The organism is Bradyrhizobium sp. 63_E2_N1_3, from assembly GCF_052076005.1.
Taxonomy (GTDB): domain Bacteria; phylum Pseudomonadota; class Alphaproteobacteria; order Rhizobiales; family Xanthobacteraceae; genus Bradyrhizobium; species Bradyrhizobium barranii.
This window is the reverse complement of the sequence record NZ_CP197235.1, coordinates 115,343-228,710: the sequence shown is the minus strand read 5'-3', so window position 1 is coordinate 228,710 and position 113,368 is coordinate 115,343. Positions and strand designations below refer to the sequence as shown.

General features: G+C 63.8%; 106 protein-coding genes and 2 tRNA genes (2 of these 108 cut by a window edge). 67 read left to right on the top strand and 41 right to left on the bottom strand.

The genetic code is table 11. From position 1 onward, the window contains the following. Positions 1-469, top strand: partial view of a nucleotide exchange factor GrpE gene (grpE, locus tag AB7531_RS01025; RefSeq protein ID WP_063980247.1) — the 3' portion only. The gene continues 137 nt to the left of window position 1, outside the view; only the last 469 of its 606 coding nucleotides appear in the window; its start codon lies off the left edge, out of view; its stop codon occupies positions 467-469. A gap of 152 nt (positions 470-621) precedes the next feature. On the opposite strand, the gene pncA is transcribed toward grpE, so the two are convergent. After that, a complete protein-coding gene (pncA, locus tag AB7531_RS01020) occupies positions 622-1,344 on the bottom strand; it encodes a bifunctional nicotinamidase/pyrazinamidase (protein WP_028155509.1) in 723 nt (240 codons plus the stop codon). Positions 1,345-1,495: 151 nt separating this feature from the next. Beyond that, positions 1,496-2,437 (bottom strand): hypothetical protein, encoded by a 942-nt coding sequence (locus AB7531_RS01015; protein ID WP_063980246.1) that lies wholly within the window; start codon positions 2,435-2,437, stop codon positions 1,496-1,498. A 394-nt stretch (positions 2,438-2,831) separates the two neighbouring features. Between AB7531_RS01015 and dnaK the strand changes: the two genes are divergently transcribed. The 13 genes from dnaK to AB7531_RS00950 all read left to right on the top strand — a co-directional run bounded on the left by dnaK (position 2,832) and on the right by AB7531_RS00950 (position 17,371). Next, positions 2,832-4,733 (top strand): molecular chaperone DnaK, encoded by a 1,902-nt coding sequence (gene dnaK, locus AB7531_RS01010; protein WP_028148797.1) that lies wholly within the window; start codon positions 2,832-2,834, stop codon positions 4,731-4,733. 245 nt (positions 4,734-4,978) lie between these two features. Beyond that, entirely contained in the window at positions 4,979-6,106 is a 1,128-nt protein-coding gene (dnaJ, locus tag AB7531_RS01005; protein ID WP_063980245.1) for a molecular chaperone DnaJ, read from the top strand. An 88-nt stretch (positions 6,107-6,194) separates the two neighbouring features. Next, on the top strand, positions 6,195-6,794 hold the full coding sequence (locus AB7531_RS01000; protein ID WP_028148799.1) for a class I SAM-dependent methyltransferase: 600 nt from the start codon (positions 6,195-6,197) through the stop codon (positions 6,792-6,794). Between the two features lie 57 nt (positions 6,795-6,851). Beyond that, entirely contained in the window at positions 6,852-7,430 is a 579-nt protein-coding gene (locus AB7531_RS00995; RefSeq protein ID WP_063985970.1) for an NADPH-dependent FMN reductase, read from the top strand. Positions 7,431-7,436: 6 nt separating this feature from the next. After that, entirely contained in the window at positions 7,437-8,150 is a 714-nt protein-coding gene (pyrF, locus tag AB7531_RS00990; protein WP_063980244.1) for an orotidine-5'-phosphate decarboxylase, read from the top strand. Positions 8,151-8,223: 73 nt separating this feature from the next. After that, positions 8,224-8,526: a DUF1330 domain-containing protein gene (locus AB7531_RS00985; RefSeq protein WP_063980243.1), complete on the top strand. Its 303-nt coding sequence runs from the start codon at positions 8,224-8,226 to the stop codon at positions 8,524-8,526. Positions 8,527-8,935: 409 nt separating this feature from the next. Then, positions 8,936-10,237 (top strand): calcium-binding protein, encoded by a 1,302-nt coding sequence (locus AB7531_RS00980; RefSeq protein WP_441279834.1) that lies wholly within the window; start codon positions 8,936-8,938, stop codon positions 10,235-10,237. A gap of 122 nt (positions 10,238-10,359) precedes the next feature. Continuing rightward, complete coding sequence (locus tag AB7531_RS00975) at positions 10,360-12,075, top strand: type I secretion system permease/ATPase (protein ID WP_231145447.1); 1,716 nt, start codon at positions 10,360-10,362, stop codon at positions 12,073-12,075. Then, positions 12,072-13,433, top strand: coding sequence for an HlyD family type I secretion periplasmic adaptor subunit (locus tag AB7531_RS00970; RefSeq protein WP_063980241.1), 1,362 nt, complete (start codon positions 12,072-12,074; stop codon positions 13,431-13,433). The genes AB7531_RS00975 and AB7531_RS00970 overlap by 4 nt, the downstream gene beginning before the upstream one ends. A 178-nt stretch (positions 13,434-13,611) precedes the next feature. Beyond that, positions 13,612-14,694, top strand: a complete 1,083-nt coding sequence (locus AB7531_RS00965; RefSeq protein WP_441279833.1) for a helix-turn-helix transcriptional regulator — start codon at positions 13,612-13,614, stop codon at positions 14,692-14,694. Further along, positions 14,691-15,722, top strand: a complete 1,032-nt coding sequence (locus tag AB7531_RS00960) for a M23 family metallopeptidase (protein WP_441279832.1) — start codon at positions 14,691-14,693, stop codon at positions 15,720-15,722. Before AB7531_RS00965 ends, AB7531_RS00960 begins: the two co-directional genes overlap by 4 nt. A gap of 103 nt (positions 15,723-15,825) precedes the next feature. Next, the gene (gene dapB, locus AB7531_RS00955; protein ID WP_028148808.1) at positions 15,826-16,641 is read left to right on the top strand and encodes a 4-hydroxy-tetrahydrodipicolinate reductase; all 816 of its coding nucleotides are present in this window, start codon (positions 15,826-15,828) and stop codon (positions 16,639-16,641) included. A 106-nt stretch (positions 16,642-16,747) separates the two neighbouring features. Continuing rightward, complete coding sequence (locus AB7531_RS00950) at positions 16,748-17,371, top strand: 2,3-bisphosphoglycerate-dependent phosphoglycerate mutase (protein WP_014490847.1); 624 nt, start codon at positions 16,748-16,750, stop codon at positions 17,369-17,371. A gap of 123 nt (positions 17,372-17,494) precedes the next feature. On the opposite strand, the gene AB7531_RS00945 is transcribed toward AB7531_RS00950, so the two are convergent. Both AB7531_RS00945 and AB7531_RS00940 read right to left on the bottom strand, forming a co-directional pair. Further along, complete coding sequence (locus tag AB7531_RS00945; RefSeq protein ID WP_063980239.1) at positions 17,495-18,391, bottom strand: methylated-DNA--[protein]-cysteine S-methyltransferase; 897 nt, start codon at positions 18,389-18,391, stop codon at positions 17,495-17,497. Positions 18,392-18,446: 55 nt separating this feature from the next. After that, positions 18,447-18,980, bottom strand: a complete 534-nt coding sequence (locus AB7531_RS00940) for a DUF2244 domain-containing protein (protein ID WP_063980238.1) — start codon at positions 18,978-18,980, stop codon at positions 18,447-18,449. A 22-nt stretch (positions 18,981-19,002) separates the two neighbouring features. Between AB7531_RS00940 and nth the strand changes: the two genes are divergently transcribed. The 3 genes from nth to AB7531_RS00925 are packed head-to-tail and all read left to right on the top strand — an operon-like array spanning position 19,003 to position 22,603. After that, positions 19,003-19,770: an endonuclease III gene (gene nth, locus AB7531_RS00935; RefSeq protein ID WP_063980237.1), complete on the top strand. Its 768-nt coding sequence runs from the start codon at positions 19,003-19,005 to the stop codon at positions 19,768-19,770. A 57-nt stretch (positions 19,771-19,827) separates the two neighbouring features. Beyond that, entirely contained in the window at positions 19,828-20,988 is a 1,161-nt protein-coding gene (locus AB7531_RS00930; RefSeq protein WP_063980236.1) for an HlyD family secretion protein, read from the top strand. Beyond that, a complete protein-coding gene (locus AB7531_RS00925) occupies positions 20,975-22,603 on the top strand; it encodes an MFS transporter (protein WP_063980235.1) in 1,629 nt (542 codons plus the stop codon). Before AB7531_RS00930 ends, AB7531_RS00925 begins: the two co-directional genes overlap by 14 nt. Positions 22,604-22,609: 6 nt before the next feature. On the opposite strand, the gene AB7531_RS00920 is transcribed toward AB7531_RS00925, so the two are convergent. The 3 genes from AB7531_RS00920 to AB7531_RS00910 all read right to left on the bottom strand — a co-directional run bounded on the left by AB7531_RS00920 (position 22,610) and on the right by AB7531_RS00910 (position 26,805). Continuing rightward, a complete protein-coding gene (locus AB7531_RS00920) occupies positions 22,610-23,350 on the bottom strand; it encodes a sulfate transporter family protein (RefSeq protein ID WP_063980234.1) in 741 nt (246 codons plus the stop codon). 191 nt (positions 23,351-23,541) lie between these two features. Continuing rightward, positions 23,542-25,569 (bottom strand): S8 family serine peptidase, encoded by a 2,028-nt coding sequence (locus AB7531_RS00915; protein WP_231143743.1) that lies wholly within the window; start codon positions 25,567-25,569, stop codon positions 23,542-23,544. Positions 25,570-25,632: 63 nt separating this feature from the next. Continuing rightward, positions 25,633-26,805 (bottom strand): phosphorylase family protein, encoded by a 1,173-nt coding sequence (locus tag AB7531_RS00910; RefSeq protein WP_063980232.1) that lies wholly within the window; start codon positions 26,803-26,805, stop codon positions 25,633-25,635. Between the two features lie 287 nt (positions 26,806-27,092). Here AB7531_RS00910 and AB7531_RS00905 point away from each other — a divergent pair, with 287 nt between their 5' ends. After that, positions 27,093-28,736: a S53 family peptidase gene (locus AB7531_RS00905; RefSeq protein ID WP_063980231.1), complete on the top strand. Its 1,644-nt coding sequence runs from the start codon at positions 27,093-27,095 to the stop codon at positions 28,734-28,736. Positions 28,737-28,896: 160 nt separating this feature from the next. Here AB7531_RS00905 and nikR read toward each other — a convergent pair whose 3' ends face one another. Together nikR and AB7531_RS00895 are read right to left on the bottom strand one after the other, a co-directional pair. Next, the gene (gene nikR, locus AB7531_RS00900) at positions 28,897-29,343 is read right to left on the bottom strand and encodes a nickel-responsive transcriptional regulator NikR (RefSeq protein ID WP_063980230.1); all 447 of its coding nucleotides are present in this window, start codon (positions 29,341-29,343) and stop codon (positions 28,897-28,899) included. A 178-nt stretch (positions 29,344-29,521) separates the two neighbouring features. After that, positions 29,522-31,999 (bottom strand): heavy metal translocating P-type ATPase, encoded by a 2,478-nt coding sequence (locus AB7531_RS00895; RefSeq protein ID WP_063980229.1) that lies wholly within the window; start codon positions 31,997-31,999, stop codon positions 29,522-29,524. Between the two features lie 50 nt (positions 32,000-32,049). Between AB7531_RS00895 and AB7531_RS00890 the strand changes: the two genes are divergently transcribed. Next, positions 32,050-32,325, top strand: coding sequence for a metal-sensitive transcriptional regulator (locus tag AB7531_RS00890; protein ID WP_007598521.1), 276 nt, complete (start codon positions 32,050-32,052; stop codon positions 32,323-32,325). A gap of 157 nt (positions 32,326-32,482) precedes the next feature. Here the strand turns inward: AB7531_RS00890 and AB7531_RS00885 are convergent, their stop codons facing one another. Further along, a complete protein-coding gene (locus AB7531_RS00885) occupies positions 32,483-33,454 on the bottom strand; it encodes a YiiX/YebB-like N1pC/P60 family cysteine hydrolase (RefSeq protein ID WP_063980228.1) in 972 nt (323 codons plus the stop codon). Positions 33,455-33,646: 192 nt separating this feature from the next. On the opposite strand from AB7531_RS00885, the gene AB7531_RS00880 reads away from it, so the two are divergent. Continuing rightward, positions 33,647-35,035, top strand: coding sequence for a flavin monoamine oxidase family protein (locus tag AB7531_RS00880; protein WP_063980227.1), 1,389 nt, complete (start codon positions 33,647-33,649; stop codon positions 35,033-35,035). A gap of 179 nt (positions 35,036-35,214) precedes the next feature. Here AB7531_RS00880 and AB7531_RS00875 read toward each other — a convergent pair whose 3' ends face one another. The 3 genes from AB7531_RS00875 to pheS are packed head-to-tail and all read right to left on the bottom strand — an operon-like array spanning position 35,215 to position 39,469. Then, the gene (locus tag AB7531_RS00875) at positions 35,215-35,985 is read right to left on the bottom strand and encodes a sulfite exporter TauE/SafE family protein (RefSeq protein ID WP_231143742.1); all 771 of its coding nucleotides are present in this window, start codon (positions 35,983-35,985) and stop codon (positions 35,215-35,217) included. Then, a complete protein-coding gene (gene pheT / locus AB7531_RS00870) occupies positions 35,982-38,390 on the bottom strand; it encodes a phenylalanine--tRNA ligase subunit beta (protein ID WP_441279831.1) in 2,409 nt (802 codons plus the stop codon). The genes AB7531_RS00875 and pheT overlap by 4 nt, the downstream gene beginning before the upstream one ends. Then, positions 38,387-39,469 (bottom strand): phenylalanine--tRNA ligase subunit alpha, encoded by a 1,083-nt coding sequence (gene pheS / locus AB7531_RS00865; RefSeq protein ID WP_063980225.1) that lies wholly within the window; start codon positions 39,467-39,469, stop codon positions 38,387-38,389. Before pheS ends, pheT begins: the two co-directional genes overlap by 4 nt. Positions 39,470-39,605: 136 nt before the next feature. Between pheS and AB7531_RS00860 the strand changes: the two genes are divergently transcribed. Next, entirely contained in the window at positions 39,606-40,013 is a 408-nt protein-coding gene (locus tag AB7531_RS00860; RefSeq protein WP_063985967.1) for a hypothetical protein, read from the top strand. 26 nt (positions 40,014-40,039) lie between these two features. Here AB7531_RS00860 and rplT read toward each other — a convergent pair whose 3' ends face one another. Beyond that, positions 40,040-40,399, bottom strand: coding sequence for a 50S ribosomal protein L20 (rplT, locus tag AB7531_RS00855; protein WP_014490867.1), 360 nt, complete (start codon positions 40,397-40,399; stop codon positions 40,040-40,042). Between the two features lie 88 nt (positions 40,400-40,487). Beyond that, complete coding sequence (gene rpmI, locus AB7531_RS00850) at positions 40,488-40,688, bottom strand: 50S ribosomal protein L35 (RefSeq protein WP_008539890.1); 201 nt, start codon at positions 40,686-40,688, stop codon at positions 40,488-40,490. 271 nt (positions 40,689-40,959) lie between these two features. Here rpmI and AB7531_RS00845 point away from each other — a divergent pair, with 271 nt between their 5' ends. Then, on the top strand, positions 40,960-41,364 hold the full coding sequence (locus AB7531_RS00845) for a hypothetical protein (RefSeq protein ID WP_063980224.1): 405 nt from the start codon (positions 40,960-40,962) through the stop codon (positions 41,362-41,364). Positions 41,365-41,427: 63 nt separating this feature from the next. On the opposite strand, the gene infC is transcribed toward AB7531_RS00845, so the two are convergent. Further along, positions 41,428-41,967: a translation initiation factor IF-3 gene (gene infC, locus AB7531_RS00840; protein ID WP_071917037.1), complete on the bottom strand. Its 540-nt coding sequence runs from the start codon at positions 41,965-41,967 to the stop codon at positions 41,428-41,430. A 248-nt stretch (positions 41,968-42,215) separates the two neighbouring features. Between infC and AB7531_RS00835 the strand changes: the two genes are divergently transcribed. Both AB7531_RS00835 and AB7531_RS00830 read left to right on the top strand, forming a co-directional pair. Further along, complete coding sequence (locus tag AB7531_RS00835; RefSeq protein WP_063980222.1) at positions 42,216-43,004, top strand: alpha/beta hydrolase; 789 nt, start codon at positions 42,216-42,218, stop codon at positions 43,002-43,004. Positions 43,005-43,154: 150 nt separating this feature from the next. Then, entirely contained in the window at positions 43,155-43,622 is a 468-nt protein-coding gene (locus tag AB7531_RS00830) for a nuclear transport factor 2 family protein (RefSeq protein ID WP_014490871.1), read from the top strand. A gap of 71 nt (positions 43,623-43,693) precedes the next feature. On the opposite strand, the gene AB7531_RS00825 is transcribed toward AB7531_RS00830, so the two are convergent. From AB7531_RS00825 to AB7531_RS00815, 3 genes are all read right to left on the bottom strand, one after another. Continuing rightward, complete coding sequence (locus AB7531_RS00825; protein WP_028169709.1) at positions 43,694-44,491, bottom strand: acyl-CoA thioesterase domain-containing protein; 798 nt, start codon at positions 44,489-44,491, stop codon at positions 43,694-43,696. Positions 44,492-44,692: 201 nt separating this feature from the next. Next, the gene (queG, locus tag AB7531_RS00820) at positions 44,693-45,868 is read right to left on the bottom strand and encodes a tRNA epoxyqueuosine(34) reductase QueG (RefSeq protein ID WP_063980221.1); all 1,176 of its coding nucleotides are present in this window, start codon (positions 45,866-45,868) and stop codon (positions 44,693-44,695) included. Then, positions 45,817-46,509, bottom strand: coding sequence for a glutathione S-transferase family protein (locus tag AB7531_RS00815; protein ID WP_063980220.1), 693 nt, complete (start codon positions 46,507-46,509; stop codon positions 45,817-45,819). The genes queG and AB7531_RS00815 overlap by 52 nt, the downstream gene beginning before the upstream one ends. 169 nt (positions 46,510-46,678) lie before the next feature. On the opposite strand from AB7531_RS00815, the gene AB7531_RS00810 reads away from it, so the two are divergent. The 3 genes from AB7531_RS00810 to AB7531_RS00800 all read left to right on the top strand — a co-directional run bounded on the left by AB7531_RS00810 (position 46,679) and on the right by AB7531_RS00800 (position 49,654). Then, positions 46,679-47,485, top strand: coding sequence for an undecaprenyl-diphosphate phosphatase (locus AB7531_RS00810; RefSeq protein ID WP_063980219.1), 807 nt, complete (start codon positions 46,679-46,681; stop codon positions 47,483-47,485). Positions 47,486-47,584: 99 nt separating this feature from the next. Next, positions 47,585-48,910, top strand: coding sequence for an FAD-binding oxidoreductase (locus AB7531_RS00805; RefSeq protein WP_063980218.1), 1,326 nt, complete (start codon positions 47,585-47,587; stop codon positions 48,908-48,910). Between the two features lie 3 nt (positions 48,911-48,913). Further along, the gene (locus AB7531_RS00800) at positions 48,914-49,654 is read left to right on the top strand and encodes an SDR family oxidoreductase (protein ID WP_063980217.1); all 741 of its coding nucleotides are present in this window, start codon (positions 48,914-48,916) and stop codon (positions 49,652-49,654) included. A gap of 126 nt (positions 49,655-49,780) precedes the next feature. Here AB7531_RS00800 and AB7531_RS00795 read toward each other — a convergent pair whose 3' ends face one another. Continuing rightward, complete coding sequence (locus tag AB7531_RS00795) at positions 49,781-50,746, bottom strand: complex I NDUFA9 subunit family protein (protein ID WP_063985966.1); 966 nt, start codon at positions 50,744-50,746, stop codon at positions 49,781-49,783. A gap of 163 nt (positions 50,747-50,909) precedes the next feature. On the opposite strand from AB7531_RS00795, the gene AB7531_RS00790 reads away from it, so the two are divergent. From AB7531_RS00790 to AB7531_RS00770, 5 genes are all read left to right on the top strand, one after another. Further along, positions 50,910-50,996 (top strand) — tRNA-Leu (locus AB7531_RS00790). An 86-nt stretch (positions 50,997-51,082) separates the two neighbouring features. Further along, positions 51,083-52,666 (top strand): DUF6538 domain-containing protein, encoded by a 1,584-nt coding sequence (locus AB7531_RS00785; protein WP_441279830.1) that lies wholly within the window; start codon positions 51,083-51,085, stop codon positions 52,664-52,666. A gap of 146 nt (positions 52,667-52,812) precedes the next feature. After that, complete coding sequence (locus AB7531_RS00780) at positions 52,813-53,172, top strand: helix-turn-helix domain-containing protein (protein WP_441279829.1); 360 nt, start codon at positions 52,813-52,815, stop codon at positions 53,170-53,172. Continuing rightward, on the top strand, positions 53,169-53,705 hold the full coding sequence (locus tag AB7531_RS00775) for an ImmA/IrrE family metallo-endopeptidase (RefSeq protein ID WP_441279828.1): 537 nt from the start codon (positions 53,169-53,171) through the stop codon (positions 53,703-53,705). Before AB7531_RS00780 ends, AB7531_RS00775 begins: the two co-directional genes overlap by 4 nt. A 165-nt stretch (positions 53,706-53,870) precedes the next feature. Then, positions 53,871-53,999 (top strand): hypothetical protein, encoded by a 129-nt coding sequence (locus tag AB7531_RS00770; protein WP_441279827.1) that lies wholly within the window; start codon positions 53,871-53,873, stop codon positions 53,997-53,999. A 117-nt stretch (positions 54,000-54,116) separates the two neighbouring features. Here AB7531_RS00770 and AB7531_RS00765 read toward each other — a convergent pair whose 3' ends face one another. Then, entirely contained in the window at positions 54,117-54,755 is a 639-nt protein-coding gene (locus AB7531_RS00765; protein WP_441279826.1) for a recombinase family protein, read from the bottom strand. Between the two features lie 181 nt (positions 54,756-54,936). On the opposite strand from AB7531_RS00765, the gene AB7531_RS00760 reads away from it, so the two are divergent. Next, entirely contained in the window at positions 54,937-55,644 is a 708-nt protein-coding gene (locus AB7531_RS00760; RefSeq protein WP_441279825.1) for a hypothetical protein, read from the top strand. 256 nt (positions 55,645-55,900) lie between these two features. Further along, positions 55,901-56,470 carry a hypothetical protein gene (locus tag AB7531_RS00755; RefSeq protein WP_441279824.1) on the top strand — a complete coding sequence of 190 codons (570 nt, stop codon included), beginning with the start codon at positions 55,901-55,903 and terminating at the stop codon, positions 56,468-56,470. Positions 56,471-56,561: 91 nt separating this feature from the next. Here the strand turns inward: AB7531_RS00755 and AB7531_RS00750 are convergent, their stop codons facing one another. The 4 genes from AB7531_RS00750 to AB7531_RS00735 form a co-directional block, all read right to left on the bottom strand. Then, the gene (locus AB7531_RS00750) at positions 56,562-57,059 is read right to left on the bottom strand and encodes an HNH endonuclease (protein ID WP_441279823.1); all 498 of its coding nucleotides are present in this window, start codon (positions 57,057-57,059) and stop codon (positions 56,562-56,564) included. Between the two features lie 48 nt (positions 57,060-57,107). After that, positions 57,108-57,947 (bottom strand): hypothetical protein, encoded by an 840-nt coding sequence (locus AB7531_RS00745; protein WP_441279822.1) that lies wholly within the window; start codon positions 57,945-57,947, stop codon positions 57,108-57,110. Between the two features lie 359 nt (positions 57,948-58,306). After that, entirely contained in the window at positions 58,307-58,549 is a 243-nt protein-coding gene (locus AB7531_RS00740; protein ID WP_441279821.1) for a hypothetical protein, read from the bottom strand. A 682-nt stretch (positions 58,550-59,231) separates the two neighbouring features. Continuing rightward, positions 59,232-60,362: a PepSY-associated TM helix domain-containing protein gene (locus tag AB7531_RS00735; RefSeq protein ID WP_187387848.1), complete on the bottom strand. Its 1,131-nt coding sequence runs from the start codon at positions 60,360-60,362 to the stop codon at positions 59,232-59,234. 631 nt (positions 60,363-60,993) lie between these two features. On the opposite strand from AB7531_RS00735, the gene AB7531_RS00730 reads away from it, so the two are divergent. From AB7531_RS00730 to AB7531_RS00715, 4 genes are all read left to right on the top strand, one after another. Further along, entirely contained in the window at positions 60,994-63,033 is a 2,040-nt protein-coding gene (locus AB7531_RS00730) for a TonB-dependent receptor (RefSeq protein WP_199877119.1), read from the top strand. Between the two features lie 800 nt (positions 63,034-63,833). Then, positions 63,834-66,788, top strand: a complete 2,955-nt coding sequence (locus tag AB7531_RS00725) for a formate dehydrogenase subunit alpha (RefSeq protein ID WP_063980202.1) — start codon at positions 63,834-63,836, stop codon at positions 66,786-66,788. A 12-nt stretch (positions 66,789-66,800) separates the two neighbouring features. Then, the gene (fdh3B, locus tag AB7531_RS00720; RefSeq protein WP_063980201.1) at positions 66,801-67,403 is read left to right on the top strand and encodes a formate dehydrogenase FDH3 subunit beta; all 603 of its coding nucleotides are present in this window, start codon (positions 66,801-66,803) and stop codon (positions 67,401-67,403) included. A gap of 50 nt (positions 67,404-67,453) precedes the next feature. Next, the gene (locus tag AB7531_RS00715) at positions 67,454-68,452 is read left to right on the top strand and encodes a formate dehydrogenase subunit gamma (protein WP_063980200.1); all 999 of its coding nucleotides are present in this window, start codon (positions 67,454-67,456) and stop codon (positions 68,450-68,452) included. Positions 68,453-68,487: 35 nt separating this feature from the next. Here the strand turns inward: AB7531_RS00715 and AB7531_RS00710 are convergent, their stop codons facing one another. Further along, positions 68,488-70,473, bottom strand: a complete 1,986-nt coding sequence (locus AB7531_RS00710) for a 4Fe-4S dicluster domain-containing protein (protein ID WP_063980199.1) — start codon at positions 70,471-70,473, stop codon at positions 68,488-68,490. A 247-nt stretch (positions 70,474-70,720) separates the two neighbouring features. On the opposite strand from AB7531_RS00710, the gene AB7531_RS00705 reads away from it, so the two are divergent. The 5 genes from AB7531_RS00705 (at position 70,721) to AB7531_RS00685 (ending at position 72,952) form a co-directional block, all read left to right on the top strand. After that, positions 70,721-71,182, top strand: coding sequence for a DUF3305 domain-containing protein (locus tag AB7531_RS00705; protein WP_063980198.1), 462 nt, complete (start codon positions 70,721-70,723; stop codon positions 71,180-71,182). 20 nt (positions 71,183-71,202) lie between these two features. Then, on the top strand, positions 71,203-71,838 hold the full coding sequence (locus tag AB7531_RS00700) for a DUF3306 domain-containing protein (RefSeq protein WP_063980197.1): 636 nt from the start codon (positions 71,203-71,205) through the stop codon (positions 71,836-71,838). 36 nt (positions 71,839-71,874) lie between these two features. Next, a complete protein-coding gene (locus AB7531_RS00695) occupies positions 71,875-72,486 on the top strand; it encodes a TorD/DmsD family molecular chaperone (protein WP_245328513.1) in 612 nt (203 codons plus the stop codon). Between the two features lie 74 nt (positions 72,487-72,560). Further along, positions 72,561-72,686 carry a hypothetical protein gene (locus AB7531_RS00690; protein WP_256376444.1) on the top strand — a complete coding sequence of 42 codons (126 nt, stop codon included), beginning with the start codon at positions 72,561-72,563 and terminating at the stop codon, positions 72,684-72,686. Between the two features lie 56 nt (positions 72,687-72,742). Continuing rightward, positions 72,743-72,952, top strand: a complete 210-nt coding sequence (locus AB7531_RS00685; RefSeq protein WP_063980195.1) for a hypothetical protein — start codon at positions 72,743-72,745, stop codon at positions 72,950-72,952. Positions 72,953-72,984: 32 nt separating this feature from the next. Here AB7531_RS00685 and AB7531_RS00680 read toward each other — a convergent pair whose 3' ends face one another. Further along, the gene (locus AB7531_RS00680) at positions 72,985-74,154 is read right to left on the bottom strand and encodes a GAF domain-containing sensor histidine kinase (protein ID WP_063980194.1); all 1,170 of its coding nucleotides are present in this window, start codon (positions 74,152-74,154) and stop codon (positions 72,985-72,987) included. 130 nt (positions 74,155-74,284) lie between these two features. Between AB7531_RS00680 and AB7531_RS00675 the strand changes: the two genes are divergently transcribed. Next, positions 74,285-74,641 (top strand): response regulator, encoded by a 357-nt coding sequence (locus AB7531_RS00675; RefSeq protein ID WP_231143738.1) that lies wholly within the window; start codon positions 74,285-74,287, stop codon positions 74,639-74,641. 22 nt (positions 74,642-74,663) lie between these two features. Here the strand turns inward: AB7531_RS00675 and AB7531_RS00670 are convergent, their stop codons facing one another. Next, positions 74,664-75,935 carry an MFS transporter gene (locus AB7531_RS00670; RefSeq protein WP_063985964.1) on the bottom strand — a complete coding sequence of 424 codons (1,272 nt, stop codon included), beginning with the start codon at positions 75,933-75,935 and terminating at the stop codon, positions 74,664-74,666. 300 nt (positions 75,936-76,235) lie between these two features. Here AB7531_RS00670 and AB7531_RS00665 point away from each other — a divergent pair, with 300 nt between their 5' ends. From AB7531_RS00665 to AB7531_RS00620, 10 genes are all read left to right on the top strand, one after another. Beyond that, positions 76,236-77,561 carry a UbiA family prenyltransferase gene (locus AB7531_RS00665; RefSeq protein WP_441279820.1) on the top strand — a complete coding sequence of 442 codons (1,326 nt, stop codon included), beginning with the start codon at positions 76,236-76,238 and terminating at the stop codon, positions 77,559-77,561. 117 nt (positions 77,562-77,678) lie between these two features. Then, on the top strand, positions 77,679-78,293 hold the full coding sequence (locus tag AB7531_RS00660; RefSeq protein ID WP_018323452.1) for a ribonuclease D: 615 nt from the start codon (positions 77,679-77,681) through the stop codon (positions 78,291-78,293). 146 nt (positions 78,294-78,439) lie between these two features. Beyond that, a complete protein-coding gene (lptC, locus tag AB7531_RS00655; protein WP_063985962.1) occupies positions 78,440-79,171 on the top strand; it encodes an LPS export ABC transporter periplasmic protein LptC in 732 nt (243 codons plus the stop codon). 5 nt (positions 79,172-79,176) lie between these two features. After that, positions 79,177-79,887 carry an LptA/OstA family protein gene (locus AB7531_RS00650; RefSeq protein WP_063980192.1) on the top strand — a complete coding sequence of 237 codons (711 nt, stop codon included), beginning with the start codon at positions 79,177-79,179 and terminating at the stop codon, positions 79,885-79,887. Positions 79,888-80,133: 246 nt separating this feature from the next. After that, the gene (gene lptB / locus AB7531_RS00645; protein ID WP_063980191.1) at positions 80,134-81,141 is read left to right on the top strand and encodes an LPS export ABC transporter ATP-binding protein; all 1,008 of its coding nucleotides are present in this window, start codon (positions 80,134-80,136) and stop codon (positions 81,139-81,141) included. Positions 81,142-81,231: 90 nt separating this feature from the next. Beyond that, on the top strand, positions 81,232-82,845 hold the full coding sequence (gene rpoN / locus AB7531_RS00640; protein WP_063980190.1) for an RNA polymerase factor sigma-54: 1,614 nt from the start codon (positions 81,232-81,234) through the stop codon (positions 82,843-82,845). A gap of 84 nt (positions 82,846-82,929) precedes the next feature. Next, positions 82,930-83,529: a ribosome hibernation-promoting factor, HPF/YfiA family gene (gene hpf / locus AB7531_RS00635; RefSeq protein ID WP_063980189.1), complete on the top strand. Its 600-nt coding sequence runs from the start codon at positions 82,930-82,932 to the stop codon at positions 83,527-83,529. Positions 83,530-83,750: 221 nt separating this feature from the next. Then, positions 83,751-84,212, top strand: coding sequence for a PTS IIA-like nitrogen regulatory protein PtsN (ptsN, locus tag AB7531_RS00630; RefSeq protein ID WP_008141251.1), 462 nt, complete (start codon positions 83,751-83,753; stop codon positions 84,210-84,212). 214 nt (positions 84,213-84,426) lie between these two features. Then, entirely contained in the window at positions 84,427-87,768 is a 3,342-nt protein-coding gene (locus AB7531_RS00625; protein WP_441279819.1) for an autotransporter outer membrane beta-barrel domain-containing protein, read from the top strand. A 150-nt stretch (positions 87,769-87,918) separates the two neighbouring features. Beyond that, a complete protein-coding gene (locus AB7531_RS00620; RefSeq protein WP_063980187.1) occupies positions 87,919-89,031 on the top strand; it encodes a tetratricopeptide repeat protein in 1,113 nt (370 codons plus the stop codon). Between the two features lie 125 nt (positions 89,032-89,156). Here AB7531_RS00620 and AB7531_RS00615 read toward each other — a convergent pair whose 3' ends face one another. Then, positions 89,157-89,795, bottom strand: coding sequence for a TetR/AcrR family transcriptional regulator (locus AB7531_RS00615; protein WP_063980186.1), 639 nt, complete (start codon positions 89,793-89,795; stop codon positions 89,157-89,159). Between the two features lie 278 nt (positions 89,796-90,073). Between AB7531_RS00615 and AB7531_RS00610 the strand changes: the two genes are divergently transcribed. From AB7531_RS00610 to AB7531_RS00595, 4 genes are all read left to right on the top strand, one after another. Next, the gene (locus tag AB7531_RS00610) at positions 90,074-90,877 is read left to right on the top strand and encodes an SDR family NAD(P)-dependent oxidoreductase (protein ID WP_063980185.1); all 804 of its coding nucleotides are present in this window, start codon (positions 90,074-90,076) and stop codon (positions 90,875-90,877) included. Between the two features lie 36 nt (positions 90,878-90,913). Further along, positions 90,914-92,044 (top strand): DUF5938 domain-containing protein, encoded by a 1,131-nt coding sequence (locus tag AB7531_RS00605; RefSeq protein ID WP_063980184.1) that lies wholly within the window; start codon positions 90,914-90,916, stop codon positions 92,042-92,044. A 57-nt stretch (positions 92,045-92,101) separates the two neighbouring features. Further along, positions 92,102-93,640, top strand: coding sequence for an AMP-binding protein (locus AB7531_RS00600; RefSeq protein ID WP_441279818.1), 1,539 nt, complete (start codon positions 92,102-92,104; stop codon positions 93,638-93,640). 173 nt (positions 93,641-93,813) lie between these two features. Continuing rightward, positions 93,814-94,665 carry a DUF1194 domain-containing protein gene (locus tag AB7531_RS00595; RefSeq protein ID WP_063980183.1) on the top strand — a complete coding sequence of 284 codons (852 nt, stop codon included), beginning with the start codon at positions 93,814-93,816 and terminating at the stop codon, positions 94,663-94,665. On the opposite strand, the gene AB7531_RS00590 is transcribed toward AB7531_RS00595, so the two are convergent. The 9 genes from AB7531_RS00590 to AB7531_RS00550 form a co-directional block, all read right to left on the bottom strand. Continuing rightward, the gene (locus AB7531_RS00590; RefSeq protein WP_063980182.1) at positions 94,662-96,029 is read right to left on the bottom strand and encodes a prenyltransferase; all 1,368 of its coding nucleotides are present in this window, start codon (positions 96,027-96,029) and stop codon (positions 94,662-94,664) included. The two genes, AB7531_RS00595 and AB7531_RS00590, sit on opposite strands and share 4 nt — an antisense overlap. 153 nt (positions 96,030-96,182) lie before the next feature. After that, positions 96,183-96,455, bottom strand: a complete 273-nt coding sequence (locus tag AB7531_RS00585; protein ID WP_011083553.1) for a DUF1150 family protein — start codon at positions 96,453-96,455, stop codon at positions 96,183-96,185. A gap of 51 nt (positions 96,456-96,506) precedes the next feature. Further along, positions 96,507-96,932: an Hsp20 family protein gene (locus tag AB7531_RS00580; RefSeq protein WP_018645065.1), complete on the bottom strand. Its 426-nt coding sequence runs from the start codon at positions 96,930-96,932 to the stop codon at positions 96,507-96,509. Between the two features lie 308 nt (positions 96,933-97,240). Next, entirely contained in the window at positions 97,241-98,326 is a 1,086-nt protein-coding gene (locus AB7531_RS00575) for a sn-glycerol-3-phosphate import ATP-binding protein UgpC (RefSeq protein ID WP_063980181.1), read from the bottom strand. Between the two features lie 20 nt (positions 98,327-98,346). After that, positions 98,347-99,195, bottom strand: coding sequence for a sn-glycerol-3-phosphate ABC transporter permease UgpE (gene ugpE, locus AB7531_RS00570; RefSeq protein ID WP_063980180.1), 849 nt, complete (start codon positions 99,193-99,195; stop codon positions 98,347-98,349). Continuing rightward, the gene (ugpA, locus tag AB7531_RS00565; protein WP_063980179.1) at positions 99,195-100,076 is read right to left on the bottom strand and encodes a sn-glycerol-3-phosphate ABC transporter permease UgpA; all 882 of its coding nucleotides are present in this window, start codon (positions 100,074-100,076) and stop codon (positions 99,195-99,197) included. Before ugpA ends, ugpE begins: the two co-directional genes overlap by 1 nt. A 47-nt stretch (positions 100,077-100,123) precedes the next feature. Further along, positions 100,124-101,440: a sn-glycerol-3-phosphate ABC transporter substrate-binding protein UgpB gene (gene ugpB / locus AB7531_RS00560; RefSeq protein WP_063980178.1), complete on the bottom strand. Its 1,317-nt coding sequence runs from the start codon at positions 101,438-101,440 to the stop codon at positions 100,124-100,126. Positions 101,441-101,660: 220 nt separating this feature from the next. Continuing rightward, the gene (locus AB7531_RS00555) at positions 101,661-102,863 is read right to left on the bottom strand and encodes a CaiB/BaiF CoA transferase family protein (RefSeq protein ID WP_063980177.1); all 1,203 of its coding nucleotides are present in this window, start codon (positions 102,861-102,863) and stop codon (positions 101,661-101,663) included. A gap of 176 nt (positions 102,864-103,039) precedes the next feature. Continuing rightward, positions 103,040-103,465 carry an organic hydroperoxide resistance protein gene (locus AB7531_RS00550; protein WP_045004850.1) on the bottom strand — a complete coding sequence of 142 codons (426 nt, stop codon included), beginning with the start codon at positions 103,463-103,465 and terminating at the stop codon, positions 103,040-103,042. A 154-nt stretch (positions 103,466-103,619) separates the two neighbouring features. On the opposite strand from AB7531_RS00550, the gene AB7531_RS00545 reads away from it, so the two are divergent. Continuing rightward, complete coding sequence (locus tag AB7531_RS00545; protein WP_028149792.1) at positions 103,620-104,078, top strand: MarR family winged helix-turn-helix transcriptional regulator; 459 nt, start codon at positions 103,620-103,622, stop codon at positions 104,076-104,078. 49 nt (positions 104,079-104,127) lie between these two features. Here the strand turns inward: AB7531_RS00545 and AB7531_RS00540 are convergent, their stop codons facing one another. The 3 genes from AB7531_RS00540 to AB7531_RS00530 form a co-directional block, all read right to left on the bottom strand. Continuing rightward, the gene (locus AB7531_RS00540; protein WP_063980176.1) at positions 104,128-104,364 is read right to left on the bottom strand and encodes a GIY-YIG nuclease family protein; all 237 of its coding nucleotides are present in this window, start codon (positions 104,362-104,364) and stop codon (positions 104,128-104,130) included. A gap of 145 nt (positions 104,365-104,509) precedes the next feature. After that, a tRNA-Ala gene (locus tag AB7531_RS00535) sits at positions 104,510-104,585 on the bottom strand. A gap of 96 nt (positions 104,586-104,681) precedes the next feature. Continuing rightward, entirely contained in the window at positions 104,682-105,089 is a 408-nt protein-coding gene (locus tag AB7531_RS00530) for a TIGR02300 family protein (RefSeq protein WP_063980175.1), read from the bottom strand. A gap of 170 nt (positions 105,090-105,259) precedes the next feature. On the opposite strand from AB7531_RS00530, the gene aroA reads away from it, so the two are divergent. The 8 genes from aroA to trpB all read left to right on the top strand — a co-directional run. After that, the gene (gene aroA / locus AB7531_RS00525) at positions 105,260-106,597 is read left to right on the top strand and encodes a 3-phosphoshikimate 1-carboxyvinyltransferase (RefSeq protein WP_063980174.1); all 1,338 of its coding nucleotides are present in this window, start codon (positions 105,260-105,262) and stop codon (positions 106,595-106,597) included. After that, positions 106,594-107,232, top strand: a complete 639-nt coding sequence (gene cmk / locus AB7531_RS00520) for a (d)CMP kinase (RefSeq protein ID WP_063980173.1) — start codon at positions 106,594-106,596, stop codon at positions 107,230-107,232. The genes aroA and cmk overlap by 4 nt, the downstream gene beginning before the upstream one ends. A 266-nt stretch (positions 107,233-107,498) precedes the next feature. After that, a complete protein-coding gene (rpsA, locus tag AB7531_RS00515; RefSeq protein ID WP_063980172.1) occupies positions 107,499-109,202 on the top strand; it encodes a 30S ribosomal protein S1 in 1,704 nt (567 codons plus the stop codon). A gap of 372 nt (positions 109,203-109,574) precedes the next feature. Then, positions 109,575-110,555, top strand: coding sequence for a signal peptide peptidase SppA (gene sppA / locus AB7531_RS00510; RefSeq protein ID WP_063980171.1), 981 nt, complete (start codon positions 109,575-109,577; stop codon positions 110,553-110,555). Between the two features lie 171 nt (positions 110,556-110,726). Then, positions 110,727-111,032 (top strand): integration host factor subunit beta, encoded by a 306-nt coding sequence (locus tag AB7531_RS00505; RefSeq protein ID WP_007598410.1) that lies wholly within the window; start codon positions 110,727-110,729, stop codon positions 111,030-111,032. 71 nt (positions 111,033-111,103) lie between these two features. Next, complete coding sequence (locus AB7531_RS00500) at positions 111,104-111,496, top strand: lipopolysaccharide assembly protein LapA domain-containing protein (protein WP_063985960.1); 393 nt, start codon at positions 111,104-111,106, stop codon at positions 111,494-111,496. 66 nt (positions 111,497-111,562) lie between these two features. Then, a complete protein-coding gene (locus AB7531_RS00495) occupies positions 111,563-112,234 on the top strand; it encodes a phosphoribosylanthranilate isomerase (RefSeq protein WP_028149799.1) in 672 nt (223 codons plus the stop codon). Beyond that, on the top strand, positions 112,231-113,368 hold the 5' portion of the coding sequence (gene trpB / locus AB7531_RS00490) for a tryptophan synthase subunit beta (RefSeq protein WP_063980170.1). Its footprint extends 80 nt past the window's final position; only the first 1,138 of its 1,218 coding nucleotides appear in the window; the start codon lies at positions 112,231-112,233; its stop codon lies off the right edge, out of view. The genes AB7531_RS00495 and trpB overlap by 4 nt, the downstream gene beginning before the upstream one ends.

The following is a 113,368-nucleotide window of genomic DNA, read 5'->3' as shown; positions in this document are numbered from 1 at the left end:
TGACCGCATGCTGCGGACGCTGGCCGAGATGGAAAATCTGCGCAAGCGCACCACCAAGGAGGTCGCCGACGCCCGCCTCTACGGCATCACCGGCTTTGCCCGCGACGTGCTCGACATCGCCGACAATCTCCAGCGTGCGCTCGATGCCGTTCCGGCCGAGGCCCGTGCCGCGGCCGATCCCGGCCTGACCTCGCTGATCGAGGGCGTCGAGCTCACCGAGCGCTCGCTGCTCAATGCGCTGGAAAAGCACGGCGTCAAGAAGTTCGATCCGCAGGGCCAGAAGTTCGACCCGAACTTCCAGCAGGCGATGTACGAGGTGCCGGATGCGTCGGTGCCTGCGGGCACCGTCGTGCAGGTCATGCAGGCCGGCTACACCATCGGCGAGCGCGTGCTGCGCCCGGCGCTGGTCGGTGTCGCCAAGGGCGGCACGAAGGCTGCACCGGCTGCGAACAGCAACGAAGTGAACTGAGCGGCGCACTGGTTGATCCTCATGGTGAGGAGGCGCGTCAGCGCCGTCTCGAACCATGCAGGCCCGGCTGTTGCAGCTCGGCCTTCATCCTTCGAGACGCGTGCTAAGGAGCACGCTCCTCAGGATGAGGGTTTGGCAGCTTTTCGCGCCGCTTACGCGCTCACCGCGATATCCGCGGACTGAATCCGCTTCACGCCGGCCTTGGCCATGTCGGCCCAGGCTTTTGCGAGCGAACCCTGCGTGTCGATGCCGCGGCAGGCGTCCTCCACCACATAGACCTCGAAGCCCGCCTTGCGCGCATCGAGCGCGGTCCAGGCGACGCAGAAGTCTGTCGCGAGGCCGGCGACGAAGACGCGCTTGATCTTGCGGCCCTTCAGGTAACCGGCGAGGCCCGTCGAGGTCTTGCCGTCGGCTTCGAGGAAGGCCGAATAGCTGTCGACGTCCTTGTGAAAACCCTTGCGGATGATGAGCTCGGCATGCGGAATCGCAAGATCCTTCGACAGCGCGGCGCCGTCGGTGCCCTGCACGCAATGGTCGGGCCACAGCACCTGCTTGCCGTAGGGGAGATCGACGGTCTCGAACGGCTTCTTGCCGGAGTGCACCGACGCAAATGAAATGTGGCCTGGCGTGTGCCAGTCCTGGGTCATCACCACGTTCGCAAAGGCTTTCGCCATCTTGTTGATGACGGGAACGACCTGCTCGCCTTCCTTCACGGCGAGGCTGCCGCCGGGCAGGAAGCAGTTTTGCACGTCGATCACGAGCAGCGCGGAGGCATCGTCCGGCTTGATCGATGCGGCCGCAAGGAGCGCGGTTGGAGCAAGGGCTACGAGAGCGCTTGTCCCAAGCGCCGCGAGGATTTGTCGTCGATCAAGCATCGTTCGCCTCCCTCCAGGATGATCCAATGGAAGGAAGCCTAGTTCCGTTCGTATACGAACAGAAGCCCGAAAATGCAGCCGGCTCTGTCCAGCGCTTGGGCTAACCCTTGGACTAACCCTTGAGACTAACCCTTGAGACTAACCCTTGAGACTAACCCTTGGGCTGGATGCCGTCGCGCACAGCGCGGAAGCGGGTGAAGGCGGCCGACCACTGGTCGCGCGGGGCGCTGGCGATGATGCGCAGCGAGGCGCCGCCGCTCGAGAAGCGGATCCACTGCACCACGGTCACGGGCGTCTTGTCCTTGCCGCTGACGCCGTCGATCCGGGTCTCGAAACCCTGCTGGCCGTTGATGCGGATCGGCTCCGACATGGTGACGCGGGATTCGCGCACGCCGGGGATCTGGAGCGCGGCCTCCTGGGCAAAGCGGGCGCGGTCGTCGGCCTGCTGCGGGGTGGCGCCGATCAGGCCGAGGATCATGAACGGCTTGGATTCATAGCCCGAACTCTCATTGCCGTCGGCCAGGATGATGCTGGAGCCCGGCGCCAGGGTGCGGATGTCCTTGAAATCGGCGAGATCGGTGATCTTGAACGGCATCAGCCCGATCTGCTCTTCGGCCGAGACCTGCTTGCGGGTGACGGCGCTCGCAAACATCTGCCGCACCGCCTCGTCGGTGTAGATCTTGGTTGCGTTCTCCGGGATCTGCACCGCGACATAGCCGGAGAAACCGGCGCCCGGCACGATCATCGAGTAGCGCTTCACCGGCGTCTCGCCGGCCTTGCCGCTTTCCATGGTGAAATAGGCAAGACCCGCGGGGGTCTCGATCTTGTCCTGCTTGACGCCGGCGGTGCCGCCGGGATTGGAATTGAAGGCGCTCACGACCTCCCCATAGGCCGCCGGCGGCAGCTCGGTGATCAGCACCTTGACGCTGCCGTCCTCGCTCTCGAAGCCCGGAAACGTCTTGGCCGTGCTCAGGCCGACCAGCGGCACCATGCCGAGGCGCAGGCCGGGCGGGAAAACGGCATCGGCCGCAAAGGCCGGAAGCGCTGTGGCGACGAGGACGGCGAGCGCGGCGAGGGGGCGAATGAGCTTCATGGGCACTCTGATTGGTTCACATTGAGGCCGTTCGATGGTCGGCCATTGGGCCGCTTTGTCGCGCAAAGCCGCCTTGATGGCGGCGGTCCGGCCGCCCGCCTTTTAACGGGTTTGGCCCGCCGGTAACAGGGCGGGCAGATCACGGTGGCGGGGGCCGGCTGACGCCTGAACCTGTTAATAATTCATCACCCGCAAGGGCGGTTGAGCCCGGATATGATCTTCCAAAACCCAATGTTTTCATGGCCGAAACTTGCGTTCGGTCCTTGCGGGCCCCTCCCCCCCTCCTATATGAGCGTCAACCATCGCAATATCGCGGATGTTTGATCTTAGGGGGTTTGGAGCGGGTGCCTCTTGGGCCCAGCCAACCTGCCGCAAAAACAAGGATATCAGGACCATGGGAAAGGTCATTGGGATCGACCTCGGCACCACGAATTCGTGCGTCGCCGTGATGGATGGCAAGAACGCCAAAGTCATCGAGAATTCTGAAGGCATGCGCACGACGCCTTCGATCGTCGCCGTGACGGACGACGGTGAGCGCCTCGTCGGCCAGCCTGCCAAGCGCCAGGCCGTTACCAATCCCGAGCGTACGTTCTTCGCAGTGAAGCGCCTCATCGGCCGCCGCTACGACGACCCGATGGTCGAGAAGGACAAGAAGCTCGTTCCGTACAAGATCGTGAAGGCTTCCAACGGCGACGCCTGGGTCGAGGCCGACGGCCAGACCTACTCGCCCTCGCAGGTGTCTGCGTTCATCCTGCAGAAGATGAAGGAGACCGCGGAAGCCCATCTCGGCCAGAAGGTCGACCAGGCCGTCATCACCGTTCCCGCTTACTTCAACGACGCCCAGCGCCAGGCGACCAAGGACGCCGGCAAGATCGCGGGCCTTGAAGTGCTGCGCATCATCAACGAGCCGACCGCGGCCGCGCTCGCCTATGGTCTGGACAAGACCAAGACCGGCACGATCGCCGTGTACGATCTCGGCGGCGGCACGTTCGATATCTCCATTCTCGAAATCGGCGACGGCGTGTTCGAGGTGAAGTCGACCAACGGCGACACCTTCCTCGGCGGCGAAGACTTCGACATGCGCCTCGTGGGTTATCTGGCCGACGAGTTCCAGAAGGAGCAGGGCATCAACCTGCGCAACGACAAGCTCGCGTTGCAGCGCCTGAAGGAAGCCGCTGAAAAGGCCAAGATCGAGCTGTCGTCGACGACGCAGACCGAGATCAACCTGCCCTTCATCACCGCGGACCAGACCGGCCCCAAGCATCTGACGATGAAGCTCACCCGCGCCAAGTTCGAGGCGCTGGTCGACGACCTCGTCCAGAAGACGGTCGAGCCCTGCCGCAAGGCGCTGAAGGATGCCGGCGTCACCGCCGGTGAGATCGGCGAAGTCGTTCTGGTCGGCGGCATGTCGCGCATGCCGAAGGTCCAGGAAGTCGTGAAGCAGCTGTTCGGCAAGGAGCCGCACAAGGGCGTCAACCCGGACGAAGTCGTGGCGATCGGTGCCGCGATCCAGGCCGGCGTGCTCCAGGGCGACGTCAAGGACGTGCTGCTGCTCGACGTGACCCCGCTGTCGCTGGGCATCGAGACGCTGGGCGGCGTGTTCACCCGCATCATCGACCGCAACACCACGATCCCGACCAAGAAGAGCCAGGTGTTCTCGACTGCCGAGGACAACCAGAACGCGGTCACCATCCGCGTCTTCCAGGGCGAGCGTGAAATGGCGGCCGACAACAAGATGCTCGGCCAGTTCGACCTGATGGGCATTCCGCCGGCTCCGCGCGGCATGCCGCAGATCGAGGTGACCTTCGACATCGACGCCAACGGCATCGTCAACGTCTCGGCCAAGGACAAGGCCACGGCCAAGGAGCAGCAGATCCGCATCCAGGCCTCCGGCGGCCTGTCGGAAGCCGACATCGAGAAGATGGTCAAGGACGCCGAGGCCAACGCCGAGGCGGACAAGAAGCGCCGCGAGGCCGTCACCGCCAAGAACGAGGCGGATGGCCTGGTGCACTCGACCGAAAAGGCTCTCGCCGAGCACGGTTCGAAGGTCGCCGAGCCCGAGCGCCGCGCCATCGAGGATGCCGTCAGCGACCTCAAGGAAGCGCTGAAGGGCGACGATGCCGAGGCGATCAAGGCCAAGACCCAGACGCTGGCCCAGGCTTCGATGAAGCTCGGCGAGGCCATGTACAAGCAGCAGGCCGAGGCCGACGCCAAGAAGGATGCGGCCAAGGACGACGTCGTCGACGCGGAATTCACCGAAGTCGACGACGACAAGAACAACAAGAAGTCCGCCTGATCCCCAAGAGGGTGATGATGCGGACGGCTTGGACCCCACACGCGCTACCGGCCTCCCCCCTCACGGGGGAGGCCGTCGTGTCGGGCTCGGCGGGGTGTGTCCCCGTTACGATCGATCAATTCCCAGCCGTTATGATGAACGTCGCCGTGCCGCCCTCTGCCGCGAAGCAAAGGGCTGCCTATATCGTCTCCTGGCGACGTTGTTCCGCTCCGACTTGAATCGCGATTGGATAGACCGAGTTCAACATGTCCACGTCCACCAAGCGCTGCTATTACGAAACGCTCGAAGTCGAACGCACTGCCGACGATTCCGTCCTGAAATCGTCCTTCCGCAAGCTTGCGATGAAATTCCACCCGGACCGCAACCCCGGGGACGACACCAGCGAAGTCAAGTTCAAGGAAATCAACGAGGCCTACGAGGTCCTCAAGGACAAGGACAAGCGCGCGGCCTATGATCGCTTCGGCCATGCGGCCTTCGAGCAGGGCGGCGGCGGCGCCGGTTTCGGTGCGGGCTTCGCCTCCTCCTTCTCCGACATCTTCGAAGACCTGTTCGGCATGGCCGGGCAGCGCGGCCGCGGCGGCCGCGAGCGTGGCGCCGACCTGCGCTACAACATGGAAATCACGCTCGAGGAAGCCTTTGGCGGCAAGACCGCGCAGATCGAGATTCCGGTCTCGGTCACCTGCGAGGCCTGCTCGGGCATCGGCGCCAAGGCCGGCACCAAGCCGAAGACCTGCTCGAGCTGCGGCGGCGCCGGCCGTGTGCGGCAGTCGCAGGGCTTCTTCACGCTGGAGCGCACCTGTCCGAGCTGCCAGGGCCGCGGCCAGATGATCGAGGATGCCTGCCCGTCCTGTTCCGGCCAGGGCCGGGTCACCCGCGAGCGGACGCTGTCGGTCAACATTCCCCCGGGGGTCGAGGACGGCACCCGGATCAGGCTCGCCGGCGAAGGCGAGGCCGGGGTTCGCGGCGGCCCGCCCGGCGACCTCTACATCTTCCTGTCGCTGGCCCAGCACCAGCTCTTCCAGCGCGACGGCGCCGATTTGCACTGCCGGGTGCCAATCTCGATGGTGACGGCCGCCCTCGGCGGCGAATTCGAGGTGCCGACCATCGACAGCGGCAAAACCAAGGTGAAGGTGCCGGCCGGAACCCAGTCGGGCCGCCGATTCCGCATTGCATCAAAAGGCATGCCGGTGCTGCGCTCGCGCCAGATGGGCGACATGTACGTTCAGGTTGCCGTCGAGACCCCGCAGAATCTCACCAAGAAGCAGCAGGAATTGCTGGCGGAATTCGAAAAGCTCTCCTCTGGCAATACCCAGCCTGAATCCGTCGGCTTCTTCGCCAAGGTCAAGGATCTATTCAGTAATCGGGCGACCTGACTCGTCTTGACCGTATCGCCTTCGGCCTATACCTGTTTATGACCATTTTCTGACACGCCGCGGTCCCGCGGTCCCGTCCGGTCCCGACATGCCATTGCCATCGTCCGCGCGTGCGTTGAAGAAGCCCCGTCTCGACGACGAGGTGCGCTTTCTAAGGTCGTGGATCGAAAAGCCGCTGCACATGGGTGCAGTGATGCCTTCGGGCAAGCTGCTCGCCCGGACCATGGCGCATTACGTCGACGTCAACTCAGACGCACCCGTGGTCGAGCTCGGGCCCGGCACCGGCGCCATCACCTCGGCCCTGGTCGAGCGCGGCGTCGACCAGAAGCGCCTCGTCCTCGTCGAATACAATCCCGGCTTCTGCGCCTTGCTGCGCGACCGCTATCCGCAAGCCAAGGTGGTGCAGGGCGATGCCTATCGCCTGCGCGACACGCTCTGGAACGTGCTCAGCGCGCCGGCCTCCGCCGTCGTCTCCGGCCTGCCGCTCGTGACAAAACCGATGCTGACGCGGCTCCGGCTGGTCCGCGACGCCTTCGCGGCGCTGACCCCGGGCGCGCCCTTCGTGCAGTTCACCTATGCGGTGGTGCCGCCGATCCCGAAATCGCTGCCCGGCGTGTCCACAGAGGCCTCGGAACGGATCTGGATGAACCTTCCGCCGGCCCGCGTCTGGGTGTATCGCAAGGACTAATTCCGTCGGCATTCCCTTTTGCGCGGCGGACTCGTTTCGCCGAACGCATGGAAGTGGATGTCCGCACCCAAAATCCTGGTCATTCCCGGCTCGCTGCGCACCGGCTCGCACAATGCGAAGCTGGCGGCGGTCGCCGCCTATGAATTCGCCCAGGCCGGCGTCGACGTCACCCGTATCTCGCTCGCCGATTTTCCGCTGCCGATCTACGACGGCGATCTCCAGGCCAAGTCCGGCGTGCCCAAGCACGCGATCAATCTCAAGCGCATGATCGGCGCGCATCATGGCGTGCTGATCGTTTCGCCCGAATACAACGCCTCGGTGCCGCCGCTGCTGAAGAACGCGATCGACTGGGTCAGCCGCGTACATGAGCTGCACGAGACGCGCGGCGACGTGTTTCGCAACCGCGCCTTCGCGCTCGCCGGCGCCTCGCAGAGCCGGCTCGGTGCGGCCCGTGCGCTCCAGGCGTTGCGGCTGATCCTGACCTCCTGCCACGCCAACGTGATTGCCAGCCAGCTCACGCTCGCCTTTGCCGACCAGGCCTATGACGATATGGACAGGCTCAAGAACGAGGGCGACATCGCCGCGTTGAAGGAGCTGGCGCGGCAATTGATCGACATTTCCCAACGCATGATGTGAGGTGACATGACGCCAGCCGAGATCGCCCCGAAGGACCGCCTGATCGTTGCGCTCGACCTTCCCAGCGTTGACGCCGCGGAGGCGATGATCGCAAGGCTCGGCGACAGCGTCACCTTCTACAAGATCGGCTATCAGCTCGCTTATGCCGGCGGCCTGCCGCTGATCGGCAAGCTCGCCGACAAGGGCAAGAAGGTGTTCGCCGACCTCAAGATGCACGACATCGGCAACACCGTCACGCGTGGTGTGGAGAGCGTGGCCAAGCTGGGTGCTACCTTCGTCACCGTGCACGCCTATCCGCAGACCATGAAGGGCGCGGTCGAAGGCCGCGGTAGCGCGAGCCTGAAGATTCTCGCCGTCACGGTGCTGACGTCCTACAACGACGACGATCTGCATGCGGCCGGCTATCGGCTCAGCGTCTCCGAGCTGGTCGAAGCGCGCGCGCAGCAGGCGCAGGTGCTCGGCGTCGACGGGCTGGTGTCCTCGCCCGAGGAGGTCGGCGCCTTGCGCAAGATCGTCGGCCACCAGATGAGCCTCGTCACCCCCGGCATCCGGCCGGCGGGTTCTGCGAGCGGCGACCAGAAACGCATCATGACGCCCGGCCGCGCAATTGCCGCGGGCGCCGATTATCTCGTCGTCGGACGGCCGGTGGTGGAAGCCGCCGACCCCAAGGCGATCGCTGAAGCCATCCAGGCCGAGATCGCGCAGGCGCTCGGCGCATGATTCGGAAAAACCGCGCAGCGGTTTTCCGGTCGGATCATGCTTAGATAGAGACCGACAAACAGGGAGAAGAACAATGGCAAAGGGCTACTGGATCGGGCGCGTGGATGTGAGCAGCGACGAGGGCTACAAGCCCTATGCCGTCGCCAACGGTCCGATCTTCAAGAAATGGGGTGGCCGCTTCGTCGTTCGGGCCGGCAAGTTCACCACCGTCGAAGGCGCCAGCCGCTCGCGCAACGTCGTGATTGAATTTCCCGACTACGAGACCGCGATCGCCTGCTACAACTCGCCGGAATACCAGGCCAACATCAAGGTGCGCCAGCCGCACTCCATCGCCGACCTCATCATCATCGAGGGCTATGACGGCCCGCAGCCCTGAAGACGGATCGTCGCGAGAACCTATCCTGGATTGACGCGAGCATCATCCGGCTCTCGCGGACAGCACGCGCGTGCGATCATCGCACGCGATCAGGAGAGCGTCGCGGACATCTCCGCTCGCACTCACGTCGACATCATCTTGCATCACCTTGACGGACTCATTCGCTTGAACGCCTGAGGGTCGTTCGCGCCTGAGACGAAGACCGTGGCCGTCATTGGGTCCACCAGCTTGCCGTATTCTTTTGTCCCCAAATGGGGATTGCTGGATCGCTCTCGTTTCATCCAAGGTTGCTTGATCGGAGCCCACATCGATCGGTGATGGGCATCAAGCCAACCCGAAATCTGCGACGTCCGTGACGGGCCGCAAGGCGACCCGCATCGCGCATTTCCATGCAAAGGGAGTGAAGATCATGGCACTGATCATCGGAACAGCAGGCGACGATGTGTTGCCTGGCACGAATGTAGACGATCAGATCTTTGGCCTTCAAGGCAACGACACCATTACTGGCCTGGACGGCAATGATGACGTAAGCGGCGGCGCGGGCAATGATTCCATCGATGGTGGTGCCGGCAACGACATCCTTGATGGAAATGCCGGTATCGATACGATCACCGGTGGCGCCGGCGACGACACGATCAACGGCGGCGCGGGCGACGACACGCTGAACGGAAATGCCGGCGCCGACATCATCCACGGCGACCAGGGCAACGACACCATCGATGGCGGAACCGGCGCTGATCAGCTCTTTGGTGACGCCGGCGACGACGGCATCCACGGCGGCGACGGCAATGATGACATTCATGGCGGCGCGGGTGCCGACACCCTGTGGGGCGACGCCGGCGACGATACGTTGAGCGGCGACGCCGCCAATGACGTCTTGAATGGCGGCGACGGTAACGACCTACTCAACGGTGGATTCGGAGATGACACTCTGAATGGCGATGCCGGCAACGACACGCTGAACGGCGGACTTGGCAATGACCTGCTGAACGGCGGTACCGGTGACGACATCCTGAACGGCGGTTTGGGCGCCGATACGCTCAACGGTGGCGATGGCAACGACACCATGCACGGCGACGCGGGCGACGACATCATGGACGGCGGCGCCGGTAACGATACGATGTTCGGCGATGCCGGAGACGACGAGATGGCCGGCGGCGCGGGCAACGATGCCATGAGCGGCGGCGCCGGTGATGACGAAATGAGCGGCGGAACCGGCAACGACACGCTCGACGGCGACGCCGGAGATGACACGCTCGATGGCGGCGACGGCACCGATGTCCTGAACGGCGGGGCTGGGGCTGACATCCTGTCGGGCGGCGCCGGCAATGACACCCTGAACGGCGGTAACGGCGATGACGAGTTGTCCGGCGGCAATGGCGCCGACGTCCTCAACGGTGGACTCGGCGATGATGTGCTGACGGGCGGTGCTGGTACCGATACGCACAATTTCGGCGACAACACAGCTACGAACTTCGGCAACGATGAAGTCACCGATCTCAGCTTTGCCGATGGCGATGCCGTTGTTGTCGACGCTCCGCCAGGCTTTGACCCGGCTACAGTGGTAGTGGACGACGACGGCACCAACACCGTGCTGGATTTCGGCTTCGGCGCCATCCAGCTCGATGGCATCACGGGCGGCGCGACACCGTTCGAGTCGATCGCCGAAATCAACACTGCCGCCGGTTATACGGCCGTTGACGTTGTCTAGCGCCGACTAGTAGCGGGGCGGCTGTCAGGCCGCCCCGCCCTCATTTCAGTCAGTGATAGTGCCGGCAAGTTATGTATTCGCGTAACCGTGGTGTGATCCCAGCATCTGGTCAGAGATTGCTGGTGGCCTTGATTCCGGGACGATTCGCATTGGTGTGGATCGTTTGTTTCAGCGTGTCCGTAAACCTGCTGCTGCTGGTCGTACCTTTCTATTCAATCGAAGTGTTCGACCGCGTGCTCAGCAGCGGAAGCGTCGAGACGCTTGTCGGCCTCACCGTCATCGCCGTCGGCGCTCTCGCCTTCAGCGCCGCCTTCGACACGTTTCGTAACCGCCTGTTGAGCCGGTTCGCGGTCGGGTTCGAGCACTGCCTCGCTCCGATCATCCTTGAAGGCAGCATCACCGGCGCGGCGCCGGGCGACGGCCGGCAGCACGATCTGGTCAAGCTTCGCGAGTTGAGAACTTTCCTGTCGAGCGGAACGGTCACATCGCTGATAGATGCTCCGTTCCTCCCGGTGTTTATTCTCATCCTGTTCTTCCTGCACCCCTGGTATGGCGTCATAGCCCTGATCGGGGTGGGGGTCCTGCTGGCGATGGGTGTTGCAAGCCACTGGATCGCGCGCGGGGAAATTGCGCAGGCTTCGCAAGCGGCGTTGAAGACGCAGGCGTTGCTCGATGGAATCGTCCGGCACTCCAGCGTGGTGCGGGCGATGGGCTGGACCCGGGGCGCCATCCGCGCGTTCATGAGCCTCAATGACGAAGCCCTGTCTCCGGTGGTGCGGGCCAGCGAACGCATCTACACGATTAGCGCCGCCGCGCGAATGGTCAGGACCATCCTGCAGATTGCCGCGATCGGCTGCGGTGCCTGGCTCGTGCTCCAGAACGAGGTGCTGTCCGGCAGTCTGATCGCGAGCTCGATCCTGATAGCGCGCACGTTGCAGCCCATGGAAGGGTTGGTCTCGGCCTGGCGCGCGTTGGCATCTGCGCAGGACGCGTGGACGCAAGTCTGCAACGCCGCGATGCCGGTGCTTGCGCGTCCGCGGAAGACGTTGCTTCCGCCGCCAGCCGGCATGCTCAAGGTAGAGCGGGTGACATTCCGGATTGGCGGGACGCAGCGTCCCATTCTCGCGGGCATATCCTTTCAATGCCGGCCGTCCGAGCTTGTCGTCGTGATCGGGCCGACCGGCGCCGGAAAATCCACATTGCTGCGCTTGATGGCAGGCCTCGATCGGCCGACCAGCGGTACGATCCGGTTGGACCACGCAGCACTCCATACCTGGGATCCCGACCAGCTTGGGCAATTCGTCGGCTATCTCCCCCAGGACGTGCAGCTCCTGGAAGGAACGGTGGCCGAAGCCATTGCCGGGTTTGATGAATACGCACGGGACGAGGCCATCGTCGCCGCGGCCATGCTCGCGCAGGCGCATGAGATGATCCTGTCCCTTCCGGCCGGCTACCAGACCGAGATCGGCCGCGACGGCTGCAGGCTATCCGGTGGCCAGCGTCAGCGCATTGGTCTTGCCCGCGCCTTCTTCGGCGATCGCAAATTGATCCTGCTGGATGAGCCCAATGCCAATCTCGACCCGGACGGCGAAGAAGCGTTGTGCTCCGCCATTCAATCGGCCAAAGCGCGCGGCGCGGCGTCGGTGATCGTCACCCACCGGCCGCGGCTGTTGACCATCGCCGATGCCGTGCTGCTGTTGAGGGACGGCAACCAGGTCGCCTTCGGACCGCCATATGACGTACTTCGCGCCCAGCGGCCGGCACCGGTACCGGGTTCGGCAGGGCTCCCGCGCAATGTCGAACCTCAGAGGTTGCCAGGCAGGAGGGTCATTCCATGACGCAGACCGGTCATGCCTCCGCGATGTCCGCGCCTGTTGCAGGTCCGTCGAAGACCTGGCCGACGGAGCAACCGCGATCCGACATGCGACGGATCATCGCATGGGGCTGTGTATTGCTCGTCCTGCAATTTTGCGGCTTCGGCTTGTGGGCAACCACGGTTCCGCTCCGCGGCGCCGTCGTGGCACCAGGATTCATCAAGGTCCATTCGAAGCGCAAGGCGGTGCAACATCTGGAAGGCGGAATCATCAAATCGATCTATGTCCGGGAGAACGATCACGTCGAAGCCGGTCAACTCATTGCACGGCTCGACACCGCGCAGATCGAAGGGAGCCTTGGTTCCCTCGAAACCAAGTTCTTTGCTGATCTGGCGATGGAGGCCCGGCTGGCGGCGGAGCAAGACGGTGCGAAGTCAATCCGGTTTCCGGACGAATTGCGGGAAAGTGCAACGCGTCTCTCCGCACGTATCGCCATTCAAACCCAGGAGGCCGAATTTGCCGCGCGACTGGCCGCGATTGAGAACGAGCGCAAGGTGATCGATCAGCAGATGCTGCAAAACGCGGACACCATCCGCGGCCTGCAGAGCAACACCCAAGGACTTGAACAGCAACTCAAGCTGTTGCGGGAAGAGATCGCCGACACGAGTTATCTCCTCGCAAAGGGCCTCGCCCGGAAACCACGTTTGCTGGCCTTGCAACGGGCCGAAGCCGAGGCCACCGGACAGGTCGATCGCAATGCCGCGTCAATCTCGGAGATGCAGGGCAAGATCGCGGAGTTGCAGGACAGACGCAGGCAACTGGGGTTCAACCAAAATCAGGATATCGCCAAGCAGCGGCATGCGACGAGCGAGGAGATCGGCGACCTCAGACATCGAATTGCCGCGTTGCGTGCCCAGCTTGTCCGGTCTGAATTGCGTGCCCCGGAAAGTGGAAGGATCGTCGGCCTCAACAGCAGGGACCTCAATGCCGTGCTTGGACCTCGGGAAACCCTTTTGGAAATCGTTCCGATGCAAGATCGGCTTGTCATCGAGGCGACATTGAAGCCTGCCGATCGGGAAGAGGTCTATGTCGGACAGATGGCGCGTGTGCGAGTTCACGCGCTGAACATTCGCCGCCGGCCGATGCTCGAGGGAAGGGTCGTCGGCGTTGCGGCAGACGCACTGACCGACACCCATTCCGGCGACAGCTCCTATTTGGCCGAGGTTGAGCTGGACCCCAACGCGCCGACGGCCTCCTACATCTCCACATTGATGCCTGGAATGCCTGTCGAGATATTTGTCGAGACGGGGGAACGAACCTTTGCGGAATATCTTTTGCAGCCGATGACGTTACGGATCAACCGTGCGTTCAGGGAGAATTAAGCGCTGGTAAGGGGTGGGCCGGCCTATGAGGGAGGCGACCGTGCATGAGTGCAGTAAGGCACTACCTTCCGCACAGGATGATTTTCGTTCCGATTGCGTCGAGCGCGCCTCGAAGCAAGGCAATGACGGATGCGGTCCGTCTGGGTCTTGTCCGGAGCCACGCCCGCAACAGGCCGCAATGGAATATTTCGCAAAGGCCATGGCGGAATTGCTCGGCTGCCGGAGCTGCTACGTAGCCATGCTATCCGCCTCCGGGCTGGAAGAAGCCAGGATCGGAGATGCTCCTGCCGATCCGTCATGCGCGGCGATGGTTGAGCGATTTGCGCGCAAGGGTACAGCCGAGGACGTCGCCTCGCTCGAGCCGATCAATTCCCGGACCTCCTTCGTCCGCAAGTTGATCGGCGCGGAACCCCCGGTAAAGAGTCATTCAGTCATTGGCAGGTTTGCTTCCGATGAGCGAACCACGGTCGTGTTCGTGGCCGGATGGCGACCGGCCGCGCTTGCGGCATCGGAGATTCCGGGCTTGGCGCATACCGTGCGCCCGTTATGGAAGGCTGCTCATTCACTTGCCCGGCAAGCGCCGGGGCAGGTCGATGCGCAACTCTGGCTCGAAGAGCTGACCTTTCCCGCCATCGTCGTGGACCAGGGCCTGCACATTTACGCAGTCAATCGTGGTGGACGCGTGCTGCTTGCCAAGCGCGAGTTGCTCAGGATGGAAGGAGGCAGGCTTGCTGGCTCATGCGCTTCCGTGACCGAGAGCTTGCGGGGGGCAATCGGGAAAGTGCTCATCGAGAGCGGGACTCATGGATGGTTCAACACTACGGTACCGCTTTCGACGGATCGTCAGCAGTTCGCCTTCGCCAAGATCGGCGCTGTTCCAACGCATGACAAGCTGGGACAGGCCCTCATCGTCGTGCCGCAATTCGATGACGTGCAGGGCGCGCACTGCATCGCATCTGCCTTTGGCTTGAACTGGGCTGAGGAAAGAATCGTCGCCCGGATTCTTCAATTCCAGTGCCCTCGCGATATTGGAGCCGAGCTTGGGCTGACCGAGGCAACGGTGCGAACCTACACCAAGAGGATCATGCTCAAACTGGGGATCAACCGACAGTCGGAGTTCTTTCTTCTGTATCATCTCACCCAATCGCCTTTTGGCGCTGGCAGGCGCGAGAACTGGGTGAGCCGGTCGGCCTCCGATTGTCGATTGGACGAAGAGGGTCCGATGAGATTGCGGACGGCCCGCAAGCATTCGCCTGAATGAGTACGGGGTTCTCCGCGATGTCGAGGCGCATGGGCAGCGCAGGTTTCCTCTACCGGATGTTCGCTGCCCTGGCATTGGCCGGGGCCGGCTTCCCTGCCCATGCCCAGAGCATTCAATTGGCGCTGCCGATTGCCTGCGAGCCTGGCCGCACCTGCTACATCCAGAATTACACGGATCTCGATCCGTCGCGGTCGGCGCGAGATTACAAATGCGGCACGCTGACTTATGACGACCACAACGGCACCGATTTTCGTTTGCCCTCACTGCCGGTGCAAAGGGCCGGCGTGGACGTGCGCGCGGCGGCAGGCGGCCGTATTCTTCGTACACGCAATGACGCGCCGGACGGCGCTTTCACAAAATCGGGACGCGAAGCGGTGCGCGAGGCCGAATGTGGCAATGGCGTCGTCATCGAACATCCGGAGCAGTGGGAAACCCAGTACTGCCACCTCGCCGCCGGCAGTGTGTCGGTCAAGCCTGGAGACAAGGTCGACCTAAGACAGCCGCTCGGCCGTGTCGGTCTCTCCGGCCTCACGGAGTATCCTCACCTGCATTTCACCGTGAGGCACAATGGCGCGGTGGTCGATCCCTTTGCGTACGGCGTTCGCCCCGAGTCTTGCGAGGGCGGTCAATCGCTCTGGCTTGCTGCCCTCCGCCCGAAACTCGAGTACCAGGAACGAGCCATCCTCAATGCGGGCTTTACGACGGGGCCGGTCACGATGGAACTCATCGAGGACGGCAGTGCCGAGAGCCAAAAGCCGTCCGCCGGTTCGATGGCGATCGTCGCGTTCGTGCGGGCTATCGGGCTGAAGGCGGGCGACGCGCAATGGCTGCTCATCAAGGATCCCCTCGACAACGTCATCGCGGAAAATCGGTCTGCACCACTTCAGGCCAACAAGGCGCAATTCATGCTCTTTGCGGGGAAGAAGCGACCTCCCGGGGGGTGGGAACGCGGCTCCTACAAGGCCACTTATGTTGTAGAGCGCGATGGCCAGGTCGTGCTCAGGAAAGACCTGGAGCTCATGCTCTAGCGTTGCATCTGTGCTTGGGGAGACCCGCGCCACGGGCCTTTTGAAGGCCTGATCGGTTGCCGGAACGGCCCGCTCCCGCTATAGGGCGTGGAGAGGGTGAACTATGTCCGATATGCGTTTGATTGTTGCCGGGGCAGGCGGCCGGATGGGCCGGGCGCTGGCACGAGCCATTGCCGACACTGAAGGCGCGGTGCTGGCGGGAGCCCTGGAGGCGCCCGGCTCGGAGCTGCTCGGCAAGGATGCCGGCGTACTCGCGGGCCTGCCTGCCAACGGCGTCAAACTCTCGGCCGACCTCTGGGCGATGTCGAAAGATGCCGACGGCATCCTGGATTTCACCGTGCCGGCCGCGACCATCGCCAATGTCGCGATCGCTGCCGAGCGCGGCATCGTGCACGTCATCGGCACCACCGGACTGTCGGCCTCCGACAACGCCGTGATCAAGAGCGTCACCAACCGTGCGGTCGTGGTGCAGTCGGGCAATATGAGCCTGGGCGTCAATCTGCTCGCCGCGGTGGTCAAGCGCGTCGCCAAGGCACTCGACGAGAGCTTCGACATCGAGGTCGTGGAAACCCACCACCGCATGAAGATCGATGCGCCCTCGGGCACTGCGCTGATGCTGGGCCAGGCCGCCGCCGCCGGCCGCGGCATCTCGCTCGATGAGCATTCGGATCGCGGCCGCGACGGCATCACCGGCGCGCGCAAGCCGGGCGACATCGGCTTTGCCTCCTTGCGCGGCGGCACCGTTGCCGGCGAGCACAGCGTGACCTTTCTTGGTCCGTTCGAACGCCTGACGCTGTCGCATCTCGCCGAAGACCGCATGCTGTTCGCACACGGCGCGCTCAAGGCGGCGCTGTGGGCGCATGGCAAGAAGCCGGGGCACTACTCCATGGCCGACGTGCTCGGTCTCGCAGACATCTGAGCGAGCCGGAGCATGAACCGGACCCGAAGGGCCGCGTTAGCGCAAGACGTGAAGCGGCTTTCCGCCAAGATCATTCCTCAACAATAACCTGAATGGAAAGCAGTCAATGAGCGAACGTCTCCTCGTGCTCGTGCGCCACGGTCAGAGCGAGTGGAATCTGAAGAACCTGTTCACGGGCTGGAAGGATCCTGATCTCACCGAGCTCGGCGTGAAGGAAGCCACGGAAGCCGGCCGCAAGCTGAAGGCGCAGGGCCTCGTGTTCGACGTCGCCTACACCTCGGTCTTGACGCGCGCGCAGCACACGCTCGATCTCATTCTCGGCGAGCTCGACCAGAAGGGCCTGCCGACCTCCAAAGACCTCGCGCTGAACGAGCGCGACTATGGCGATCTCTCCGGCCTCAACAAGGACGACGCCCGCAAGAAATGGGGCGAGGACCAGGTGCTGATCTGGCGCCGCTCATACGATGTGCCGCCGCCCGGCGGCGAAAGCCTGAAGGATACGCTGGCGCGCGCGCTGCCCTACTACGTGCAGGAGATCCTGCCCGGCGTGCTCAACGGCAAGCGCACGCTGGTCGCCGCCCACGGCAACTCGCTGCGCGCGCTGATCATGGTGCTGGAAAAGCTCTCGCCCGAAGGCATTTTGAAGCGCGAGCTCGCGACCGGTGTGCCGATCATCTACCGGCTCAACGCGGATTCGACGGTGGCCTCGAAGCTGGATCTGGCGGGCTGAGCTTCGCCACAAGCGCGGAGTCGTAGGGTGGGCAAAGCGTAGCGTGCCCACCATGTGTCAGCGATCGCGGAAGAATGGTGGGCACGGCGCTATGCGCCTTTGCCCACCCTACGGAAGCGGGGCCTACTGCATCCCCAGCTGCCCGGCCTCCCAGCCCAGCATCGCCTGCTTGCGGGTGATGCCCCAGTGATAGCCGGTGAGCGTGCCGCTCTTGCCGAGCGCGCGGTGGCAGGGCACAACGAACGAGACCGGGTTCTTGCCGACCGCAGCGCCGACGGCGCGTGAGGCCTTCGGGCTGTTGATGTTGCAGGCGATGTCGGAATAGGACACCGCGCGACCCATCGGGATCTTCAGCAGCGTCTCCCACACCCGTACCTCGAAATCGGTGCCGATCATCACCACGCGCAACGGCTGGTCCGGCCGCCACAGCCTGGTGTCGAAGATGCGCTGTGCGAGCGGTGCGGTGCCTTCGTGATCCTCGACGTAAGTTGCGTTGCGCCATCGCCGCGTCATGTCGGCGAGCGCGACCTTCTCCTCACCGGGATCGGCGAACGCAAGGCCTGACAGGCCGCGGTCGGTGGCGATCACGATCGCCGTGCCGAACGGCGAGGGATGGAAGCCGTAGCGCAGCGTCAGGCCCGCGCCGCCGTTCTTCCATTCGCCGGGCGACATCGCTTCATGGGTGACGAAGAGATCGTGCAGCCGGCCCGGTCCTGAAAGACCTGAATCGAGCGCGGCATCGAGGATGCTCGCGGAGTCCCGCAACAGTCCCTTGGCGTGATCGAGCGTCAGCGCCTGCATGAACGCCTTCGGCGTGATCGAGGCCCAGCGGCGGAACAGATGGTGCAGCTCATCCGGCGTGACGCCCGCCGCATCGGCCATCGCTTCGATGGCCGGCTGGGTGCGCCAGTTCTCCGAGATGAACGCGATCGCCCGGCGCACGGAGTCGTAATCGCGCAACGCGGCGTTCTGGGAGCCCGGCTTGGCCAGGCGCTGGTCATTTATGGCGAGTGTCATCATGACTGGAAATGTAGGCGTGGCGCCGGGCCGAAACCACCCGATTTCCGATTCGGAGTCAGGAGACCGGGTTGTAGGTCGGGCCGCGCTTGGCGGCGTTCAGGGCCTCAACCAAGCCTTTGTAAAAACTTGCCTTTTCGTCCGGGCCGAGGAAGCGGGCGATCTGGATCTGATGGCCGCGCGAGATCAAATAGAGATGCTCGATGCCAAAATCCTCGTCGACCTCCATATCGAGGCGGACCCAGAGCGGATTGAACGTCCATTCGGCGACCTGGCCGCGATGACTGACGCGCCGCACCCGCAGTTCGGACGCCGTGACCGAAATCTCCTCGCGCGCCCGCGCGCTGCGGAAATTGGCCTTGAAGGCCCACCAGATCACCAGCACGTCGAGGCCGAAGAAGCCGAACACCGGCCACGCACCCATCATCAGGAAGGCGAGGCCGGTGGCAAAGCTCACCACGCTCAGGAACAGCATCACGGCGAGGAAGCCGGTGCGGTTCAGCGAGCGGTGCGGCGTCAGGAGCGCGGAGAAGATCTGAGGGTCCGTCTCGCTTTCAGATCGCCCGCGCTCAATTTCGTTGCCTGTGCTCATCGTCCCTCAGTATATCCGGATCATGGCGAAAATCACCCGCAAGCCGGCCCCGCGCAAAGCGTCCGTGCCGAAGAAAAAGGCAAAGGCGATAGTTGCGAAGCCGAGGGCTCCCGCCAGGAAATCGCTCAAGGCCGCAAGACCCAATTCTACCAAACCTTGGACGCCGGCCGAGATCCACGAGGTCTTCAGCCGTTTCCGCAAGGCCAATTCGGAGCCGAAAGGCGAGCTCGAGCACGTCAATCCCTTCACGCTGCTGGTCGCCGTGGTGCTGTCGGCGCAGGCCACCGATGCCGGGGTCAACAAGGCGACGCGCGCCTTGTTCGAGATCGCCGACACGCCGCAGAAGATGCTCGACGTCGGCGAGGAACGCTTGCGCGAATACATCAAGACCATCGGCCTCTATCGCACCAAGGCCAGGAACGTGATTGCGCTATCGGCAAAGGTGCTCAGCGAATTCGGCGGCGAGGTGCCGCGCACGCGCGCCGGGATCGAATCCCTGCCAGGCGCCGGGCGCAAGACCGCCAACGTGGTGCTCAACATGGCCTTCGGCGAGCACACCATGGCGGTGGACACGCATGTGTTTCGCGTCGGCAACCGCACCGGGATGGCGCCCGGCAAGACGCCGCTCGAAGTCGAGCTTGGTCTCGAAAAGGTGATCCCGGCCGAGTTCATGTTGCACGCCCATCATTGGCTGATCCTGCATGGCCGCTATACTTGCCTCGCCCGCAAGCCGCGCTGTGAGGTGTGTCTGATCAACGATCTCTGCCGATGGCCGGAGAAGACGGTCTGAGGTGGCGCCGTCGTTTCGGGGGGGCGATGTGAAGCAAGCCGGTTTTGGGGGCATGTCGTGAGTCAGCAAGAACAAATCTCATCGCCATTGCCATCGCCATCGCCACCGCCACCGCCGGCCGCGGCACCGGCTCCGCCGCCGAAGCCGACGCAGCGGCCGGCGAGCTCGCTCTGGGGCCGGCTCGCGATCCCCCTGTTCGCCGTGATCGTCGCGCTCGCCTTCGTGGCACTGGCGACGCTGCGCTTCGACGAATGGGTCGGCAACGCCGTGGTCCAGACCACCAACGACGCCTATGTGCGCGCCGATCTGACGCGGCTTGCAAGCCGCGTCTCCGGCGAAGTGCTGACCGTCGGGGTCTCCGACTTCCAGCGCGTCAAGGCCGGCGATCTCCTGATCCAGATCGATCCCGCCGACTACCAGGCCCAGGTCGCGCAGTCCGAGGCCGCTGTCGCCGCCGCGCAGGCCGTGCTCGACAATCTGAGCAACCAGGTCGAGCTGCAATATGCGACCATCGCGCAGGCGCAGGCCGCGCAGCTGTCAGCGGAAGCGTTGGAGGTCGAGGCCCGGCAGGAGCAGGATCGCCAGAAATCCCTGACGCAGACGGAAGCCGGCACGCGGCAGCGGCTGGAACAGGCCGTCGCGGGCTACGCGAAGGCGCAGGCCGACGTGCGTGCCAGTCGCGCCGTCATCGCCGCGCAGCAGCATCAACTCGAAGTTCTGCAGGGCACCAAGAAGCAGCGCGCCGCCGATGTCGCGGCGGCCAAGGCGACGCTGGCGAGCGCGAAGCTGAAGCTCGGCTATACCAGGATCACCGCGCCGTTCGACGGCGTCGTCGGCGAGCGCCAGGTGCAGCCCGGCGACTACGTCAACATCGGCACCAACCTCATCAATGTGGTGCCGCTGCCGAAGGTCTACGTGATCGCGAATTACAAGGAGACCCAGCTCACGCATGTCGCGCCGGGCCAGCCGGTCGAGATCACCGTCGATGGCTTCCCGCGCGAGAAGCTGCGCGGCAAGGTCGAGCGCATTGCCCCCGCGACCGGCGCGCAGGTGGCCCTGCTGCCGCCGGACAATGCGACCGGCAATTTCACCAAAGTCGTGCAGCGCATTCCCGTGCGCATCCAGTTCGACGACAACCAGCCGCTGCTGGCGCGGCTGGTGCCGGGCATGTCGGTCGTCACCAGCATCGACACGAAGGCCGCGAATGGCGGAAAATGACGATGCCGGCCGCGGGCCTCTCTCGCGCGGCGGCATCGCGCCACAGCCGTTGTTTGCCGTGGCGGCGGTGCTGCTCGGCTCGTTCCTCGCCAATTTCGACAGCCGGCTGACCACGGTCGGTCTGCCGGACCTGCGCGGTGCGTTCTCGCTCTCGTTTGACGAGGGCGCCTGGCTTTCGACCGCCGGCATCGGCTCGCAGATCCTGATTGCGCCGGCGGTGGCGTGGCTCGCGACGGTGTTCGGCCTGCGCCGCGTGCTCGGCATCCCGAGCCTCGTCTACGCCGCGGTGTCGCTGATCATTCCCTTCGTGCACGATTATCCGACGCTGCTCGCGCTCAGCGTCGTTCATGGCCTGCTGCTCGGCACCTTCGTGCCTGCGACGCTCATGATCGTGTTACGAAACCTGCCGATCCGATGGTGGGTGCCGGCGATCTCGCTCTATTCGATCCGGGTCGGCTTTGCGCTGGATACGTCGAGCTCCCTGGTCGGCTTCTATGTCGACCATCTCGGCTGGCAATGGATGTACTGGCAGAGCGTCGTGATCGCGCCCTTGATGGGCCTGATGGTTTATCTGGGCACGCCGAGCGAGCCGGTGAACCGCACGCTGCTGCGCGAGGCCGATTGGGGCGGCATGCTGCTGCTCGGCGCCGCGGTCTCGATGATCTATGCCGGCCTCGACCAGGGCAATCGCCTGGACTGGCTCGGCTCGGGGACGGTGATGGCGCTGCTCGTCAGCGGTGTGGTGCTGTTCGCAGGCTTCCTCGTCAACGAGTCGCTGGTGCGACAGCCCTGGGCGCATGTCAACGTGCTGTTCTCGCGCAATGTCGGGTTGGGGCTGATCTTGATCCTGCTCTACACGCTGACCAGCCTCTCCAACTCGTCGCTGGTGCCGAACTTCCTCGGCAATGTCGTTCTGCTCAGGCCGGAGCAGAGCGGGATGTTGCTGCTCACCTATGGCGCGCTGCCGATGTTCGTGCTGGTGCCGATCTCGATCTGGCTGCTGCGGCATTTCGATACGCGGCTTGTCGTGGTGCTGGGCTTTGCCTGCTTTGCCGCGGCCAATCTCTGGGGCACGCAGCTCAGCCATGTCTGGGCGCGCGAGGATTTTGTCGGCATCGTGCTGCTCCAGGCGATCGGGCAGTCGCTGCTCCTGCTGCCGATCATCATCACGCTGCTGTCGAACGCCGATCCGAGCCGCGCCACCTCCTTTGCCGCCTACATCCAGATCATGCGGCTCGGCGGCGCGGAGATCGGCATCGCGCTGATGGGAACGTGGCTGCGCGTGCGCGAGCAGGTCCATTCCTTCTATCTCGGCCAGGACCTTGTGGTCGGCAATGCCGACGTGGTGGGTAGGCTCAAGCAGCTCGCCGATTACTTCGCGGCCCATGGCACCGGAATGGCGCAGGCGCGCGCGGTCGGCACGCTCGCGGGCCTGGTGCAGCGCGAGGCCAATGTGCTCGCCTATATCGACGGCTTCTGGCTGTGCTTCTGGCTAGCGATGGTCGCGCTCGGCGTCGTCGCGCTGATCACCCGGGCGCCACCGGGCCCGTTCACGCCGGCGCCGTTCGGTTTCGCCAAGATGCTGCTGCGCAAATGCGGGGTGCAAGTGAACTGAGAGGCCTCACCGCATCTGCCGCGCCGGCTCGATCAGCTCGGGCCGCGGCCCCGACAGGCGCTTGTGCATGTGGACCATGAACGCCATGCCGAAGATCGGCGTCGCCAGATTGACGATCGGGATCGAGACGAAGGCCGCAATGAAAAGGCCGGCGGTGAAGATGGTCGCGGCGTTGTCGCGCCGCATCGCCCTGGCCTCCTCCGGCGAACGGAAGCGCATCGCGGCGAGCTCGAAATATTCGCGCCCGAGCAGCCAGGCGGCGGCGACGAAGAAGATCAGGAATCCGGCACCAGCGAACAGGACCAGCGGCAACGCCACCAGATAGACCACGATCGTCAGCAGCGCGGTCTTGACGCCCTCGTAGATCGCCTGGCTGAACGGCAGCGCAGCGCCCGGCCGCTCGGCGGGATAGTGCTCGCGCTCGACGATGTCGGCGACGTCGTCGACGAACAGGCTCGCCACCAGCGAGGTGATCGCAGGCATCAGGAACACACCGCCGAACACGACGCCGAGGCCCGCCGTGATCGAGACGATCCAGGCGAGGACCTCGAGCGAGGAATGCCAGCTCGGCCCGAGCAGGCCTTCCAGCCAGACCTCACCATAGGTCGCAAACCAGCTCAGCAGCCGCTGCAAGCCGATCGCCAGCACGATGATCAGGACCAGTGCAAGCCCGATCGATCGCCACAGGATCGAGCGCATCGGCGGCGAGATCAATTGCGACAGCGCCTTTACGGCGGCATCCAGCATCGGAGTACCTCTCAGCAAAACCACCCGCGAGAGGTAGACATGCGCGGAAGGTTCGACAAGAGGTCGAGCTTTCCGGGACAGATTGCCGCGCCTGGAGCTTGGGTTCTGAGTGAATCAGAACGGAAGCTCAAGGCGCTTGTTTTGACGCGTTTTCTTCGCGCGAACCGGCAGCCACTTCGCTTGAAGACGCTCTAGCTCACCCTGATGACGAGGGCATAGTTCTGCGGCGCGACGGCGATGGAATGAGCGATGACCGATATCACCGCTTCGCCGGCCGGCAGATTTTCGAAGATGACCTGCTCCACATTGTTCCGGCGGTCGAAGTCCTTCGAGCCGGCCGGCATGTTGCCATGGCGTTCCTGCTTGTTGGCCACCACGACGAGATCGAGGTCGCTTTGCAGGCCTTCGCCGGGCGGATCGGTCCAGACCAGCGTGACCTTCAGGCGGCTGCTTCCCGCCGGTATCGTGACCGTGCGGTCTTCGCGGTCGCCGGCGTCCAGCTTCTTCTTCTCGTCGAAGAACTGCAGCTCTTCGCTCGTGGCATGGGGGCCGACCACCGCTTGAACGTCGACCCGGCCGAAGCCCTGGCTGTTGCTCGCGACGGACCCCGCCTCCGACGGATGGTATTGTCCGGCGAGACTGCGCGCTCCGTTGATGATGAGCGCCTTGAGCAGTGCGGCGCTCGGCGACTTCAGTCCCTGGCTTTTCCTCAGGAACGCCCGGATCACCGCGACGGACCCGGCCACCAGCGGCGTCGCCATGCTGGTGCCGCCTTCGAACATGTAGAGCGGATCTTGCGAGAGCTTCCATCCCTTCGATTTCGTGGCGCGGGATCGGGTTGACAGAATGAAGGATCCCGGCGCCACGACGTCGGGCTTGATGCGTTCGTCGTTGGTGGGTCCGCGGCTGCTGAACGCCACCATCCCTTCGGGATTGTTGGCCACACGATCGGAGCTGATCGGCGTGGCCGGAAAATCGTCTGGCCATGCCCTGCCGTAGGTCATGGCCTCGCTGGGACGATTGTTCTCGCAGGCGCCGATGGTGAGGCAGTTCTTGGCCGTACCCGGCGGCGTCACGGAGTTGGGGTCGACCTGGCCATTGCCATCCTTGTCGCTACCCTCATTTCCGGCGGCGAAGCAGATCAGCATGTCGCGGTGCGCGTAGACGAACGTGTCGAGCTCGTTGGCCTGGGAGTCATACACGCCGAAATTTCCGACGCTGCCCCAGGAGTTGGAATGGATTCGCGCCTTGTCCGTCTTGTAGGGCGGGCCGAACAGCGCATCGAGGCTGTCGGGCAGGCCGCCGAGATTGCCGTCGCTGTCGAGCACGGATTGCAGAACCAGCTTGGCACCGGGAGCCGTGCCGCGGATCGGGCCGTCGCTTTTCGATACGCCGTCGCCGAGAGCGGAACCCGCGACATGGGTGCCGTGACCATCAGGATCGTCTTTGCGCCCGGGCCGGCCGAGCGCGTAGAGCTTCTTGACGCGCCCCTTGAAAGCCGGGTGCGTGTTCGTGGTCGATCCCTTGTCGAAACCGGTATCGGCGATCGCGATGATCTCGCCCGCGCCTTCGCCGCCATTGCTCGGCGTCGCCGCGGGAACGCGAAGAATGCCCCGCGCGATGTTGTTGAGCAGCTTGCGGGGAAAGACCTTCTCGACGCTGCGCACCTCGTCGAGCGCCGCGACGTCGGCAAGACGGCGCATCTTCAGCGTCACACGCACCTTGGCCGTGCCCGGGACGACGTCGTCGAGCTGCACATGCGCCGCTTCCGCAATCTTCTTTGCGGCGGCCTTCACGCCGACATTGCGGTGGAGCATGACGTCGACGGTCACGCTGGTGCGGTCGAGCGCCGCCGGCTTTGCCGCAAGCGCGCGCGCCGCGGCGACGCCTCCGGGTTGGGTGTCCAGGTTGCGCAGCGCCGGCGCGATCTTCACGATGCCCGGGTAGAGGTCTGCCCATGTCACGAACGGAAGTTTCCGCACCTTGTCGAGCCCGGCCGCCGGAAAGTGACAGATGACGGCGCTGCCCGGGACGGCTTCCAGGATCTCGGCGCCGGCCTTGGCGAGCTGCCCTCTGCGCTCGGCGTTGAGCGGCTGGTTGGTCTGCACGATGATGTAGTCGGATTCCTTCGCATTCGCATGATCCAGCGACAGCGCGGCGCGTTCCGCGTGCGGAGCCGAAGGATCGATCGTGATGCCGTTGATCGTGATCTGCGCCATGGCCGTTCCACTTTCCCTGATTGATCGCCCGTCCTTTGTCGTCTGTGCTGGCCGGATCGCTCGCTACGGCTCCGCCGCGATGCTGGCCCAGCAGGTGATGGCGCTACAGACCGTGCTCCAGCGGCCGAACCCCTTGTAGATCTGGGCCGCGATCTGCTCCTGCTGCTGCAGGGTGCCTTCGGCCTTGATCTGCGGATCGGAGACGTTGCGGATCGCGAGCCAGCGCGGTGCCTTCTCGCCCATCTCCTGCGCGACTAGGCCAAGGATGGCATCGCCCATCTCGGAGACGTCGCCGAGCCCCTGGAGATGGAAGTGGTCGTCCGAGGTGTCGAAGCCGAAGAAGTCGGTGGTGACCACGGAGGAGGACAGGCCGCTCGGCTTCACGACGAAGATCTTCGGCGCCCTTGTATTGTCCTTCGGCAATTGCCCGGCATTGGCCTTGAACAGCGTCTTGGCCTGCGCGAACTTCTTCGTCACGGCGGATCGGCTGGAAAAATGCTCCTGCGCGAATGGCTGCTTCTTGAACTTCGATAGGCAGTCGAAGCGAACGATCGGACTGACGACGACGTCGCCGACCTCGAATTCCTTGCCGATGCCGCCCGCCGTACCGGTGGTGATCACGAGACTCGGCTGCACCTCGGTGATGATCTGGCGCCAGACGTCGATGTTCGGCAGCTGCGGGCCGTCCTGCGACATGTGCGAATCGGATTTGAAGATGACGACCTTCTTCTTGCCGATCGTGGTGGTCCAGTAGGTGCCGAGCCGTTTCAGCTCCTTGGCCGGACAGCCGTTGCGCATCTTCTTGGAGATGGCCGCGTAATTATGCGTATAGGGTACGTAATCGTTGCGGGAGTCCTTGCCCGGCGTCAGCACGCGGCTGAGGGCGTGGCCCTCGTCGACGGTCCAGGTCACGACCAGCACGTCGGCGCGCGGTAGCGGTCCCTTGCCGTTGCCCTTCGGCTTCGGCCCGGTTTGCGGCGCCAGCCCCTTCGGCCAGGCAATGTCGGTGAAGCGCGACAGCCCGGTCGAGGTCGAGAAGGCCATGAACTCGCGGCCCTCGCTCGACTCGGAATCGAAATCGATGATCTCGCGCCGAAAGTCTTCGGTCGTGACCTTCGCGGATTTCTTCACCGCGCCCTTGGCCACGCGTTTCACCGCGAAGGTGTCGGGCGGGGGCGGCGTCGTGATCGGATCGAAACCGAGATTTCTCTCAACCCATTTGCGGTCAGCACGCATCGCATTGTCTCCGCCAAATTGATTTCCAGACGTCTGATTTCGACAAACGTCTTCCGTTGGTCGGCCAGACAAGCCAACGGTTGCAATTTTAAATCGAAATCCTTGTCGTCGAATGGTCGTGAATATTGACCGATTCCGTGCCGATCTGAGCCAGTCGGATGTTGCCCCTGCCAAACAAGAGGTTTTCTGAAAAAATATCGTTCAAATGCCTGAACCAATTTGGGTTTGAGATTACACCTATAGTTGAGGTGCGACAATCTGCCTTCCAATCACAAACGGAGGAAGTCATGGCAAGCTCGACCACGCGCGTGACGCTGGCGAACAGCGCACGGAAATTGCCGAAGGGGGCCAAGCTCGTCGGCGCGGCCGATCCCAAGCAGGAAATCGAGATCAGCGTTCGCCTGCGCGCGAAGCGTGCCGACGATGAGCAGGTGATGACGCTCGGCGCGCAACCGCCGCGCGAGCGGCAGTATCTCTCGCGTGCCGAGTTCGGCGCAGAGATGGGCGCGGATACCGCCGACGTCGCCAAGATCGACGATTTCGCGCATCACCACGATCTCAACGTCAAGAGCGTGCATCTGGCGTCCCGCACCGTGAAGCTGACCGGGACGGTGAAGGCCATGAGCGCAGCCTTCGGCGTCAAGCTCAACAAGGTCAGATACGAGGGCGCGACCCATCGCATGCGTAAAGGCAGCGTGCAGATCCCGGCCGAGCTCGCAGGTATCGTGGTCGGCGTGCACGGCCTGGACAACCGGCCGGTGGCGCAACCCCACTTCCGCCGCAAGCTGCCGCAGAAGGGCGCAGCCGCACGCGCCGCGCAGGGCGGCAGCTTCTCGGTCGATCAGATCGCCCAGCTCTACAATTTCCCCGGCGGCGAGACCGGCGCCGGCCAGTGCATCGCCATCATCGAGCTCAACGACATCGACCAGAAGGGCCATCCCACGGGCGCCGGCTACAAAACGTCAGACCTGCGCACCTTCTTCAAGAAGGCGGGCATCCCGATGCCGAAGATCGCACCCGCGAGCGTCGACGGCGGCGCCAACAAGCCCGGCCATTCGGACGCCGACGGCGAGGTCGTGCTCGACATCGAGGTGGCCGGTGCGATCGCGCCCGGCGCCAGGATCGTGGTCTATTTCGCGCCCAACACCACCAACGGCTTCATCGATGCGGTCAAGGCCGCCGTCCACGACACCGCGCGAAAACCTTCGGTGATCTCGATCAGCTGGGGCGGGCCGGAAGACCAGGAAGGCTCGCAGCAATTCGTCGACGGCCTGAACGAGGCGATCCGCGACGCCGCCGCGATGGGCGTCACCGTCTGCGTTGCCTCCGGCGACAATGGTTCGGCTGACATGGGCGCGGACTGGGACGGCAAGCCACATGCAGATTTCCCGGCCTCGAGCCCGTTTGCACTCGCCTGCGGCGGCACCAATCTGAAGGCGCCGAACGGCGATATCAACGAAGTGGTCTGGAACGGCGGGCCGCAGGGCGGCGCAGGCGGCGGCGGTGTCAGCGTCGTGTTCCCGCGGCCGCAATACCAGGCCCAGGCCCATGTGCCGAAATCACCGACGCATCACAACGGCCGCGGGGTGCCCGATGTTGCCGGCGATGCCGATCCCGCGACCGGCTACCAGATCTTCCTCAACGGCGTCGGCACCACCATCGGCGGCACAAGTGCCGTGGCGCCGCTGATGGCGGGGTTGATCGCCCGCATCAACGAGGCGACGACGAAGAAATTCGGCAAGACCGTCGGCTTCATCAACCCGCTGATCTACGCCGCGCACACGCAAGGCGTGTTCCGCGACATCACGGTCGGCAACAATGACATCACCGGCGATTTGCACGGCATGTACAAGGCCGGCCCCGGCTGGGACGCCTGCTCAGGCCTCGGCGTCCCCAACGGCGAAGCGCTGCAGAATTTACTCTCGGCGTGAGGTTTGTCGTCGCCTCTCCCCGCGTGCGGGGAGAGGCCGGATCGCATCGAAAGATGCGATCCGGGTGAGGGGGAGTCTCCGCGAGTCCAACTGGTACCGCCCCCGCGGAGGCTCCCCCTCACCCCGACCCTCTCCCCGCAAGCGGGGCGAGGGAGAAGAACTACTCGTGCCGGTGCCCGTGCTTGCGCGCCTTCGCCTGCTTCCCTTCACCCGTCGGGATCATCACCACGCGGCCGTAGCGGACGCCGCGCTCGGCGATGATGTGGTCGGCGAAATGCTTGACCTCGGAGGCGTCGCCGCGCAGCGCCGTCATCTCCATGCAATTGTTATCGTCGAGATGGACATGCAGGGTGGCCAGCGCGAGGTCGTGGTGGCCGTGGAATTCCTGCACCAGGCGTTTCGAGAGATCGCGCGCGGCGTGGTCGTAGACGTAGACGAGGCCGGCGACGCAGGGGCCGGTCTGCGCGGTGTCCTCGGCGCTCTGTTGCAGGCCGGCACGCGCGAGATCGCGGATGATCTCGGAGCGGTTCTGGTAGCCGCGCGCTTCCGCTGCCGCGTCGATCTCCGCCAACAAATCGTCCTCGATCGTGATCGTAATCCGCTGCATCAGGTCCTCTCCGCGCGTACCGCTCTTGTTACCTCGCCCCGCTTGCGGGGAGAGGTCGGAGTTCAAGCGTAGCTTGAATTCCGGGTGAGGGGGACTCTCCACGAGTCCAATTGTCACCGTGGTCGCGGAAGCGGCCCCTCACCCCGTAAGAACGGGGCGAGGGAGCGCACCGTCATCCTCACAGCCGGGTCCCGCGCAGCCGCAGCGCATTCCCGACCACGCTCACCGAGGACAGCGCCATCGCCGCCGCGGCGATGATCGGGGACAGCAGGATGCCGAACGCGGGATAGAGGATGCCGGCCGCGATCGGAATGCCGGCGGCGTTGTAGATGAAGGCGAAGAACAGGTTTTGCCGGATGTTGCTCATGGTTGCCTGCGACAGTCTTCGCGCACGCACGATGCCGGTGAGATCACCGCCCAGCAGGGTGACGCCGGCGCTCTCCATCGCCACGTCCGTGCCGGTGCCCATGGCGATGCCGACCTCGGCGGCGGCCAGTGCGGGCGCGTCGTTGACGCCGTCGCCCGCCATCGCGACGCTGCGCCCGGCCTTTTGCAGCTTCGTCACCACCGCGCTCTTCTGGTCGGGCAGAACCTCGGCCTCGACCTCGGCGATACCGAGCCGGCGCGCCACCGCTTCCGCCGTCGTGCGATTGTCGCCGGTCAGCATGATGACCTTGATGCCTTCATCGGCCAGCGCTTTCAGCGCTTCCGGGGTCGAGGCCTTGACTGGATCGGCGATCGCGAACAGGCCGGCCAGCTTGCCGTCGACGGCCATGTTGATCACGGTGGCGCCGTCCTGGCGCATGCGTTCGGCCTCGGCATCGAGCGCCCTGGTGTCGATGCCGATCGACACCAGATATCTTGCGTTGCCGAGCACGATGCTCCTGCCGTCGATTATTCCGGTCGCGCCCTTGCCCGTCGGCGAGTCGAACTGTTCGACCTGAGCGAGGGTGAGTTGCTTCTCTTTCGCGGCGCGCATGATGGCGTCGGCCAAAGGATGCTCGCTGGCGCGCTCGACGCTGGCCGCAATGCGGAGGATGTCGTCCTCCGCAAAGCCGGCAGCCGGGACGATCGCGACCACCTTGGGCTTGCCCTCGGTCAGCGTGCCGGTCTTGTCGACCACCAGCGTGTCGATCTTCTCCATCCGCTCCAGCGCCTCGGCGTTCTTGATCAGCACGCCCGCCTGCGCGCCGCGGCCGACGCCGACCATGATCGACATCGGGGTCGCCAGGCCGAGCGCACAGGGGCAGGCGATGATCAGCACGCTGACGGCGGCAACGAGGCCGAACGCCAGCCGCGGCTCCGGTCCGAACCAGGCCCAGGCGGCAAAGGCGGCGATGGCGACGGCGATCACGGTCGGCACGAACCAGCCAGCGACCTGGTCGGCCAGCCGCTGGATCGGCGCGCGCGAGCGCTGCGCGTCGGCGACCATCTGCACGATCTGCGACAGCAGCGTCTCGCGCCCGACCTTGTCGGCGCGCATGATGAAGCCGCCCGATTGGTTGAGCGTCCCGGCGATCACTTTTGCACCTGGCTCCTTGGTGACCGGCATGGATTCGCCGGTGACGAGGGATTCGTCGAGCGCGGAGCGTCCCTCGAGGATAATTCCGTCGACCGGCACCTTCTCGCCTGGGCGGACGCGCAAATGGTCGCCGGCGTGGAGCGCATCGATCTCGACCTCGTGCTCGCCGCCATCGGCATCGACGCGGCGCGCGGTTTTTGGCGCAAGCTGCAACAGCGCCTTGATCGCACCCGACGTCGCGTCACGGGCGCGCAGCTCCAGCACCTGGCCGAGCAGCACCAGCACGGTGATCACAGCGGCGGGCTCGAAATAGACGGCAACGGCACCATCATGACTGCGGAAGGCCGCCGGGAAGATCTGCGGCACGACAGTCGCGACGATGCTGTAGAGATAGGCGACGCCCGTGCCCATCGCGATCAGCGTGAACATGTTGAGGTTGCGGGTGACCAGAGACTGCCAGCCGCGGACGAAGAACGGCCAGCCGGCCCACAGCACGGCGGGCGTGGTGACGACGAGCTGGATCCAGTTCGACAGCGCCGGATCGATCCAGTCGTGTGGTCCGGCGAGATGGCCGCCCATCTCCAGCACCACCGCCGGCAGCGCCAGCGCGCCACCGATCCAGAACCGCCGCGTCATGTCGGCAAGCTCGGGATTGGGTCCCGTCTCCAGGCTCGCGACCTCCGGCTCCAGCGCCATGCCGCAGATCGGGCAGCTGCCGGGTCCGACCTGGCGGATCTCCGGATGCATCGGGCAGGTGTAGATCGTGCCCGCGGGCATCTCGGGTTCGGGCGCCTTCTCTCTGACGAGATACTTTGCGGGATCGGCGGCGAATTTGGTGCGGCAGCCGGCCGAGCAGAAATGGAAGGTCTCGCCGTGATGTGTGTGGTGATGCTTCGAGGTGGCGGGATCGACCGTCATGCCGCAGACGGGGTCGAGGACTGTGGTCGCGGCGGCGCCATGGTCATGCGCGTGGTGCTGGGCATGATCGCCGTGCCCGCCGCAGCAGGAGGACGCCGCGGGCTTGTCGGCTGGCGGAGCACCCGTGGGGGCGGCCTCGGGAGCAGCCTTGGCGGAACAGCCGCATCCGGACGATGTTTCCGACGTGTGATGGTGCCCGTTTTCGGCGTCGTTCATTGCCATGCTCCGGCCTTGCAACATATACCCTAGGGGGGTATATAGAGCGCATGCGCAAGGACATCAAGGCATCCGTCGGAAAACGTCTTGGCCGGATCGAGGGTCAGGTTCGCGGCCTCTCGAAGATGGTCGAGGAGGACCGCTATTGCATCGACATCGTGACGCAGATTTCGGCCGTGCGTGCCGCGCTGCGCCGGGTCGAGGAAGAGGTTCTGAAGGATCACGTCGCCCATTGCGTCGAGCACGCGATCGCGAGCGGCGACAAGGCCGATCAGCGCGAGAAGATCGCGGAGCTGATGGCGGTGATCGGGCGGGCGGAACGGTAGGCTCTCACCATCGTCATTGCGAGGAGCGCAGCGACGAAGCAATCCAGATTGCCTCCGCCGAGGGACTCTGGATTGCTTCGCTACGCTCGCAATGACGGTGGAAAGAGCGGTGCAACGTCTCTCCTGGCCTTTGCCGGAACGACGGCAGGCGCGATGCTTACGCCGCCATCTCCTGCGCGCGTCCCCGCGCGCGGTACATCGCCAGTTCGTTCAGCAGCACAAAATGCTCGGAGCAGATGGCGCCCATCTCCGCGGGCTGCGCGCTCACTTCTTCAGCCGGAACTTCAGTCGGCGCTTCTTCGTCAACCGTCTCAGGAACGAGCGGCGGCGCACTGAGCGTTTCTGGAAACACACTGAATGTGCCCGCTACCTCCTCGAGCGGCTTCTGCTTGTCGGCCCAGTGCAGCGCGGTGTAGTCGAAGCCGTGCACGATGGTGGGTTTGACGACTTCGAAATAGGGCGAGATGTCGAAGTCGCGGGGCATGTAGAGCGAGGAATCGCGGATGTGCAGGATCTCGCGGCGGGCGGCGCGGCTGCCGGCCTTGGTGATCTTCGGCAGGATCGGATAGCGCACGGCATCGAAGGCCTGCGCGATCAGCGCCGAGCAGATGATTTTTGTCGGATCGCCCGAGCCGATCGAGATCATGCGCCGCCGCCAGCGTTGCGGGATCGGCAGCGGGAACAGGAAGCGCATCAGGTCGACGATGTTCTTGGTGTCGTAGCCGAAGCCGATGCGGTTGATCGCATAGCGGCAGACCGTGGTGCGGTCCTCATAGGACAGCCCGACCGGGCGGCAGACACGGGTGTGATACGGGAAATATTTCGACAGCGGCGCCGAGGTGACGCCCTCGCCGATATTGGCCTCGATCAGCACATGCGGCTCGCCATTGGGCTCCGTGGCGCCCTCGACCGGACCAACATAGAGCGCGGCATGGGACCAGGTCGATTGCGTCAGATATTTGATGATGCCGGAGATGCGGTTGTTGCCCTCGACTAGCAGCACGTCGCCGGGCTCGATGACGCCGCGCAGGTGCTCCGGGTCGCTCGGCGTGAACGGCTCGTAGCCCGGCACCTCCTTCGAGAGGTACGCGGCAATCAGCTTGCCGACTGAGTCCAGAACCGTCCCCATTTCAAACTCCCCCCACGGCCTTTTCCGGCCGTCTTTTTCCCTTCTCTATCATGGTCGAAACGTGTTGCAATTCGGTTCATCACTCTGTGAGATCAAGCACGATTGATTCACCATGATGGTTGCCGTGCGACACCAGATGCAGCAAGGTTCGCGGGCTGTTCCCGTTCGCCGCAAGTTCCCGGAAACCATGACATGACAATCACGCGCCGCAGCTTCCTATCGGCGTCGGCGGCTCTTGCCGCGATGCCGGTCCTGCGCGCGACTGCCGCACCCCTGCCGCGCGAGGCCGACATCGTCGTGATCGGTGCGGGAGCGGCCGGAATTGCCGCGGCGCGGCGCATCATGGCGGCCAACCGCAAGGTCGTGGTCGTGGAAGCGGCATCCCAGATCGGCGGCCGCTGCGTCACGGACAGCACGACCTTCGACGTGCCGTTCGATCGCGGCGCGCGCTGGATGCACAATCCCGAGACCAATCCGATGATCCGGCTGGCGCGCAGTGCCGGGCTCGACGTCCTGCCGGCACCGACTGGCCAGAAGATGCGTATCGGCCGCCGCAATGCGCGCGCGGGCGAGACCGAACAGTTCCTGGCGGCGCTGGTGCGCGCCAACCGCGCCATCGACGAGGCCGGACGCGGCAAGCTCGATACGGCCTGCGCCTCGGTGCTGCCGAAGGATCTCGGTGACTGGGCCGGTGCGGCCGAATTCGTGCTCGGTGCGAGCTTTGCGGGCAAAGACCTCAAGGAGCTGTCGGCGATCGACAAGGCGCGTGCGCAGGACCGCAACACCGCGATCGCCTGCCGCCAGGGCCTGGGGACCCTGATCACCAGGCTCGGCGAACAGGCGCCGGTGGCGCTGGCGACGCCGGTGAGCAGGATTGTCTGGAGCAATCGCGATGTCAGCGTGGAGACGCCATCCGGCAGGATCGCCGCACGCGCCGCCATCGTCACGGTCTCGACCAACGTGCTGACGTCGGGCGCGATCAAGTTCGGGCCTGATATTCCCAAGCGCACGCTCGATGCGGCGTCGAAGCTCACGCTCGGCAGCTACGATCGCATTGTGCTGCAACTGCCGGGTAATCCGCTGGGGCTCTCGCGCGACGACATCCTCATCGAGCAGAGCAATTCGACGCGCACGGCGCTGATGCTCGCCAATATCGGCGGCTCTTCACTGTGTTCGATCGATGTCGGCGGCTCGTTCGGCCGCGATCTCTCCGAGCAGGGCGAGAAGGCGATGGTCGCCTTCGCCAGGGAATGGATCACGAAGCTGTTCGGCAGCGAGGCGGCGGCCGCCGTGCAGAAGACCACCGCGACGCGCTGGAACGCCTCGCCCTTCGTGATGGGCGCGATGTCGGCGGCCTCGCCCGGCGGGCAGCTCTCGCGAAAAATCCTGACCGAGCCGATCGGCAACATGTTTCTCGCCGGCGAAGCCACGCACGAGACGCTGTGGGGCACCGTCGACGGCGCCTGGGAAAGCGGTGAGCGCGCAGCCGATGCGGCCTTGCGCAAGATCGGCGCGCTCAAGGACGAGTCGGCCGACGTGCCGACGCAGTCGACGAAGAAGCGCCGCGCGCCTCGACAGTAGGACAATTAAGTCGCCAAACACTCCGCTGTCGTCCCTGCGAACGCAGGGGACCCATAACCACAGGGAGTGGTTTGGCGAAAGCTAGCAGTTAGGGGTCCTTGGTCGGTACTGCCACCTGCGCTTATCGACAAATCACACGGTATGGGTCCCTGCTTTCGCAGGGACGACCGCGGAGATTGTTACCGCAAAATCCCGTCCAGCACCGGCAGCCCCGCGATCACCGCCATCGCGATCAGACCGTAGCAAATCGCGCGAAACACTTTTTCGCTGGCGCGGCCGAACAGCGACGCACCGAACGCGACGCCGATCGCATAGACCGGGCCGACGATCAGCGACAGCACCAGCGATTCGCGTGAGATCAGGCCGGTCGTCGCGTAGCTGACCATCGAGAAGAAATCCGACGCGCCGAAGAACAGCACGATATTGGCGCGCGCGACGATCGGCGCGATGGGGCGGCCGAGCCAGTAGCCGACGATCGGCGGGCCGCCGGTCTGCGCCAGACCGCTACAGAAGCCCGAGAGGCCGCCGATGCCGACCGAGAGCCAGGCGTGGTCCTTGCCGCGATAGCGCCAGCCGGACAGCAGCAGCAGCAACAGCGCAGCGACGAAGCAGGAGATGATCCAGCGCGTGGTGACGGGCTCGAGCACGCTGAGGAAATAGGTGCCCACCGGCACGCCGACCAGCGCGCCCAGCACGATTACCGCGGTGGCCTTGCGGTCCGCCTTCCGCCACGCGTCGGGCAGCAGCGGCAGGGCCGCGACGAAATCGATCACCAGGAGCAGCGCGGCAACGAGACGCGGCGCCGCGATGCTGCTCGCCAGCGGCATGAAGATCAGCGCCGAGCCGAAGCCGGAGAAGCCGCGCGCGGTGCCCGAAACGAAAGCGACGGCGCAGAGCGCCATCGCAACGGTGAGGCTGACGTCCTTCGGAAGAACATCCGCAAGGGTCATCCGCGCAAGACGCCGCCGGTCTTCTTCGTGACTTCCGCCACGATCTTCCCGGCGACGGCCTCGATCTCCTGATCGGTCAGCGTCTTCTCGCGCGGCTGGATCGTCACGGCGATCGCGATCGACTTCTTGCCGTCATCGATGCCCTTGCCCTCGTAGACGTCGAAGACATTCACGCCGGTGATCAGCTTCTTGTCGACGCCTTGCGCGGCGCGAACGATGTCGCCGGCCTTGATGGTGCGGTCGACGATGAAGGCGAAATCGCGCGACACCGGCTGGAAGGCCGACAGCTCGATCACGGGCTTGGCGCGGGTCGGCTTCTTCTTCGCCTCGGGGATGCGGTCGAGGATCACCTCGAACACCATCAGCGGGCCGTCGGCGCCGAGCGCCTCGAGCGCGCTCGGATGCATCTCGCCGAAATAGCCGAGCACGTTCTGCGGGCCGATCTGGATCGTGCCGGAACGCCCCGGATGCAACCAGGCTGGTCCGCCCGCGACGATCTGCAGCGCCTGCATCGGTGCACCGGCAACGGCAAGCACCGCGAGCGCGTCGGCCTTGGCGTCGAACAATTCGGCCTGCGCCGAACCCGACCAGTGCCGTCCCAGACCTTCGGACGAAGCAAAGCCGCGCCGAACGCCGCTGGCCGCCATGAACTGATCCTGCGGGCGGTCGCCCTTGAACAGCTGGCCGACCTCGAACAGCGCGACATCGCCGAAGCCGCGATCGGCGTTGGCCTGCGCCGCCGCGATCAGGCCCGCCAACAGGGTCGGCCGCATGTCGGAGAGATCCGAGGCGATCGGGTTGGCCACTTCGAGCTCGCGCTGGCCGCCGCCGAACAGGGTTGCCGCAGACTTCGTGATGAAGGACCAGGTCACCGCTTCGATGATGCCGCGGCTCGCGAGTGCGCGCCTGGCGCGACGGGTGCGGAGCTGCAGCGGCGTCAGCACCGGCTTGCGCGCGTCCTCGCCGCGCTCGAACAGCGTCATCGGCACCTTGTCGACGCCGTAGATGCGCACGATCTCTTCGACGATGTCGGCCTTGCCATGCACATCGGTGCGCCACGAGGGCACCGCGATCTTCACCACCGGACCCGGGCCGGCCATCATGAAGCCGAGATGGGTCAGGATGCGCTTCATCTCCGGCTGCGGCACCTCGATGCCGGAGAGCCGCTTGACCTCGGTAACAGGAAAATCGATCACCCGGTCGTCGCCGAAGGCCTTTCCGACCACGACGTTCTCGGACGGCGCGCCGCCGCATATTTCCATCACGAGCTTGGTGGCGAGCTCCAGTCCCGGCACCATGAAGGCCGGATCGACGCCGCGCTCGAAGCGGTAGCGCGCGTCCGAATTGATGCCGAGCTTGCGCCCGGTCTGGGCGATGTTGATCTCGTTCCACAGCGCCGATTCGATCAGCACGTCGGTGGTGTTCTCGTCGCAGCCCGAGGCTTCGCCGCCCATGATGCCGGCGAGCGATTCGACGCCGTGCTCGTCCGCGATCACGCAGATGGCGGGATCGAGATTGTAGGTGCGGCCGTCGAGCGCCAGCAGCGTCTCGCCGTCGCGGGCGCGGCGCACCACGAGATTGCCCTTCACCTTCTTGGCGTCGAACACGTGCAGCGGGCGCGCGCGGTCGTAGGTCATGAAGTTGGTGATGTCGACCAGCGCATTGATCGGACGCAGCCCGATCGCGGTCAGCCGCTTCTGCAGCCATTCCGGCGACGGCCCGTTCTTCACCCCGCGCACCAGGCGCAACGCGAAGCCCGGACACAGCGTGGCGTCCTCGACCGCGACCTTCACGGGGCACGGGAATTCACCCTTGATCGGCTTGATCGTGGGGTCCTTGAACTTGCCCATGTCGGCCGCGGCAAGATCGCGGGCGATGCCGTGCACGCCGGTGCAGTCCTGTCGGTTCGGCGTCAGATTGATCTCGACCACGGGATCGCCGAGGCCCGCCCATGCGGCGTATGCCGCGCCGATCGGCGCATCCGCCGGCAGCTCCATGATGCCGTCATGGTCGTTGGAGATCTGGAGTTCGGCCGCCGAGCACAGCATGCCGCGGCTCTCGACGCCGCGGATGGTGCCGACACCGAGCGTGATGTCCTTGCCGGGAATGTAGGTGCCCGGAGGCGAGAACACGCTGACCAGGCCCGTGCGCGCATTCGGCGCGCCGCACACGACCTGCACCGGTGCGCCACCATCGCCGGTGTCGACCATGCAGACGCGCAGGCGATCTGCATTCGGATGCTGCTCGGCCGAGATCACCTTCGCGATGGTGAACGGCTTCAGCGCCTTCGCCTTGTCCTCGATGTTCTCGACCTCGAGCCCGATCATAGTGAGCTTGTCGGCGAGCTTTTCCAGGGGCTCGTCGGTGTCGAGATGATCCTTCAGCCAGGAGAGGGTGAATTTCACGAGCTCAGTCCTCCCGCAAGCGTCGGCAGTTCGAGCGGCTTGAAGCCGTAATGGGACAGCCAGCGGACGTCGCTGTCGAACAGCTGGCGCAAATCGGCGATGCCGTATTTCAGCATGGCGATGCGGTCGATACCCATGCCCCAGGCAAAGCCCTGGTACTCGTCGGGATCGATGCCGCAGGCGCGTAGCACGTTCGGATGCACCATGCCGCAGCCGAGAATCTCGAGCCAGTCCTCGCCCTCGCCGAAGCGGATCTCGCCCTTGTCGCGGCGGCACTGGATGTCGACTTCCAGCGACGGCTCGGTGAACGGGAAGAACGACGGCCGGAAGCGCATGTTGATGTGATCGACCTCGAAGAACGCCTTGCAGAACTCGTGCAGGATCCATTTGAGGTGGCCGAGATGCGAGTGCTTGTCGATGACGAGGCCTTCGACCTGGTGGAATTGCGGCGTGTGGGTCGCGTCCGAATCGATGCGGTAGGTGCGGCCCGGGCAGATCACGCGGATCGGCGGCTTCTGGCTCAGCATGGTGCGCACCTGCACCGGCGAGGTGTGGGTTCGCAGCAGCATGCGCGAGCCGTCCTCCTTCGGATGGAAGAAGAAGGTGTCGTGCATCTCGCGGGCGGGATGGCCTTCCGGGAAATTCAGCTTGGTGAAGTTGTAGTCGTCGGTCTCGATGTCGGGGCCTTCCGCGACCGAGAATCCCATGTCGGCGAAGATCGTCGTCAACTCGTCCCAGACCTGGCTCAGCGGATGGATGCGGCCGGCTTCAGTCGGCGCATCGCGCAGCGGCAGGGTGACGTCGATGGTCTCGGATGCGAGCCGCGCATCGAGCGCCGCCGACTTCAGCACGTCGCGCCGCGCGGCGAGGGCCTGGGTGACCTCGTCCTTGGCCTGGTTGATCGCGGCGCCTTGCGTCTTGCGCTCGTCCGGCGACATCTTGCCGAGCGTCGCAAGCAAGGCGGAGATCGAGCCCTTCTTGCCGAGGGACGCGACGCGGACGGCTTCGAGGGCGGCTTCGTCCCCGGCAGCACTGATCTGCGCGAGGATGGATTGGACGAGACTGGCGAGGTCGGACACGGTCGGATCCTTTCAAAACGCTGCCGGTTGTGGCCGCAGCCGGGCCGGAACGTCAAGCCGTATAGCCGTCGTAAATGCAGGGCATTTGAACCCTATAGGCATGGCTGGCACCAACCTGAAGTCGAGGGAGAAGACGATGCGTTTACGATCCTGGGTGGTCGGCTTGAGCTTGGTTCTTTTGGGGAGCGCGGCTCACGCCGCGGAGGAATGCCCGGCCAAATCGACGTCGATGGATGACATCATCGCGGTCCTGAACGCGGCGCCGAGCTGCGACCGTGCCATGACGCTGTTCGATGCTTGCGCATACGGCGCCAGCGGCGACGTGCAATTCGGCGAAGCGGTCGAGAAGAAGTGCGAGGCCGATTTTGTCGGCCGGCTGAGAACGCCGCAGAAGCTCAGCTATCAGCGCGAGTTGCGGGTCTGCGACCGGAAGTACCGGAACAAGTCCGGCACCATGTATATCTCGGCCACGGCCTTCTGCCGGGCGGAGGTCGCCCAGCGTTACTCGCGACGTGCGCTGAAGGCCGGCGGAGCCGGCCATTAGTGCTGGGCTTGCTCTGAAGCAGCCGCTTAGGCGGCCAGCGCAGCCTTGGCCTTCTCGGCGATCGCCTGGAACGACGCAGGCTCGTGGATCGCGAGATCCGACAGCACCTTGCGGTCCACGGTGATGCCCGACTTGGCGAGACCGTCGATAAATCGGCTGTAGGTCAGGCCGAACGGACGCACAGCGGCGTTGAGACGCTGGATCCAGAGCGCGCGGAAAGTCCGCTTCTTGCGCTTGCGATCACGGAACGCGTACTGCTGGGCCTTTTCTACGGCCGGCTTGGCGGCGCGGATGGTGTTCTTGCGGCGGCCATAGAAACCCTTGGCGGCCTTGTAGACTTTCTTGTGCTTGGCGTGGGCGGTCACACCGCGTTTGACGCGAGACATGACAAAATCCTTCAGAGATGACTTGGTTTTCGGATCGCCGCGCGAGCGCGGCGGAGGTGGCAATGATCTTCGACGATCTTGGACGCGATCAGGCGTTCGGCAAGAAGTACTTCTTGACGTTGTCGCCGTCGGTCTTGAACAGCACGCGAGTGCCGCGCAGCTGACGGATCTGCTTCTTCGTCCGCTTGATCATGCCGTGACGCTTGCCGCGCTGGGCGTGCATCACTTTGCCGGTGGCAGTCACCTTGAAGCGCTTTTTAGCGCCCGATTTGGTCTTCAGCTTGGGCATTTGGCTCTCCTAATGGCCACAGAAACCCGCCCGCGAAGGCGGCTGGCCGTCAAAAATGCTCGTTAGAGCGTTGATTGTGCTCAGGTTTTACGAACAAGCGCGAAACCCGCACGGACACCGCCACGGCAGCCCTTAATCAGCCGGGCGATGAAGGCTGGGCTTATGACAGAGGACAAGCCAAATGGCAACGCTGAACCGCCGAAACCTGCCCGGCGACTATTCGAAGTTACCACCCATATGTCCAAGCCATGTCGCCTGGAGCAAGACCAAAATGGCCCATTTTCCCCGATCGCTTTCGTCCTTGACGGACCTCGCCCGCCCGCGCCGCCTGGCGCTGCTTGCCGTGCTGGCCACGGCCGTGCTGCCCTCGACCGCCGACGCCCGTATCGGCAGCTATGACGGCATCTGGAATGTCACTTTCGCCACCACGCGGGGCAATTGCAGTTCCGGTTACAGCGTCCCCTTCACCGTCACCGGCGGCCGGGTGTCATCCGCCGGCGGCGGCCGGGTCTCCGGCACGGTTCGTCGCGGCGGCGCCGTCGCGGTCCAGGTCTCGGTCGGCGCGTCCCACGCCAGTGGAGGCGGCCGGCTCGGCGGGGTGGCCGGTGCAGGCTCCTGGAACGGCATCATTTCCGGCGACCGGTGCAGCGGCATCTGGCATGCGACCCGGTCCTGATACACAAACGGCCCGCCGGAAATCCGGACGGGCCGTTGAACTCTCAGTCCTGAAAAACGGACGTCAGCGCGGCGCCAGCACCATGACGACCTGACGGCCCTCGAACCTGGCATCCTGCTCGACCTTGGCGAGCTCGGCGACGTCGTTCTTGATCTTGTCCAGAAGCTTGGTGCCGATCTCCTGGTGCGCCATTTCGCGGCCGCGATAGCGCAGCGTGATCTTGACCTTGTCGCCTTCTTCGAAGAACCGCTGCATCGCGCGCATCTTCACGTCGTAATCGTGGTCGTCGATCATCGGGCGGAGCTTGATCTCCTTGATCTCGACGATCTTCTGCCGCTTGCGGGCTTCGGCGGCCTTTTTCTGGGCGGAATACTTGTACTTCCCGTAGTCCATGATCTTGCAGACGGGAGGGCTGACATTCGGCGAAATCTCGACCAGATCCATGCCAGCTTCCTGGGCCATACGGATGGCCATGACGGTTTCGACCGTGCCCTTGTTGTCACCGGTCTGATCGATCAGCTGGATTTGCGCATTGCGAATATCATCATTGATGCGCGGCCCGTCTTTGCTGGCAACGGGCGGGGCTTTATTGGGACGGCGAATGGGTGGTTCTCCAAAATTGTGAAAGAGGCGGCTAGTCTGAAGGAAGATGCGTTTGCCGGCAAGCAAGTCGCGTGCGGGAGGCGAAAAAGCCTCAAATGCGAGGCATTTTGGTCACGCCCATGGGCACGCTGCAGGACATAGACACCTTGCTTCTGTTCCGCAAGCGTCCCAAAGGGCAATAGCGATGCTGGGCTGGGCCTCGGAACGCATCCAGACAGCTCAAACCGAACAACCAGAGTAAACGTTCCATGAGCAATGCAATTCCCGAAGCCGTGCTCGGCTTCATCGATGTGGGCGAGGGACCGTCCGCACGCAGGATCGCGGTGCGCAGCCGCGCCGGTCGCGGACCCGGACTGGTCTGGCTCGGCGGGTTCAAGTCGGACATGCAGGGCAGCAAGGCCGTGGCGCTGGATGCCTGGGCCGCGGACCACGGCCGCGCCGCGGTCCGGTTCGACTACTCCGGCCATGGCGAATCCGGCGGCGAGTTCGCCGATGGAACCATCGGAAGCTGGCTCGAGGACAGCGTGGCGGTGTTCGAGCGGTTCTGCGACGGCCCGCAGGTTCTGATCGGTTCCTCCATGGGCGGCTGGATGGCGCTGCTGCTCGCGCGCGAGATCAGGAAGCGGGCCAGTAAAGCGTCGCTTGCGGGCCTGGTGCTGATCGCGCCGGCGCCCGACTTCACCGAGGAGCTGATGTGGAAGAATTTTTCGCCTGCGGTGAAGAAAGAAATCGAGACCAAGGGCTTCTGGCTGCGGCCGTCGGACTATGGCGATGGCTCGCCCTATCCGATCACGCGGAATCTGATCGAGGAGGGCCGCAATCATTTGCTGCTCGGCAGCGCCATCGATCTCGGCTGTCCCGTCCGCATCCTCCAGGGCGCGCAGGATCCGGATGTGCCCTGGCAGCACGCATTCGCGCTGACGCATCGCCTGCCGGCCGACGACGTCGTGCTCACCATGATCCAGGACGGCGATCACCGCCTCTCCCGTCCGCAAGATATCGCCCGCATTCTTGCCGCGGTGGCCGAGATCGGGTGAGACTGCCGCCCAACATTCGGTGTCATCGCCCGACTTGATCGGGCGATCCAGTATTCCAGAGGCCATCGTGCTTTAGCCGAGAAGCCGCGGCGTACTGGATGCCCCGGTCAAGCCGGGGCATGACGAAGAGCGAGAATGGGAGAAATGCCAATGACCGCCACTGCCATGCTGCGCACCTTTTGCGACGCCGTCGAACAGCGTAACGGAAAAGCCTTCGCGGATCTCTTCACCGAGGACGGCGTCTATCACGACGTCTTCTACGGCGCCTTCGAAGGCCGCGAAAAGATCGCAGCGATGGTCGACGACTGGTTCTATCGCACGGCGACCGATTTCCGCTGGGACATGCATGATCCCGTCACCGACGGCACCACGCTCTATGCGCGCTACACCTTCAGCTATCGCTCGACCTTGGCCGAAGCGAACGGCGCGCGGGCGATGTTCGAGGGCGTCGCGATCATGACGCTGCGCGACGGCAGGATCGTGAGCTATCACGAGGTCGCCAACACCGCGCCGGCGTTCGTCGATCTGAAGTTTGCGCCGGAACGGATTGCGAAGATCGTCGGCAAGCAGGGTGCTGAGCTGAAAGCGCGGCCGGAGATGAAGCGGCATCTGGCGTAGCCGCGCGGCCCCTCTCCTCTTGTCATTCCGGGGCGTGCCACTTGGCGCGCGCCCCGGAATGACAGTAACGACTACCGCTTCGACGGATTCGCCATCGGCTTGCGCTGCGCCAGTGCTGCGACCGTGGCGGTGCCGATCGGGCCTTGCTCGTCGTAGAGCCAGCATTCGCCGATCGCGACACCATCGGTCGCCTGGTGATTGACCACGTCGAAGCCGATCCAGTTCGTCACTGGCAGCCGATGCAGATAGATCGTGACGTCGCTGTTGATGTAGCCGAGCCCCTTGTCGCCGGCGTTGGCAAAGGGGCTGGCGAAATCGGCGCCGACAGCGACATGGACGAACGGCGTCATCGGCACGCCGGCCACGAGCTCGCGCACCTCGCTCATCCAGAGCCGGCGCGGACCGAGCGAGCCCATATGGCCGACGATCGGCCGCGTCGTCCATTTGCCGTTCATGCCGAGCCTGGGATCGGTGGGCTTGGGAATGTCGTCCGGCTTCGGCACGTCCCAGTTCGGCGGCGACCAGACGTTGCCGTCCGGATTCTGCGTTTTGCGCAGCAGCTGGCACGAGGCACGCGCCATGCTGACGCCGCCGGAGACAAATTCGGCCTCGACCACGCGAATGCGTAGTCCGTCGCGCACCAGCCGCGTCGTCACCTCGATCGGCTTGTCGATGGTCGGCAGCCGAAACATGTCGACCGTGAGCCGCGCCGGGACGAATTCCGGGCCGGAATGGCGCTCCTCGATGGCGAAGCCGAGCAGGCCGACGATGACGCGTCCGTGCAGCGATTTCGGATCCCAGGGACCGTTGGCCACTTCCGTCGGATGGAATGTATCGCCGTCGCGGGTGAAGAAAGGCATGTTTGTCATGACGCGCGACTTTGAGGAAACGCGTGAGGAAATCAAGGTCCCCCAATCCTCAGGGTGAGGAGGCGCGAAGCGCTCTCATCACAACAACGGTGTCATCGCCCGGCTTGACCGGGCGATCCAGTACTCCGAGACGATTGTGGTTCAATCGAGAGGCCGCGGCGTACTGGATGCCCCGGTCAAGCCGGGGCATGACACCGAGAATTAGGAAGCGGCCTGCCACTCTTCACGCACGCTGTCGTCGTGCTCGTTGCTCGCCGTGGCAAACCTCATCGCCTCAAACTCTCCGCGCGACACCAGCTGCTCCAGCGCCCACACCGCAGCGCCACGCACCAAAGCGCTCTCATCGCCGAGCAATCGCCGCGCCTCCTCCGCCAGCATCGCCTCACCGGAGTTACCAATCGCGATCAGCACGTTCCGCAAAAACCGGTCGCGGCCGATGCGCTTCACCGGCGACTTCGTGAACAGCGCGCGAAACGATGCATCGTCGAGCCGTGCGAGTTCGGCGAGCGACGGCGCGCGCAATTCGTCGCGCGCGGCGAGCTTTGCCTCGCGTCCCTCCTGCGCGAACTTGTTCCAGGGACACGCTGCAAGGCAATCGTCGCAGCCATAGATGCGGTTGCCGATGGCCTTGCGAAACTCGCGCGGGATCGGTCCCTTGTTCTCGATGGTCAGATACGAGATGCAGCGCCGCGCATCGAGCTTGTAGGGCGCCGGAAACGCCGACGTCGGGCAGATGTCGAGGCACGCCTGGCATGAGCCGCAATGATCGATCTCGGCGTCGTCGCGCGGCAGCTCGAGCGTCGTGTAGATCGCGCCGAGGAATAGCCAGGAGCCGAACTCGCGCGAGACGAGATTGGTGTGCTTGCCCTGCCAGCCCAGATGCGCGGCTTGCGCCAACGGCTTCTCCATCACCGCCGCGGTGTCGACGAACACCTTTACGTCCGATGGCGCGGTCGCGACCAGCCAGCGCGCCAGCGCCTTCAGGCGCTTCTTGATGAGATCGTGGTAGTCGTCGCCCTGCGCATAGACCGAGATCGCCGCGCGCGTGCGCTGCTGCAGGATCGCGAGCGGATCCTGGTCGGGCCCGTAATTGACGCCGAGCATGATGACGCTGCGCACGTCCTGCCATAGCCCGCGTGGATCGACGCGGCGCTCGGGGTGTGCTGCAAGCCAGTCCATGTCGCCATGGCCGCCCGAGGCGATGAATTCGAGAAAATGCTTTCCGGCGTTTTCGATCGTGCCGGATGCGGTGATGCCGATGCAGTCGAAGCCGAGCGCGCGTGCCTCGTTTGCAAGCGCCGCCTTCAATTCGGTCGGATCCGAGTTCAGAAGTCGAGGTCCACGTAGGTCCGCGATGCCGGCACGCCCGCCAGCCATTCGCTCAGCAGCGGACGGAACGACGGGCGGGATTTCACCCGCGCGTACCACGCCTTTGCTGCGTCGTCCTCGCTCCATGGCACGTCGCCCAGATAGTCGATCGCCGAGAGATGCGCCGCGGCGGCGAGGTCCGCGTAGGTGAGCCGGTCGCCGGCGAGGAAGTTCCGCGTCTGCGCCAGCCAGCCGATATAGGCCAGATGATAGCGCACGTTGGCCTTGGCGGCTCGCATCACGTCGGCCGAGGGTGCGCCGCCGCCGTTCTCCTCGCTCATGAAGCGCTTGTAGATGCGCTCGGTGACCAGAGGATGCGAGACCTCCTCGAAGAATTTTTCGTTGAACCAGGCCATCAGCCGGCGCACCTCGACGCGCTCGGCGACCGTTTCCGGCATCAGGCGCTTCGGTCCCATGTCGGCGCCGTAGGCCTCATCGACATATTCGGCGATGATCGCGGCGCCCGGTATGGGCGATTGTTCCTTGTCCACCAGGACGGGCGTGGTGCCGGCCGCATTGAGCAGCAGAAATGCCTCGCGCCGCTCCCAGCTGCGTTCTTCGACCAGCCGCAATTCGAGCCCGTATTCTCCCGCGATCAGGCGGATGAAACGCGAATGCGGGCAGAACGGATGATGAAACAGCGTAAACATGAAGCCTTTGACTATTTGATGGTGATTAAGAATCCATCAATGTTTGTGCGGCGCCACACTAGTCCTTCAAAACCGCGAGGCAAGGGCGTGACGTCGCATTTTGCGATTGCGAGAGCAGGACGAATAGGCGAGAAGAGCCCCGCTTTTCCAGCGGAAATGGACCGTAAATATGTCAGACGCAATACGGGCAGTGATCCTCGGCATCATCGAGGGTGTGACCGAGTTCCTTCCCGTGTCCTCGACCGGCCACCTTCTGCTCGCGGAGCGCTTCTTCCATCTCGGCGAAGGCGCCTTCTGGGATTCGTTTACCGTTCTGATCCAGCTTGGTGCGATCCTCGCGATCGTCGTGCTGTACTTCAAGAAATTGTGGGACGTCGCGATCGGTATGTTCACCGGCGACGCCTATGCGCGCCGCTTCGTGATCGGCGTGCTGGTGGCGTTCCTGCCCGCGGTCATCGTCGGTCTCGTCGCCGGCAAATACATCAAGAGCCTGCTGTTCAATCCGTGGGTCGTGTGCTTCTCGCTGATCGTCGGCGGCGCCATCCTGCTGTGGGTCGATCGGCTCGATCTCAAGGCGCGCGAGCATGACGCCACCCGCTTTCCGCTGCTGATGTATCTCTATATCGGCATCGCGCAGTGCATCGCGATGATCCCGGGCGTGTCGCGCTCCGGCGCCAGCATCGTCGCCGCGATGTTTCTGGGCGCCGACAAGCGCGCGGCGGCGGAGTTCTCGTTCTTCCTCGCCATCCCCACCATGATCGGCGCGTTCGCCTACGATTTCTACAAGAACCGCTCCGAGATGACGATGGACCACATGGGCATCGTCGCGATCGGTTTCGTGGTGTCGTTCATCACCGCGATCATCGTCGTGAAGACTTTCTTGAGCTACGTCACCCGCCACGGCTTCGCGGTGTTTGCCTGGTGGCGCGTGATCGTCGGCACGCTCGGCCTGATCGCGCTGGCGCTCGGCCGTTAACCTCTCGAAAACTCACTGACGCGCCTCAACGCAATATAAGCTTTTGATCGGTAGGCAGTTTCCAGAGCAGGGCGGCGCGCCCGGCACAGGAGCTGAACTATGACCCTCGTCAGCGGCTGGGGGCGTTTCCCGGTCGTCGATAGCGAGCTGCTGCGGCCGCGGTCGTTCGAGGCCGTGGGCGAAGCCGTGGTGACGGGCTCCGTGGCCAGGGGCAACGGCCGCGCCTATGGCGATGCCGCGATCGGCGCCGCAAGGACCATCGCGATGACGGGGTTCGACCGGGTCCGGTCGTTCGATCCCGTGACCGGACGCATCCGGCTCGAAGCCGGCGTGCTGCTGTCGGACCTGATCGACACTTTTGGCCCGCGCGGCTTCCTGCCCTTCGTCGTGCCGGGTACGCGCTTCGTCTCGGTTGGCGGCGCCATTGCCGCCGATGTCCACGGCAAGAACCATCATTGTGAGGGTGGTTTCGGCCGCTATGTCGACAGCATCCTGCTGCGCACCGGGCAGGGCGAGACCATCGAGGCCTCGCGCGAACAGAATTCCGATGCCTTCTTCGCGACCGTCGGCGGAATGGGCCTCACCGGGGTGATCCTCGAGGCGACGATGCGGCTACGACCGGTCGAAACGGGGTGGATCCGCGAGCGGGTGATCTCCGCATCCGATCTCGATGCCGCGATGCGCGCGCTCGATGCGGGCGATTCCGCGACCTATTCGGTGGCCTGGATCGATTGTGCCGCACGCGGCAGCGATCTCGGCCGCTCGCTGATCTATCTCGGCGAGCACGCAAGGACGGGCGAGATTGCCGACGGCGCCGGTGCATTTCCCGCCGGCAAAAATCCCGGCCTCGCGGTGCCCGTCGACCTGCCGTCGATGACGCTGAACCGCTACAGCATCCGCGCCTTCAACGAGCTCTACTACCGCATGGGCGCGCGGCGCGCCGGCGCCAGCCATGTGGTCTCGCTCTATCCGTATTTCTTCCCGCTCGACAGCATCAGTGACTGGAACCGCATCTACGGCCGGCGCGGTTTTCTCCAGCATCAATGCGTGATCCCGGAGCTGGGCGCCCGCGCCGTGCTCGGCGAGATCCTCGATCGCGTCGCCCGGCGCGGCGATGCCTCCTTCCTCGCGGTGCTCAAGAAACTCGGCCAGGGCGACGGCATCCTGTCGTTCCCACTGCCCGGCTACACGCTGGCGCTGGATTTCCCGGTGAAGGGCGACATCCTGAATTTCCTCGACGAGATCGACCGCCTGGTCGTCGCCGCCGGCGGCCGGCTTTATCTGGCCAAGGATGCACGCCAGTCGCGCGCCACGTTCGAAGCTGGCTATCCGGCCTTGCGGCGCTTCAACGCAATCCGCAAATCGCTCGATCCCGCCGGGACCATCCGCTCAAAACTTTCACAACGCCTGTTCGATGAGGTTTAAGCCGTGACGTCACGCAAGTCCGCAATTGTGCTCGGTGGCTCCTCCGATATCGGCCGCGCCGCCGCGCGCGCCTTTGCCAAGGCCGGATACGATGTCGCCCTCGCGGGCCGTGACGTCGCCGCACTCGAGCCTGACGCCGCCGATCTGCGCGCGCGCTACAATGTCGAGGTTGGCCTCCACACATTCGATGTGCTCGATACCGCTTCGTTCGAGGGTTTTGTGAGCGGCCTTCCTGCGTTGCCTGATGTCGTTGTCTCGATCGTCGGCCTACTGGGCGTGCAGCAAAATGCCGAGAGCGATCTCGCGCACGCCACCACGATCATGCGCTCGAACTACGAGGGCCCGTCGCTGATCCTCGGCCTGTTCGCAGAGAAATTTTTGGCGCGCGGCAGTGGTACGCTCGTCGGCGTCTCGTCCGTCGCCGGCGATCGCGGCCGTGCCTCCAATTATGTCTACGGATCGGCCAAGGCAGGCTTCTCCGCCTTCCTGTCGGGCCTGCGCGCCCGCGCCAGCCGCGACGGCGTCCATGTCGTCACCGTAAAACCCGGCTTCGTCCGCACGAAAATGACGGAAGGCATGAAGCTGATCGGCCCGCTCACCGTCGAGGCGCCGGTCGTCGGCGATGCGATCCTCAACGCCGTCGAGAAGAAGACCGACGTCGTCTATGTCAGCGGCAAATGGCGTCTCGTGATGCTGATCATCAAGACGCTGCCGGAAGCGGTGTTCAAGAAGCTGAAGTTTTGAGGCGGTTGCGACCCACACCACAGTCTCGTCACGCCCGGCCTTGTGCCGGGCATCCACGTTCTTGGTGGCCGCGGTGAGAAAGACGTGGATGGCCGGGTCAAGCCCGGCCATGACGCTGCGGAAACCTCAAACGCTCATTCGCTGGAACTGCCCGGCCGCGCGAAAACGCCAGAGATATTGCGGGGCGATGGCCTCCAGCGAATCCGCGGCAATGCCGAGGCCTTCCAGCGTCAGCCCCGCCGCCTTGGCCGCCTCCGACACGACATTGTCGTGCTCGAGCAGCGTAACCTGGTCCGGCGTAAGCTTCAGCGCACCCGGCGCGAATTGCAGGAAGTTGGCCTGGAAGCGAGCAAGGCCGAACGACAGCGGGACCAGCGCCCGCTTGCGGTCGGTGATGGCCAAAATGGCTTCGATGATCTCGCGCATGGTCAGCACTTCCGGCCCGCCGAGCTCGTAGGTCGCGCCCGCCTTGGCCTTGCCGTCGACGGCATCCGCGATCGCGGTGGCGACGTCGCCGACATAGACCGGCTGCATCCTGGTCTCGGCGCCGATCAGCGGCAGCACCGGCGACATCCGCGCCAGCGCGGCAAAACGGTTGGTGAACTGGTCCTCGGGGCCGAACATCACGGAGGGACGGAAGATGGTGGCCGAGGGCACCGCGGCCAGCACAGCCGCTTCGCCGGCCGCCTTGGCCTTGGCATAGCGCGAGGGCGATTCCGCATCGGCGCCGATCGCGGAGACATGCACCAGGCGTGCCCCGGCGGCGGCCGCCGCCTTGGCGACGGTCTCGGCGCCCCTGGCCTGGACGGCGTCGAAGCTCTGCGCGCCGCCCTCGGTGAGGATGCCGACCAGATTGATCACGACATGCGAATCACGCAGCGCCGCCTCGACCGAGGCCGGATAGCGCAGATTCGCCTGCACGGTGTGGACCTGCCCGACCTTGCCGGACGGCTGGAGGTACCCGGCCAGTTCCGGCCGCCGCACCGCGACGCGGACCCGGTAGTCCCGCCGGCACAGCGCGCGGACGACATTCCGGCCCAAAAACCCCGATCCGCCGAAAACCGTGACGAGAGTTTCCAGATTCGATGCCATGGGATCCATTCCTGGGGTCCATTCCTGCGGAAAGAGTGCGTGTTATCAGGCTTGTATCGGGCCGGTTTGCGATGCGCAATCCGCATCCCCGCGCAGGTGCCAAGCAGCATTTGACAACCGCGTCACCGAACCGTAGTAACCGCCTCCGTGCCCCAAACGGCATGCCCAGGTGGTGGAATTGGTAGACGCGCTGGCTTCAGGTGCCAGTGGCTTAACGGCCGTGAAGGTTCGAGTCCTTTCCTGGGCACCATCGCTCCGCGATGTTGTTGAAGTTGCTGAAGTCCCTGATAAGTAAGGGTGATCGACCGTCTCAATTGGTACACAGAGACGGTACACATGCTTCTGCGAATGGCCTCTCCTATCCGCCGCGACGGCTCCTCCGTTCATTATCTCCGAAAGCGCGTTCCTGCTGACCTGACTGACAAGGCGGTGGGCGTGGTGCTGCGCGTGCCCGTGGGGGATGAGACTGCGGAAGTGCAGGTTGGCCGCAATGCCACAATCAGGGTATCGCTGCGCACTCACGATCCTCGGGAGGCCAAAGCGCGGCAGGCCAAGGCGCTCGCCTACCTTGATGATGTCTGGCGTTCCATGCGCGAGACCCCGCGTCGCCTCACGCATCGGGAGGTCATTGCGCTCGCGGGCGAAGCCTACCGTCACGCGAAGAAGACTTGGGAGAACGATCCGGGCCGGGCAACGCTCTGGAACATGCTGCACCAAGCCGCTCTCAGGTGGGACGCTGACACAGCGCGACGTGAGATGGCTCCCTTCGTTGCCGAACTGCTTCAGCGGAAGGCCCTACGGATCGACGATGACAGCTGGGCCCGGTTGGCTGCTGCCCTGCATGAGGCGTTCAAGGACGCTACGGCGCTGTTGGAGCGCAGGGGCAGAGGCGACTACGGGCCGGACCTCGTGGAGGTGCGGTTTCCTGAATGGGAGGCCGACGCTGCTCCGAGCGGTCAGGCAGGGCTGACGGTGCCAGCACTGTTCGCCGGTTGGGAGTTGGAGAGCCGGGCAGGGGGTGTCACCGAGAAGACGGTCAGCGAGTACAAGTCCGTGCTCACGCGCTTCGCCGCCTTTGTGGGGCACGACGACGCCGCCCGGATCACCCCTCACGATGTCGTCGGCTGGAAGGATAAGCGGCTCTCGGATGGTCGCTCCCCGAAGACTGTGAAGGATGTCGACTTGTCTGCGATGAAGTCAGTGTTCAGCTGGGGCGTTCGGAACCACAAGCTGCCAAGCAATCCGGCTCAAGGCGTCACGCTGAAGATCGAGAAGAAAGTCCGCGAGCGAGGCAAGGGGTTCACTGACGATGAAGCTGCGGCGATCCTGAAGACCGCCCTTGGTTACAGCGGTGCCGCGAAAGAGCACGCAAAGACGGCTGCGGCGAAGCGGTGGCTCCCATGGCTGTGTGCCTACAGTGGCGCTCGGATTGGCGAGGTGGCGCAGCTCCGGCGCGACGACATCCGCCGCGAGGGCGACCACTACGTGGCAACGATCACGCCTGAGGCTGGTCCGGTGAAGAACAAGGAAGCACGCGAAGTGCCGCTGCACCCACACCTGATCGAGTTGGGCTTCATCGAGTTCGTCACCGCATCAGCCAAAGGTTATCTGTTCCTGACTGTCGCCAAGGATGCGGAAGTGCGGGGCAAGCTGCGGGCATTGAAGAACCGGCTCGCTGAGTTCGTGCGAGACATCGTCCCCGACAAGCGTGTTGCACCGAACCATGGCTGGCGGCACCGCTTCATCACGATGAGCCGAAAGCACGGACTGGATCAGGAGAAGCGGCGCATGATCACCGGCCATGCTGGTGAGAGCGTGGATGAGCGGGTCTACGGTGATCCTGCCGGACTGTACGTCGAGGTCTGCAAGCTGCCTCGATACGAGCTGGTGATCCCAACGCGGTCAGCTCAAGCCGCCTAAGCCCGCGGGTTCCACACCGATTGGAGCGTTGGCTTGCAAAGGCCGGGAACCCTTGATTTTTCAGGTCAGGTGGCCTACATTCACCTAGTGCGGTGAAATCAATCCACCGTACCGAGGATAAAAAATGGCAAACCGGAGTGACATCAATGCTTAACCCGCTCGGTAAGGCGCTGCGAAAGCTGCGGATCGACCGGGGTTGGCTTCTCAAAGATATGGCGCAGGGGATCGGAGTGGCCACCTCTTTTCTGTCGGGAATTGAGACTGGAAGAAAGGCTATCCCAGCCGGCTTGGTCGAAAAGGTCGCGGTCTGGGCAGGGCTTAATGGTGATGAATTGGCGAACTTGAGGAATGCGGCAATGACATCTCAACGTGAGTTCAAGATCGCAGTGCGTTCTGACTTCTCGGATGGTGACCGGGAGGCCGCCGCTCTTCTGGCTCGCTTCGGCGAGCTGCCTCGTGAGAAGCGCGACAGCCTGCATCTCCTGCTGAAGAAGACGTTCGAATGAGTGACATCATCTTCGAGGCTCCGCCGCGTTCCGGCGACAACATCGAGGACTTGGCGGATGCTGTTCGCCAAGCCTTCGGGCTTCTCGACGTGCCCTACTTCCCCGTCGTGCCTTTCGTGGAGCTGGGCATTCAGCACCTCAACCCCGGCATCATGTTCGATGTGGTGGAAGGCGATTTGCTTGGTGCTCGGATGGGCGCTGTGAACCCCCTGACGGGCCAGTTCATGGTGCGGGAAGACATCTACGACGCCGCAGTCCAGGGCCAGCCCCGGCACCGCTTCACAGTGGCGCATGAGGCAGGCCATGCCATGATGCACGTTGGCACGCTCAATCGCATGCCAGCATCGGTCGGCAAGGTGCCTGCGTTTCGGGACCCTGAGTGGCAAGCCAATCGCTTCGCCGCGGCCTTGCTGATGCCGCGCCACTTGGTGAGGCAGTGCACTTCTGTGGCAGAGATCATGCAGCGTTTCGGGGTCAGCCGCGAATGCGCTGAATTTCGCATCAAGACGCTGAAGCTGAGTGTTCTAATGTGAAAAGACCACCTCGCTGTGGCGGCGAAGTGGTCTTTTTTGTCTTCGGATTGCCGACGCGGTTCGAAGAACGATCGACAAGGGAAGAGGCAGCTTGGTCTTGGCCGTCCAAGTGTTACTCGCCTTTCCCCTGCGTCGCAACACCCGTCGGAGAAAGGAATGTGACGAATGGTTAAGTCAACGACACCGAAGAAGCACCGCAACGTGATCTTTCGCCGGTACCGCAAACTGCCTGATGGCACCGTCCTCGATGCCCACGACTACGGGCTCAAGGCATGGCCGATGTACTTGAAGTAGCTCTACCGATGTAGGGTAAAGAAGACGTTGAACAAGAGGTTCCTCCCCACGATTTGGCCGTCGTGGGGAGGTTAAAAACACTGATAGAGCGGGGAAGATGCACTTAGAGCTGATCCCCTAGGCGGCCCAACTCTGCAGCGCCGCCGCGGCTCCGGCCGGGTCCTCCTTGATCCGGTAGATCGTCTGTCTGCTCAGTCCCGTTGCCGTCGCGATTTGCCCAACACCCGCCGCCTGCTCCAGCATGTTGCGGACCGTTTCGAGCTGGTCCTTGTTGAATGTCGGCTTCCGTCCCCGGTACTTCGTCTCACTCGCTGTTGCCTTTGCGAGTGCGATGCCGCCCCGTTGTGCCTCTTTGATGGCTTCGGCGTTGGCCTGTGCAGTAGCAGCCATGAAGGCGATGAGCGCATCTCTGACAGCCTGCTGCATGGGGTCCGTGGTTGAACCATCGAAGGTGAGCCCGTTGATCACCGTGCGGATGACGACGCCACGCCGCATGAACTCCCTGATGGTGTCGCACACGTCACCGTAGTTGCGCCCGAGGCGGTCGATCCAGCGAACCACAAGAGTGTCGCCATTGCGGAGAATGTCGAAGAGACGCTTGCCCTCGGGGCGTTCGGCAAGGCGAGTGCTGATCCCCGACACGCCGTGGTCGGCGACGACCCGGTCGATCTTGAAGCCAGCGGCCTCCGCCCCCGTGCGCTGATGCTCGACGGTCTGGTCGGTGGTGGATACTCGCGCGTAGAGGATTGTAGCCAAAGACGCCCCCTGTTGTCCGTTAGGGTTATGTCCGCTGTCTAATCTGTCCGTTGAGCGAAGTCAACCCTAGCGGACGGGGTTTCGAGCCTGTCCCGCTTGTCCGCACGGGCATACCCCAACGGACGAGACGGCGGCCTCCGCCACTGGTAAGCAGCAACAGCTTAGACAACCGGGGATACTCATGGACGCGGCCTACTTCTTGACGAAGCGGATCGAGTTCATGCGGTTCTTCTTCGATGAAGGGCAAGCCGCGTTCCAGCGTCTTCAGGCCAGTATTGAGGAAGGGAAACCGCCATTCGACGACCCTCCATACTCGGAAGACCCAGAGCCTCCGTTTCTGGAGCAGTGGATGGCCGCAAGAACCGCGCTTCATGTGGTCGGTCAGACGAGCGTTTCGATGCTCTCAGAGGCTCTCAAGCTCTACTTCCACACGTTACAGTCGCGCGTGATCGGTTTCGCGGTGAGCAAGGAGGCGCTGGCATCTGCCAAACAAACCGGCTGGGTCGCGCTGTATCGCGATGCTCTGGGAGTAATCCTCGCCACTGACTGGTCCGATTGCGCCGTTGACTTCGGCGTCATCGAACAGGTTGTGCTTGCTCGCAACAACAGTCAGCACGCTCAGGAGCTGACCTCCCATCGCGTTGTGCACGACCCTAAGACGCTAATTCGGTATCCCGAGCCGTGGTTTGCGAGCGAGGAAGAGATCGCCACGTGGAAAGAGTGTGGCGGTGATGCTAGTTCGCTCTTTGCCCCGGAACTTGACGTTACCCGCGCAAAACTCTTTGCCGCCGCCGATCACATCGAGAAGCTGGCACAATGGATCGAAGATCACATGGACCGCGCAATGGCATGGCGCCGGGCTCAGAAGTTGAAGCACAAGAATGAGTGAAAGCAGAGCGAAGCGAAGGGCCCACGACGCCGTCTTTGCAGAATGTCCAAACTGTATCTACTGCGCGGGTGAAGTGCCCGCGACCTCGATTGACCATGTACCGCCGCGCGTCATCTTTCGGGGTCGCCAACGCCCTAAAGGATTGGAGTTCGCGAGCTGCCAAAGTTGTAACGAAGGAACCAGCAAGGCTGACCTTGTAGCTGGCTTGCTCAGCCGCCTCGCACCGGACGCGGAGACGGACCAAGAGCGAGACGAGTTGAAGAAACTATTGCGCGAAACTGAAAACAACGTCCCCGGTCTTCTGCAGGAGATGCACATAAGCGACGCCGAAGCGGCCCTAACGCAGGCCGATCTGCCCCAGCCTGTCTCAGGGAGCTTCCTGAGAGCCAACGGGCCACTGGTGTCCGCGCACATGCAGACATTCGCAACCAAACTGGGCTTTGCGCTCTACTACGAAGCCACGCGCAAGGTGGTTCCGGGGGCTGGGGCTGTGACCGCCCGGTGGTTCTCGAATGTCGAACGGTTGAACGGGACGTTTCCAGAAACCGTGTTCGACATCCTGCTTCCGCCGCAAACGCTACGCCAAGGCAAAATCAACGTAGCAGATCAATTCCTGTATCAGTGGCGCATGACAGACGACGATAGCATGGCGATGTTCCTCGCTTCGTTCCGACAGTCCTTTGCCGTGCTTGCGTTCGCGGTTGCCGACAGGTCGAAGCTCGACATCGACACGGAGCATCCCATGCGGATCGTCACGCCCCGAAACATCAAGACGTTCCTCGAACGTGGCATTCCAGAAGACGACGACGGCGTCCGTGGGCAGTGAGTGGCCCGAGGGTGTAATAGGGCGGACCGCCCCCGGGGGGAAGCCCACCACACGACGGGGTCGAGTGGGGGCCTCACAGTTTTCTGCCGAATTATCCGGGGTCAGTTGGCATAAGGGCGTCCGCGAGGCGCTGCCGAGCGCTGGGTATCGTCAGAGGCTTCCCAGAATGGCAGCGACCGTCGCCCCAACGAACGTCTGGGTTTGTGTAGCCTGGCCCTCGCGCTGTCTCGATGGCTGCTTGCCGGATCAGGCCGCGTGAGACCGCGACGATGTTCCGAAGCCTGATGTCGAACGGGTTGCCGTTGCGATGGCGAACCGCGTAGTTGCCCGAGATGCCGAGCAGGAAACGCGCCGCCGCGAAGCCTCCTGCACGACCCTTACCGGCCGCGTAGAGGCCACCCCGAGCGACCCGGAGAGTTGTCAGTTTCCACCGTTGCAGAGTGGCCCAGCCGTTAGGGCAGAGAATGACGGTGTAGCCGGTGGGGACCGTCCCGACGAGAACGACCGGCTGGCCGTCCAGCTCGCCTTTGGTCACCGTACCGGGCAGCATCGTTGCTGGGATAGCGGTCGAATTGCCGTTGGCATTCAAGGGAGTAGCCCCTCTTCTGGCTGATGGGGTGTCCAATTTGGACAGCAGCTAAAAATCATCATTGATCTCAATGGGTTGTTTCGCCTGCGGTTTGATGGGCTCAAGGATCGCCTTGGCAAACTCATGAAGGAGCGCCCTTCGCTTCCCTAAACAGGCGACCCCTCTCGCTTCCGCAACGGCCAACGTAAGGGCGTCGCGGACGCGCACTTCAGCGGTGTTGAGCGGCCTTCTGGGGTCAGACGCTCCGGCATTATCGTCGCGCCCTGATCGCATCTTGGCAGCGATCTTCGGGAACACCTTCTTCATCCAGTTCTCAATGGACGACTTCGACGCAAGGCCCCCGAGGTCCTTGGCGATCTCCCGATACGACTTGAGGCCAAGCCGTCCCACGCGATTGCGCCCTTGTCGGATGTACAGCTCAAACACCCTGCGCTTCTCGCTTTGGCGGGCCAGCCGTTCGCCGTTGCAGTTGTTCGCCACTGCCGCCTGCCATTGCGCCTCATCCTCGCTCAGCTCTTCGACGGTTGCCTCGATGGCATCGCGGCCGAGCTGCTTCTGGGCTAGGAGCCGGTGCCACCCGTCCATGAGGACGAGCGCTCCACCTACGTCCGCCAGCCGAACCGGAGGCATATTCGCCCCGTGCACGTAGTGAGTGATGTACTCCCTCACGAGGGCTTGGTTGATCTGATCGCGCACCTGCCAATCAGCTCGCGTCGCGATGTCGGCAATTGGGACCGAGGTGACGGGGCTTTGTTGGGGGCCTTCTGCGGTGTCCTCGAAGTCGTACTTCAGTGGGGCAGAGGTGCTCTTGCTGATGGTCCATGGAGCGGTTGTTCCGGCTTCGGTCGAGTTAGTTGAAGTGGTGTGTTCTGTGCTGTTGGTTCGCATGTTCAGGGATGCTGGATGCGCCCCAAAGGTGTCCGTCCTGAACGGCTGAGAGCATCAGCCACAGACGCCTGAGGGTGCGCGGGGTGGGTTGTTGTGGAAGGGCCTTGATTGCTAACCCGCAACCTAATGGCGTTGCAGCGACCATGCCTTCTTCCAGGAGCGCAACCTAATGACTGGAACTCGAACCCGGCAATCGTCGCGTACCGCGATGTCGGCATTCTTCACGATGCCAAACTGCGGAGGCTTCCCGCCCTCCGGTCAATTGGAGTGTTGCTGTTGTGAATGGTTCCGGCACCGTTCCGCAGGCCAGACGTTGGGCCCACCGAAGCCTCACGCTGCGTCGCGAGACGGGCTGAAGCTCACTTGCGGCGTTCGTGCTCAGCCTGATTGACATCCGCAAGTCTGTTCTGGATGTAGCAGGCTAGATCGCCGATCTCACTCTCCAATGCTTGCCGGGTGATCCCTTGACCTAGCGCACCTTCGACAAGGCGATTGACCAGCACGCTCACGTTCTGGGAACCGCCGGGCGCTCTGTGCTCCTCTACAGCGTGGATGTTGTTCTCGGTCCAGAAGTCAACGTAGTCGCGGACAGTTGTTGTCATGTGATGTCCCCTGCAGGGAAGACCTGAACAGTCAACGAGAGGATGGCAATCTAATACCGGCCTTGGCTATGAAACCGAAGCCCTTTCCCGTGCTTGTAGGATCATGAAACAGGTCTTCTTAGTTCGAGTAACATCCGATAGCGGCGAGGGACAGCTCTGGCTTGCGGCGACAGGCCGAGAAGAAGCTGTAGACCGTGTGCTCGACGCTATTCCTGAGGGGTGGACTGCGAGCTTGGTTGAGCGACAGTTGGGGGCTGACGATGTCGCGGCGTTGGACATACAGCCCGGAGAAGTGCGGCAGCACCGGGTTTCCTGAGCAAGCGAGTATGGGCTTCTGCTGGCGACAGCGGAGGAGTGGGAAGAAGCTGCAGCGAAGGTCTGTTGAGCCACCTGACAAGGTTGCGCTCACGTTCCACCCGCCTACGGGGGGTGCACGAAGGGCCATTGAAGACTGTACACAAGACTGGTACACAAGCCGATGTCGGCGGTCGAAAAACGCCAGCAAAATCAACAGTCTCGAGGCGACGCTGCCCATTCCTTTCCTGGGCACCATACAATTCTGGAAAATGAGCAATTCCAGTTAGTTGAGCCCCATCTGCGTGCTTGGACGGCTCCCTTGGCCACGGGTGGTTTGGCTCCTTGGCTTGCAAGAATGCGCTCGCCGTGTCGGCACCGGCGCTTCCTATTTCGCAGAGCGTTTGCGCTGGATGCGACCGCCCGGTTTGCTGGCCCACAAATACAAACCGCTCACCAGCACCATGATCGTCACGATGTCGAAAAACGCCCAGACGAGCTTGGGCGCCAGGCCGGGAAACGTCGTCGGAAAATGCAACGGCTCGGCGATCAGCAGCGCCTTCGTGACACCCGTCGGCTCGAATACATCAGACACGCCACCGGTATGGGCGTCGATGAGCACCGCGTAGAAGAGCTCCTGTGTCATCATTTGTCCGTCCTTCATCAGAACCACGTAGTGGTTGGACGGACTGATCTCAGCGTTCGGGAACAACAACGACATCACTCGCGCTGCTGGCACCTTGCCGCGGGCAGCAGCGATCGCAGCTTCGATTGACCCAGGCCGATCGACTTCTTCCATACGCCCTGCCTGTGTCATGACGACCCGCCGCCGAATCTCGTCGGACATGGCTGTCCTTACCGAAGTGGAAACGGGGCCATGCAGGGTGTTGATTGCTCCGGTCGTGGCAACGAGGAGCAGCCATGCCATCGTAATGATGCCCGTCAGATTGTGCAGGTCGAGCCACAATAGTTTTCGGCTCTTGTTCGTGCGAACCGTGCCAAATCCAAATCGGCGGACGAATGGCGGATAGAGTATCAAGCCCGAGACGACAGAGGCGATGACGACGAGTGCCGTGCCGGCAAGGAACAAGCCGCCGGGCAGCCCCAGATACAAATCCGCGTGCAGCGTGTGCAGGAATTGCATCACGGGACTACGCCGTTGCGGCATCGTTGTGAGCTGACCGGTGCGAAGGTCGATCGCCTCGCGGTGTATCCGAGTGGGTCCGGCATCCGGGGTTGGCGCCGAGCGCGTCTCCACGATCGGCCACCGCTTTGCAAATTCGAGTGAGATCATCGTATCGCCGGGGTGTCGCGCCAGCGCTGCCGAGACGATGGAATCAAGCGTTGGCGCGCCCTTGCTTTCCGGGACTTCGGCCAACATTCCCGATGAACCAAACGCCTCGTCGATCTCCTTTTGGAATATCAGCGGCAAGCCCGTCAGGGAGAGGATCAGCAGGAACAGCGTCGAGATGATGCTCGTCCAGCGGTGGATGCCGGCCCACGTCCGCAGCGATCGCATGTTGGGTCGCTTCCGCGCGGCGGTACGCGACGCATTTACCAGTAGCGATGTCATGTCGGGTCTTGAGTCCCCAGCAATTGCGCGTCTGTGACAATTGACCGCGGTGGTTTCGCGCGGTCTGCCTCATGGCTCGTCGCGATCACATCCGGCGCGTTGCGGTCTTACGAATTTTTTCGAATCGTGCGTTCGGGCGGCAGCAAAAGGCTTTCGCGCTTACCAACAATCGATGCGATGTGAAATCGAAACGTAGAGCGGCGCGCCAGGATCACCTGGAAGCTTAGACGCCTTCTAGTTGGCATGGATTTTCCCGAATGCTTAGTCGCTCTCGTCCCAAGCGATTCGTGTCTGGGACGGGGCATCAAGAAGAAAAGACTCCGGGGACTGCATGCTTAACGACGTGACCTTCTCGCGCGCATTCGGGCTTGCGTGCGTGTCAGTGTTTTTGACCACGACCTCATCCGTCGCACAGCAATCGGGCCGCCAACAATCGGCGACGTCCGGACAGTCACTCCCTCCCGTGACCGTCGTCGCGCCTGAGCAGCGAGCCTCTCCCGCGCGGCGACAGCGGTCATCCAATACATCGCGCGCTGCGACGACGCGGCGGGCAGAGCGACGTGAGAACGCGCCAGTGATGAGCGCGCCTGCCACGCTTGGAGCAAAACAGGCAGCGTTGCCGGTGCCGTATGTTGGAGGGCAAGTCGCAAGGGGCGGACAGGTCGGCCTCCTCGGCAACAGGGATTATATGGAAACGCCATATAGCCTCACGAGCTACACTGAAAAGACCATCCGCGATCAGCAGGCGACCAGTGTCGCCGAGGTCCTGACCAATTCCGATTCGTCGGTACGGGCGGCGATCGGTAGCAGCAATCGCTATGACGCGCTGACCATTCGCGGCTTCCGGGTCGAGAACAGCGAGATCGCGCTGAATGGGCTGTACGGCCTCGTGCCGGCTTACCGGATCAACCCTGCGCCGATCGAGCGCATCGAGCTGCTCAAGGGACCCGGGGCGTTCCTCAATGGCATGGCTCCGTCCGGCAGCATCGGCGGCAGCGTCAATGTCGTGACCAAACGGGCAAACGAGGACCTGACGCGTCTGACTGCCGGCTACATCTCGAATGCGCGGTTTGGCACGGAGATCGACGTGGCGCGCCGTTACGGCGAGCAGCGGGAATGGGGCGTTCGTTTCAACGGCGGGATCGATGGCGGCAATACGACGATCGACCGTCAGTCGGTACGCGACGGAGTCGGTTCGCTTGGCGTTGACTATCGGGGCGAGCGCTTCAGGTGGTCCGCCGATGTCATCTATCAGGACGACTGGATGAAAGCGGCAGCTCGCGGCTACACGCCCGTCACTGGCATCGCGGTGCCGAACGCTCCGGACCCCCGCATCAACCTCGCCCAGCCGTTCGACTATGCCCGCGCGAAGAGCCTCACCGGGCTTACGCGCGCCGAATATGATGTGTCGAATAATGTCACCGTGTTCGGCGCAATCGGCGCCAACCAATTCACCTTCGACAAGCAGGAAGCCCCCGGCGCCACCATTCTAAACACGGCAGGCGATGCCCTCTCGACCTCTCGCTTCCAGACCGGCAAAAACGACGGCGTATCGGGCGAAGCCGGCGTGCGGGCGCGTTTCGACACAGGTCCGGTCGGTCATGAGGTCGTTGTCAGCGGCAGTGCCTTGAACCGCACTGACTGGCTCGGTCAGACCAATTACGGAAACTATCTTACCAACATCTACACGCCGAACCTGCTGGCGAGTCCGGGCACCCCGCTGTCTTCATTCCCTGAGGGGAAGTCGGCCTTCCTTGGTCTGAGAAGTGTCGGCGTCGCCGATACGCTCTCGATGATGAACGGGATGCTTCAGGTGATCGTCGGAGCGCGACAGCAGCAGGTTATCGCGAACAGCTATGCCCCCGTGAGCGGCCTGGAAGCGACCCACTACGATCAGAGCGCCACGTCGCCTTCCGTGGCGCTGGTGGTTCGGCCGATCAAGGAGCTGTCCTTCTACGCCAACTACATCGAAGGCCTCACGCCTGGACCAACGCCGCCGTCCGGCGCCGCCAACACCAATGCGGTGTTCGCGCCCTTCAAGACAAAGCAGTATGAAGTCGGAACCAAGCTTGATCTCGGAGGCTTCGGCGCGAGCCTCGCGGCATTCCAGATCAGCCTGCCGAGCGGCGCGACCGATCCGGTTACCAGGATCTTCAGTCTCGATGGTGAGCAAAGGAACCGGGGCATCGAGTTCAATACGTTCGGTGAAGTCGGGCCCGGGATCCGCGTCCTGGGAGGGGTGACTTACCTCGACGCGCGGCTGACAAAGACTGAAGGGCACCTCCATGATGGCAACCGTGCCATCGGCGCTCCGGAATGGCAGAGCAATCTCGGTGTCGAGTGGGACACTCCGTTCCTGCCCGGGCTGACTACGACGGCGCGTACCATCTACACCAGCCAGGCCTATGTCAGTGCTGACAACATCCAAAGTGTTCCGGCCTGGATGACGTTCGACATTGGTGCACGTTACGCAACCCAACTGGCGGGACGACCCACCACGTTCCGTGCTTCTCTCACCAACCTCTTCGACAAACGCTATTGGATCGGCAATCCGACCGGTTATGTGATCAGCGGCATGCCGCGTACGTTGTGGTTATCAATGACGGTTGACTTCTGACGCTGCCAGAGAGGCGCATCGTCCTGCGCCAAGCGCGTCACCGAACCATGGTAACCGCCTCCGTGCCCCAAACGGCGCGCAGGTGGGTGGAATTGGTAGACGCTCTGGCTTCAGGTGCCTTCGCGGCCGTGAAGGTTCGAGTCCTTTCCGGGGCGCCAGCTTTTTCTGGATACCCAGCATTTCCAGATAGATAAATCGCATCCTTGTGTTGCGTGATCTCAAACGCGCAACGAAGGGGCGCGGCCCCGCCGACCCGACGCGGATTTCCGCGATCGCTCACGATGTCGACGTATCATTCGTATCGATCGCGAGTCCGTCACTCGCGACGCGTGTGACGTCACCCGTCCGGCAATCATCTGCTCGATGTTTCGGCGTTTCCAATTCGCACGACAATCTGCGGAGCCGAACGGCTGATAACAATGATGTTGACGGCGATTGACCGCTTGTTGCGGTAACACGAGCAGCAAAGCTGCGTGCACGGCTGCTCCTGCAGATTATGCAACGCAGGTCTGTGATTGATGTCCGGCGCAAAACTCGGATAGCCTTCGGGAAGGCCTGACCCCGACAGGGAGTGTGCTTCGTTGAAGAATGATCAAGCGCCAAAGCTTCTTCGACGTGACTTGCTTCGGCTGACGATTGTCGGTGCCGGTGCGTTGGGTGCCGGCCAATTGTTGCCGGCAGCGGCTTCCGCAAAGCCCGTTGATCTCGATCAGAAGCGGAAGGCTCGCTATCGACCTGACTCCCGGGAAGTCAGGAATTTCTACCGCGTCAACAGCTATCCCGCTCGATAGGAGACTTCCGTGCTGATCAGGAAGTCCGAACGTCGTCCGGAGCGTGCCAGGCTTTTCGATGCGGCGGCCGACGAAGCATCGGCGAAACTGGACCGGCGGACGTTCCTGAAGCGCTCGGGAGTCACGGCTGGCGCGTTGGCCGCGGTGGGTGAGATCGCGCTGCACAGCGTGCGCAAGGCCGAAGCCGGTCCGCCGCCACCCGTCGGCGCAACGGTCACGACCCGCAAGAACGTCTGCACGCACTGCTCGGTCGGTTGCTCGGTGATCGCCAAGGTCGCCAACGGCGTATGGATCGGGCAGGAGCCCGACTACGACAGTCCGATTAATCGCGGCTCGCATTGCTGCAAGGGTGCGGCAGTTCGCGACGACGTGTTGAACGAACGACGCCTGCGTTACCCCGTAAAGCTCGTCAACGGACAGTGGACGCGCATCTCCTGGGAGACGGCGATCGACGAGATCGGCGACAAGCTGCTGGATATCCGCCAGAAGGCGGGGCCCGACTCGGTCTATTGGCTTGGCTCCGCCAAGTTCACCAACGAGGCCGCTTATCTCAATCGCAAGCTTGCGGCGTTTTGGGGCACCAATAATTCCGATCATCAGGCGCGGATCTGCCACTCCACGACGGTCACCGGTGTAGCCAATACCTGGGGCTACGGCGCGATGACCAACAGCTACAACGACATCCGCAACGCCAAGACCATCCTGCTGATGGGTGGCAATCCGGCCGAGGCCCATCCGGTTTCGCTGCAGCACATTCTTGAAGGCAAGGAGCTCAACCGCGCCAACATGATCGTGGTCGATCCCCGGATGACGCGGACCGCTGCGCACGCGACCGAATATGTCCGGGTTCGCCCCGGCACGCATATCGCCACGATCTACGGCATGCTGTGGCACATTTTCGAGAATGGCTGGGAGGACAAGGAATTCCTCGCTCAGCGCGTCTATGGCCTGGATGAGGTCCGGAAGCAGGTTGCGAAGTGGCCGCCCAAGGAGGTCGAGCGCGTGACCGGCCTGCCGGAGGCGCAGGTCAAGCACGTCGCCGAACTGTTCGCCAAACAGAAGCCGTCCACCCTGATCTGGGCGATGGGGCAGACCCAGTTCACCACCGGCACCGCCAATGTCCGCGCCAGCTGCCTGTTGCTGCTCGCCACCGGCAACATGGGGCTGCCCGGCGCAGGCGCCAACATTTTCCGCGGCCACACCAACGTGCAGGGTGCAACCGATCTCGGTCTCGATGTCACCTCGCTGCCGCTGTACTACGGTCTTGCCGAGGAGGCCTGGCGGCATTGGTGCCGGGTATGGGAGGTCGACTACGACTGGATGAAGTCGCGCTTCCCCGACAAGAAGCTGATGGAAACGCCTGGCATTCCCAGCACGCGCTGGTTCGACGCAACCCTGCTCCCGAAGAATCAGATCAGCCAGCCCAATCCGGTGCAGGCCATGTTCATCATGGGCCATGGCGTCAACACCATCACGCGGATGCCGGAAGCGGTGAAGGGCATCGAGAAGCTGGAGTTGCTGGTGGTCTGCGATCCCTATCCGACCGCATGGTCGGTGCTGTCGGAGCGCAAGAACGGCACTTACCTCCTGCCGGCCTGCACGAGCTTCGAGATGGAAGGTTCGCGCACCAACTCCAACCGCTCCCTGCAATGGGGCGAAAAGATCGTCGATCCGGTCTTCGAATCGAAGAACGACTACGACACCATGTACCTGTTCGCCCGCAAATTCGGATTTGCCGACCTGATGTTCAAGAACATCAAGGTCGAGAACGGCGCGGTCTCGGCGGAGGACATCCTGCGCGAGATCAACCGCGGCGGCTGGTCGACGGGCTATTGCGGCCAGTCGCCGGAGCGGCTCAAGGCCCACATGAGAAACCAGCATAAGTTCGACCTGGTGACGCTGCGGGCGCCGAAGGATGATCCGGAGGTTGGTGGAGATTATTACGGCCTGCCATGGCCGTGCTGGGGCACGCCCGAGTACAGGCATCCGGGCACGCCGATCCTCTACAATACCAACCTTCCGGTGAAGGAGGGCGGCGGTACCTTCCGCGCGCGGTTCGGAGTCGAGCGCGTCGTGAAGCGCAAGGTGATGGAGAACGGGCAGGAGGTGGAGCGGGAAGATCACGATAATCTTCTTGCCGAAGGCTCGTACTCCGTTGGTTCGGAGATCAAGGACGGTTATCCCGAGTTCACCCTTGGCGTGCTGAAGAAACTCGGCTGGGACAAGGACCTCACGACGCAAGAACGCGAGGTGATCGAGCGCATCAATCCGGCCGATCCCGACAAGGTGTCATGGTCGACCGATCTTTCCGGCGGCATCCAGCGGGTCGCGATCGAACACGGGTGTTCGCCTTACGGAAACGCCAAGGCACGCATGATTGCGTGGAATCTTCCCGATCCGGTTCCGGTGCATCGCGAGCCGATCTACACGCCGCGTCCCGACCTCGTCGCCGACTATCCGACCTTGCCGGACGCGAAGCAATTCCGCGTGCCCAATATCGGCTTCTCCGTGCAGAAGGCGGCCGTCGATCGCGCGATCTCGAAGCAGTTCCCGCTGATCCTGAGCTCGGGCCGTCTGGTTGAATACGAAGGCGGTGGCGAGGAAACGCGGTCCAACAGATGGCTCGCCGAACTGAAGCAGCACATGTACGTCGAGATCAACCCGGCGGACGCAGCCGAGCGCGGCATCGTCGATGGCGGCTGGGTTTGGGTGACCGGTGCAGAGAACAGCTCGCGGGCCCGGATGAAGGCGCAGGTGACTGAACGCGTCGGCAAGGGCGTTGCCTGGATGCCGTTCCATTTCGCCGGCTGGTACGAGGGAACCGACCTTCGGGCGAAATATCCAACGGGGGCCGATCCCATCGTGCTCGGCGAGAGCAACAACACGCTGACGACCTATGGCTATGATCCTGCCACCGGCATGCAGGAGCCGAAAGCCACGCTGTGTCAGATCAGGGCCGCATGAGAGGTTAGACCAATGGCACGCATGAAATTCCTGTGCGATGCGGACCGTTGCATCGACTGCAATGCCTGTGTGACCGCCTGCAAGAACGAGAACGAAGTGCCTTGGGGCATCAATCGGCGGCGCGTCGTCACGATCAATGACGGCAAGCCCGGCGAGCGGTCGGTGTCGATGGCCTGCATGCACTGTACCGATGCGCCTTGCGCGTCGGTGTGTCCGGTCAAGTGCATCTATCCGACCGAAGACGGTATCGTCCTGCACGACAAGGATCTGTGCATCGGCTGCGGCTATTGCTTCTACGCCTGCCCGTTCGGAGCGCCGCAATATCCCCAGGTCGGGAATTTCGGCTCGCGCGGCAAGATGGACAAGTGCACCTATTGCGCGGGCGGCGGCGGTCCGGAGGCACCGGGCAGCGCTGAAGAATATGCGAAATACGGCTCGAACCGGTTCGGCGAAGGCAAGCTGCCGTTGTGCGCCGAGATGTGCTCGACCAAATCACTGCTCGCAGGCGATGGCGACATCATCGCCCAGATCTACGAGGAGCGCGTCGAGAAGCGCGGCTATGGTTCCGGAGCCTGGGGCTGGACAACCGCCTATCACGAGGACGTCAAGTCGTAAGGGGACCTGCGTTTACCGCGACGATTAGGGACGAAGATTGGGTATCCGTCATGACGGCTTTCGCACGCATTCGCTTCGTAGCGCTGTTGTTGATGCTGTTCGGTCTCACGACAGCCCCGGTGCTCGCCCAGAAGCTCGGTCCCGACGGGGCGCCCAATCCGACCGCCAGTGTGGCCAATCAGAAGACGCTTCTCGAGCAGGCGCCGCGCATCCAGGGCCGGATCGACATTCCAGATGTCAAAGCCAGCGTGCTGATGCAGCCGGCGGGACGGACCTGGGATTATTTCCACGAGGTCCTGCTGCACTGGGGTGGGGCGGTGGTGATCGTCGGCATGCTTGCCGTGCTCGCGCTTGCCTATCTGATCATGGGCCGGCTTCGCATCGAAGCGGGGCGCTCCGGCCAGAAGATTGTCCGCTTCAAGGCTTTCGAGCGGTTCGCGCATTGGCTGACAGCGGTTTCGTTCGTGCTGCTCGGATTGACCGGCCTGAACATCACCTTCGGCAAGGTCCTGCTGCGGCCGCTGGTCGGCCCGGATCTGTTCTCCGACATCTCCCAGGTCGCCAAGTACGTGCACAATTTCACGAGCTTCGCCTTCGTGGCGGGCCTCGTTCTGATCACGGTGCTTTTCTTCAGGGACAATCTGTTCAAGCGAGTCGATATTGACTGGGTCAAGCAGGGTGGCGGCTTCATCAAGTCGAAGCATGCGCCTGCAGGCCGCTTCAATCTCGGTGAGAAAATGGTCTATTGGCTGTCGGTCGCGGCCGGCCTCCTGGTCTCCGCATCGGGATTCGTGCTGCTGTTTCCCTTCTACGGCACTAACATTGCCGACATGCAGATCGCCCAGGTCGCCCACGCCGTCATCGCGATCCTTTTCATCGCGCTGATCCTGGGACACATCTATATCGGCACGCTCGGCATGGAAGGCGCATTCGAAGCCATGGGTACCGGCGAGGTCGATATCAATTGGGCGAGAGAGCATCACGACCGCTGGCTCGCCGAAAAGCTCGAAGCGGAAGGCCGGCAACCCTCGGCCACGCCGGCTGAATAGCGCGATGGCGCTCGGACCAACCTGAACCGGGCAATTCAGTTGGAGCGGCCGTCCGGGTCTCGCTTCCCGTCCCGGTCACGCAGGTAATCGTCGGTGGTGCGGACGGTCGGGCTCTGCGCGCCATAAGATTCAAAACCTTGTTCGGCGACGAAGCCGACGCGGCAGTCGCCGCACATCTTGACGGCGTCGAGCCGCTGCGCCGAGCCCGAATACATCCAGTGCTGGCCTTCGAGCTTCGCGACCACACGCTCGATGCTGCTCTTGACGCCGAACGGCTTGCCGCAGCGGATACAGCAAAACGGCTCCTCTTCCTTGAGAACCCGGGTTGGCGCGCGGCTGGCGCGGAAGTCGATCTGCGGAACCAGGGTGATGACGTTTTCCGGGCACGTCGTCCGGCACAGGCCGCACTGGACGCAGGAGTCTTCGACAAAACGCAATGCCGGGCGCTCGGGGTCGTCGCGCAGGGCACTCGTCGGACAGACCGACACGCAGGACAGGCAAAGCGTGCAGCCGGCAGCATCGATCTCGACGGCCCCGAACGGCGCGCCTTCGGGCAACGGAACGACATCGACGGGTGCAGGCGCCGCGCGGTGCAGTTCGGCCAGCGCAAAACGCAGCACGTCGCGCTTGCCGCCCACGGCGCGGAAGCTCGCAGGGCGCGGAGTGGGGGCGTCGGCCGGCGCGGTACGGAGCGCTTCGATCAGACCGTCCGGATCGTCGGTCGCGATGACGGAAAGCCGGGCCGGGCCGAAGCCGAGTCCGGCAAGGATCGGATCGGCGAGCGCGATCGTCCGCGTCAATCCGGAGACGTCGTGGCGCGGCTTGGCCCGTAGCAGGAAATGCACCGCCGACACGCCATAGGCAAAAGCCGCGATGATGCTCTCCAACCCGATTTGCGTGACCTCGTTGACCGCGAACGGCAGCACGTTCGCGGGCAAGCCGTCGCCGAACCGCGACAGCGCGTCGATCAGCGGCGCGCCGTTGCTTTCGTCATGGACGAGGACAACGGCCCGCTCGCCGCCCGCCTGACGGTATGCGAGCAGCATGGCACGCAGCTTTCTGACCAGCGCGTCTTCCGCCGGCAGCGCATAGGACGCGGCGCCGGTGGGACAGGCCGTCGCGCATTGGCCGCAGCCCGCGCAGATGTTGGCGTCGATCGCCACATGGTTGCCGGCAGGTGTGATCGCGCCGGCCGGACAGGAATCGAGACAGCGGGTGCAGCCGGTCCGCTTCGAGCGCGAATGTGCGCAAAGCCCGGCGTCGAAGGTGATGTAGCGCGGCTTCTCGAAGGTCCCGACGAGGTCGCGCGCTTTCAGCACGGCCTGGAGGATTGCTGCGGGACTGCCGGGATCCGCGCGCAGATAGCCGTCGCGCAAGTCGGCAGGAACCAGCGCAGGCCCGCCGGTCAAGTCGAGGACGATGTCGCAGCTCGAACGGGCGTTGTTGCGTGACGAGCCGAACGTCAGGGCGCGACGTGAGGACGGTGCGGCTTCGGCGAAATCGTCGACCACCACATCGAACGCGCCCAGATGTCCTTTGACACTCGTTATCCGGCCTTTGGCAATCGGATAGTCGGCGCTACGTGGCGGTGCGATCGCGGCTGGTGGCGCAATCAGCACGGTGACGTCGAGATGTTCCTTCAGCAAGTCGCCAGCCTCGATCGCGGCCTCGTCGCGGCCGTAGATCAGGATGACCCCGCTGCTTTCCAACTGGACCATCGGCGCGGGTGCGGCGACTTCGGCCGCGGCGGCCAGCAGCGCGGCCATCTTCGGTCCCGCGCGGTCGGCATCGCCGGACCATCCGGCGGTCTCGCGGATGTTGGCAAACTGTATCGAATTCGCACGATTATTTTCGGAAGCAACCTGCGAAAACAACGCCGCCTGCTGCGTGCAGGCCACCGTGAGCGGACCATCTTCGGCGGCGACAGCCTTGAATCGGCCGAGTTCGGCGCCGCAGAGCTGCGTCGCTGCCGTCACTTCACCGCGGCAGCCGCGGCGAATTGCGTCTGCATCGAGCGGCATCGTCCCTTCGCACGAGCAGATCAGGTGGCGCCTGCCGGTATCAGATATGACGGTCACAATATCTCGCGGCTCCCAAAATAGAGCGGCCACCTACTGGCCCGTTCACCCCCGAAGTATATACTCCGCGTATCGGAAAAGACGACGCCCGTATCATGAGCGCACGATTATCGCTCTCGCCGGGCGCGAGCGCAGCTTCGCAGGATTGGCTTCGGAAGCGGGAACCACATCTCGATCTCGAGAGGGCACATTGATATCGACAAGTCTTGCACGCATTGCTGTCGGTGTCGCAATCGAGCGGCGCAAGGCGAAGAGTGCGTGGGCCGATTTTCTGTGGCGGCCCGTCTCGGTATTCGCGGGAGAGCCGACTGCGAAGCCGTGGACTCCGATTGGTGGCGAAGGCGAGGTCACGTTGTTCTACGCCGGTGATGCCGTGATCGAGCTGCACCGGACCGAAACCACCAACTATCGCGAAAATCTCACGTCAGGCTCGCCCACGCTGTGGGTCAATTTGCGTCCGACCGGCTCCGAGCCGCCCTACGAGCTGCTCGCGGTCACGGCCGATCCGGCGGAGGGCGAGGCGTTTACCGATGCAGGCAGCAATCTGGTCGAAGCCGTGCCGATGCCACCAGGCATCTCCGAGATCGTCGGCCGGTTCATCGCCGAGCATCATGTCGAACGACCATTCGTCAAACGGCAGCGCAATCGTTAGCAGCGGCATGAGAGAGATCGATGTCAGAGACTAACGTCTTCGTTCGCTGGGCGCGGCTCAAGCAAGCCTCGAAAAGCCAAAACGCTGAACTTGCCCCGGCCGACAAAGAGCAGGCTGCCGAGCCGTCCGTAGCGAATGACGAGACAGACCGGCCTTTCGATCTCGCCAGTTTGCCGTCGATCGAATCGATCACCGCTCACACCGACATTGCGGCGTTCCTGCAGACGGGCGTTCCGGCCGAACTGACGCGCCTGGCATTGCGCCGTGCCTGGGCGGCCGACCCTGCGATCCGCGACTTCATCGGGATTGCGGAGAACCAGTGGGATTTCAACGATCCCAACGCAATTCCAGGATTTGGCCCGCTCGATCCGGCGGACAACGTCGCCGATCTCGTTGCGCAGATGTCGAAGGGGCTGGAGCAGGTGGGTGACGCGCTTGCGGACGTGCCGCCGCCAACCGAGCTCATTCCGCAAGGGCGGCCCGATGCCGAACAGCCCATTCTCGAACCGACGATAGTGGCAGCTCAATCGCTGCCCGATGATGCCACGGCACGACCGGACCAGGACCGGAATGAGAGCATGCAGTCCGTCAGTCCTGCTGCCGGAGAGCCGCCCTCCCAGCGAGCACGACGTCATGGCAGCGCATTGCCCCGCTAGCAACCGGCAGGATCATATGTCTTGCGCGATCGAACAATGATGGATCCAACTTCAACAATCGCTTCAGTGCGTATCGTCGATGAATTCGACCTCGCCCGGGCGCAGGAATATGCCCTGTTGGCGACGTTGCTGACGCGCAGCCCGGACGCGCAGCTGCTGCGCCGGATCTCTGCATTGCACAGCGATGCGAGTGCGATGGGCAAGGCGCACATGGCGCTGGCGGATGCAGCGCGCCGGACCAATGAGCAGGCCGCATCGAGCGAGTTCTTCGCCCTCTTTGCAGGGTTGGGCAAGGGGGCGCTGCTGCCTTATGCGTCACACTACCTGTCCGATACCCTGTATGGCCGTCCACTCGCGCGGTTGCGGGAAACTCTCGAGGGTCTCGGCCTCGAAGCGGCTCCGGAACGTACGGAGCCCGAAGATCACGCGGGATTTCTCTGTGAGATCATGGCAGGCTTCGCCGGCGGGAGCATTCCAGCGCCAGCGGATGCCGAGCGCATTTTCTTTGATCAGCATGTTTCACGCTGGATGAGGCGCTTTTTCGTTGATCTCGAGCGGGCCAGTTCGGCGGACTTCTATGCGGCGGTCGGCGCGCTCGGACGGACGTTCATCGATATCGAGGCGGAGGCCTTCGCACTTCCAGGTTGAACACAGCGTTTTGTACGGCCGCTGCACAAATCCGTTTGGAAGCGTGCTAGGTTGCAGGGGTAGGGATCAACAGAATGCGCGTTTTCATAATTGCCTGTCTGTTCGCCGCCGTCGTCGCACTTGGTGCCGCCGGCATCCTTGATCATTTCGTGCAGGAGTCCGCCACAACGGCGTTCGCTGAGTCGAGCGCCCGCGTTTAGCGGTCATTATTGTTTGTTAAGCTTTCTGTTCTCCACATAGACGTGGGAGACGCCATATGCGCCGGTCGCTGATCGCTTGTTTCGTCGTTGCAGCTCTGATCGCCGCTTCTGCCCTGATCTTCAGGACGCAACCTCGCTCGATAGAGCTATCCGCAGCGGCCATGCCGCCCTTGGTCGAGCTGCACGCCATGGCGGGCGTCCATCAGCTCCCGGATCAGGAGATCGATGATCAGTCGCTCATTTTCCCGGCCAGCGTAAAGCAATAACCTGGCTCCAGACGATCTTGCTCCCGGCCCGCTTAGATCGGCATCTCGAAAGAGAAGGTCGTTTCGCGTCCGGTCGATATCGCACTCAATTTGCCGCCATGGGCCTGGGCGATTTGCGAAGCGATGTAAAGACCAAGTCCCAGACCCTGCTGACTGGGCCGGTCGCCTCGCGTGTATGGCTTGAAGAGGTTTGCCAGCGCCTTTTCGGAGATTGGCGGGCCTTCGTTGGACACCGTCAGATCGAACGTTCCGTCCAAGGTTCTGGCTACGACGTGGATCGGCCTACTCTGGTCACCGTACGTAATTGCATTCCCGAGCAGGTTCGAGAAAAGTTGGCCCATCTTGCTCCGATCGCAGCTGATGGGCTCTTCGATTTGGACCGATGAACTGATCGTCACGGTCGGCCAAGCCGTCCTGAACTCCGCGATGATTTGCTCCAGCACCGGCGCCAAAGGCAGCGTCGCATCTCGCTTGATCGTAAGGCCTCCGCCAAGTCGGCCTCGCGCGAAGTCCATGACGTTTTCGACGATGCCGGCCATGCGATAGACGGCTTTTTGAACGCCGAGCGCGATTTCGGGCGCCCGCCCGGTGTCGAGGTTCTTCAGCAGCACGCGCATGCCTGCATCGACGGCTGCGAGGGGATTACGAAGATCGTGCCCCAATACGCCGATGAACTGCTCGCGAAGCTCTGCCGTTTTTCGCTCGTCGATGAGATCGGCCTGACTCCGCTCCAGACGTTGATTGAGTTCGAGCTGTGCAGCGATCAGTTCGGCCAACAGCTGAAACGTGTCGAGGATTTCAGGCGTACGAAGTTGTCGAGGCGTGGGGTCGATGGCGCACAATGTTCCCCAGACGGCTCCGTCGATCAGGACGATGGGAGCTGAGATGTAGCTGCGAAATCCATACATGGCCGGTGTCGGATGATTGCAGAAGTCGCTGTCCGTCTGCACATCGTTGATGACGACCGTGTTGCCGTGCTGCCGGATCTCGTTGCAGATGGTCGTCTCGACACGCAGTTCTCCGCCCGGCTCAAGGCCAAAGGCGATGCTGTCCCGAACGGCGCAGCAAATCCATTGATCTGAAGTTACGCGCGCTATGGCGACGAAGCCCATGCCCGTTATGCGTGCGGCCAAATCCAGAACTTTGGGAACTGCCCCAATCTGCTGGACGGCATCCACGTCCGCCTTGATGTCAATTGCCATGGTGAACCCTAACGCCCTGCTCTAACAAACGCGATCCTTTGCAAGACGTTCTGTGGAACAAAGAAGCCGTTCAAACCTTATGCTCGGTTATGCCGGAGCATAAGTGTCCAATCTCAGCCAGCATAGGGACGTGATCCTCATCGTGGAAGATGACTTCCTCATCCGCGTGAACGCGGCTGACATGGTGCGGGATATGGGCTTCGATGTCTTCGAGGCGGCCGACGCGGACGAGGCTGTCAATCTGCTGGAGACGGAACCGGCGATCACCGTCGTCTTTACCGACATCCAGATGCCGGGCTCGATGGATGGCCTTCGGCTGGCGGCGGTGATCAGAGACCGATGGCCGCCCGTGCGGCTCCTCATTACGTCCGGCCAACTCAGCCCGGCAGCGGATGACATCCCACTCGGGGCGAGGTTCATCCCCAAGCCGTATCTTCCTGCGCAGCTTCACGACCAGCTTGAAAGGCTGGCCGGCGGGCGGGCATAGCGGGCTTTTTCAAGTCGAGCCCTCAGACCACCCGTCTCCCGGTCCGCTCTGCCACAGCCCTCTGCACAAAGTACATCGCGACCAGCGAGACGATTGCCGACGCGACCACGACGTAGCCGATCCGGTCGAAATGGAGCAGCGAACCATCCGGTTGTTGCGCGATGATGGCGGCGGCGAGGACCGAACCGAGCCCACCGGAGAGTTGCTGAAGCGACGCGCTGACCGCACTGAACGAGCCGCGCTGGCTGGGGTCGGGGATCGCCGACATCAGCGCCTGCGACGGGATCATGCGCGAGAAGATGCCGACGAACATCAGCACGTTGACGAGGATCGCGGTCGCGAGCGAGACGTGGCCGAGATGGGTGTAGATCAGCACCATGATGACAGACACCACGCTGCCGAAGACGAAGGTCGGGTACTTGCCGAACGCGTCGCTCGCCCTGCCGACCAGCGGTCCCGTGACGATGCTGAACAGGCCGGAGACGAGATAGATCGTCGGCAGATGCAGGATGTCGATGCCGAGATTATGCACGGTGAAGGCGCTGGAGAACGGCATCAGCATGTACCCGCCCGTCGCCAGCAACGTCGTGACGGCGAAGGCCAGCGTATAGCGCGGCTGTCCGATGGTCGCGATCAGATGGCGGAACGGGTTTCTGTCCTGCTTCAGTTTCAGATGCGCGTCGACCGGCTCCATCGCGAAGGCGATGACGGCGATCGCGACGATCGACAAGCCGACGATCGCAACGAAGCAGACATGCCAGTTCCAGTGATTGGCGAGAAACAGCCCCGCGGGAATGCCGAGCACCTGGCTCGCGGCGAACGCCGTCTGGACGAAGCCCATCACGCGGCCGCGCAGGTGCAGCGCGAACAAATCGGTGATGATGGCCAGCACGACCGAGCCGATCACGCCGCCGAACAATCCGGTCACGATCCTGCCGAGCAGCAGCACGTGGTAGGTCTGCGCGGCGGCACAGAGCAGGGTCCCGAGCGTGAAGCCGACATAGAAGAACAGCAGCAGGCGCTTGCGGTCGAAGCGATCGGCAAAGCCCGCGGCCAGGATCCCCGACAGTCCCGCGCTGAACGCGTAGGCCGACACCGCGACGCCGAATTGCCCGGCCGTGATGTCGAGCGCCGGCATCAGGATGGCGCCGAGCGGCGACATGATGATGAAATCGAGAATGATCGTGAACTGCGTGAACGCGAGCAGTGCGATCAGGAGCGCCTGGTAGCGCGTAAAGCCGCGCTGGCGTTCCTGTTGGTCGTCGATAGGCGCAGCGAGCGTCTGTTCGGTCATGACACCTGATTTCATTGTGGGCGGCGGGCGAGCGCGCGAAAACTCGCAGATGGGGTCGGCCGGGAGGATTTTCACGGGGCGCGCGGCAAAAGCCCCGCCGGAACATGAAGCTGGCGCCGGGTTGTGGGATCCATGCAACAGCAGGGTGCATGGCCTGGACCCGGCATCCCCCAGGGGCGCCGGCCCTTCTCCCCCCGGTTAAGTCGCCCTTAGCGAATGCCCCCTAGGCTCTCGGCCGTCCATTTCCCTGCTCCCCGGCCTCAGGGCCGGTCATGTTGCGGCAAGTCAGAGCGTTTTCGGATGGAGCAGCCTGCCTGGCACTACGATTCGGGCGTCCCCACACCGTCGGCGGTTCCCGCCGCGGCGCGGACGCTTGTCATCGATCTCGAAGGCGCCCTGCTCCGTTCCGAGCTGCTGCTGGAAGCGCTGTTCTCCAGCCCCGGCCGGATGCTGGCCCGCTTCGGCGCGGGTGGACGCCCGGGCATGGCGGCGCTCACGGATATCCTGGCGCAGGCCGAGCTCGACTACGCCCATCTGCCCTATGATGCCGACGTGCTGAACCAGGCCCTGGCGGCGCGGGCGCGGGGCGACAAGATTTATCTGGTGGCCGGCCGGTTTGCGCATCACGCGGCGGGCATTGCCGCGCATCTCGGGTTCGATGGCGTCGTTGCGCCGGCCGATCTCGCGGCGCCTGACCGGCTGCCGTTCGACCACGCCTCCATGGAGCGCATCGAGACGCGCGGCAGCAGCCGTGCCAGCCTCAAAACCTGGGCGCAGGCGCTGCGCGTCTATCAATACGCCAAGAACACGCTGGTGTTCGTGCCGGCGATCACGGCGCATCAGATGAATCTTGCGACGCTCGGCTACGCGTTGCTGGCGTTCCTCGCGTTCTCGGCCTGCGCGTCGGGTGCCTACCTGATGAACGATCTGCTCGATCTCTCAGCCGACCGGCAGCATCCGACCAAGCGCCATCGCGCGCTGGCGGCAGGTCGACTGCCGATGTCCTCGGCGCTGCTTGCGATTCCCGCGCTGTGGCTGCTCGCGGTTGCCGCCAGCCTCTGCATCTCGCCTCTGTTCCTCGGCGTGCTCGGTGGCTATCTCGCCACCACGATCGCCTATTCGCTCGTGCTCAAGCGCAAGATGCTGGTCGACGTCGTGACACTCGCCGGCCTCTACACGCTACGCATCATCGCCGGCGCGGTCGGCGTCGGCGTGGTGCTGTCGGAATGGCTCTTGATCTTCTCGCTGTTCGTGTTCACCTCGCTGGCGCTGATCAAGCGCTTCAGCGAGCTCAGCATGCGCGAGAGCGCCGGCCTCGCCGATCCCTCCAACCGCGATTACAGGATCACCGACCTGCACATCATCGGCGCGATGGCGGCGGCGAGCGCCATGAACGCGGTGACCGTGTTCTCGCTCTACGTCTCCTCCTCCGCGGTGACGCCGCTCTACAGCCGTCCCTGGATGTTATGGCTGCTCAATCCGCTGCTGCTCTACTGGTTCGGCCGCGCCCTGATGATGGCGCATCGCCGCGAGATGCCCGACGACCCGATTCTCTACACTTTTCGCGATGGTGCCAGCCGCACGACGGTGGCGGCGATGATCTGCATCATGCTGGCGGCGATCTGACCGCGCCCCGGCGGGCACAGCTGCCGCTTGCGCGGCCCGCCGCCAGTGGCTACATCGCGGGCAACCCGATTAGCTTATGATGCCGACCGACCAATTCGATTGAGGTTTTGAAACGCCATGACCGTACGCCTGCATCGCGGCGACCTGCCCGACCTGTCCCGCTACACCGGAGCGGTGGCGATCGACACCGAGACCATGGGGCTGAACCCGCACCGCGACCGGCTCTGCGTGGTGCAGCTCTCGCCCGGCGACGGCAGCGCCGACGTGGTGCAGATCCCCAAGGGCCACACCGACGCGCCGAACCTGAAGGCCCTGCTGGCCAATCCTGCGATCACGAAGATCTTCCACTTCGCGCGGTTCGACGTCGCGGTGCTGTACCAGACGTTTGGCGTCATGACCGGCCCGATTTATTGCACCAAGATTGCCTCCCGCCTGACCCGCACCTACACCGACCGGCATGGCCTCAAGGACCTCGTGCGCGAGGTGCTCAATGTCGACCTCTCCAAGCAGCAGCAATCCAGCGACTGGGGTTCCGACAGCCTGACCGAGCCGCAGCTCGCCTACGCCGCCTCCGACGTGCTGCACCTTCATGCCCTGCGCGAGCGGCTCGACGCCATGCTGGTGCGGGAAGGCCGCACCGCGCTGGCAAAAGCCTGTTTCGACTTCCTGCCGACCCGCGCTCTGCTCGATCTCCAGGGCTGGGCGGAAGAGGACATTTTCGCGCATTCCTGAGGCCTCGGGCCGCTGTTAGCTTAGGGCTGCCGCCCCGTTTCGGACACTTTCGTGCGGCCTGTCGCAGGCTGCATATTCAGGCGGCGCCGGATACAATGGCGTGCGCCCGTCAACCGGACGAGACGAGCGACACCTCGGGAGCTCAGGTGAATTCGGCCCAGAATCCAACCTACGACGCCGCGCTTGCGGCGAAGTTTGCCAGCGCGGCGCGCCACAGCCGCCTGGTGCGGATTCTGCGCATCGCGGTGCCGGTGACGGTGGCTGCGTCCATGGCCGCGATCGTCGCCGTCTCGACTTTCCTCAATCCCTTCCAGATCCCCGTGAAGCTCGACTCCGGAAATCTCGTGGTGACGGGCACCAAGATCACGATGGAAACGCCGCATATGTCCGGCTTCACCCCGGACCAGCGGCCCTACGAGCTCTGGGCCAAGACCGCGACGCAGGACATCACCGACCCCGATCATGTCGATCTCAATGATTTGCGCGCAAAGGTGCTGATGGAAGACAAATCCACTTTGCTGCTCGATGCGCGCACCGGCCGCTTCGACAACAAGCAGCAGCAGCTCGACCTGCACAAGGATATCTTCCTGCGCACCTCGTCCGGCTATGAGGCGCGGCTGAACTCGGCCTTCGTCGACATGGGCAAGGGAACGGTCTCCTCGGATGAGCATGTCGACGTCAAGCTGACCAACGGAACGCTGACCGCCGACCGGCTGCGGATCACGGAAGGCGGCGACGTCATCCGCTTCGAGGGCAATGTGGTGATGCATCTGGACAAGCTGGACGATCCCGCTGCCGCCCAGCCTGCGCCGGCCGAGCAGCCCGCGCCGCCGGTGAAGACACGCACGCCTCAGAACAAGTCGGCCAATTCAAAGTGATTTTCATGATGAGATTCTTTTCGCGCAACGAAGACAAGCGGTGCGCCATTCTCGGTGTGGCCGCGCTCACCGTCGCGCTGGTCGCAACCGGTGCGGCCGTCGCGCAGAGCACGATGCAAGGCGTGCCCAACGCAATGCAGGGCTTTTCGCAAAACCGCGACCAGCCGATCCAGATCGAAGCCGCCTCGCTCGAGATGCGCGACAAGAAGAAGGAGGCGACCTTCTCCGGCAATGTGAAGGTCATCCAGGGCGACACCACCATGACCTCGAAGACGCTCGTGGTGTTTTACGACTCCGGCGGCGGCGACAAGCCGGCCGCGCCGCAGCCCGCGGCGAAGGGGACCAAGGGTGCGCCGATGCAGTCGGCGCAGCCGGGGCCGGGCGGCAGTTCCTCGATCAAGCGGCTGGAAGCGCGCGGCAACGTCGTCGTCACCCAGAAGGACCAGGTGGTAACAGGCGAGACCGCCGTGTTCGACACCAAAACCAACCTCATCACCATGCTCGGCGGCGTCGTTCTCACGCAGTGCAGGAACGTGCTGCGCGGCGACCGTCTGGCGGTCGACATGACCACGGGCGTCTCGCGGGTGGAATCCGACAGCGGCAGGGTGCAGGCATTGCTGCCGCAGGGCGGCAGCAATGATTGCGGATCGGGGAGCCCGGGCAAGCCCGCTCCGGCGCCGCCTCTGCAATTGCCCGGCGCAGGCAAACAAAAGTAAATTCCTGAAGTAACTTCAATCGCTTGGGCCAGATTCTCCCGATCCGAGGTTGAAGCTTGCCCGGCGAGGCTGTATCTAGCGCGAAGGGCTTTCCAAGCGGGGTTCGCCGCTTTTCGGGCGTGTTTCACTGGGCATGAGACATCCCTTCACTCATGCTGTGCCGGCGAATCGCAAGGCCGGTGCGGCAGATCGCGGGATCACGCGCGGATCATCGCGCAGGATTGTCGTGAAAGGCTAGAAGGCGGGATGGTCGATCTCTTCAGCATGTTCCGTCGGCGCCCCGCCAAGCGCGGCCGGCCAGGATTTGCGCGCCAGGACATCACTGCCCTCGGTGACAGCGTCGGCGGTCTCGTGCCCAGCCCGGTGCGGGATGCATCGCCGATCGCGCGCGACCAGATGCGCGCGCCCGACCATTTCCAGGCCGACTACCAAGCCGACTACCAGACCGAACCGCCGCGTGCCCAGGCGGTGCATCCCGTGAGGGCCGCCAGCAGGCCCAACGGCGCCGGCGGACCGCAGCTTCTGAAGCGGCCGGGTTTCCTGGCTGTGCATAGCGTGGAAAAGAGTTTCGGCAGCCGCCAGGTGGTGCGCGGCGTCAGCATCTATGTGCGCCGCGGCGAAGCGGTCGGCCTGCTCGGCCCGAACGGCGCCGGCAAGACCACCGTGTTCTACATGATCACCGGCCTGATCAAGCCCGATCGCGGCGCGATCGAGCTCGACGGCCACGACGTCACCAAGCTGCCGATGTATCAGCGCGCGCGGCTCGGCATCGGCTATCTGCCGCAGGAAGCCTCGATCTTTCGCGGCCTCACCGTCGAGCAGAATATCCGCGCCGTGCTCGAAGTGGTCGAGCCCTCGCGCAAGAAGCGCGAGCAGCAGCTCGACTCGCTGCTCGACGAATTCAACATCACGCGCTTGCGGAAATCGCCGTCGATCGCGCTGTCAGGCGGCGAGCGCCGCCGCGTCGAGATTGCGCGCGCGCTGGCGACGCGTCCGAACTACATGCTGCTCGACGAGCCCTTCGCGGGCATCGATCCGATCGCGGTCGGCGACATTCAGGACCTCGTCCGCCATCTCACCAACCGCGGCATCGGCGTGCTGATCACCGACCACAATGTGCGCGAGACGCTCGGCCTGACCGATCGTGCCTATATCGTCTATGCCGGTGAAATCTTGACCGAGGGTAGCCCGGATGAGATCGTCGCCGATCCCGACGTTCGCCGGCTTTACCTTGGCGAGGAATTCCGCCTCTAGCCCTTTTTTCCCGTTCGTCAAGCCGTGTACATCGCGCCAAGACTAGGATAAGCAAAAATCGGACCAACTTTTGGGATCGGTTCTTGCTTCATGGCGCTCACGCAGAGATTAGAGTTCCGGCAATCGCAGTCGCTGGTCATGACGCCGCAGCTGATGCAGGCGATCAAGCTGCTGCAATTGTCCAACCTCGATCTCACGACCTTCGTGGAAGAGGAACTCGAGCGGAACCCCCTGCTGGAGCGGGCCAACGACGAGCCGCCCGCGGGTGAAGCCCCGGCCGAGACCGGCCAGTTCAGCGACTCCGACGGTGGCCACAACGACGAGCCGGGTGGCGGTCCGGGCGAGGCGTTCGAGCCGGGCCAGGAAGAATGGATGAGCAAGGATCTCGGCACCCGCGCCGAGATCGAGCAGACCCTGGATACGGGCCTGGACAACGTCTTCTCCGAGGAACCGGCCGAGGCCGCCGCGCGCAACGCCCAGGATGCGGCGCCGACCACCTATACCGAATGGGGCGGCGGGGCCTCCGGCGACGAGGACTACAATCTCGAAGCCTTCGTCGCCGCGGAGATCACGCTCGGCGACCATCTTGCCGAGCAGCTCTCGGTCGCCTTCACCGGCCCGGCGCAGCGCATGATCGGCCAGTACCTGATCGACCTCGTCGACGAGGCCGGCTATCTGCCGCCGGATCTCGGCCAGGCCGCCGAGCGCCTTGGCGCATCGCAAGCCGACGTCGAGGACGTCCTTGCCGTGCTGCAAAAATTCGATCCGCCCGGCGTCTGCGCGCGCAATTTGAGCGAATGCCTGGCGATCCAGCTCCGCGAGCTCGACCGCTACGACCCGGCGATGCAGGCCCTCGTCGAGCACCTCGATCTGCTCGCGAAGCGCGACATCGCTTCGCTGCGCAAGCTCTGCGGCGTCGACGACGAGGACATCGCCGACATGATCGGCGAGATCCGCCGCCTCAATCCCAAGCCCGGCATGAAGTTCGGCTCGGCGCGGCTCCAGACCATGGTGCCCGACGTCTATGTCCGCCCGGGCCCGGATGGCGGCTGGCATGTCGAGCTCAACAGCGACACCTTGCCGCGCGTGCTGGTCAACCAGACCTACTATTCGCAACTCTCGAAGAAGGTCGGCAAGGACGGCGACAAGTCCTATTTCACCGACGCGCTCCAGAACGCGACCTGGCTGGTGCGCGCGCTCGATCAGCGCGCCCGCACCATCCTGAAAGTTGCGACGGAGATCGTGCGCCAGCAGGACGGCTTCTTCACCCATGGCGTGGCGCACCTGCGGCCGCTGAATCTGAAGGCCGTTGCCGACGCCATCCAGATGCATGAATCGACCGTGTCGCGCGTCACCGCCAACAAGTACATGGCGACAAATCGCGGCACATTCGAATTGAAATATTTCTTCACGGCCTCGATCGCCTCCGCCGACGGCGGCGAGGCGCATTCCGCCGAGGCCGTGCGCCACCACATCAAGCAGCTGATCGATTCGGAAGCTCCGTCGGCGATCCTGTCGGACGACACCATCGTGGAACGCTTACGCGCCTCGGGAATTGACATTGCCCGCCGCACGGTCGCGAAGTACCGCGAAGCCATGCGCATTCCCTCTTCGGTGCAACGCCGCCGTGACAAGCAGAGCGCTCTTGGTAACGTCCTCTCCACCGCAATGCCCGATCGCTCCCGCAACACCGAGCCGGCCTGATTGCGCTGGCGCGAAATCGCGCTACTCTCGATCCCCCATCGAGACCGATCCAAGCTGGGCACTTAAAACCAAGCGAGGCATCACATGACCCTCAGAATCTCGGGAAAGAGCGTCAGCGTCGGCGACGCCCTGCGCGGCCGCGTGACCGATCGGACCGACGAGGTCCTGCGTAAATATTTCGACGGGAACTATTCCGGCCACATCACCCTGAGCAAGGATGGCTTCGGCTTCCGCACCGACTGTGCCCTGCATCTTGATACGGGAATTACGCTGGAGGCCGATTCGAACGCGCCGGATGCCTATGCCAGCGCCGACCAGGCGCTCCTGATGATCGAGAAGCGGCTCAAGCGCTACAAGAGCCGGCTCAAGGACCGCTCGGCCCGCAAGGCCCATGTCGCCTCCGCGGCGCTGGCCGCCATGGACGCCACGAGCTACGTGCTGGAGGCGCCGGGCGAGGGTGAGGACGAGGACGAGGTCACCGGCTACAGTCCCGTCATCATCGCCGAGGCCACCACCTCGCTGAAACAGCTATCGGTGAGCGAGGCGGTGATGGAGCTCGACCTCAGCGGAGCGCCCTGCCTGGTATTCCAGCACGGCTCCAGCGGCCGGGTGAACATCATTTACCGCCGGGCCGACGGCAATGTCGGCTGGATCGACCCGCCGGGGCCCAAACCGGACGGTTAAGGGCTGGAACCGGCCCCCGTACCAACCGCAGCCCTTAACAATGAGCGGGGCAAAGCCGCACGCAGCAGTTGGCACCGGGATTGCGTTGGAGTAGAAGCGCCCCACATCAGGATCGGGGCTAAGTCCCCCTCCTGCTTCACCTTCTTGATGCCGGCCAGGCATGGTTTGACCAAGCTGGCCAATTCGGAACCTGACGGTTTAATTCACCTCGGAAACCTTCCATGCCGATTACCGATCTGGTCGCACCCGAGGCGATTCTCCCGGCATTGAAGGTCAACAGCAAGAAGCAGGCGCTTCAGGAGCTCGCGGCCAAGGCCGCCGAGTTGACCGGGCAGAACGAACGCTCCGTGTTCGAGGTGCTGCTGCAGCGTGAGAAGCTCGGCACCACCGCGGTCGGCTACGGCGTCGCCATTCCGCACGGCAAGCTGCCCAAGCTGGAAAAGATCTTCGGCCTATTCGCGCGCCTCGATCGTCCGATCGATTTCGAGGCGATGGATGGCCAGCCGGTCGATCTCGTCTTCCTGCTGCTCGCCCCCGAAGGCGCCGGCGCCGATCACCTCAAGGCGCTCGCCCGCATCGCCCGCCTTCTGCGCGACCAGGACATCGCCAAGAAGCTCCGCGCCTCGCGCGACGCCCAGGCGATCTATTCGGTGCTGGCGCTGCCGCCGGCGACCGCGGCGTAACGTCGCCTGTCCTCGTCGTCCGCTGAGAAGCGGAATCGATCCACGCAATTGCCAATGCACGCCGGCCATCCTCGTGGCATGCGCGCGCGGGATGTGGTGATCCTGCAAGAACCGACAACGCGAAAACTTTTCCGCTTGAGACGCCCGGCACATTGTACCGCGCCCGAGTCCCTTAAGGTCGCCCCAGGACGCAAGGGGCACGCGGGTGGACGTGATGGGGAAGAAAAAGGTGCCGTTGCGCTTCGGCGCAACCGCGGGACGGCGGCAAGACGATCGGGCGCGATTCGCCCGACTTGCCGAATCGGATCTTACCAACGACCGCGCTCCTGCCGGCGAAGGGGCGAGCACGTTCCAGGCGCTGAGCGCGAGCCGTGGCTGGCGCGTGGCGCTGCTTGGGACAGCGGCCAGCGGCGCGCTGTGGCTGATGGAACCGCGGCCGGCGCAAGCCGGACCAAATGGCTGCACGACGGCCGGGACGACCGCGAGCTGCACCGGCGATCAATCGGCCGGGATCGGTGCCGCTGATTTCAACCAGGCCCTCGTCGACACGCTCAACGCCAATTCGCTGACGACCAATATCGCGCCGGCCGCCGGCACGTCCGGTATAGAATTCGTGCGCTCGAGCGGCGCGGTCACCATCAACAACGACATGGCGCCCCATTCCATCATCGTGACCGGAGCCGCCGATGGCATTCGTGCCTCGTCCGCCGCGACGGGGTCGTGGGAAACCGGGGTGGTGACGATCAACCACACCGGCGACATCAGCTCGGCTGGCGGTTTCGGCATCCACGCATCCACAGTTGGCCTTTTCGGCATCGTCGACATCAACATCACCAGCCGCGGCACAATCACTGCATATCTTGATGGCATTTACGCTAACGCCCATTCCGGCTATGGCGACGCCATCACCATCACGAACAGCGGCGACATCACCTCCAGCAATGGTAGCGGCATTTATGCCAAGACGTACACCTACGGCATCTCTGTCACCAAGGTCGGAAATATCAACGCGGCCAGTCTCGGTATTTACGCGTTCGCTGACTTTGGTGCCACGATCGACAGCATCGGAAACATTGCCGCGACCGCCGGCATCCTCGCCTCCGCAGATCTTGGCGATGCAGTGATCCGGCACAGCGGAAACATCTCTGCCCTTTTCGGCATTCAAGGGAACTCGGGGCGAGGATCCGTAAGGATCACGCATGATGGAGGTAACATCACGTCCGACCGCATGGCTATCTATGCGGATGCTCTGAACGACGTCTACATTACCAACCGCGGCAATCTCGTCGGCAACGACTACGGCATCCTCGCGGGCGCCCAGATCGGCACCAACGTGGACAGCATCGGCGACATTACCTCGCGCAACGGCACCGGCATGTATCTCGTGGGGACGAATGCCGTCGTGGTGACGAGCCGGGGAAACATCGGCGCGCGCGATTACGGCATTTACGCGTTTGCGGGTGGGATGCTCGGGTACTACGTCACGGTGGACAGTACCGGCGACATCACCTCGTCCGGCGCTGAAGGAATTCATGCCGTTGGCTATGCCGGCTACACGTCGGTCATCAGCCGGGGAAATGTCAGTGCGTATGGCGACGGCATCCACGCCGAGAGCGTGGGCACCACCACGCTGAACAGCACCGGCAACGTCACCTCGACAACCGGCAACGCGATCTATGCGAGTGCGGGCGGCAATATCGGCGTCACGGTCAATGGCGGTGTCTTATCCGGCGCTGCTGCGGGCGTTAATATGGCCGGCGGCGTAACCAATACCTTGACCATCGGTGCGACAGCGACGGTCGCGGGAGGCCTTTACGCCATCGTTGCCAGCACCGGCAACGACACGGTGAACAATGCCGGCACGGTCACCGGCAATGTCGGTCTCGGCAGCGGCACGAACGCCTTCAACAATCTTTCGGGCAGCGTGCTCAACAGCGGCGCGACGGTCGATCTCGGCGCCGGCAACATGCTGGGCAATAGCGGCATCCTGGCTCCATCAGGTCTCGGCACTGTCGGCACCACGACGCTCACCGGCAATTTCGTTCAGAGCGGGGGCGGCAAATTCATCGTGGACGTTGACCCCCACAGTGCCGACCGGCTCAACGTCAGCGGTACGGCTGGCCTCGCCGGCAAGGTGATGGTGGATCCGCTGGCGCGCGTCGCGGCGACCACGACCTATACGATCGCGACGGCGGGCACGGTGAACGGCACCTTCTCCGGTGTCGACTTCCTCACCGCCACCAGCTTCGCCCGCAACGCGCGGCTGAGCTATGTCGGCAACGACGTGCTGCTGACGCTCGATGCCGGCCTGCTGTCGCCGTCGCTGCCGGGCAACGCCAACGTCAATCAGAGGAACGTCGCGGCGGGCATCGATAGTGCGCTGATCGGCGGCGCTCCCCTGCCGGCCGGCTTCAACCCGCTGTTCGCGCTCTCGGGCAATGCTCTGCTCAATCCGCTGACGCAGGTTTCGGGCGAGACGGCGGCCGGCACGCAGCAGACCACGTTCAACGCGATGAACCAGTTCATGGGCGTGCTGACCGATCCGTTCGCCGCCGGGCGCGGCGATCCGCGTTCGTCGTCCGGTGCGACGGGCTACGCAACTGACGACAGCGATGCGCTCGCCTATGCCGGCGGCCGCAAGCGCACGAGCGCCGAGCGCGACGCCTATGCCGCGATGTCGCGCAAGGCGCCGGCGCAGACCTTCGCGCAGCGTTGGAATGTCTGGGCCGCTGGCTTCGGCGGCTCGCAGACCACGGACGGCGATGCGACGCTCGGTTCGAACAGCACCACCAGCCGCATCGCAGGCACTGCGGCGGGAGCCGACTACTGGTTCTCGCCCAACACCGTCGCGGGCTTTGCCCTTGCCGGCGGCGGCACCAGCTTCTCGGTGGCGAATGGCGGCACTGGCCGCTCCGACCTGTTCCAGGCCGGCGCGTTCGTGCGGCACAATGCCGGGGCGGCCTATGTCACGGGCGCGCTGGCCTATGGCTGGCAGGACGTCACCACCGATCGCACTGTGACCATCGCCGGGGCCGATCACCTCCAGGCCCGCTTCAATGCCAACGCCTGGTCCGGCCGGCTCGAAGGCGGCTATCGCTTCGTGGCGCCCGTGATCGGCGGCGTTGGCCTCACGCCCTATGCCGCAGTCCAGTTCACCACGTTCGACCTGCCGTCCTATACGGAGCAGGCAATCACGGGGACCAGCACCTTTGCCCTGAGCTACGCTGCGAAGAGCGTCACCGACACCCGCAGCGAATTCGGCCTGCGTGCCGACAAATCCTTTGCCGCGGCGGACGGCGTCACCACGCTGCGCGGCCGCCTCGCCTGGGTCCATGACTTCAACCCCGATCGCGCGATCGGAGCGACCTTCCAGACGCTGCCCGGCGCGAGTTTCGTCGTCAACGGCGCAGCGCAAGCCACTGAGGCCGCGCTCGTCACGGCCTCAGTGGAAAGGCAATGGCTGAACGGCTGGTCCACGGCAGCGACGTTTGAAGGTGAGTTCTCGAACCTCACGCGCAGCTACGCCGGCAAGGGCGTCCTGCGCTACGCCTGGTGAGACCGCAGAGGCGGCACTTACTCGTTCGAACCGAAGCCCCGCCGTCTGCGACTTATTTTCGCAGCCGGGCGCTGCGATGTTTCTCCGCCGGATACGACCGTCACCCGCTTGCGCGACCCGGCGCGGGTTCGATGCAGGGTTTTTTGAGCCATGAATTGCGGTTCGATCGGCCGGATTTTCGGTCTGTTTTGCGCGGTCACCATTGCCGTGACGGTTGCCGTTCATGCCGATGATACGTCCAACGACCGCGTCATCGCCGAAAAGACCGAGATCATTGCGGCTGATCCGACAAACGCGGTTGCTTACGAGCTGCGTGGCGAAGCCTGGTACCTCAAGCGGGACAGGGATCGCGCCTTCGAGGATTGCAGCGCCGCGATACGGATCGATCCGAATTTCGGGCGGGCTTATAACTGCCGCGGCCGCGCCTATTCGGCGAAGGGCGAACGGGATCGCGCTTTGGCCGATTACAACGAGGCCATTCGCCTCGATCCCGGCTACGGTCCGTCCTACACCTCCCGTGCCCTCGAATATTTCAACCAGCGCGACTTCGATCTGGCGATCGGCGCGTTTACCGAGGCCATCGAACGCAATCCCAAGCAAGCCTACTTTGCTCTTATCAAGAGAGGGGAAGCGTATGCGGCGAAGCGCGACTCCGATCATGCCGTCGCCGATTACAACGAGGCGATGCGGCGCAATCCCGCCGCCGCATGGCCCTACGAGCTGCGAAGCACCGTCCATTTCAACAAGGGCGAGATCGACGAGGCTCTCGACGACTGCAACACCGCCGTCCGTCTGGAGCCCGGGAGCGCTGGCGGCCATTATTGCCGGGCCATCGTTCTCCTGAAAAAGGACGACACCGACAATGCCATCCGCGAGCTTGATGACGTCACCAGGATCATGCCTTCCTTCGAGAAGGCCTACTTCGTTCGTGCAACCGCCTGGCGCAAGAAGGGTGATGATCGTCGCGCCATTGCCGATTTCGACGAGGGCATCCGGCTGCAGCCGGGAAATTCGATGGCCTACAGCAATCGCGCCAGTGCGTTTCGCGACATGGGCGAGAACGACCGCGCGCTCGCCGACTACAACGAGGCGATCCGGCTCGATCCCGGCAATCAGATCGCGCTCGTCAATCGCGGCATCCTCTACATGAAGCTGTCCGACTCCGCCAAGGCGCGCGCGGATTTCAAAAGCGTGCTCGCGCTGCCGCCGGGCGACCAATGGGCCGTGGACACGGCGCGCGAAGGACTTGGCTTTTTGAAGTGATGCGTCTCGAAAGAGCGTGCATCTCCGCTCTAGTCCCCCGGACGCAGCGCAGCGCTTCCCTCGCGATGCGAAGCATCGTCGAGAGCGGTGCGCTGCAGAGCCTTCGCCGGCGCCGCTCGTGCGCTTCAGCAGACCGTCGGCAACAGGCGCCGGACTTCGTCGAGCAGTTCGGGAATCGCCGTCTTGTCACCCGCGAGGTGCTTAAGCAGCGCACTTTGGAATAGACCGTCGAACAGCGCATAGAGCGCGGCGGACGACGACGCCGGCCGCTTGCCGCCGAGCTCGGCATAGCGGGAGGCGATGCGCCAGATCATCGCTTCCAGGCTCTTGTCGATCTCGAGTACATCCTTGCGAAACGCCGCCTCGAACATCGCCTGCGAGCGCAGGTCGTACCAAAGGCGGTGCATACGGGCTTCGTTCTGCAGCGTTGCTGCGAGCTTGGCGAGGAAACCCTCCGTCAATTCGTCGCGGCTCGTTGCTGTCGCGACGACATCGTCATATCGCGTCACGCACTTCGCCTTGTAGTGGCGGACGCAGCAGCAGATCAGGTCGAGCTTGTCGCTGAAATAATAGTGGAACACGCCGTGCGTGAACGCCGAGTTCTGCGCGATTTCGCGCAGGCTGGTGCGTGCGAAGCCGAGCTCTCCAAGCGTTTCGAGCGCGGCCTCGGCAAGCTCGACGCGCCGCGCGTTGAACTTCTCGTCGCGCAGCACCTCGGCCGCATCAGCCACACGCCGGGCCGCTCCCGTCACCTGCCGCGCCATCTCGTTCCTTCCTCAGTCCCGTTCTTTCAAGGACTTATACCGCGTCGACCGCGGAATGCTCCATCCCTCACAACCACTTCCTTTGACAACTGTCAAATTCGTTCTTGACAAGTGTCAAGATTTTGGCGGAGGTTCGCACCAAGAATTTGGACAGTCGTCAAGACGTCCGACCATGGAGGAACGCTTCGCTGGGTGCCGCCGAAAGGCCTGCGCCCATCGACCTGGTGCGCGCCGATTGGCGCAGCACGAATCGATCACCAGCAACGGAGGAGTGCGTCATGAGTGGGAAGAGCCTTGCAGGCAGGAACGCCCTGGTCACCGGCGGTGCTAGAGGAATCGGCGCGGCCATCGCGCAAGCGTTGGCGCGAGCCGGCGCCTCGATCATGATCGCCGACATCCTGGAAGAGACCGGCCGCGCCAGCGCAGCCGCTATCGCGAAGGAAGACGTCGCCACGGGCTTCGTCCAGCTCGACGTCACCGACGACGCTCAATGGGAGCAGGCGGTTGCCAAGACCGTCGCAACCCTCGGCGGCTACGACATTCTGATCAACAATGCCGGCATCGAGATCACGTCGCTGATCTCCGAGGTCAAGGCCGAGGACGCGCGGCGGATGTGCGACGTCAATATCGTTGGCACCGTGCTCGGCATGAAGCACGCCTTCCGTGCCATGCGCCCGGGCGGGCCGGCCGGCAAGGGCGGCGCCGTCGTCAACATCGCCTCGGTTGCGGCAACGATCGCCTTCCCGAGCATCGCGGTCTATTCGGGCACCAAATCCGCGGTTGACCGCATGACGCGGGTCGGAGCGATGGAAGCCGGCAAGCTCGGTTTCGGCGTGCGCGTAAACTGCATCTATCCGGGCCTGATCCCGACCGACATGGGCATGCAGCTCGCCAACGACATCGTCAAGGTCGGGCTCGCGGCCGACGTCAACGCCGCAGTCGGCTCGGTGGTGGAGCAAACCCCGCTCGGCCGTCTCGCCGAGGTCACGGACATCGGCGATGCCGCGGTGTTCCTGTGCTCGAACGAGGCGCGCTTCATCACCGGCATCGGACTGCCGGTCGATGGCGGCATGGGCATGTAACGACAAAGCCGACAACAAGCATTTCGGAGGAACGCAATGAGCGAGAAGAAGCCCGTCATCGTCTATGGCGCTTCCGGCTATACCGGCCGGCTGGTCTGTGAATACTTACGCGAATACAACATCCCCTTCATCGCCGCCGGCCGCAGCAATGAGAAGCTCAACGCCGCGATGAAGTCGAATGTAGCGGGCATCGAGACCGCCGACTACGAGGTGGTCAAGGTGCCGCACACCGTGGCTGCGCTGACTGAATTGTTCAAGGGCGCCTCGGTGGTGCTCAACACCGTGGGTCCCTTCGCCAAGTTCGGCGGCGAAGTGGTGCAGGCTTGCCTCGCTTCCAAGTGTCATTACACCGACACCACCGGTGAGCAGGACTGGCTGATCACGCTCGAGCAGGAGTGGGGCACGAAGTTCGCCAATGCCGGGCTGCTGTTGGCGCCAGGCATCGCGCAGATGTACACCACCGGCGAGATCGCCGCGCAGCTGTGCCTGGAGACGCCCGGCCTCGACACGCTGGACATTGCCGTGTTCTGGGGTGGCAGCCCGACCATCGCATCGACGCAGACCATCCTGGTCAACGCCGCGATGGCCAAGGCCTACTACCTGGAGCAGAACAAGTACGTCGAGCATCAGCCCGATGCCGGCCTCTACAACCTCGCCATCCCTGGTCAGCACGAGCTGGCGCTGGCGTTGCCCTGGGGAGGCACCTCGCACCCGGTGTGGTTCAAGCGCGATCCGCGCGTGGCCAACGTGAAGGTGCTGGGCGGCGTGTTCAATCGCGCGCTGATGCTGGGCGTGCCGCAGATCGTCGCGGCCGCGCTGGAGGCGACCAAGGATATGAATCCCGACGACCGCTACGCCGCATTGGCGCAGACCGCCGCCGGTGTGATGAACACCATGCCGCCGCGCGAGAACCCGCGCGTCAACAAGTCGATGGATTCGGTACATGCCTCCGGCCCGTTGGGGCGCGCGCACTGCGTCATCAACGGCAACAGCAACTACAAGCAGACCGGCATGTTGCAGGCCTATGCTGCGGCCCATCTGTTGCAGCAGCCGCCCAAGCGCGTAGGCTTCGCCTCCGGCTGCCAGGCGTTCGGCCATCACGAGCTGCTCGGGCAATTGCGCAGCTTCGGGCTCGTCAGCAAGCCTGTTCTGACCGTGCACGATTAAGTCAATCGCGGGTGGCGCGGACCTCCGCGTCACCCGCTACCGCTTCGGGTGTTGATCATGCGCTTCGTCGATTACCTGGACAAAGGTGCCTCGCTCGGCGCCGACGCGCCGTGCCTCACCATGGATGGACGCGACCTCAGCTATGGCGAGGTGCAGGGGCTGAGCTACCGCGTCGCGCGCGGGCTCGCGCGATCGGGCATTGCTGCCGGCGAGAAGGTCGCAATCCTCTCCGGCAACGATCCGGTCGCGTTTGCCTGCGTGTTCGGCATTTCCCGCGCAGGCGCGGTCTGGTGCCCGATCAATCCGCGCAACGAGGCGGTCGAAAATCGGCTCATCCTCGAGCAATTCGACTGCAGCCTGCTGTTGTTTCATTCAAGCTTCGCGCCGATGGTCGAGGCGGTGCGTGCAGAGCTGCCAAAGCTGCGCGCCGTCGTCTGCCTCGATGCTGAGTTGCCCTTCGCGCCTTCGTTCGACAGCTGGCTCGCCGGCCTCGCCGACGACCATTATCAACGCGAGGCGGTCGACGATCTCGCGATGATCCCGGGCACCGGCGGCACCACAGGCAAGCCGAAGGGGGTCATGCTGTCGGGCCGCAACATCGAGGCGATGACGGCCCTGACGCTGATGGGCTATCCCTTCAAGGGCCGCCCGATCTACCTCGCGCTTGCGCCGCTGACCCACGCGGCCGGCGTGCTGTGTTTCCCGATCATGGCGCTCGGCGGCCGCATCGTGATCATGCATCACCCCGACATCGCAGAATTTCTCGATCTGATCGAGCGCTACCGTATCACGCACACCTTCCTGCCGCCGACCGTGATCTACATGCTGCTCGATCATCCGAAGCTCGACTCCGCGAGGCTCGGGTCTCTGCAATGTTTCTGGTACGGCGCGGCGCCGATCTCGGCCGCGCGGCTTGCGGAAGCGCTCCAGCGTATCGGGCCGATGGCGCAGTTGTTCGGTCAGACCGAAGCGCCGATGATGATCTCGATGATGGCACCTAGCGAGCATTACAATGCCGACGGCACGATCGCGATGGAGCGTCTCGCCTCGGCCGGGCGGATCAGCCCGCTGGTGCAGGCCGGCATCATGGATAGCGACGGCAATTTGCTGCCGACCGGCGCCCGCGGCGAGATCGTGGTCCGCGGTTCGCTGGTGATGGAGGGCTATTACAAAAATCCCGAGGCTACGGCGGAGGCCTCCGCGCATGGCTGGCACCACACCGGCGACATCGGCTACATCGACGACGACGGCTACCTCTATATCGTCGATCGCGCCAAGGACATGATCATCACCGGCGGGTTCAACGTCTACTCGATCGAGGTCGAGAACGCGCTGCGGGCGCATGAGGCGGTGCAGGATTGCGCCGTGATCGGGCTGGCGGACGAGAAATGGGGTGAGCGGATCGTCGCCGTGGTGCAGCCCCGCGCCGGCCAAAGCGTCGATGCGACGGCGCTGGCTGCCTTCGTCAAGGCGCGGATCGGCAGCGTCAAGACACCGAAGCAGATCGAAGTCTGGGACGACCTGCCGCGTTCCAAGGTCGGCAAGGTCTTGAAGCCGGACATCCGCGCGCGGCTGGCGGAGCGTTCAGGCGGCTGAGGCGCATCTTATTGCAGCGCCCATCGCTTCGAAGATATCCGCGAGACGCGCTGACGCGGACATTCGCGCGGGCCTGGAACTCTCATCCGTGTCCGGGCAGGCAAAGGCATGTTTCCGCTTTTCGATGCGCGTTTTGGGTGTCACCATGCTTTTGAACGGACGGGAGGGCCGCCATGCGCTGGTGTGTCTCGGTCGGGGCGGTGCTTGTTGCGGGGGCGATCGTCGGAGGTGACGTTGCCAGCATTGCCGCGCCGAGCCCGAAATCAGGGATAGCCGACGCCAGGCACAGCGCACTGTCCGTCAATGTCGAGCTCGTTATCGCCGTCGACGTCTCCTATTCGATGGATCTGGACGAACTCGCCATTCAGCGCGAGGGCTATGCACAGGCCATCGTCTCGAAAGACTTTCTTCAGGCGCTAAGGGCCCGTCCGGCCAGCAAGGTGGCTCTGACCTATTTCGAGTGGTCGATGTCGGGCGACGACAGGATCATCATTCCGTGGCGCGTGATCGACGGCCCGGAATCGGCGGACGCCGTGGCCGCCGAGATCATGAAAACGCCGATTCGCCGAGGTTCGAGCACCTCGATTTCCGGCGCGATCAATTTCGCAGTGCAGCTGTTCGAAGAAAATCCCTATCGCGGGTCGCGGCGCGTCATCGACATTTCCGGCGATGGGCCGAACAACGACGGAGCCCCCGTCACCGGCGCGCGCGACGCTGCCGTTGAGAAAGGCATCATCATCAACGGCCTGCCGATCATGGTGAAGGAGCCGTCCTATTTGACGACCGATATCGAGAATCTCGATCTGTATTACGAGGACTGCGTGATCGGAGGGCCGGGTGCCTTCATCATGACAATCAAGGATCGCGAAAAATTCCAGGAAGCGATCCGGACCAAGCTTGTTCTCGAAGTTGCGGGCCTCGCGCCGGAGGGGAGGATCGTCCCAACTGCCGAGAATGAGCCCCGGGTGTCCTGTCTGGTCGGCGAAGAAAAATGGCGGGAGCGCGGGCGACGGATCATGCGCTAGTTGCCCGTCAGCAAAGCGAACCGACGTCGGTCGATCGCCTCACGCGCCACCAGCCCTGCCGCCTTGCAAAGATCTGGCGCATAGAGTTGGCAGCGCCGTTCCTGCTTCTCGATAGCCTTGTCGATCAACTCCAGCAGTCGTGCGGGGGCCATTCCCGCGGGAGCGGCAATTCGCCCCGTGACGACGTGCTTTTCTATTGCCTCGTGACGGTCGTGATCGAGATCGGGGTCGCGCCAGCAATTCGCGCATATCATCACGAAGCTCTCGGAATGCGAATAGACGACGGCGTCCTCATCCAGCTCTGCGGTCAAGTCCGCCAGTTGCCGTGCCGAATCCTGTGTGCCGGCGAAGTCGAATAGCTGATAGTTCCGCCGCTCCAGCGTCGCCAAATGTGGAAAAACCGGGACCTGCACCTCACCATACGTGTGATGTGTAATCGGCGCGCCGTCGATCAGGATGACGTCGCCATAGTCCACGCCGAGCTTCTGGTAGAGCACACTGCGGACGATGCCGTGGCACGGGCTCAACCGTTCGATCCAGATGGTTTCCTCCGCGCCCGGATCGTCCTGATCGGCCGTGCGCTCCGCCAGGGGCCGCTCCGCCAGCTTGACCTTGCATTGAGACAATGAGCATTCCGGCAAGCCAAAGCGCCCGATCTCGATCGCAAGCCCCATGCGCCTCCAGACATCCAGTGCCAGAGAGGCATTCTTTGCGCCGGTGGCGCAGATACCAAGATTCCACTCGTAACTCTCGGTGACTTCGTCCGCGAGGCTGGCTGCGATCTGGTTTGCGGTCGCGCCATCTGCGAATCTGCCGCGTGTCTTGTAGAAAAGACCCAGATTGTAATGGTGGGTGCTGTTTTGCGGATTGAGTTCGGTGAGTTTCCGATAGCTGCTCTCGGCAATCGCATCTTGCTGGCGCGACAGCATTCGCGCCGCAGTGGCCAGACCTTCGAGAATCGGTTCCTGTTCGGGTTGCCCCTCGTGGACCTTGGCCAACCCGCTCAGTTTTTCGACGACCAAACGGAACAATGCAATATCGGGCGGCGGTGCATTGAGATCGTCAATGTCGCGCGCTGCTTCAAGGCAGAGCCCTACAGTCGAGAGAATCCAGAAGTCCTGATCGTGAGATTGTGCGACCTCTGACAGAACGTCTATCGCGGCTTCTCTTTGCAAGCATCGATCATGGACGACCCGCAGCAATGCCATGGCGGCTTCGGGCTGCCGGGGCTGCGCTTTTCGCAGCGGCATCAGCTTGTGCAACGCGGCCTGTGTTCTTCCCGCCTGAGCTTCCGCAATGGCATCGCGCGCAATCGCCTCGATCTCTTCGGATGAGAGCACCGCACTTGGACCGTCCGACGTCATTCTCGATTCTCTTCTCAGAGCACCCCGCTTCGGCGTTGAGCCCGATGCTAGGCCGGAACGTCGACGCTTCGCCAGATGGCCCATAAAAAATGCGCGGGCCGCCTTGAGGCATGCCCGCGCATTTGAATTCGCAGATGTCGCGCTAAGCGTGCGTCAGTGCACGCTCACGGCTTGCAGCTCGTTGCTCCAGGCGTTGGCGACCGCGGCTTCGCGGCTGTCGGTCAGCATGATCGGCGTGCCGTCGGCGGCGTGGAGCGCGAAGAGCTTGAGGCCCGGCGCGATTTTCGGCGCCTCGGGAAACAGGCCCGGCACATCCTCGGAGCGGATCTGCTTCACATAGGCGATATGACCTTCGCCGAGGGTTGCCAGCGTCTCGGGCGAGACGTTCTTGGCTTCGTATTCGAACGCAACGTGACCTTCACTCATGGTCTCGACTCCTTCACAGAAACTAAGCGGTCGAGTCCGCTACTCGTTCCATTATTCGTGCTCATTGATAGCGATTGTCTTAACGATCCTCTCCGGTTCAGGCCGGGCAAGATCGACCGACAGCAGCCCGTTCTTCAGATCCGCACCCAGCACCAGCATCCCCTCCGCCAGCACGAAGGTGCGCTGGAAGTGGCGCGCGGCGATGCCGCGATGGATGTATTGCCGGGACTTGTCGTCCTGCTGACGCCCGCGAATCACGAGCTGGTTTTCCTCAATGGTTACATCGAGTTGGTCGCGGGTGAATCCGGCGACCGCCAGCGTGATCCGCAGCCGCTCGGGCTGGCCGTCCGATCGGTCGCACCTCTCGATATTGTAGGGAGGGTAGCCGTCGGCGCCTTTGACGACGCGGTCGAGCACGCGCTCGATCTCGTCGAAGCCCAGAAGGAACGGACTGGAAAGCGTGGGAACACGAGACATAGTTTACAAAGTCCTCTCGAAGCGACTTTGGCATTTCGGGGCCCGGAAGCGGCGCCCCTTGGTCAGCAATATGGTCATAACCCCGTGTCGGTTCAAGGACGTAGCGGGAGCCTGTGGATTGCCCATTTTCGCGCCTGACCCCGCCCGCGGTCGCGCGGAAGCGCCCAATTCGTCACCGGGAACGCAAATGCTCGGACAAGCCCGGGCATGACGAGTCGGCCGCCGATTTATCTCAATGAAATCAAACCCCCGGCTACTGTGCATGGGGTTGTTTTTCGCGTTTTTGATCGGCCGGCCCTCGGAACCGGTCAGGCCTCGATCCGCGTCCGCCCGTCGCCGCTGAAAAGGTGCAGCTTCGGCCGTACCGCGGCGACGCGGATCCTCTCACCGATGGCTGGGGCCTCGGTTCCGGGAATGCGGACGATGACCTCGCCGGGCGGCAGCTCGCCGGGGGTGGCGGCGACGCGCTGCTCGTCCTGGGCCCGCGTGCCGTAGACGAAAGTTTCGGCGCCGACGCGCTCGATCGCTTCCACGGTCAGCGGCAGTGCGACACCGCCGGCCGGGGTCTGGTCGGTGATGACGAAATCTTCCGGGCGGATGCCGAGGATGCCGGCCTCGGTCGCGCTGCCGTCGAGCTGCGATTTGATCTCATCGGCGCGCGTCGACATCAGGTTCATCGGCGGTGCCCCGATGAAGGAGGCGACGAAGGTCGTCGCCGGCTTCTCGTAGATCGCCAGCGGATTGCCGACCTGCTCGACCTGGCCGCCATTCATGACCACGAGAATATCGGCGAGCGTCATCGCCTCGAGCTGGTCGTGGGTGACGTAGATCGAGGTCGTGTTGAGCCGGCGCTGCAATTTGCGGATCTCGACCCGCATCGCGATGCGCAGCTTTGCATCGAGGTTCGACAGCGGCTCGTCGAACAGAAAGACTTTCGGCTGGCGCACGATGGCGCGGCCCATGGCGACGCGCTGGCGCTGGCCGCCGGAGAGCTGGCGCGGCTTGCGCTCCAGCATCGGCGTGAGCTCGAGCACGCGTGCGGCCTCGTCGACGCGGGTCTTGACCTCGGCCTCCTTCATGCCGCGGTTGCGCAGGCCGTAGGCCATGTTGTTGAAGACGCTCATATGCGGATAGAGCGCGTAGTTCTGGAACACCATCGCGATGTCGCGATCGGCGGGCTCGATCTGGTTAACGATTCGGCCGCCGATGTCGATCTCGCCGCCGGTGACGGTCTCGAGACCTGCGACCATGCGCAGCAGCGTGGACTTGCCGCAGCCGGAGGGACCGACCAGCACGCAGAACTGGCCGTCGCCGACATCGACGTTGACGCCCTTGATGGCCTCGAAGCCGCCGGGATAGGTCTTGCGGACGTTGCGCAGGGTGACGTTAGCCATGAAAACTCATTCCCAAAAACCTACTTCTCGGTCTCGACCAGGCCGCGCACGAACAATTTCTGCATGGCGACGACGACGAACACCGGCGGCAGCATGGCGAGCACGGCGGTGGCCATCACGATCGGCCATTCGGTCAGCGCATCGGTAGTGGTGATCATCTTGCGGATGCCGACCTGGATGGTCTGCATGTCGTCGCGCGTTGTGATCAGCAGCGGCCAGAGATATTGATTCCAGCCGAGGATGAAGAGGATCACGAACAGCGCCGCCATGTTGGTGCGCGACAGCGGCAGCAGCGTATCCCAGAAGAAACGCAAGGGGCCGGCACCGTCGATGCGCGAGGCCTCCAGCAACTCGTCCGGCACGGTCATGAAGAACTGGCGGAACAGCAGCGTCGCGGTGGCCGACGCGATCAGCGGCAGCGCGAGGCCAGCATAGCTGTCGAGCATGTGCAGATCGGCGACGATCTTGTAGGTCGGATAGATGCGCACCTCGACCGGCAGCATCAACGTGATGAAGATGATCCAGAAGATCGCCATCCGGAACGGAAAGCGGAAATACACGATCGCATAGGCCGAGATGATCGAGATCGCGATCTTGCCGATCGCGATTGCCAGCGCCATCACCAGCGAGTTCAGCATCATGTTGCCGACGGGCTCGCGGGTCGAGCCGCTCGTGCCGACGAAGATGGTCTTGTAGTAGACCTCGAAGAAATGGCCGCCCGGCAGCAGCGACATCTGCCCGTTCGCGATCAGGGCGTTGTCCTGGGTCGAGGCGACGATCGCGATGTAGACCGGGAATGCGACGATCGCGATCCCGATCCAGAGAATCGCGTGGGCGACGTAGCGCCGAAAGCCCTCTTCTTCGACCATCAGTAGGTCACCTTGCGTTCGACGAAGCGGAACTGGATTCCCGTCAGCACGATGACCATGACCATCAGGATCACCGACTGCGCCGCCGAGCTGCCGAGATTGCCGCCGAGCAGGCCGTCAGAATAGACCTTGTAGACCAGCGTGACCGTCGATGTGCCGGGACCGCCGCGGGTCATGGTGTCGATGATGCCGAAGGTGTCGAAGAAGGCGTAAACGATGTTGACGACCAGCAGGAAGAAGATCGTGGGCGACAGCAGCGGGAAGGTCACTGTCCAGAACCGCCGCATCGGACGGGCGCCGTCGATCGCGGCGGCCTCGAACACGCTTCGGGGGATGGCTTGCAGGCCGGCGAGGAAGAACAGGAAATTATAGGAGATCTGCTTCCACGCCGCGGCGAGGATGATCAGCCCAGCCGCCTGGTTGCCGTCAAGCAGCGGATTCCAGTCGACGCCCAGGTTGCGCAGATAGCGCGACAGCACGCCGAGCGAAGGATGCAGCATGAAGATCCAGAGCACGCCGACGACGGGCGGCGCCACCGCATAGGGCCAGATCAGCAGCGTGCGGTAGAGCATTGAGCCGCGCAGCGGCTTGTCCGCCATCACGGCGAGCAAGAGCGCGAAGGACAGCGACGAGACGGCGATGGCGAACGAAAAGACGAACGTACGGACAACCGCCTCGAAATAGGCCGGGTCCTTGAACAGGTCCTGATAATTCTCGAACCAGACGAAGCTTGTCGACAGACCGAAGGCGTCCTGGAGCAGGAAGGATTGGATCACCGCCTGCGCGGCCGGCCAGTAGAAAAAAATCAGGACGATCGCGAGCTGCGGCGCAACCAGCGCGTAGGGCAATAGTTTTGCTTGGAAAATGGCTTGCTTTTGCATGATGTCAGGTGAGCGGCAGGCCGGCTTGCGGCCTGCCGCTCATCGCCTCACTTGACGGCAGTCTTTTCGAACTGGCGCAGCATCGTGTTGCCGCGCTCGACGGCAGCATCCAGCGCCTGCTTGGCGGTCTTCTTGCCGGCCAGCGCCTGCTCGATCTCTTCCGACCAGACGTCACGGAGCTGAACCATGTTGCCGAGGCGCAGACCGCGCGAATTGTCGGTCGGCTCCTTGTTGGTCAGCTCGATCAGCGGGGTCTCGAGATAGGGCTGATCCTTGTAGAAGCCTTCTTCCTTCGCCTTGGCGTAGGCCGCCTTGGTGATCGGCAGATAGCCCGAGGCCTTGTGGATGTAGACTTGGCGGTCGGTGTCCGAGAGGAAGGTCAGGAACTTCGCGACACCCTTGTATTCGTCGGCCGACTTGCCGCCCATCACCCAGAGCGAAGCGCCGCCGATGATCGAGTTCTGCGGCGCGCCCTTGACGTCCGGATAGTATGGCATCGGCACGGCGGTGAAGTTGAACTTGGCCTGCGCCTTGACGTTGCCGAAGAACGCCGACGAGGTCAGGTAGATCGGGCATTCGCCGGAGGTGAAGCGGCCTTCGCCGGTGTTGGTGCGGCCGGCATAGTCGTAGGTCTTGGTCTTCTGCAGCTCGACCAGGGTTTCGAGATGCTTGACCTGGAGCGGGCCGTTGAACTCCAGCACGGTGTCGAAGCCGTCGAGGCCGTTGGCCTTGCTGGCGAGCGGCACGTTGTGCCAGGCGGAGAGCTGCTCGAGATTGACCCAGGTGACCCAGGAGCCGGAGAAGCCGCAGGTGTCATGACCCGCAGCCTTCAGCTTCTTGGCGGCCTCGAACGTTTCGGGCCAGGTCTTGGGGATCTCGACGTTCGCCTTCTTGAGCTCGTCGAGGTTGACCCACATGACGGTCGACGACGAGTTGAACGGGAAGGACAGCATCTCGCCCTTCGAGGTCGAATAGTAGCCGGTGATGGCGGGCAGGTAGATCTTGGGGTCGAACTTCTCGCCGGCCTCGGCCATCAGCTTGTAGACGGGTTTTACGGCGCCGGTCGCGGCCATCATGGTCGCGGTGCCGACTTCGAACACCTGCATGATGTGCGGGGCGTTGCCGGCGCGGAACGCCGCGATGCCGGCGTTCATCGTATCGGGATAGTTGCCCTTGTAGGTCGGGATCACCTTGTAGTCGGTCTGAGAGGCGTTGAAGTCGGTGGCGAGCTTGACGATGACGTCGTTGTTGGCGCCGGTCATCGCGTGCCACCACTGGATTTCGGTCACTGCCCACGCCGGCGAAGCGCCAAAACCAACGGTGACTGCAAGCGCGGCAGCCGCGCCAAAGTGTCGAAGAGCCATCAAGAAACCTCCCTTGGGCCGTCAAAAAGAAGCGCTTGCGCTAGCAGCGCCATATGACGTTCACATGACTGTGTAAGCGGGAGAAACGAAAGCAGCAAGCGCGGCCAAATGGGAAGCCGTCAAATAGGCGAATGCCGAGCGCGCAGCCTCCTCCGTTCGCGGCGCACATGCGTGCCCGCGCCGCAGTGCGGCATTTGCTCGGGTGAGGCGGCGAGGGCGTTTAGCGCTTGCGCTCGGGGCCGCAGACGGTGCCCTTTTCGACCATCGCGTCGATCTCCGATTTGGAGTAGCCGAACTCGCCCAGCACCTCCTGGGAGTGCTGGCTGAATTTCGGCGGCAGGCGGCGCAGGCTCGGCTTGCTGCGATCGAGCCGGATCGGCGAGGCCACGCCCTTGTACCAGTCCTTCTCGATGACATCGCCGCGGGCGATCGTGTGCGGGTTGGTCAAGGCCTGGTCGATCTTCTGCACGGGACCTGCGGGCAGGCCGGCGGCGAGCAGACGATTGCACAGCGGCTCGGCCTCGTGCTGGCTGAACACGGCGGCAAGCTCGGCCCGCAGCGCCTCGCGATTGGCGATGCGGTCCTTGTTGCGGGCAAAGCGCGGATCGGTGCCGAGCTCGGGCTTGCCGATCTCCTTGGCGAGCTTGCGGAAGGTGCCGTCATTGCCGACGCCGATGAAGATGTTGTCGGTCCTGGTCGGGAAGATCGCGTAGGGCACGAGGTTGGGATGCTCGTTGCCGGTGAGCGACGGCGGCTTGCCGTGCATGAAATAATTCGCGGTGTGCGGATGCATGATGGCGAGGCCGGTCTCGTACAGCGTCGTCTCCAGGAACTGGCCCTGGCCCGAGCGCTGCCGTTCCGACAGCGCCATCAGGATGCCGATCGCCGCATAGAGGCCGGTGGTGATGTCGACCAGCGGCACGCCGATCCGCATCGGTCCGCTCTCCGGCGAGCCGGTCGCCGCGATCATGCCGGTCATGGCCTGGATGATGGCGTCATAGCCGGGATTGCCGCCGCGCGGACCGTCGGCGCCGAAGCCGCAGATCCGGCAATGCACCAGGCGCGGGAATTTCTTGCTGAGCACATCGTTGCCGATGCCCCATTTCTCCAGCGTGCCCGGCTTGAAATTCTCGATCAGGACGTCGGCGGTCTCGAGCATCTTGAGCAGCACGAGGCGGCCGCCTTCGGAGGCGAGGTCGAGGCCGATCGAGCGCTTGTTGCGGTTGATGCCGATGAAATAGGCCGCGTCTTCCTCGTGGAAAGGAGGGCCCCAGTCGCGCACCTCGTCGCCGGCGGGCGGCTCGACCTTGATCACGTCGGCGCCGTGGTCGGCGAGGATCTGGGTGCAGTAGGGACCGCCAAGCACGCGCGTGAGATCGATGACGCGCAGTCCGCTCATTGCGCCCAAAACGGCTTCAGTCATGCCTTCGCTTCCCCTGTGTCGATCATTGATCACAGGCCTAGCGAGGTTTTTTTGCGCCAGCAATGGCTTGCTGCGTAGGGCCGCATGCGCCGCCGCTGCGCTATCCCGCAACGTGGCAAATCAAGCGGAAGCGGCCGGCCCGAGGGGGATCTCGGGCCAGCCAATCCGCCGTTTGATCAGACGACCGTCAGGCGAACGTCGACATTGCCGCGCGTGGCATTGGAGTAGGGGCACACCTGGTGGGCCTTCTCGACCAGCGCCTCGGCTTCCGCGCGGGCAAGGCCCGGCAGCGAGACGGCCAGATCGATGTCGAGACCGAAGCCGCCGGCCGCGCGCGGGCCGATGCCGACGGTGGAGGTGACCGAGGCGTCAGCCGGAACCTTCGGGCCGCCCTGCGAGGCCACGAACTTCATCGCGCCGATGAAGCAGGCGGCATAGCCGGCCGCAAACAGCTGCTCGGGATTGTTGCCGGCGCCGCCTCCGCCGCCGAGTTCCTTCGGCGTGGTGAGCTTGACGTCGAGCGCGCCGTCGAGGGTCGCCGCATGGCCGTCACGGCCGCCGGTGGCTTTGGCGCTGGTCTTATACAGGACGTTTACTGACATTTTCGTCTCCTTAGGTCTTCGGGTTGGGGTGGAACCTACATCGCAAACAATTAGATTGCGCGCAATTGAAATTTGCATGCCTCACATTTAATTGTTCGCAATTGAATGTACGGCCGCCCGGTCCCAGAATGGAGGAAACCGCGTGAGATTCTCGATGCCCCGGAAATTATCGGCGCTGGACCCGCAGCGCCTCGACAATCAGATCTGCTTCGCGGTCTATTCGGCCGCGCATGCCTTCAACCGGGTCTACAAGCCGCTGCTGGACCGGCTCGGCCTGACCTACCCGCAATATCTGGTGATGCTTGTGCTGTGGGAGCGCGACGACGTGCCGGTCAAGGACATCGGCGAAAAGCTGTTCCTGGATTCGGGCACGCTGACGCCGCTGCTCAAGCGCCTCGAGGCCGCCCACCTCGTCAGGCGCACGCGCTCGCGCGAGGACGAACGTCAGGTGCTGATCGCGCTGACCCCGCAGGGCCATGCCTTGAAGGAAAAAGCGCGCGCCGTGCCGCAATCGATCCTGGCGGCGTCGGATTGCTCGGTCTCGGAACTGGTCGCGATGAAGGACGAGATCGTGGCGCTGCGGGATCGGTTGAATGCGGTGATCGGGGAGTAGGGGGGGCGGCGAGCTCAATCCTCTCGTACCTCGCCGCGAGTTTCTCTCCTCAAAGCCGCTTCTTTGCAAATGCGCGGCCCGAAGCCGATTTCAGATATTTCTCGAACGCAACAGCCTTAGCCTCATCGCTGAAAGCGATGCAGGTCTTGATGCGCCATGGGCCATACTTTGATGTATGTGGCACTTCGCCGGCGTTGTGCTTTGCGAGCCGGGCTCGCAGATCATCAGTGATGCCGATGTAGAAATGGCCGGAATCGAGGCTTTCGAGAATGTAGACGTACTTCATCCTATCCCCCGCCTTGCGCAGTGGATGGACAGTATCTCTCAGGATCAGCTTTTGCCGAGGCCCGGCTTCGCCCTTCGGGCTACGCCGCGGCAGCCTTCGCTACGATAGGGCTTGCCGAGCCGAAGCTGGCGAAGCCAGCGAAGGCTGGTGGAGCCAGGCGGGATCGAACCGCCGACCTCTTGCATGCCATGCAAGCGCTCTCCCAGCTGAGCTATGGCCCCTTAGTCTTCCAGTTGGGAGGATCCTGGTGGATCACTCCCGACCGCCGAGCCTGGTGACTCGCGCGGTGCACCCTTTTTCACAGATCAGGGCTGATCTCAAGTCTCTTCATCACCTCCGACATCACCAATGATGTCCGTGACGTCCTCATCGCCCTCTTCGTCGTCGGCGATAAAGGTCGAATCATCGTCGTCATCGTCCTCGATGGTCTCGTCGACCTCGATGTCGTCCTCGGATTCGGGCACCGCGGCCTTGACCTTGCCGGTGTTTTCCTCGGCGTCGGCCTCCTCGAGCGAGACCTCTTCGACTTCTGCCGGCTCCGGCGTGGTGTCGGCAGCCGGCGTGTGGCGAGGTTCGGCGCCGCGAGTCGCGCGGGCCGGCGCCACAGGCGCGATCGGGACGACTTCGCCGGTATAGGGCGAGATCACCGGATTCTTGTTGAGGTCATAGAACTTCTTGCCCGTGGTCGGGCAAATACGTTTGGTTCCGAGTTCGGACTTGGCCACGGCAGGAATCCTGGGAATGTCTGAAAAGCGGTGTTTCACTTGGCTAGTTGGCGGCCCGCTGTCAATAGCGCATTACGGGAGAAAGACATGCCCGTGACGGCGGGCAGACCTTGTGGTACCTGCCCCGCGAGCCCCGCAGGGACGTTTCGGGCCTATCCAAGGACACAAACTTGACTGATTCCGACAAGCCGACGCCGCTTCAGTCGCGCGCAAGCGGTCCCCTGACCGGGAAAGTACGGGTCCCCGGGGACAAGTCGATCTCCCACCGCGCCCTCATCCTGGGCGCGCTCGCGGTCGGCGAGACCCGGATTTCGGGCTTGCTCGAGGGCGAGGACGTCCTCAACACCGCCAAATCCATGCAGGCGCTGGGCGCCAGGGTCGAGCGCACCGGCGATTTCGCCTGGAGGGTGAACGGCGTGGGCGTCGCCGGCTTCGCCGAGCCCAGGGCGCCGCTTGATTTCGGCAACTCCGGCACCGGCTGCCGGCTCGTCATGGGCGCCGTCGCCGGCTGCCCGATTTCGGCGGTTTTCGACGGTGATGCCTCGCTGCGCAGCCGGCCCATGCGCCGGATCCTCGACCCGCTCGAGAAGATGGGCGCCAAAGTGGTGTCCGGCGGCGAGGGCGGCCGTCTGCCGCTGACCGTCCAGGGCGCGCGCGATCCGCTGCCGATCACCTACAAGACCCCGGTCGCCTCGGCCCAGATCAAATCCGCCGTGCTGCTGGCGGGCCTGGCCGCGCCCGGCACCACGACGGTGATCGAGACCGAGGCCAGCCGCGACCATACCGAGCTGATGCTGAAGCACTTTGGCGCCGACATCACCTCCGCGCAGGAGGGTCAGCACGGCCGCCGCATCACGCTCGTTGGCCAGCCCGAGCTGCACGGCGCCACCGTCGTTGTGCCCGCCGATCCCTCTTCGGCGGCCTTCCCGGTCGTCGCGGCGCTGATTGTCGAAGGCTCGGATGTCGTCCTGTCCGACGTGATGACCAATCCGCTGCGCACGGGCCTGTTCACCACGCTGCGTGAAATGGGTGCCTCGATCGAGGAAAGCGAAGTCCGGGGCGATGCCGGCGAGCCCATGGCGCAGCTGCGCGTGCGCGCGTCGAAACTGCGCGGCGTCGAGGTGCCGCCGGAGCGCGCGCCCTCGATGATCGACGAATATCTCGTGCTGGCGGTGGCGGCTTCCTTCGCCGAGGGCACGACCATCATGCGCGGCCTCCAGGAGCTGCGCGTCAAGGAATCCGATCGGCTTGAGGCCACCGCCGACATGCTCCGCGTCAACGGCGTCAAGGTCGAGGTCTCCGGCGACGACCTGATCGTCGAAGGCCGCGGCCATGTCCCCGGCGGCGGCACAGTCGCCACGCACATGGATCATCGCATCGCGATGTCCGCGCTGGTGATGGGCTGCGCCTCCGACCAGCCCGTGACCGTCGACGACACCGCCTTCATCGCCACCAGTTTCCCGGACTTCATCCCGATGATGCGTTCGCTTGGGGCCGAGTTTTCATGATCATCGCCATCGACGGGCCCGCGGCCTCGGGCAAGGGGACGCTCGGCAAGCGCCTCGCCCACCATTACGGCTATCGTCATCTCGATACCGGCGTCATTTATCGCGCGGTGGCCTACGCCGTGGTGGAATCCGGTCATGATCTCCGGGACGAGGCGGCTGCGGTGCAGGCTGCGCTGGAGCTTGATCCCGAAAAGTTCGGCAATCCCGCCCTGAAGACCCAGGAGGCCGGCGAGGGCGCCTCGATCGTCTCGGCGATCCCCAGGGTTCGCGAGGTCCTGCTCAATTTCCAGCGGCAATTCGCCGCCGATCCGCCCGGCGCCGTGCTCGACGGCCGGGACATTGGAACCGTGATCTGCCCCCATGCCGACGTGAAGATCTTCGTCGTGGCCGACCCCAGGGTCCGCGCCCACCGCAGGACCATGGAGGCCAAGGCGAGGGGCGAGGAGGCGGACGAGGCGGCGGTGCTCGCTGACATCATCCGGCGCGACGAGCGCGACAAGAACCGGCCGATTGCGCCCTTGAAACCGGCCCCGGATGCTTACTTGCTAGATAACTCCCAACTGGATATAGAAGGCGGCGTCCGGGCCGCCATCGACATTATCGAGGCCGTCCGAGCGGGCCGGTCGCGGGGTTAAGCCGCCGCCGTCATTGGAGGAAGCGCCCGCTCCCGCTCTTTGAGGTCGATAACCCCGGTCCCCTGTTTGGGCCCGGCGCGATCCAGGCTCCGGACCAAGATTTCCACGTATCGAACGCGCGGGCCTCAGCCGGCCCGCCTCCGCTGTTCCGCCTCCATGCCGGAGCAACGAGCGGTCGCTCGAAGGTCTTGCGGACCTTCCGACACTGCGTGTGCGATGCGCCCATGAACCCAACGGCCGGCACGACATCCGCAACTGGAGAACAAATGGCTTCGATTTCTGCTGATACCTATAGCCCGTCGCGCGACGATTTCGCCGCGATGCTCGACGAGTCCTTCGCAGGTGGCAACCTGCAGGAGAGCTCCGTCGTCAAGGGCAAGGTGGTTGCAATTGAAAAAGACATGGCCGTCATCGACGTCGGCCTGAAGACCGAGGGCCGCGTTGCCCTGCGCGAATTTTCCGGCCCCGGCCGTGAGAGCGAGATCAAGGTCGGCGACGAGGTCGAAGTGTTCCTCGATCGCATCGAGAACGCCCTCGGCGAAGCCGTGCTGTCGCGCGACAAGGCGCGCCGCGAAGAGAGCTGGGGCAAGCTCGAGAAGGCCTTCCAGAACAACGAGAAGGTCAACGGCGTCATCTTCAACCAGGTCAAGGGCGGCTTCACCGTCGACCTCGACGGTGCCGTGGCCTTCCTGCCGCGCTCGCAGGTCGACATCCGTCCGATCCGCGACGTTGCGCCGCTGATGAACAACTCGCAGCCGTTCCAGATCCTCAAGATGGATCGCCGCCGCGGCAACATCGTCGTCTCCCGCCGCACGGTGCTGGAAGAGACCCGCGCCGAGCAGCGTCAGGAGCTGGTGCAGAACCTCGAAGAGGGGCAGGTCATCGACGGCGTGGTCAAGAACATCACCGATTACGGTGCGTTCGTTGATCTCGGCGGTATCGACGGTCTGCTGCACGTCACCGACATCGCGTGGCGCCGCGTCAACCACCCGACCGAGGTGCTCTCGATCGGCCAGACCGTGAAGGTCAAGATCATCAAGATCAACCACGAGACGCACCGCATCTCGCTGGGCATGAAGCAGCTGCTGGACGATCCGTGGCAGGGCATCGAAGCCAAGTACCCGCTGGGTGCCCGCTTCACCGGCCGCGTCACCAACATCACCGACTACGGTGCGTTCGTCGAGCTCGAGCCGGGCATCGAAGGCCTGATCCACGTCTCCGAGATGTCGTGGACCAAGAAGAACATGCACCCCGGCAAGATCGTTTCGACCTCGCAGGAAGTCGAAGTGCAGGTGCTGGAAGTCGATTCCGTCAAGCGCCGCATCTCGCTCGGCCTCAAGCAGACCATGCGCAACCCGTGGGAGGTCTTCGTCGAAGGTCACCCGACCGGTTCGGTGGTCGAAGGCGAGGTCAAGAACAAGACCGAGTTCGGTCTGTTCCTGGGCCTCGAGGGCGACGTCGACGGCATGGTCCATCTCTCCGACCTCGACTGGAAGCTTCCGGGCGAGCAGGTGATCGACAACTACAAGAAGGGCGACGTGGTGAAAGCCGTGGTGCTCGATGTGGACGTCGAGAAGGAGCGTATCTCGCTCGGCATCAAGCAGCTCGAAGGCGACCCCTTCGCCGAGCCGGGCGATGTCAAGAAGGGCGCGGTCGTGACCTGCGAAGTGCTCGAAGTGAAGGAAAGCGGCATCGAGGTGAAGATCACCGGTACCGACTTCTCGACCTTCATCAAGCGTTCGGAGCTCGCCCGTGACCGCAACGACCAGCGCGCCGAGCGCTTCGCCGTCGGCGAGAAGGTCGATGCCCGCGTGATCCAGTTCGACAAGAAGGCCCGCAAGGTCCAGGTGTCGATCAAGGCGCTCGAAGTCGCCGAAGAGAAGGAAGCCATCGCGCAGTACGGCTCCTCCGATTCGGGGGCGACGCTCGGTGACATTCTCGGCACCGCGCTCAAGAACCGCGACAAGTAAGCGAAACGCCTGTTTCGCAACCATCAAAGCCCCGGCGCGAGCCGGGGCTTTTTTGTTGCGGCGGCATACCATTGTCGTCCCGGACAAGCGCAGCGAAGCGGAGCGCCGATCCGGGGACGCATACCCACGGGGAGTGGTTTGACGAAGACTCGGAGTGGGCGCCTCGCGTCACACTCCTTCTTGTGGTTATGGGTCCCCGCGCCCCGTGCGCAATTGCGCACTAGGCGGGGATGACATCTGAGTGCTTGGCTACCATCCGGGCTACGCCAGCCTTGTTTTCTTCAAATTACGCCGCAATTGATGTATCCAGATAAGCCAATGGTCACGCTGTGACGGCACAACGCGCCCAGCCTTTCATTTGGAGATATTCCGATGTCGCTCGATTCGGACATCATCGTCGATCGTCGCAGGATACGTCGCAAGCTGACGTTCTGGCGCGTGATGGCTGCGCTGATCGCGATCGCGGCGATTGCGGGCTTTGCGCTGATCGCAACACCCGGTGCGCGCGGCACGTTCGCATCCGCCGGCTCGATCGCGCGGGTCCAGATCGATGGCCTGATCCGCAGCGACTCCGATCGCACCCAGGCGCTGGAGCGACTGGAGAACTCGCAGGCCGCCGCCGTCATCATTCACATCAACTCGCCGGGTGGCACCACCGCCGGTTCCGAGCAGCTTTACGATTCGCTTGTGAGGCTAAAGGCGAAGAAGCCGCTCGTCGTCGTGGTCGAAGGCCTCGCCGCGTCCGGCGGTTACATCACCGCGATCGCGAGCGACCACATCATTGCCCAGCAGAGCTCGCTGGTCGGTTCGATCGGCGTGCTGTTCCAGTTTCCCAACGTCACGGAGCTGCTGAAGACCGTCGGTGTGAAGGTCGAGGAGGTCAAATCCTCGCCGCTGAAGGCCGCGCCGAACGGTTTTGAGCCGACCAGCCCCGAGGCACGCGCCGCGCTCGATGCGCTGGTGAAGGATTCCTATGCCTGGTTCAAGGGATTGGTGAAGGAGCGGCGTGGCATGGATGACACGCAGCTCGAAAAAGTCGCCGATGGCCGCGTCTTCACCGGACGCCAGGCGATCGATCTCAAGCTGATCGATCAGCTCGGCGACGAGAAGACCGCCGTGACCTGGCTGGTCGAGCAGAAGGGCGTCAAGAAGGGCCTCACCGTCCGCGATTACAAGCTCCAGCCCCGCTTTGGCGATCTGCCGTTCCTCAAAACGGCTGCTGTCGTTACGCTGGAAGCGCTTGGTTTGGGCTCGATTGCGCATCAGATCGGGCAAACCGGCGTCACGCAGGCCGTCGATCGGCTCGGAATGGATGGAATGCTGGCCCTGTGGCAGCCGGCCGCGTCAAATTGATGGAACCGGGCGAGCTTCAGAGGCTTTTCCCGTCTGGCGGGTAGCGGGGCAGCCCGCTTTTTCGGCATTTGTCACGCATTTTCCCGACGCTCAACCTTCATTTAGCGTCTTGACAGATCACAGTATTTTCACGGAAATGGTCATCCGCACGCTTCCGGGTCCTATCTCTCGATGATCAAATCCGAACTTGTTCAGCGTATCGCCGAGCACAACCCGCATCTGTACCAGCGGGATGTCGAGAACATTGTGAATGCGATTCTCGAAGAGATCGTAGCGGCTCTCGCGCGCGGTGATCGCGTCGAGTTGCGCGGCTTCGGTGCCTTCTCGGTCAAGCATCGCCCTGCGCGCGCAGGGCGCAATCCGCGTACCGGCGCCCATGTGCCCGTCGATCAGAAGAGCGTTCCGTTCTTCAAGACCGGCAAGGAAATGCGCGAACGGCTGAACCGCGACCATCCGGATCCAGGCGCGCCAGACTGAGACCGGCGTCAGGGTTTTCCGCGGTCGCGAGCGATGCGGCCGGAAGCTTGATTCAAGGCGAGCGAAGCGAGATGCGAAAGTTCCTGACCGCGCTGATCGTGATTCCGCTGGGCCTGATCCTGGTGACCTTCGCCGTCGCCAACCGGCATTTCGTCACGGTCTCATTCGATCCCTTCATTACGAACGACCCGTCATTCTCGGTGACGCTGCCGCTGTTCCTTCTCCTCATCCTGGTGGCTGCCCTCGGGGTCCTCGCGGGCGGCTGCGCGGTCTGGTTCGGCCAGCGGCGCTGGCGGCGCGCGGCGCGCCGGAATGATGCGGATGCACGGGCTGCCAGGACCGAATTGGCCGATCTGCGGGCCCAGGCGGCCGCAGCGAAGCCCCAGCCCCAGCGCCTCCCCGTTCCCTCCGGGGTGGGCCTTTACGGGCCCATCGGACGAGACAAGCAGCGCGCGACGTTGTAGAAGCGGCCGCAACCGAAAACCCGGTTTTCCGGCCGCAGACCCGCGGCCTTCACCTGCTTCGAGACCATGTCCCTGCTCGTCAAAATCTGCGGCCTGTCCACGGGCGAGACGCTCGAAACAGCGCTCGACGCCGGCGCCGACATGGTGGGGTTCGTGTTCTTTCCGCCGTCGCCGCGGCACGTCTCTCTCGAGCTTGGCCGCGACCTCGGCCGCCAGGTGAAGCGGCGCGCGCTCAAGGTCGCGCTCACGGTCGATGCCGATGACGCCACGCTCGACAACATCATGGACGCGCTGTCGCCGGATATCCTTCAACTTCACGGCAAGGAGAGCGTCGCACGGCTGCGCGACATCAAGCAGCGGTTCGGCCGCCCGGTGATGAAAGCGGTGCCGGTCGCAACCGCCGCCGATCTCGCCGTGCTGCCTGGCTACGCAGAGGTTGCCGATCGCATCCTGTTCGACGCGCGGGCGCCAAAGGACGCGACACGTCCCGGCGGCCTCGGCGCGGCCTTCGATTGGCGCCTGCTCGAAAACCTGGAACTCAAGCTGCCGTATATGGTCTCGGGCGGACTTGACGCCCACAACGTCGCCGAGGCCCTTCGGGTCACGCGCGCCGGCGGCGTCGACGTTTCCTCCGGTGTCGAGAGCGCCTCCGGCGTCAAGGATCCCGAGATGATCAAGGCCTTCATTCGCGCCGCGCGCGCCACCCAAGATGCAAGTCAAGAGTTGAGCGTTCGATGAACATCGCCAAACCAAACTCCTACCGCAGCGGCCCCGACGACCGCGGGCACTTCGGCATTTTCGGCGGCCGCTTCGTCGCCGAAACCCTGATGCCGCTGATCCTCGATCTGGAGAAGGCCTACACGGCGGCCAAGGCCGATCCGGCCTTCCAGGCCGAGATGAACGGCTATCTCAAGAACTATGTCGGCCGGCCTTCGCCGCTCTATTTCGCCGAGCGCCTCACCGAGCATCTCGGCGGCGCCAAGATTTACCTCAAGCGCGAAGAGCTCAACCACACCGGCTCGCACAAGGTGAACAACGTGCTCGGCCAGATCATGCTGGCACGGCGCATGGGCAAGAAGCGCATCATCGCCGAGACCGGCGCCGGCCAGCACGGCGTTGCTACCGCGACGCTGTGCGCGCGCTTCGGCCTCGAATGCGTGGTCTATATGGGCGCCGTCGACGTCGAACGGCAGCAGCCCAACGTCATCCGCATGGAGATGCTGGGCGCAACCGTGGTCCCGGTGCAGTCGGGCACGCGCACGCTGAAGGACGCCATGAACGAGGCGCTGCGCGACTGGGTCACCAACGTGCACAACACGTTCTATTGCATCGGCACGGTGGCGGGCCCGCATCCCTATCCGACGCTGGTGCGCGACTTCCAGTCGATCATCGGCAACGAGACCAAGACGCAGATGCAGGAGGTCGAGGGACGCCTGCCGGACTCGCTGGTCGCCTGCATCGGCGGCGGCTCGAACGCGATGGGCCTGTTTCATCCGTTCCTCGACGATCCCTCCGTCGAAATCTTTGGCGTCGAAGCCGCCGGCCATGGGCTCACGCAACTGCATGCGGCCTCGATCGCAGGCGGCCGTCCCGGCGTGCTGCACGGCAACCGCACTTATCTCTTGATGGATGCGGACGGCCAGATCCAGGACGCGCATTCGATCTCCGCCGGCCTCGACTATCCCGGCATCGGCCCCGAGCATTCCTGGCTGCACGAGATCGGCCGCGTCAACTATCTCTCCGCGACCGATGACGAGGCGCTCGCAGCATTCCAGTTGCTGTCGCGGCTGGAAGGCATCATCCCCGCGCTCGAGCCCGCGCATGCCATCGCCAAGGTGATGGAGCTCGCGCCGAAGCGGCCGAGAGATCACC

What these genes read in the sequence shown, in the direction of transcription:
- pncA (WP_028155509.1), bottom strand. Translation starts at nt 1,344, where the DNA reads ATGCTTGATCGACGACAAATCCTCGCGGCGCTTGGGACAAGCGCTCTC.
- AB7531_RS00785 (WP_441279830.1), top strand. Translation starts at nt 51,083, where the DNA reads ATGCTTCTGCGAATGGCCTCTCCTATCCGCCGCGACGGCTCCTCCGTT.
- AB7531_RS00810 (WP_063980219.1), top strand. Translation starts at nt 46,679, where the DNA reads ATGTCAGACGCAATACGGGCAGTGATCCTCGGCATCATCGAGGGTGTG.
- AB7531_RS01015 (WP_063980246.1), bottom strand. Translation starts at nt 2,437, where the DNA reads ATGAAGCTCATTCGCCCCCTCGCCGCGCTCGCCGTCCTCGTCGCCACA.
- AB7531_RS00620 (WP_063980187.1), top strand. Translation starts at nt 87,919, where the DNA reads ATGAATTGCGGTTCGATCGGCCGGATTTTCGGTCTGTTTTGCGCGGTC.
- AB7531_RS00925 (WP_063980235.1), top strand. Translation starts at nt 20,975, where the DNA reads ATGGCGGAAAATGACGATGCCGGCCGCGGGCCTCTCTCGCGCGGCGGC.
- AB7531_RS00920 (WP_063980234.1), bottom strand. Translation starts at nt 23,350, where the DNA reads ATGCTGGATGCCGCCGTAAAGGCGCTGTCGCAATTGATCTCGCCGCCG.
- AB7531_RS00700 (WP_063980197.1), top strand. Translation starts at nt 71,203, where the DNA reads ATGTCAGAGACTAACGTCTTCGTTCGCTGGGCGCGGCTCAAGCAAGCC.
- AB7531_RS00650 (WP_063980192.1), top strand. Translation starts at nt 79,177, where the DNA reads ATGATGAGATTCTTTTCGCGCAACGAAGACAAGCGGTGCGCCATTCTC.
- AB7531_RS00845 (WP_063980224.1), top strand. Translation starts at nt 40,960, where the DNA reads ATGGCCCATTTTCCCCGATCGCTTTCGTCCTTGACGGACCTCGCCCGC.
- AB7531_RS00660 (WP_018323452.1), top strand. Translation starts at nt 77,679, where the DNA reads ATGACCGTACGCCTGCATCGCGGCGACCTGCCCGACCTGTCCCGCTAC.
- AB7531_RS00910 (WP_063980232.1), bottom strand. Translation starts at nt 26,805, where the DNA reads ATGCGTGCTGACCGCAAATGGGTTGAGAGAAATCTCGGTTTCGATCCG.
- AB7531_RS00830 (WP_014490871.1), top strand. Translation starts at nt 43,155, where the DNA reads ATGACCGCCACTGCCATGCTGCGCACCTTTTGCGACGCCGTCGAACAG.
- AB7531_RS00555 (WP_063980177.1), bottom strand. Translation starts at nt 102,863, where the DNA reads ATGACTGAAGCCGTTTTGGGCGCAATGAGCGGACTGCGCGTCATCGAT.
- hpf (WP_063980189.1), top strand. Translation starts at nt 82,930, where the DNA reads ATGACCCTCAGAATCTCGGGAAAGAGCGTCAGCGTCGGCGACGCCCTG.
- lptB (WP_063980191.1), top strand. Translation starts at nt 80,134, where the DNA reads ATGGTCGATCTCTTCAGCATGTTCCGTCGGCGCCCCGCCAAGCGCGGC.
- AB7531_RS00690 (WP_256376444.1), top strand. Translation starts at nt 72,561, where the DNA reads ATGCGCGTTTTCATAATTGCCTGTCTGTTCGCCGCCGTCGTCGCACTT.
- ugpA (WP_063980179.1), bottom strand. Translation starts at nt 100,076, where the DNA reads ATGCAAAAGCAAGCCATTTTCCAAGCAAAACTATTGCCCTACGCGCTG.
- AB7531_RS00585 (WP_011083553.1), bottom strand. Translation starts at nt 96,455, where the DNA reads ATGAGTGAAGGTCACGTTGCGTTCGAATACGAAGCCAAGAACGTCTCG.
- AB7531_RS00495 (WP_028149799.1), top strand. Translation starts at nt 111,563, where the DNA reads ATGTCCCTGCTCGTCAAAATCTGCGGCCTGTCCACGGGCGAGACGCTC.
- AB7531_RS00805 (WP_063980218.1), top strand. Translation starts at nt 47,585, where the DNA reads ATGACCCTCGTCAGCGGCTGGGGGCGTTTCCCGGTCGTCGATAGCGAG.
- AB7531_RS00905 (WP_063980231.1), top strand. Translation starts at nt 27,093, where the DNA reads ATGGCAAGCTCGACCACGCGCGTGACGCTGGCGAACAGCGCACGGAAA.
- AB7531_RS00860 (WP_063985967.1), top strand. Translation starts at nt 39,606, where the DNA reads ATGCGTTTACGATCCTGGGTGGTCGGCTTGAGCTTGGTTCTTTTGGGG.
- AB7531_RS00980 (WP_441279834.1), top strand. Translation starts at nt 8,936, where the DNA reads ATGGCACTGATCATCGGAACAGCAGGCGACGATGTGTTGCCTGGCACG.
- ugpE (WP_063980180.1), bottom strand. Translation starts at nt 99,195, where the DNA reads ATGGTCGAAGAAGAGGGCTTTCGGCGCTACGTCGCCCACGCGATTCTC.
- sppA (WP_063980171.1), top strand. Translation starts at nt 109,575, where the DNA reads ATGTCGCTCGATTCGGACATCATCGTCGATCGTCGCAGGATACGTCGC.
- AB7531_RS00940 (WP_063980238.1), bottom strand. Translation starts at nt 18,980, where the DNA reads ATGAGCACAGGCAACGAAATTGAGCGCGGGCGATCTGAAAGCGAGACG.
- AB7531_RS00610 (WP_063980185.1), top strand. Translation starts at nt 90,074, where the DNA reads ATGAGTGGGAAGAGCCTTGCAGGCAGGAACGCCCTGGTCACCGGCGGT.
- dnaK (WP_028148797.1), top strand. Translation starts at nt 2,832, where the DNA reads ATGGGAAAGGTCATTGGGATCGACCTCGGCACCACGAATTCGTGCGTC.
- AB7531_RS00600 (WP_441279818.1), top strand. Translation starts at nt 92,102, where the DNA reads ATGCGCTTCGTCGATTACCTGGACAAAGGTGCCTCGCTCGGCGCCGAC.
- AB7531_RS00615 (WP_063980186.1), bottom strand. Translation starts at nt 89,795, where the DNA reads ATGGCGCGGCAGGTGACGGGAGCGGCCCGGCGTGTGGCTGATGCGGCC.
- AB7531_RS00575 (WP_063980181.1), bottom strand. Translation starts at nt 98,326, where the DNA reads ATGGCTAACGTCACCCTGCGCAACGTCCGCAAGACCTATCCCGGCGGC.
- rpsA (WP_063980172.1), top strand. Translation starts at nt 107,499, where the DNA reads ATGGCTTCGATTTCTGCTGATACCTATAGCCCGTCGCGCGACGATTTC.
- queG (WP_063980221.1), bottom strand. Translation starts at nt 45,868, where the DNA reads ATGGCTGGCGGGCGTGCCGGCATCGCGGACCTACGTGGACCTCGACTT.
- AB7531_RS00895 (WP_063980229.1), bottom strand. Translation starts at nt 31,999, where the DNA reads ATGAACGACGCCGAAAACGGGCACCATCACACGTCGGAAACATCGTCC.
- AB7531_RS00970 (WP_063980241.1), top strand. Translation starts at nt 12,072, where the DNA reads ATGACGCAGACCGGTCATGCCTCCGCGATGTCCGCGCCTGTTGCAGGT.
- AB7531_RS00875 (WP_231143742.1), bottom strand. Translation starts at nt 35,985, where the DNA reads ATGACCCTTGCGGATGTTCTTCCGAAGGACGTCAGCCTCACCGTTGCG.
- dapB (WP_028148808.1), top strand. Translation starts at nt 15,826, where the DNA reads ATGTCCGATATGCGTTTGATTGTTGCCGGGGCAGGCGGCCGGATGGGC.
- AB7531_RS00540 (WP_063980176.1), bottom strand. Translation starts at nt 104,364, where the DNA reads ATGAAGTACGTCTACATTCTCGAAAGCCTCGATTCCGGCCATTTCTAC.
- AB7531_RS00595 (WP_063980183.1), top strand. Translation starts at nt 93,814, where the DNA reads ATGCGCTGGTGTGTCTCGGTCGGGGCGGTGCTTGTTGCGGGGGCGATC.
- ugpB (WP_063980178.1), bottom strand. Translation starts at nt 101,440, where the DNA reads ATGGCTCTTCGACACTTTGGCGCGGCTGCCGCGCTTGCAGTCACCGTT.
- AB7531_RS00580 (WP_018645065.1), bottom strand. Translation starts at nt 96,932, where the DNA reads ATGTCTCGTGTTCCCACGCTTTCCAGTCCGTTCCTTCTGGGCTTCGAC.
- AB7531_RS00915 (WP_231143743.1), bottom strand. Translation starts at nt 25,569, where the DNA reads ATGGCGCAGATCACGATCAACGGCATCACGATCGATCCTTCGGCTCCG.
- AB7531_RS00715 (WP_063980200.1), top strand. Translation starts at nt 67,454, where the DNA reads ATGACGGCTTTCGCACGCATTCGCTTCGTAGCGCTGTTGTTGATGCTG.
- AB7531_RS00950 (WP_014490847.1), top strand. Translation starts at nt 16,748, where the DNA reads ATGAGCGAACGTCTCCTCGTGCTCGTGCGCCACGGTCAGAGCGAGTGG.
- rplT (WP_014490867.1), bottom strand. Translation starts at nt 40,399, where the DNA reads ATGTCTCGCGTCAAACGCGGTGTGACCGCCCACGCCAAGCACAAGAAA.
- AB7531_RS00735 (WP_187387848.1), bottom strand. Translation starts at nt 60,362, where the DNA reads ATGCGATCGCTGCGGACGTGGGCCGGCATCCACCGCTGGACGAGCATC.
- AB7531_RS00740 (WP_441279821.1), bottom strand. Translation starts at nt 58,549, where the DNA reads ATGACAACAACTGTCCGCGACTACGTTGACTTCTGGACCGAGAACAAC.
- AB7531_RS00605 (WP_063980184.1), top strand. Translation starts at nt 90,914, where the DNA reads ATGAGCGAGAAGAAGCCCGTCATCGTCTATGGCGCTTCCGGCTATACC.
- AB7531_RS00685 (WP_063980195.1), top strand. Translation starts at nt 72,743, where the DNA reads ATGCGCCGGTCGCTGATCGCTTGTTTCGTCGTTGCAGCTCTGATCGCC.
- AB7531_RS00985 (WP_063980243.1), top strand. Translation starts at nt 8,224, where the DNA reads ATGGCAAAGGGCTACTGGATCGGGCGCGTGGATGTGAGCAGCGACGAG.
- rpoN (WP_063980190.1), top strand. Translation starts at nt 81,232, where the DNA reads ATGGCGCTCACGCAGAGATTAGAGTTCCGGCAATCGCAGTCGCTGGTC.
- AB7531_RS00815 (WP_063980220.1), bottom strand. Translation starts at nt 46,509, where the DNA reads ATGTTTACGCTGTTTCATCATCCGTTCTGCCCGCATTCGCGTTTCATC.
- AB7531_RS00960 (WP_441279832.1), top strand. Translation starts at nt 14,691, where the DNA reads ATGAGTACGGGGTTCTCCGCGATGTCGAGGCGCATGGGCAGCGCAGGT.
- AB7531_RS00590 (WP_063980182.1), bottom strand. Translation starts at nt 96,029, where the DNA reads ATGACGTCGGACGGTCCAAGTGCGGTGCTCTCATCCGAAGAGATCGAG.
- AB7531_RS00795 (WP_063985966.1), bottom strand. Translation starts at nt 50,746, where the DNA reads ATGGCATCGAATCTGGAAACTCTCGTCACGGTTTTCGGCGGATCGGGG.
- AB7531_RS00665 (WP_441279820.1), top strand. Translation starts at nt 76,236, where the DNA reads ATGGAGCAGCCTGCCTGGCACTACGATTCGGGCGTCCCCACACCGTCG.
- AB7531_RS00680 (WP_063980194.1), bottom strand. Translation starts at nt 74,154, where the DNA reads ATGGCAATTGACATCAAGGCGGACGTGGATGCCGTCCAGCAGATTGGG.
- AB7531_RS00625 (WP_441279819.1), top strand. Translation starts at nt 84,427, where the DNA reads ATGGGGAAGAAAAAGGTGCCGTTGCGCTTCGGCGCAACCGCGGGACGG.
- AB7531_RS00995 (WP_063985970.1), top strand. Translation starts at nt 6,852, where the DNA reads ATGTCCGCACCCAAAATCCTGGTCATTCCCGGCTCGCTGCGCACCGGC.
- AB7531_RS00670 (WP_063985964.1), bottom strand. Translation starts at nt 75,935, where the DNA reads ATGACCGAACAGACGCTCGCTGCGCCTATCGACGACCAACAGGAACGC.
- cmk (WP_063980173.1), top strand. Translation starts at nt 106,594, where the DNA reads ATGATCATCGCCATCGACGGGCCCGCGGCCTCGGGCAAGGGGACGCTC.
- AB7531_RS00770 (WP_441279827.1), top strand. Translation starts at nt 53,871, where the DNA reads ATGGTTAAGTCAACGACACCGAAGAAGCACCGCAACGTGATCTTTCGC.
- rpmI (WP_008539890.1), bottom strand. Translation starts at nt 40,688, where the DNA reads ATGCCCAAGCTGAAGACCAAATCGGGCGCTAAAAAGCGCTTCAAGGTG.
- AB7531_RS00695 (WP_245328513.1), top strand. Translation starts at nt 71,875, where the DNA reads ATGATGGATCCAACTTCAACAATCGCTTCAGTGCGTATCGTCGATGAA.
- AB7531_RS00505 (WP_007598410.1), top strand. Translation starts at nt 110,727, where the DNA reads ATGATCAAATCCGAACTTGTTCAGCGTATCGCCGAGCACAACCCGCAT.
- AB7531_RS00825 (WP_028169709.1), bottom strand. Translation starts at nt 44,491, where the DNA reads ATGACAAACATGCCTTTCTTCACCCGCGACGGCGATACATTCCATCCG.
- AB7531_RS00760 (WP_441279825.1), top strand. Translation starts at nt 54,937, where the DNA reads ATGGACGCGGCCTACTTCTTGACGAAGCGGATCGAGTTCATGCGGTTC.
- AB7531_RS00550 (WP_045004850.1), bottom strand. Translation starts at nt 103,465, where the DNA reads ATGTCAGTAAACGTCCTGTATAAGACCAGCGCCAAAGCCACCGGCGGC.
- AB7531_RS00885 (WP_063980228.1), bottom strand. Translation starts at nt 33,454, where the DNA reads ATGGGGACGGTTCTGGACTCAGTCGGCAAGCTGATTGCCGCGTACCTC.
- ptsN (WP_008141251.1), top strand. Translation starts at nt 83,751, where the DNA reads ATGCCGATTACCGATCTGGTCGCACCCGAGGCGATTCTCCCGGCATTG.
- AB7531_RS01000 (WP_028148799.1), top strand. Translation starts at nt 6,195, where the DNA reads ATGCCATTGCCATCGTCCGCGCGTGCGTTGAAGAAGCCCCGTCTCGAC.
- AB7531_RS00880 (WP_063980227.1), top strand. Translation starts at nt 33,647, where the DNA reads ATGACAATCACGCGCCGCAGCTTCCTATCGGCGTCGGCGGCTCTTGCC.
- AB7531_RS00775 (WP_441279828.1), top strand. Translation starts at nt 53,169, where the DNA reads ATGAGTGACATCATCTTCGAGGCTCCGCCGCGTTCCGGCGACAACATC.
- fdh3B (WP_063980201.1), top strand. Translation starts at nt 66,801, where the DNA reads ATGGCACGCATGAAATTCCTGTGCGATGCGGACCGTTGCATCGACTGC.
- AB7531_RS00710 (WP_063980199.1), bottom strand. Translation starts at nt 70,473, where the DNA reads ATGCCGCTCGATGCAGACGCAATTCGCCGCGGCTGCCGCGGTGAAGTG.
- AB7531_RS00890 (WP_007598521.1), top strand. Translation starts at nt 32,050, where the DNA reads ATGCGCAAGGACATCAAGGCATCCGTCGGAAAACGTCTTGGCCGGATC.
- AB7531_RS00945 (WP_063980239.1), bottom strand. Translation starts at nt 18,391, where the DNA reads ATGATGACACTCGCCATAAATGACCAGCGCCTGGCCAAGCCGGGCTCC.
- pyrF (WP_063980244.1), top strand. Translation starts at nt 7,437, where the DNA reads ATGACGCCAGCCGAGATCGCCCCGAAGGACCGCCTGATCGTTGCGCTC.
- dnaJ (WP_063980245.1), top strand. Translation starts at nt 4,979, where the DNA reads ATGTCCACGTCCACCAAGCGCTGCTATTACGAAACGCTCGAAGTCGAA.
- AB7531_RS00730 (WP_199877119.1), top strand. Translation starts at nt 60,994, where the DNA reads ATGAGCGCGCCTGCCACGCTTGGAGCAAAACAGGCAGCGTTGCCGGTG.
- AB7531_RS00500 (WP_063985960.1), top strand. Translation starts at nt 111,104, where the DNA reads ATGCGAAAGTTCCTGACCGCGCTGATCGTGATTCCGCTGGGCCTGATC.
- AB7531_RS00780 (WP_441279829.1), top strand. Translation starts at nt 52,813, where the DNA reads ATGCTTAACCCGCTCGGTAAGGCGCTGCGAAAGCTGCGGATCGACCGG.
- AB7531_RS00745 (WP_441279822.1), bottom strand. Translation starts at nt 57,947, where the DNA reads ATGCGAACCAACAGCACAGAACACACCACTTCAACTAACTCGACCGAA.
- AB7531_RS00835 (WP_063980222.1), top strand. Translation starts at nt 42,216, where the DNA reads ATGAGCAATGCAATTCCCGAAGCCGTGCTCGGCTTCATCGATGTGGGC.
- AB7531_RS00965 (WP_441279833.1), top strand. Translation starts at nt 13,612, where the DNA reads ATGGAATATTTCGCAAAGGCCATGGCGGAATTGCTCGGCTGCCGGAGC.
- nikR (WP_063980230.1), bottom strand. Translation starts at nt 29,343, where the DNA reads ATGCAGCGGATTACGATCACGATCGAGGACGATTTGTTGGCGGAGATC.
- nth (WP_063980237.1), top strand. Translation starts at nt 19,003, where the DNA reads ATGGCGAAAATCACCCGCAAGCCGGCCCCGCGCAAAGCGTCCGTGCCG.
- AB7531_RS00545 (WP_028149792.1), top strand. Translation starts at nt 103,620, where the DNA reads ATGCCCCGGAAATTATCGGCGCTGGACCCGCAGCGCCTCGACAATCAG.